General features: G+C 39.7%; 101 protein-coding genes, 6 tRNA genes, 1 other RNA gene and 1 pseudogene (1 of these 109 cut by a window edge). 66 read left to right on the top strand and 43 right to left on the bottom strand.

The genetic code is table 11. The annotated features are described in order from the left end of the window. Positions 1-349: 349 nt before the first annotated feature. Complete coding sequence (locus FCN25_RS02500; RefSeq protein WP_137221691.1) at positions 350-1,075, bottom strand: zeta toxin family protein; 726 nt, start codon at positions 1,073-1,075, stop codon at positions 350-352. Between the two features lie 156 nt (positions 1,076-1,231). Between FCN25_RS02500 and FCN25_RS02495 the strand changes: the two genes are divergently transcribed. The 6 genes from FCN25_RS02495 (at position 1,232) to FCN25_RS02470 (ending at position 5,859) form a co-directional block, all read left to right on the top strand. Beyond that, complete coding sequence (locus tag FCN25_RS02495; protein ID WP_137221689.1) at positions 1,232-1,912, top strand: hypothetical protein; 681 nt, start codon at positions 1,232-1,234, stop codon at positions 1,910-1,912. A gap of 27 nt (positions 1,913-1,939) precedes the next feature. Next, complete coding sequence (locus FCN25_RS02490) at positions 1,940-2,851, top strand: RHS repeat domain-containing protein (protein WP_137221687.1); 912 nt, start codon at positions 1,940-1,942, stop codon at positions 2,849-2,851. Between the two features lie 77 nt (positions 2,852-2,928). Continuing rightward, positions 2,929-3,258, top strand: coding sequence for an IS66 family insertion sequence element accessory protein TnpB (locus FCN25_RS02485; protein ID WP_137221686.1), 330 nt, complete (start codon positions 2,929-2,931; stop codon positions 3,256-3,258). After that, complete coding sequence (gene tnpB / locus FCN25_RS02480) at positions 3,252-3,599, top strand: IS66 family insertion sequence element accessory protein TnpB (protein WP_137221684.1); 348 nt, start codon at positions 3,252-3,254, stop codon at positions 3,597-3,599. The genes FCN25_RS02485 and tnpB overlap by 7 nt, the downstream gene beginning before the upstream one ends. An 83-nt stretch (positions 3,600-3,682) precedes the next feature. Then, positions 3,683-5,278: an IS66 family transposase gene (locus FCN25_RS02475; protein ID WP_254693711.1), complete on the top strand. Its 1,596-nt coding sequence runs from the start codon at positions 3,683-3,685 to the stop codon at positions 5,276-5,278. 125 nt (positions 5,279-5,403) lie between these two features. Next, entirely contained in the window at positions 5,404-5,859 is a 456-nt protein-coding gene (locus FCN25_RS02470; RefSeq protein WP_137221682.1) for a hypothetical protein, read from the top strand. A 540-nt stretch (positions 5,860-6,399) separates the two neighbouring features. On the opposite strand, the gene FCN25_RS02465 is transcribed toward FCN25_RS02470, so the two are convergent. Then, the gene (locus tag FCN25_RS02465) at positions 6,400-7,308 is read right to left on the bottom strand and encodes a LysR family transcriptional regulator (RefSeq protein WP_137227307.1); all 909 of its coding nucleotides are present in this window, start codon (positions 7,306-7,308) and stop codon (positions 6,400-6,402) included. 106 nt (positions 7,309-7,414) lie between these two features. Here FCN25_RS02465 and FCN25_RS02460 point away from each other — a divergent pair, with 106 nt between their 5' ends. After that, the gene (locus tag FCN25_RS02460) at positions 7,415-7,852 is read left to right on the top strand and encodes a CidA/LrgA family protein (RefSeq protein WP_137221680.1); all 438 of its coding nucleotides are present in this window, start codon (positions 7,415-7,417) and stop codon (positions 7,850-7,852) included. Positions 7,853-7,875: 23 nt separating this feature from the next. Then, positions 7,876-8,562, top strand: coding sequence for an LrgB family protein (locus FCN25_RS02455; protein WP_137221678.1), 687 nt, complete (start codon positions 7,876-7,878; stop codon positions 8,560-8,562). Between the two features lie 71 nt (positions 8,563-8,633). On the opposite strand, the gene FCN25_RS02450 is transcribed toward FCN25_RS02455, so the two are convergent. The 4 genes from FCN25_RS02450 to FCN25_RS02435 all read right to left on the bottom strand — a co-directional run bounded on the left by FCN25_RS02450 (position 8,634) and on the right by FCN25_RS02435 (position 13,412). Then, positions 8,634-9,059, bottom strand: a complete 426-nt coding sequence (locus FCN25_RS02450; RefSeq protein WP_254693710.1) for a helix-turn-helix transcriptional regulator — start codon at positions 9,057-9,059, stop codon at positions 8,634-8,636. Between the two features lie 561 nt (positions 9,060-9,620). Next, a complete protein-coding gene (locus tag FCN25_RS02445; protein WP_137221676.1) occupies positions 9,621-10,271 on the bottom strand; it encodes a molecular chaperone in 651 nt (216 codons plus the stop codon). A 288-nt stretch (positions 10,272-10,559) separates the two neighbouring features. After that, the gene (locus tag FCN25_RS02440; protein ID WP_137221674.1) at positions 10,560-11,102 is read right to left on the bottom strand and encodes a 4Fe-4S dicluster domain-containing protein; all 543 of its coding nucleotides are present in this window, start codon (positions 11,100-11,102) and stop codon (positions 10,560-10,562) included. Positions 11,103-11,126: 24 nt separating this feature from the next. After that, the gene (locus FCN25_RS02435) at positions 11,127-13,412 is read right to left on the bottom strand and encodes a molybdopterin-dependent oxidoreductase (protein WP_137221671.1); all 2,286 of its coding nucleotides are present in this window, start codon (positions 13,410-13,412) and stop codon (positions 11,127-11,129) included. Positions 13,413-13,986: 574 nt separating this feature from the next. On the opposite strand from FCN25_RS02435, the gene FCN25_RS02430 reads away from it, so the two are divergent. Further along, a complete protein-coding gene (locus FCN25_RS02430) occupies positions 13,987-14,445 on the top strand; it encodes a hypothetical protein (RefSeq protein WP_137221669.1) in 459 nt (152 codons plus the stop codon). A gap of 369 nt (positions 14,446-14,814) precedes the next feature. Here the strand turns inward: FCN25_RS02430 and FCN25_RS02425 are convergent, their stop codons facing one another. The 6 genes from FCN25_RS02425 to FCN25_RS02400 all read right to left on the bottom strand — a co-directional run bounded on the left by FCN25_RS02425 (position 14,815) and on the right by FCN25_RS02400 (position 19,021). Further along, positions 14,815-15,201 carry a helix-turn-helix transcriptional regulator gene (locus tag FCN25_RS02425; protein ID WP_137221667.1) on the bottom strand — a complete coding sequence of 129 codons (387 nt, stop codon included), beginning with the start codon at positions 15,199-15,201 and terminating at the stop codon, positions 14,815-14,817. Continuing rightward, positions 15,201-15,503 (bottom strand): hypothetical protein, encoded by a 303-nt coding sequence (locus FCN25_RS02420; protein ID WP_137221665.1) that lies wholly within the window; start codon positions 15,501-15,503, stop codon positions 15,201-15,203. Before FCN25_RS02420 ends, FCN25_RS02425 begins: the two co-directional genes overlap by 1 nt. A 12-nt stretch (positions 15,504-15,515) precedes the next feature. Beyond that, the gene (locus tag FCN25_RS02415; protein WP_175405816.1) at positions 15,516-16,217 is read right to left on the bottom strand and encodes a type 1 glutamine amidotransferase; all 702 of its coding nucleotides are present in this window, start codon (positions 16,215-16,217) and stop codon (positions 15,516-15,518) included. A 121-nt stretch (positions 16,218-16,338) separates the two neighbouring features. Next, positions 16,339-17,337 carry a permease gene (locus FCN25_RS02410; protein WP_167495989.1) on the bottom strand — a complete coding sequence of 333 codons (999 nt, stop codon included), beginning with the start codon at positions 17,335-17,337 and terminating at the stop codon, positions 16,339-16,341. 720 nt (positions 17,338-18,057) lie between these two features. Beyond that, positions 18,058-18,708 carry a GGDEF domain-containing protein gene (locus FCN25_RS02405; RefSeq protein WP_137221661.1) on the bottom strand — a complete coding sequence of 217 codons (651 nt, stop codon included), beginning with the start codon at positions 18,706-18,708 and terminating at the stop codon, positions 18,058-18,060. Between the two features lie 49 nt (positions 18,709-18,757). Then, positions 18,758-19,021: a hypothetical protein gene (locus FCN25_RS02400; RefSeq protein WP_137221659.1), complete on the bottom strand. Its 264-nt coding sequence runs from the start codon at positions 19,019-19,021 to the stop codon at positions 18,758-18,760. A gap of 1,117 nt (positions 19,022-20,138) precedes the next feature. Between FCN25_RS02400 and FCN25_RS02395 the strand changes: the two genes are divergently transcribed. The 7 genes and pseudogenes from FCN25_RS02395 (at position 20,139) to FCN25_RS02365 (ending at position 24,490) form a co-directional block, all read left to right on the top strand. After that, the gene (locus FCN25_RS02395; protein WP_137221657.1) at positions 20,139-20,558 is read left to right on the top strand and encodes a secondary thiamine-phosphate synthase enzyme YjbQ; all 420 of its coding nucleotides are present in this window, start codon (positions 20,139-20,141) and stop codon (positions 20,556-20,558) included. 251 nt (positions 20,559-20,809) lie between these two features. Then, positions 20,810-21,453: pseudogene (gene uvrY, locus FCN25_RS02390) on the top strand (UvrY/SirA/GacA family response regulator transcription factor). A 44-nt stretch (positions 21,454-21,497) separates the two neighbouring features. Beyond that, positions 21,498-23,330: an excinuclease ABC subunit UvrC gene (gene uvrC, locus FCN25_RS02385; RefSeq protein WP_137221655.1), complete on the top strand. Its 1,833-nt coding sequence runs from the start codon at positions 21,498-21,500 to the stop codon at positions 23,328-23,330. Positions 23,331-23,374: 44 nt separating this feature from the next. Continuing rightward, entirely contained in the window at positions 23,375-23,923 is a 549-nt protein-coding gene (pgsA, locus tag FCN25_RS02380) for a CDP-diacylglycerol--glycerol-3-phosphate 3-phosphatidyltransferase (protein WP_137221653.1), read from the top strand. A 241-nt stretch (positions 23,924-24,164) separates the two neighbouring features. Continuing rightward, a tRNA-Gly gene (locus FCN25_RS02375) sits at positions 24,165-24,240 on the top strand. A 41-nt stretch (positions 24,241-24,281) separates the two neighbouring features. Beyond that, positions 24,282-24,355: transfer RNA gene (locus FCN25_RS02370), tRNA-Cys, on the top strand. Between the two features lie 49 nt (positions 24,356-24,404). Continuing rightward, positions 24,405-24,490, top strand: a tRNA-Leu gene (locus FCN25_RS02365). 148 nt (positions 24,491-24,638) lie between these two features. Here the strand turns inward: FCN25_RS02365 and panP are convergent. From panP to FCN25_RS02330, 7 genes are all read right to left on the bottom strand, one after another. Then, complete coding sequence (gene panP / locus FCN25_RS02360; protein WP_137221651.1) at positions 24,639-26,279, bottom strand: pyridoxal-dependent aspartate 1-decarboxylase PanP; 1,641 nt, start codon at positions 26,277-26,279, stop codon at positions 24,639-24,641. Between the two features lie 230 nt (positions 26,280-26,509). Next, the gene (locus FCN25_RS02355; RefSeq protein ID WP_137221649.1) at positions 26,510-27,679 is read right to left on the bottom strand and encodes a glycerate kinase; all 1,170 of its coding nucleotides are present in this window, start codon (positions 27,677-27,679) and stop codon (positions 26,510-26,512) included. Positions 27,680-27,700: 21 nt separating this feature from the next. Next, on the bottom strand, positions 27,701-29,059 hold the full coding sequence (locus FCN25_RS02350) for a GntP family permease (RefSeq protein ID WP_137221647.1): 1,359 nt from the start codon (positions 29,057-29,059) through the stop codon (positions 27,701-27,703). Positions 29,060-29,188: 129 nt separating this feature from the next. After that, complete coding sequence (locus FCN25_RS02345) at positions 29,189-30,346, bottom strand: sugar diacid recognition domain-containing protein (protein ID WP_137221645.1); 1,158 nt, start codon at positions 30,344-30,346, stop codon at positions 29,189-29,191. Positions 30,347-30,652: 306 nt separating this feature from the next. Next, on the bottom strand, positions 30,653-32,740 hold the full coding sequence (locus FCN25_RS02340; protein WP_137221643.1) for an MtrB/PioB family decaheme-associated outer membrane protein: 2,088 nt from the start codon (positions 32,738-32,740) through the stop codon (positions 30,653-30,655). A 10-nt stretch (positions 32,741-32,750) separates the two neighbouring features. Continuing rightward, positions 32,751-33,740, bottom strand: a complete 990-nt coding sequence (locus FCN25_RS02335) for a DmsE family decaheme c-type cytochrome (RefSeq protein WP_137221641.1) — start codon at positions 33,738-33,740, stop codon at positions 32,751-32,753. A gap of 95 nt (positions 33,741-33,835) precedes the next feature. Beyond that, positions 33,836-35,806: an OmcA/MtrC family decaheme c-type cytochrome gene (locus FCN25_RS02330; protein WP_137221638.1), complete on the bottom strand. Its 1,971-nt coding sequence runs from the start codon at positions 35,804-35,806 to the stop codon at positions 33,836-33,838. Between the two features lie 868 nt (positions 35,807-36,674). On the opposite strand from FCN25_RS02330, the gene ffs reads away from it, so the two are divergent. Next, positions 36,675-36,772, top strand: an RNA gene (gene ffs / locus FCN25_RS02325) — signal recognition particle sRNA small type. Between the two features lie 47 nt (positions 36,773-36,819). Here the strand turns inward: ffs and FCN25_RS02320 are convergent. The 6 genes from FCN25_RS02320 to dinG form a co-directional block, all read right to left on the bottom strand. Next, positions 36,820-37,119 carry a late competence development ComFB family protein gene (locus FCN25_RS02320; RefSeq protein WP_137221636.1) on the bottom strand — a complete coding sequence of 100 codons (300 nt, stop codon included), beginning with the start codon at positions 37,117-37,119 and terminating at the stop codon, positions 36,820-36,822. A gap of 94 nt (positions 37,120-37,213) precedes the next feature. Then, positions 37,214-38,131, bottom strand: coding sequence for a histone deacetylase (locus FCN25_RS02315; protein ID WP_137221634.1), 918 nt, complete (start codon positions 38,129-38,131; stop codon positions 37,214-37,216). A 4-nt stretch (positions 38,132-38,135) separates the two neighbouring features. Then, the gene (locus FCN25_RS02310) at positions 38,136-38,834 is read right to left on the bottom strand and encodes a DUF2057 domain-containing protein (RefSeq protein WP_137221632.1); all 699 of its coding nucleotides are present in this window, start codon (positions 38,832-38,834) and stop codon (positions 38,136-38,138) included. Between the two features lie 9 nt (positions 38,835-38,843). Then, positions 38,844-39,506: a primosomal replication protein gene (locus tag FCN25_RS02305; RefSeq protein WP_137221630.1), complete on the bottom strand. Its 663-nt coding sequence runs from the start codon at positions 39,504-39,506 to the stop codon at positions 38,844-38,846. Further along, positions 39,503-40,276 carry a TSUP family transporter gene (locus tag FCN25_RS02300; RefSeq protein WP_137221628.1) on the bottom strand — a complete coding sequence of 258 codons (774 nt, stop codon included), beginning with the start codon at positions 40,274-40,276 and terminating at the stop codon, positions 39,503-39,505. Before FCN25_RS02300 ends, FCN25_RS02305 begins: the two co-directional genes overlap by 4 nt. Positions 40,277-40,284: 8 nt before the next feature. Continuing rightward, on the bottom strand, positions 40,285-42,360 hold the full coding sequence (dinG, locus tag FCN25_RS02295; protein ID WP_137227304.1) for an ATP-dependent DNA helicase DinG: 2,076 nt from the start codon (positions 42,358-42,360) through the stop codon (positions 40,285-40,287). Between the two features lie 114 nt (positions 42,361-42,474). On the opposite strand from dinG, the gene FCN25_RS02290 reads away from it, so the two are divergent. The 15 genes from FCN25_RS02290 to glnS all read left to right on the top strand — a co-directional run bounded on the left by FCN25_RS02290 (position 42,475) and on the right by glnS (position 62,727). Next, a complete protein-coding gene (locus tag FCN25_RS02290) occupies positions 42,475-44,874 on the top strand; it encodes a DNA polymerase II (protein ID WP_254693709.1) in 2,400 nt (799 codons plus the stop codon). 741 nt (positions 44,875-45,615) lie between these two features. Beyond that, on the top strand, positions 45,616-48,225 hold the full coding sequence (locus tag FCN25_RS02285; RefSeq protein ID WP_137221626.1) for a TonB-dependent receptor: 2,610 nt from the start codon (positions 45,616-45,618) through the stop codon (positions 48,223-48,225). Between the two features lie 115 nt (positions 48,226-48,340). Next, positions 48,341-49,303 (top strand): class I SAM-dependent methyltransferase, encoded by a 963-nt coding sequence (locus tag FCN25_RS02280; RefSeq protein WP_137221624.1) that lies wholly within the window; start codon positions 48,341-48,343, stop codon positions 49,301-49,303. A 381-nt stretch (positions 49,304-49,684) separates the two neighbouring features. After that, positions 49,685-50,467: a DUF3450 domain-containing protein gene (locus tag FCN25_RS02275; protein WP_137221622.1), complete on the top strand. Its 783-nt coding sequence runs from the start codon at positions 49,685-49,687 to the stop codon at positions 50,465-50,467. Further along, on the top strand, positions 50,467-51,822 hold the full coding sequence (locus FCN25_RS02270) for a MotA/TolQ/ExbB proton channel family protein (protein WP_137221620.1): 1,356 nt from the start codon (positions 50,467-50,469) through the stop codon (positions 51,820-51,822). Before FCN25_RS02275 ends, FCN25_RS02270 begins: the two co-directional genes overlap by 1 nt. Then, complete coding sequence (locus FCN25_RS02265; protein WP_137221618.1) at positions 51,822-52,349, top strand: MotA/TolQ/ExbB proton channel family protein; 528 nt, start codon at positions 51,822-51,824, stop codon at positions 52,347-52,349. Before FCN25_RS02270 ends, FCN25_RS02265 begins: the two co-directional genes overlap by 1 nt. A 13-nt stretch (positions 52,350-52,362) precedes the next feature. Beyond that, a complete protein-coding gene (locus FCN25_RS02260) occupies positions 52,363-52,767 on the top strand; it encodes a biopolymer transporter ExbD (protein ID WP_137221616.1) in 405 nt (134 codons plus the stop codon). 1 nt (position 52,768) lies between these two features. Then, complete coding sequence (locus tag FCN25_RS02255) at positions 52,769-53,389, top strand: energy transducer TonB (RefSeq protein WP_137221614.1); 621 nt, start codon at positions 52,769-52,771, stop codon at positions 53,387-53,389. Then, positions 53,389-54,636, top strand: coding sequence for a lipopolysaccharide assembly protein LapB (locus tag FCN25_RS02250; protein ID WP_137221612.1), 1,248 nt, complete (start codon positions 53,389-53,391; stop codon positions 54,634-54,636). Before FCN25_RS02255 ends, FCN25_RS02250 begins: the two co-directional genes overlap by 1 nt. 631 nt (positions 54,637-55,267) lie before the next feature. Beyond that, positions 55,268-57,097, top strand: coding sequence for a DUF885 family protein (locus tag FCN25_RS02245; RefSeq protein ID WP_137221609.1), 1,830 nt, complete (start codon positions 55,268-55,270; stop codon positions 57,095-57,097). Between the two features lie 92 nt (positions 57,098-57,189). Beyond that, positions 57,190-57,468, top strand: coding sequence for a peptidylprolyl isomerase (locus FCN25_RS02240; RefSeq protein WP_137221607.1), 279 nt, complete (start codon positions 57,190-57,192; stop codon positions 57,466-57,468). Positions 57,469-57,538: 70 nt separating this feature from the next. Beyond that, positions 57,539-58,075 carry a GNAT family N-acetyltransferase gene (locus FCN25_RS02235; protein ID WP_137221605.1) on the top strand — a complete coding sequence of 179 codons (537 nt, stop codon included), beginning with the start codon at positions 57,539-57,541 and terminating at the stop codon, positions 58,073-58,075. Positions 58,076-58,283: 208 nt separating this feature from the next. Beyond that, complete coding sequence (locus tag FCN25_RS02230) at positions 58,284-58,523, top strand: FeoA family protein (protein WP_137221603.1); 240 nt, start codon at positions 58,284-58,286, stop codon at positions 58,521-58,523. After that, complete coding sequence (feoB, locus tag FCN25_RS02225; protein ID WP_137221601.1) at positions 58,516-60,828, top strand: Fe(2+) transporter permease subunit FeoB; 2,313 nt, start codon at positions 58,516-58,518, stop codon at positions 60,826-60,828. Before FCN25_RS02230 ends, feoB begins: the two co-directional genes overlap by 8 nt. A gap of 228 nt (positions 60,829-61,056) precedes the next feature. Next, on the top strand, positions 61,057-62,727 hold the full coding sequence (gene glnS, locus FCN25_RS02220) for a glutamine--tRNA ligase (protein ID WP_137221599.1): 1,671 nt from the start codon (positions 61,057-61,059) through the stop codon (positions 62,725-62,727). 88 nt (positions 62,728-62,815) lie between these two features. Here the strand turns inward: glnS and FCN25_RS02215 are convergent, their stop codons facing one another. Next, on the bottom strand, positions 62,816-63,412 hold the full coding sequence (locus tag FCN25_RS02215; RefSeq protein WP_137221597.1) for a Yip1 family protein: 597 nt from the start codon (positions 63,410-63,412) through the stop codon (positions 62,816-62,818). A gap of 363 nt (positions 63,413-63,775) precedes the next feature. Here FCN25_RS02215 and miaE point away from each other — a divergent pair, with 363 nt between their 5' ends. Further along, positions 63,776-64,543, top strand: coding sequence for a tRNA-(ms[2]io[6]A)-hydroxylase (gene miaE / locus FCN25_RS02210; protein ID WP_137221595.1), 768 nt, complete (start codon positions 63,776-63,778; stop codon positions 64,541-64,543). A gap of 57 nt (positions 64,544-64,600) precedes the next feature. Here miaE and FCN25_RS02205 read toward each other — a convergent pair whose 3' ends face one another. Both FCN25_RS02205 and FCN25_RS02200 read right to left on the bottom strand, forming a co-directional pair. Then, entirely contained in the window at positions 64,601-65,335 is a 735-nt protein-coding gene (locus FCN25_RS02205) for a UDP-2,3-diacylglucosamine diphosphatase (RefSeq protein ID WP_137221593.1), read from the bottom strand. A gap of 2 nt (positions 65,336-65,337) precedes the next feature. Next, complete coding sequence (locus FCN25_RS02200; RefSeq protein WP_137221591.1) at positions 65,338-65,832, bottom strand: peptidylprolyl isomerase; 495 nt, start codon at positions 65,830-65,832, stop codon at positions 65,338-65,340. Positions 65,833-65,974: 142 nt separating this feature from the next. Between FCN25_RS02200 and cysS the strand changes: the two genes are divergently transcribed. After that, positions 65,975-67,357, top strand: a complete 1,383-nt coding sequence (gene cysS / locus FCN25_RS02195) for a cysteine--tRNA ligase (RefSeq protein ID WP_137221589.1) — start codon at positions 65,975-65,977, stop codon at positions 67,355-67,357. A 100-nt stretch (positions 67,358-67,457) separates the two neighbouring features. On the opposite strand, the gene folD is transcribed toward cysS, so the two are convergent. Beyond that, entirely contained in the window at positions 67,458-68,312 is an 855-nt protein-coding gene (folD, locus tag FCN25_RS02190) for a bifunctional methylenetetrahydrofolate dehydrogenase/methenyltetrahydrofolate cyclohydrolase FolD (RefSeq protein ID WP_137221587.1), read from the bottom strand. A gap of 291 nt (positions 68,313-68,603) precedes the next feature. Between folD and FCN25_RS02185 the strand changes: the two genes are divergently transcribed. The 11 genes from FCN25_RS02185 to FCN25_RS02135 all read left to right on the top strand — a co-directional run bounded on the left by FCN25_RS02185 (position 68,604) and on the right by FCN25_RS02135 (position 79,595). Continuing rightward, positions 68,604-68,680, top strand: a tRNA-Pro gene (locus tag FCN25_RS02185). 86 nt (positions 68,681-68,766) lie between these two features. Continuing rightward, positions 68,767-68,843 (top strand) — tRNA-Arg (locus tag FCN25_RS02180). A gap of 8 nt (positions 68,844-68,851) precedes the next feature. Continuing rightward, positions 68,852-68,927 (top strand) — tRNA-His (locus FCN25_RS02175). Between the two features lie 393 nt (positions 68,928-69,320). After that, complete coding sequence (gene tig / locus FCN25_RS02170; protein WP_137221585.1) at positions 69,321-70,625, top strand: trigger factor; 1,305 nt, start codon at positions 69,321-69,323, stop codon at positions 70,623-70,625. A gap of 90 nt (positions 70,626-70,715) precedes the next feature. After that, positions 70,716-71,327: an ATP-dependent Clp endopeptidase proteolytic subunit ClpP gene (clpP, locus tag FCN25_RS02165; protein WP_137221583.1), complete on the top strand. Its 612-nt coding sequence runs from the start codon at positions 70,716-70,718 to the stop codon at positions 71,325-71,327. 129 nt (positions 71,328-71,456) lie between these two features. Continuing rightward, on the top strand, positions 71,457-72,737 hold the full coding sequence (clpX, locus tag FCN25_RS02160; RefSeq protein WP_137221581.1) for an ATP-dependent protease ATP-binding subunit ClpX: 1,281 nt from the start codon (positions 71,457-71,459) through the stop codon (positions 72,735-72,737). A gap of 130 nt (positions 72,738-72,867) precedes the next feature. After that, positions 72,868-75,219 (top strand): endopeptidase La, encoded by a 2,352-nt coding sequence (gene lon, locus FCN25_RS02155; RefSeq protein ID WP_137221579.1) that lies wholly within the window; start codon positions 72,868-72,870, stop codon positions 75,217-75,219. 263 nt (positions 75,220-75,482) lie between these two features. Next, entirely contained in the window at positions 75,483-75,755 is a 273-nt protein-coding gene (locus tag FCN25_RS02150; RefSeq protein WP_137221577.1) for an HU family DNA-binding protein, read from the top strand. Positions 75,756-75,973: 218 nt separating this feature from the next. Continuing rightward, positions 75,974-77,851: a SurA N-terminal domain-containing protein gene (locus tag FCN25_RS02145; protein ID WP_137221575.1), complete on the top strand. Its 1,878-nt coding sequence runs from the start codon at positions 75,974-75,976 to the stop codon at positions 77,849-77,851. Between the two features lie 79 nt (positions 77,852-77,930). Continuing rightward, complete coding sequence (locus FCN25_RS02140) at positions 77,931-78,554, top strand: pentapeptide repeat-containing protein (protein WP_137221573.1); 624 nt, start codon at positions 77,931-77,933, stop codon at positions 78,552-78,554. 123 nt (positions 78,555-78,677) lie between these two features. Then, on the top strand, positions 78,678-79,595 hold the full coding sequence (locus FCN25_RS02135) for a GyrI-like domain-containing protein (protein WP_137221571.1): 918 nt from the start codon (positions 78,678-78,680) through the stop codon (positions 79,593-79,595). 210 nt (positions 79,596-79,805) lie between these two features. Here the strand turns inward: FCN25_RS02135 and fabV are convergent, their stop codons facing one another. The 7 genes from fabV to pspF all read right to left on the bottom strand — a co-directional run bounded on the left by fabV (position 79,806) and on the right by pspF (position 87,588). Further along, positions 79,806-81,008 carry an enoyl-ACP reductase FabV gene (gene fabV / locus FCN25_RS02130; protein ID WP_137221569.1) on the bottom strand — a complete coding sequence of 401 codons (1,203 nt, stop codon included), beginning with the start codon at positions 81,006-81,008 and terminating at the stop codon, positions 79,806-79,808. A 105-nt stretch (positions 81,009-81,113) separates the two neighbouring features. Further along, entirely contained in the window at positions 81,114-81,899 is a 786-nt protein-coding gene (locus FCN25_RS02125; protein ID WP_137221567.1) for an ATP-binding cassette domain-containing protein, read from the bottom strand. Continuing rightward, on the bottom strand, positions 81,880-82,887 hold the full coding sequence (locus tag FCN25_RS02120) for an oligopeptide/dipeptide ABC transporter ATP-binding protein (protein WP_137221565.1): 1,008 nt from the start codon (positions 82,885-82,887) through the stop codon (positions 81,880-81,882). Before FCN25_RS02120 ends, FCN25_RS02125 begins: the two co-directional genes overlap by 20 nt. A gap of 3 nt (positions 82,888-82,890) precedes the next feature. Beyond that, positions 82,891-83,781, bottom strand: coding sequence for an ABC transporter permease subunit (locus tag FCN25_RS02115; protein WP_137221563.1), 891 nt, complete (start codon positions 83,779-83,781; stop codon positions 82,891-82,893). Further along, positions 83,768-84,799, bottom strand: coding sequence for an ABC transporter permease (locus tag FCN25_RS02110; RefSeq protein ID WP_137221561.1), 1,032 nt, complete (start codon positions 84,797-84,799; stop codon positions 83,768-83,770). Before FCN25_RS02110 ends, FCN25_RS02115 begins: the two co-directional genes overlap by 14 nt. After that, on the bottom strand, positions 84,800-86,425 hold the full coding sequence (locus FCN25_RS02105; RefSeq protein WP_137221559.1) for an ABC transporter substrate-binding protein: 1,626 nt from the start codon (positions 86,423-86,425) through the stop codon (positions 84,800-84,802). An 83-nt stretch (positions 86,426-86,508) separates the two neighbouring features. Continuing rightward, entirely contained in the window at positions 86,509-87,588 is a 1,080-nt protein-coding gene (gene pspF, locus FCN25_RS02100) for a phage shock protein operon transcriptional activator (protein ID WP_137221556.1), read from the bottom strand. A gap of 192 nt (positions 87,589-87,780) precedes the next feature. On the opposite strand from pspF, the gene pspA reads away from it, so the two are divergent. The 6 genes from pspA to FCN25_RS02070 all read left to right on the top strand — a co-directional run bounded on the left by pspA (position 87,781) and on the right by FCN25_RS02070 (position 92,216). After that, entirely contained in the window at positions 87,781-88,464 is a 684-nt protein-coding gene (gene pspA / locus FCN25_RS02095) for a phage shock protein PspA (RefSeq protein ID WP_137221554.1), read from the top strand. Between the two features lie 19 nt (positions 88,465-88,483). Continuing rightward, positions 88,484-88,723, top strand: a complete 240-nt coding sequence (pspB, locus tag FCN25_RS02090; RefSeq protein ID WP_137221552.1) for an envelope stress response membrane protein PspB — start codon at positions 88,484-88,486, stop codon at positions 88,721-88,723. Next, positions 88,710-89,105: an envelope stress response membrane protein PspC gene (pspC, locus tag FCN25_RS02085; protein WP_137221550.1), complete on the top strand. Its 396-nt coding sequence runs from the start codon at positions 88,710-88,712 to the stop codon at positions 89,103-89,105. The genes pspB and pspC overlap by 14 nt, the downstream gene beginning before the upstream one ends. A 51-nt stretch (positions 89,106-89,156) precedes the next feature. Further along, positions 89,157-90,599, top strand: coding sequence for a YcjX family protein (locus FCN25_RS02080; RefSeq protein ID WP_137221548.1), 1,443 nt, complete (start codon positions 89,157-89,159; stop codon positions 90,597-90,599). A 47-nt stretch (positions 90,600-90,646) separates the two neighbouring features. Then, positions 90,647-91,732 (top strand): TIGR01620 family protein, encoded by a 1,086-nt coding sequence (locus tag FCN25_RS02075; protein ID WP_137221546.1) that lies wholly within the window; start codon positions 90,647-90,649, stop codon positions 91,730-91,732. Positions 91,733-91,883: 151 nt separating this feature from the next. Further along, positions 91,884-92,216, top strand: coding sequence for a ComEA family DNA-binding protein (locus FCN25_RS02070; RefSeq protein WP_137221544.1), 333 nt, complete (start codon positions 91,884-91,886; stop codon positions 92,214-92,216). An 88-nt stretch (positions 92,217-92,304) separates the two neighbouring features. On the opposite strand, the gene FCN25_RS02065 is transcribed toward FCN25_RS02070, so the two are convergent. Further along, a complete protein-coding gene (locus tag FCN25_RS02065) occupies positions 92,305-93,042 on the bottom strand; it encodes a YciK family oxidoreductase (RefSeq protein WP_137221542.1) in 738 nt (245 codons plus the stop codon). 261 nt (positions 93,043-93,303) lie between these two features. Here FCN25_RS02065 and FCN25_RS02060 point away from each other — a divergent pair, with 261 nt between their 5' ends. Together FCN25_RS02060 and sohB are read left to right on the top strand one after the other, a co-directional pair. After that, positions 93,304-95,790 carry a VolA/Pla-1 family phospholipase gene (locus FCN25_RS02060; RefSeq protein ID WP_137221540.1) on the top strand — a complete coding sequence of 829 codons (2,487 nt, stop codon included), beginning with the start codon at positions 93,304-93,306 and terminating at the stop codon, positions 95,788-95,790. Positions 95,791-95,913: 123 nt separating this feature from the next. After that, the gene (sohB, locus tag FCN25_RS02055; RefSeq protein ID WP_167495991.1) at positions 95,914-96,924 is read left to right on the top strand and encodes a protease SohB; all 1,011 of its coding nucleotides are present in this window, start codon (positions 95,914-95,916) and stop codon (positions 96,922-96,924) included. Positions 96,925-97,004: 80 nt separating this feature from the next. Here sohB and FCN25_RS02050 read toward each other — a convergent pair whose 3' ends face one another. Next, positions 97,005-98,072: a DUF3083 family protein gene (locus FCN25_RS02050; RefSeq protein WP_137221536.1), complete on the bottom strand. Its 1,068-nt coding sequence runs from the start codon at positions 98,070-98,072 to the stop codon at positions 97,005-97,007. A gap of 171 nt (positions 98,073-98,243) precedes the next feature. Next, the gene (locus FCN25_RS02045; RefSeq protein WP_137221534.1) at positions 98,244-98,831 is read right to left on the bottom strand and encodes an arylesterase; all 588 of its coding nucleotides are present in this window, start codon (positions 98,829-98,831) and stop codon (positions 98,244-98,246) included. Positions 98,832-98,862: 31 nt separating this feature from the next. Here FCN25_RS02045 and FCN25_RS02040 point away from each other — a divergent pair, with 31 nt between their 5' ends. The 4 genes from FCN25_RS02040 (at position 98,863) to FCN25_RS02025 (ending at position 104,013) form a co-directional block, all read left to right on the top strand. Then, positions 98,863-99,615 (top strand): ABC transporter ATP-binding protein, encoded by a 753-nt coding sequence (locus tag FCN25_RS02040; protein WP_137221531.1) that lies wholly within the window; start codon positions 98,863-98,865, stop codon positions 99,613-99,615. After that, on the top strand, positions 99,615-102,098 hold the full coding sequence (locus FCN25_RS02035) for an ABC transporter permease (RefSeq protein ID WP_137221529.1): 2,484 nt from the start codon (positions 99,615-99,617) through the stop codon (positions 102,096-102,098). The genes FCN25_RS02040 and FCN25_RS02035 overlap by 1 nt, the downstream gene beginning before the upstream one ends. A 165-nt stretch (positions 102,099-102,263) precedes the next feature. Continuing rightward, complete coding sequence (locus FCN25_RS02030) at positions 102,264-102,950, top strand: pseudouridine synthase (protein ID WP_137221527.1); 687 nt, start codon at positions 102,264-102,266, stop codon at positions 102,948-102,950. 166 nt (positions 102,951-103,116) lie between these two features. Continuing rightward, on the top strand, positions 103,117-104,013 hold the full coding sequence (locus FCN25_RS02025; RefSeq protein ID WP_137221525.1) for a LysR family transcriptional regulator: 897 nt from the start codon (positions 103,117-103,119) through the stop codon (positions 104,011-104,013). Positions 104,014-104,053: 40 nt separating this feature from the next. On the opposite strand, the gene FCN25_RS02020 is transcribed toward FCN25_RS02025, so the two are convergent. Beyond that, on the bottom strand, positions 104,054-104,944 hold the full coding sequence (locus tag FCN25_RS02020) for a TIGR01777 family oxidoreductase (protein WP_137221523.1): 891 nt from the start codon (positions 104,942-104,944) through the stop codon (positions 104,054-104,056). 77 nt (positions 104,945-105,021) lie between these two features. Further along, a complete protein-coding gene (gene folX / locus FCN25_RS02015) occupies positions 105,022-105,390 on the bottom strand; it encodes a dihydroneopterin triphosphate 2'-epimerase (protein WP_137221521.1) in 369 nt (122 codons plus the stop codon). Between the two features lie 156 nt (positions 105,391-105,546). Here folX and FCN25_RS02010 point away from each other — a divergent pair, with 156 nt between their 5' ends. The 8 genes from FCN25_RS02010 to FCN25_RS01975 all read left to right on the top strand — a co-directional run bounded on the left by FCN25_RS02010 (position 105,547) and on the right by FCN25_RS01975 (position 113,453). After that, positions 105,547-106,737 (top strand): AI-2E family transporter, encoded by a 1,191-nt coding sequence (locus tag FCN25_RS02010; protein WP_137221519.1) that lies wholly within the window; start codon positions 105,547-105,549, stop codon positions 106,735-106,737. Between the two features lie 40 nt (positions 106,738-106,777). Beyond that, positions 106,778-107,686 carry a class I SAM-dependent methyltransferase gene (locus tag FCN25_RS02005; RefSeq protein WP_137221517.1) on the top strand — a complete coding sequence of 303 codons (909 nt, stop codon included), beginning with the start codon at positions 106,778-106,780 and terminating at the stop codon, positions 107,684-107,686. A 391-nt stretch (positions 107,687-108,077) separates the two neighbouring features. Next, positions 108,078-108,236 (top strand): periplasmic nitrate reductase, NapE protein, encoded by a 159-nt coding sequence (locus FCN25_RS02000; RefSeq protein ID WP_137221516.1) that lies wholly within the window; start codon positions 108,078-108,080, stop codon positions 108,234-108,236. Positions 108,237-108,275: 39 nt separating this feature from the next. Then, positions 108,276-108,533, top strand: coding sequence for a chaperone NapD (locus FCN25_RS01995; protein WP_137221514.1), 258 nt, complete (start codon positions 108,276-108,278; stop codon positions 108,531-108,533). Between the two features lie 2 nt (positions 108,534-108,535). Continuing rightward, positions 108,536-111,025, top strand: a complete 2,490-nt coding sequence (gene napA, locus FCN25_RS01990) for a nitrate reductase catalytic subunit NapA (RefSeq protein WP_137227302.1) — start codon at positions 108,536-108,538, stop codon at positions 111,023-111,025. An 11-nt stretch (positions 111,026-111,036) separates the two neighbouring features. Next, positions 111,037-111,510, top strand: a complete 474-nt coding sequence (locus FCN25_RS01985) for a nitrate reductase cytochrome c-type subunit (protein WP_137221512.1) — start codon at positions 111,037-111,039, stop codon at positions 111,508-111,510. A gap of 20 nt (positions 111,511-111,530) precedes the next feature. Next, positions 111,531-112,118 carry a cytochrome c3 family protein gene (locus FCN25_RS01980; protein WP_206194460.1) on the top strand — a complete coding sequence of 196 codons (588 nt, stop codon included), beginning with the start codon at positions 111,531-111,533 and terminating at the stop codon, positions 112,116-112,118. A 106-nt stretch (positions 112,119-112,224) separates the two neighbouring features. Further along, a protein-coding gene (locus FCN25_RS01975) for an IS3 family transposase (RefSeq protein WP_137221508.1) occupies positions 112,225-113,453 on the top strand; the annotation gives its coding sequence in 2 pieces (ribosomal slippage) (positions 112,225-112,576 and positions 112,576-113,453; 1,230 coding nt in all). A 51-nt stretch (positions 113,454-113,504) separates the two neighbouring features. Here the strand turns inward: FCN25_RS01975 and FCN25_RS01970 are convergent. Beyond that, positions 113,505-114,515 (bottom strand): D-alanine--D-alanine ligase, encoded by a 1,011-nt coding sequence (locus tag FCN25_RS01970; RefSeq protein ID WP_137221506.1) that lies wholly within the window; start codon positions 114,513-114,515, stop codon positions 113,505-113,507. A 204-nt stretch (positions 114,516-114,719) separates the two neighbouring features. Beyond that, a complete protein-coding gene (locus FCN25_RS01965; RefSeq protein ID WP_175405815.1) occupies positions 114,720-115,070 on the bottom strand; it encodes a YkgJ family cysteine cluster protein in 351 nt (116 codons plus the stop codon). A 246-nt stretch (positions 115,071-115,316) separates the two neighbouring features. Here FCN25_RS01965 and FCN25_RS01960 point away from each other — a divergent pair, with 246 nt between their 5' ends. Beyond that, positions 115,317-115,343, top strand: the 5' portion of a protein-coding gene (locus tag FCN25_RS01960) for a hypothetical protein (RefSeq protein ID WP_137221504.1). It continues 531 nt past the right edge of the window; only the first 27 of its 558 coding nucleotides appear in the window; the start codon lies at positions 115,317-115,319; its stop codon lies off the right edge, out of view.

Below are 115,343 nucleotides of genomic sequence, written 5' to 3'. Positions count from 1 at the left end.
CCAAAGGCACATAATGCGCCTGTTAAAAACAGGAACATTATAGGTGCAATCTACTGGTATTTTTTATTGTAAACAATTTAAGATGTGCCAATTTTGAATTGAGTAATTCATTTTTCGAATTGTCGAACTATTTTGGGGGTATCACAAATCCAGTTTTAAATATTACATGGCTATTAATTTAGCTTCACTAATAACCTTATTCTGTGATTCAGTTGCCTTCTTGATAACCTCCGCATACACGCGCTTTTTCTCTGCAGAACTTGCGCTCATAACAAAGGCTGAAAGCTTAGATGTGGTAACTTTATTTTTAGATACATTTGTCGACATAGGTTTCTCACATAAAAACAGTCTAAGAAATAGGCTCAGGAGGTAAGTTTAACAGCCTTACTAATTCAGCGCGAGTGTATTCCTTCTCAATATGATGCTCTACCGCTGTAATATCGTCATGGTAAATTCGAGTACTACCATCGTTGTTTTTTATAAGTAAGTCTATCTTAATCGAAGCACCGTATTTGGTTTTGACTTGCCTAACGACTTTTTGTGAATTTAAGAATTGATCAATAAATATAGAGGGTAAAATACCACGGCCTTCAAGCTTTTCTCTTGCTTGTACAAACTCCCAAGCTAGAACAGGCTCTTGATACACAAAAATAATGAGTACTGCTCGATTTCGCATTAAGGAGCGATCAATATTTTTGCAGGCAATATCAAAGTTTGACAACGTCCCATCTAAAATAAAGCTTTGGTCATTATTGAAAATTCTGTCTAAAGTGCGTTCAACTATAAAGCTGACTGCTTTTTGAAACAAATACGAGTTTTTACCTGTGTATTCTTGGAAGTAAACTCTTAGTTCATCAGGGTCAAGTCTTATAATTCCTGTTTCATCAAACACTTCAATAAACGCTTTTGACGCCTCTGTTTTACCTGCTCCAGGAGAACCACACATAAAGATAGAGACGGGCTGTTGATCTGCGGGATATTTGCCTAAATCGGTCAGTTCACGTGCTATACGAGTTCGATTTGCTTTTGCAAATATAATTGCTTGAGTTTCAATTTCAGTCTCTTGCTCTGTCATAGCCTGTGGTAACGTTTCTAGAATAAAACAGCATGATATCAGTCAATATAAATTGGGTATAAATATATCTGAGTTTTTTATACGCATGGGAGTCGACAATGCCACCGCCTATCGTTCTTGAGGAGCAGCCTGCAACAATTTGGCCGTATCAAAGCCATGCAGTACCCTAGCGGCGAGCATGTAGCCTATCGTTTTGACAACAATGGTTATTTAGTCGAAGATTACCAACGTTTTACTGATGGTTCCGAACAATCACTGCGCATAATCGATGAGTACAGCGCCTTTGGCAGCATTAACCAACAAACGTTCAGTAACCATTATGTTCAACAGTTTAGCCGTAATTTAGCCGGTTCACCGACGAGTATCTCTACCAGTTTTTCTGGAGAGTGCAGTGCTATCGGGGTGCAATACTTAAATTATGATTATGATGGAATGGGTAACTTAGCCTTTCAACACAACGTGATTACCCAGTTCAAAGAAAGCTACAACTATGACGAGCTCATGCGGGTTGATGACTCAACTAAAACGTACAAAGGTATAACCTATGCTGCGGTTAATTATGATTATGACGCCGCAGGTAATATCCTTGTTAAAGGCGATTACGGCAGTCAATATCTCTACGGTAGTGTAGGCAAAGGTGCTGGCGGTAATGCAGGCCCTAACGCCATTAGGCAGTTTATCCGTGGTGGTACAAAAACCTTCACCTATGACAATAACGGTAACAGGCTCACGGGCGATGGCGTAACGTTAAGCTATAACGACCAAAACAAGCCGTTAACGGTAGACCGCAATAATGTAAAAAGTACATTCAGTTACGATGCCAATGGTAACCGCTAAAAACAGGTTAAACAGCAAAGCGGTAGTGTGGTATCGACCACGTATTATGTGGGCAGTTTTGAGCGTGAAGTGACCCTAAGCAGTACGGTAGATAAAACCTACATTGGTGACCACACCATTAAGATGAAAGCCCATGTGGGCAGCTTAGGTAATCAATCACCGTTCCAGCATGTACTGCGCGACCATTTAGGCAGTGTCGATACCTTGATGGATGCCAAAACCGGTGCCGTATTACAGCACCGTGGTTATGATGTGTTTGGTCGTCCAAGAGACATTGCAACAGGTAATAACCTGTTAACTAGCTGGCAAGGTGTCACCAAAGGCTACACAGACTATGAGCATTTGATTGACCAAGAGCTCATTCACATGAACGGGCGGATATACGATTTCAACATCGGCCGCTTTTTAAGTGTTGACCCGTTTTTGCAGTTCCCAGAGAATAGTCAAAGCGCTAACCCGTATTCGTATATTTTGAATAACCCGATGAGTGGGACAGATCCGACGGGGTATCTAGCAACAACAGATAAAGCAGAAGCGACAGGTGGTGCGTCAAATAATGCTGAAGTAGAAAAAGAAGAGACAAAAGTAACAGGTAATGGCCAGAAAAATGAAACTCGACGTGCAGTAAGAGATCACCGTTCAGCAAGCAAAGCCGGAACTTTTGCGCCGAGTTCTGGTACGTTTAGTGGCGTTAGTAATGGTACCAGTGGAGATAATTCCGGCAACTCTAACACTAAATCCAGTTTTAATTCGGGCGAGCATAAGGGAAGACTTGAGGCGGAGTCGACTCTTGGTGAGGCACCATCGGATGCAAATCAAGTGTATAATGATGCAGAAAAAGCCTCTAGAGAATTACCCGAAATAAGGCGTGGAAAAGGGAGAGAGTTTGTTGATAAATTTGCAATTAGTTATATCGACAAGTCAGGGAAAATAAGGTAAGCGTCCGGGCAAGTACATCTTCAGCAGCTCTTGTTCATCCTCTATATTAACGACTGATCATTACATCAGGAGTTAACATGGCTAGACGTTCACATGAAGATTGGGTTGCCTTGATACAACAGCAATCCGCTAGCGGCTTGACGATTACCGCTTTTTGTCGCCTGCATAAACTCAGTATCAGCGGATTTTACGCCCGCAAAGCAGACATAGCTAAAATGAGCATTCCAACGGGCGCACTATTTGTTAAGGCGACGCTGGCCTCGCCGACGGCGATGGCTACCCAAGCTCAACTTCCTGTCCCAGAGCAGACCATTTTTTTTCAGCATCAATCCGGGATATGGACTTTCCCTAGCACCTTGCCTGCAAGCTATCTGCTGGAAATGATAAAAGGCCTGCAAGCATGTTGATGTTTCGTGAGCTCCCCAGTGTCTATTTGCATCGAGAGCCTGTGGATTTTCGTAAATCCATAAATGGCTTAGCCGTTATCGTCGAGCAACAGTTGTCGCTACAGGCCACAGACGGCAGCGTGTTTGTCTTTTGTAATAAAAGCCGCGATAAATTAAAAATCCTCTACTGGGATGACACTGGTTTTGCGCTTTGGTACAAACGCCTCGAGCAGGATAAGTTTAAGTGGCCGACTAAAAGTATTGATGAGTGCCTGAGCTTATCTGAGCAACAGTTTCATTGGCTGCTGTCTGGCTTTGATGTATTGGGACATCAACATGTTAGTGGCTTGAATTACAGTTAATTGATCGCCATTGCGTATGCAGTTTTTGATAATCAGATCACTGCAACCCCCTTCTCTAGGGGGAGTTTTGGTATAATAACACCATGAAATTAAGCCCTGACAACTTACCCAACGACGTTGATTTGCTTAAGCAATTATTGCTTGAGACGCTGGCGGCTAAAGACAATACTATCGAGTTGAGAGATGCTGAAATTGCTGAGCTTAAACACTCGGTGCAGCGGTTACTGGAGCAATTTCGCCTCGCACAACAACAGCGCTTCGGGGCCAGCAGCGAAAGCCATGATTATCAAGGTGAGTTGTTTAACGAAGCTGAAGTTACGGTTGATGAGCTTGTTGAGTTAACGACAGATGCTGATGTGTCAGTACCGCCTAAACAACGCGCCAAGCGCAAATTACTGCCAAAAGACCTGCCGCGAGAAGTCGTCATCCATGATATTAGTGATGAAGATAAGCAGTGTGACAGTTGTGGTCATCAGCTGGCATTAATGGGCCAAGACAGTAGTGAGAAGCTTAAGTTTATACCGGCACAAATCAGTGTGATTGAGCATGTTAGATTAAAATACAGCTGCAAGCATTGCGAAACGCAAGGCACCAAGGCCAACATCAAGCAAGCGCCCGTGCCCGTCAGCCCCATTCCTAAAAGTTTTGCCACCCCAAGTCTATTAAGCCAACTCATCACCAGCAAATATCAGTACGCATTACCCCTTTACCGGCAAGAAGCCTTGTTCAAGCAACATGGTATCGACTTAAGTCGGCAAACCATGGCCGATTGGATGATGAAATCCGCCGCTCTGTTTAAACCCTTATATGATTTACTGCACAAACATTTGTTAACACAAGAAGTCATCCATGCGGACGAGACCACCCTCAAAGTGATTAACGATGAGCGGGTGAAATCCTATATGTGGGTGTATTGCGCTGGCGCGGATGGGCCAAGCACTGAGCCTCGATATCAAGGTTTACGCAGCATAGTGCTTTACGACTATCAAGACGGTAGCCGTGCGGGCACCTGCGTGAGCCGTTTTCTTGCCACGGAGCAAACGGTGTTTAATGGTTATTTACAGGTCGATGGTTACGCAGCTTACCAGCAGGTAAGTAATAAGCTTGTTGGCTGTTGGGCCCATGCACGGCGTAAATTCAAAGAAGCGCTAGTGGCGCAAGGAAAACCCAAAGTAGGTAAAGTCAGTAAAGCGGATATGGCACTGAGCATGATAGCCAAGCTGTACCGCATTGAAACCCAAATACAATCACTGAGCCTGGAAGAGCGTCTGTATTTTAGGCGCACCCACTCACAACCCCAATTGGTACTATTTAAGCAATGGCTGGATAAATCATCGCTGCAAGTATCAAAGGGAAGCCCTCTAGGCAAAGCCATCCATTACAGCCTCAATCAATGGGAAAAGCTCAGTCGTTACACAGAAGATAGCCGACTCAATATCGACAACAACCGCGCAGAGCGAGCAGTAAAACCGTTTGTGATAGGGCGAAAAAACTGGCTATTTAATCACAACCATCGTGGTGCTGAAGGCAGCTCTATTTTATACAGCATCATAGAAACCGCTAAAGCTAACGGTCTTATTCCGTTCGATTACATCGAACACTGCTTGGAGCAGCTATCCCATCCAAACTGTGACCTTAATAGCCTCTTGCCCTGGCTCGTTGATCTAAGCAAGGCGTAGTTCACCGGACGCTCACTTTACAACTTTGCACATGAAGGAGTCCATACTCAATATGGTAGATCACACGATGCAAGGTTAGAAGCTATTTCGTTTGGTGCAGTTGAAAGTTACAGGGAAAATTTAAAATGATATCAATCAAGTATTTGATTATTATTCTGGCCGTAATTAGCTTCTGCGTTTGGCCAAGTAATTATAAGTCTACTTATATAACAAGAGTAAATGCAGCAAGCTACGATGTAGAAATACAAGTTAAAGCAAGTGAAATATATGGTATGTACCAAATTGATGTAAAGATAGGAAGTATTCCAACAAAATTTCATTGTTTAAAATTAAATAAAGTAGATCTTGGTATTTATGGTGATAAAGGGCCAATAGCTATTACCCCTTTAAATTTGAGTTCTGACGGTGATTTATATCATTCTTTTTATTTGCAAAAGGATAATTTGGTAAGAACAAGTATTGGGATAAACTATTCCAATACCTTGAGTGGAAGCCAATGTGAGCATTTGTCTTTGAATGCGTTTATTGTTGAGTTGTCAGCTTGGAAAACAAGCAATTCGGATGTTTTACAATTAGATTAGGAATAACCTATAAAGTATTCAGCTGAAAAGTATATATAAAACAATTTTTAAAGGCTCATAATTATTGACTTTTTTCAACTTCAGGAATAAAGTCAATCTTAGTTAGCAATTGCAGACTTTGAAGGTGCAAGCCTCTGCAAGCAAATGAATTTAAACGACTATTTAAACTATTTAATTCGAGAGTCTGGGTTCAAATCCCTATCCCTCCGCCACATTCAAATAAAAAGGCCTTATCGAAAGATAAGGCCTTTTTATTTGGGCGAAAGATAGGACTTTGAACCCAAGGGTTCCTCTTTGTTACAAGCAAGCTATCCCTCCTCAAGATCCAAGATCAAATACGAATCGATAAATACAGGGCCTTTTTGTTGGGCGAAAGATAGACTTTGAACCCAAGGGTTCCTCTTTATTACAAGCAAGCTATCCCTCCTCAAGATTCAACTAGTAAGGCATCTCAAAGATAAGGCCTTTTTATTGGGTGAAAGACAGAGTGTCAGACTTGGGTTAGAAATTTTTTGTAAAACGTATATGTTGTTCAGTTGATTAGATTTTTGGTTGACTCTCTAGTTGACTCAAATGTTGTTTCACTAGTTTAAGCATGGCTTGCGCCGCAAAAGATAAATGTTTTTGTTTACGCCAAAACAGCGATAGTTCCCAACGTAAATCCTCACTGGCTAAGGGAATATTAACAACCGCATCGACTCTGTATCGTTCAGCAATAATTTTTGGCAGTATCATTACCCCTATGCCAGCGGCCACCAGTGCAATACCAAAATCGGCATGGCTAACACGAGTGATATTTATCGGTTTAAATCCTGCCTTTGCACAAGCGGCTAATACTAGTTCATATAGGGCGTATTCTGGTTCAAACATCACCTGAGCTAATTGATTCAGTTCACTTAACTGTAGGGTATTTTTACTCGCTAACTCATGAGCTGCGGGCAGTACTACCACCATTGACTCATTACGAACGCGAATACCATCAAACTCATCTTCGAAATCAATAATGCCAGTCGCAAGCTCTATTTCATCTTTGTGTAAGGCTACAGTTTGTTCTATCCCACCGCGTACCAGTAACTTCAACTCAACATTAGGATATTGCTGCCTAAACTTTGCTATCACAGGGGCAAATAACTCAGCACTTCCAAGCGGCGCTAAACCTAGCCTTAGCGTACCACCACTTAAGTTACGTAAACTATCGAGCTCAGCCATCATGAGTTGGCGACCTTCCAGTAACGTTAATGCATGTTGATATACTACTTGGCCAGCTTCAGTTAACCGTATTTGTGAGCCGCGTTTACCGCGTTCTAGCAATACCATACCAAGTTCTTCTTCCAGTAGGCGTATCGCCTTTGAGAGGGCCGGTTGAGTTACAAATGCTGTGTGACATGCTTTAGCGAAACCGCCAGCATTAACAACCTCAATGAAATAGTGCAGTGCTTTAAGATCCATTACCATAACCAAAAGTGATGTAGTCAATCATTAATATTCATTTTTTTTATCAATTAAGCAAGGGTAAACTCTTTGTATCAACTAAAAAACCATGTCGTGAAACCAAATGTTATCTCTACTGAATACCCATAACACTTATATAAAGTGTAAAACAACCTTAATTATCCAAGTGAGTGGTTTATGTTTATTTGCTTGGTTATGTCAATTGGCAGCTCACTCCGTTCATTCTATTATTCCTGGCAGTGTTATTGGTTTGGGAGTGTTATTAGTCTTATTGTCTTGTAAGTGGATTCCCGAAAAAATTGTTAATCAAGGTTCAGCATGGTTAATTGGTGATTTGCTATTATTTTTTATCCCCCCTGTAGTCGCTATGACCAAGTATAAATTAATACTCGAAAGCTATGGTGCTGAGTTGATTATATGTATGTTATTGGCTAGTACGAGTGTGTTATTGGGGACGGCGTTTATTGTCGATAAGCTATTTAAATTTGAACGTCAGCAACGTTTAAACAACATTACATCTCAGCGTTTACGTGCAGTTTAAATTGAATTGAATGGGTAGTAGCAATGAATAGTTCATTATTAGGTGCTTTGTGTTTATTACTCACGTTGGTAGGTTATTATTTTAGTAAGCGTTTGTACTTACGTCAGCAGCGCATTTGGTTTGCCCCCATCATTTTAGCACCTACTATTATTTTGTTGACTGTGGTGATATTTCAAATTCCATTAGTCGATTATTTTCAATTTACCCATTGGCTGCCTGCGTTATTAGCGCCTGCGACAATTGCTTTTGCGGTACCCATTTATAAAGAAAGGGCTCTGATTAAGCGTTATCCATTAACCATAAGTGTTGGTGTCTTAGTGGGGTTATGTTTGGGCATTGGCTCATCATGGTTGATTCTCCATTTCACTCATATGCCGGCAGAACTATCTAAAAGCCTAATTGTAAGATCTGTGTCAACTCCCTTTGCTATTGAAGCAACAAGTGCATTTGGTGGCGTCCCTGAATTAACCGCAATGTTAGTGTTAGTGACAGGTATTATGGGAATGCTCATTTGTGACCCTCTTTTTAAAGCTGCCAAGATAAAAAGTAGCTTGGCACGAGGAATATCATTAGGCGCATCAGCCCATGGTGCTGGAGCAGCTAAAGCGAATCAAATTGGCCGAGAAGAAGGCGTTGTCGCAAGTTTAACGATGATTTTTACTGGTATAGCCATGGTGATCACCGCGCCTTTATTCGCGTTATTGTTTTAACTCATCATTGATTGATTTAAGGTGTGATTGTAAGCAGGGCTTTGTAAAACTCATTTATTTAAACAATCATTTTAAAATTGATTGAGCCATTCATCACTATTGGGTCCAACCACACATTGATTGTTAACTCTCATTGCTAAACGTTTCATACAAAGGGACGACACATCCGAGAATCCCGTTGGTGGAAGAGTTCGTACTGATTCAACAATGGCACACCAATGAGGCTGTTTCTGTTCCGCAAGAGTGTAATAAACCCACTTACCTGATTTTTCTTGAGTGAGTAGTTTGGCTTTGTAAAGTATTTTTAAATTCCGCGATACATTGTATTGCGTCTCTTTGGTCACATCCATGGCTTCAGCAAGCGTAATTCGTTGGTCAACATGTATTAGTAGCCAAAATAGACGCAGCCTATTGGGTTCGGCGAGTGCTTTTAAAGCATCTATATATTGTTCATTATCCATCAGCTTTGCTTTTTTGTTCGTGAGACTGACAATCATTATAACAACTCCAATTAAGAAAACGATACCTGAATAATCAATATAAAAAGCAAGAGTCAGACAATAAATATAACAAAAACAAAGGGAAAAAATTCTGAACTTATGAATTGCACCATGCCGAATAAATGAATCAACAAGAGGTTTTTTGTTTAAATATGATTGAAACCCAAAGTAAGTACCTAATGGTAAGGCCTAGAAATGCGAAACACTTGCTAATTCTACTAAAATTGACCATCGAATTATTGTGATTATAAAAGACCACATACATAGTATTGTGGCAGTTAATAGCTACGAATTTGTTAATTATTAATTCACTTCAAATGCATTGGAAGTATACTGTGCGAGCTCTTTACCGTTTATGGCTACAATGTGTTAACGATTCATTGGGAATGTTTGTGAAAAAAGCTACAAATTGAGTTTGTTCTGCGACAAATTATGCTGTTTGTTCTGTATAAAATAAACTGGTTACTGCAAAATTGTTTGAATTTCGAGCAACCAGAGGTTTTATGTAATCAACTAGCTGTTTTATTGAGGTGGAGACATTTCAGAATTGAATTTGAACTATTTAAATAATGATATGGGGATGATATTGATATGGTATTGTTGCTTTAAGTTATTTAGTAATAACAAACATAACTCAGCAGCAGTTCTATATAATCCACTCGAACTATGTTCTATCACTAATGATAAAAACCTATCACTCCAGATTAATATATGTTGTTCTAATAGATTTTTCGTTAGGTTATCATTATTACATAATTCTGATTCTAAACAATGGACTACGACAACCAGCATCACTCCAAAATGATCAAGAGGTTCATTTTTAGGTAAATTTAATAATATATTATTATTTTTACAAAAATTAGCAAAGGCAAATGTTGATTCACCAAACAAACGATTATCATTACTCAAATAAACTGATCCCCATGGATAAGCAAGTTTACCTTTAGGATTTATGAATAATGCATTAAAATCTTTTTTTAGTAATGATAATGATGAGTTTGTTGCTAATAATTTTATTTTTAAGACTTTTTCTTTTACTTGTTCATTTAAAGATAAATCATCTATCAAGAAAAAATCTGAATCTAATGATAATAAAGAGGTAACTAAATCCTCATCTATGCATTTATAAAATATGTTTGCTAAGACATCAAATGCTTTCGCCATTGAATTAATGTATGTATCATTTTTATAATATTGTGCACTTTCCATAATGGGCTCTCAATGATTCAACTTATTAATAAGTTTATTTAGATTATTAATTAAATTAGAGTGTTATGAGCTTTACCTTGTATTTAGATATAAATAAATGATCTGTTTAACATGACGTATAAAGTTAATTTATTAGTATTTCGTTGGTTCAATTATTATTGTGTCATTAAGTTGGATGTCTTGTAAGGTTATGCTCGACCAGAAATAATATAAAAATTGCAATACATCGATGATAACAATCAACCAAAAACACCAACACGAACACTGGTGTTTTTGGTTCGTTAATGTTTAACCTCTTCGTTTTATAAACACTGTAGTCGGTCCAGTTCCTAAATCCTGATGACCGTCTCCAGTCATGCTCGCACCTGGTAACTGTAATGCTTCGGATTTATCCATTACGTCTAAGACTTGTACTGGGCAACCTCTAACACAAAAAGGTTTTTCTCCTTCAGCTAATCTGTCTTTACACATATCACATTTGGACATAATGCCACGTTTGGTATCAAGCATCGGTGCATCATATGGACAAACCAAACTGCACATTCCACAGCCAATACATAATTGTTCGTCGATATAAACAATCCCATCATCACCTTTTATCATTGCTCCTGTAGGGCAGTGTCTAACACAATTAGGATTTTCACAATGGTGACAGGATTTACTTAAAAATACGGCAATATTCTGTCCTAATGCGTTTGTTGTTTCACCTTGAGAAACAACTCTTCTAGTTATAAATTCATTCGCCTGTTTACCTGCTTGACATGCAACTGTACACGCTTCACAACCAACACAGTTTTCTTGGCGAAATACAAAAACTTTTTGTTCTGTCATAAGAAAATTCCTTAATGATTATATTTACACCAAAGCGATATCTACACGTGCTGCATGGAAGACTGAGCCTGAATTCATGTCACTTAGCTCGCTACTGGTTAACTGATTTATTGAGGTCCCATTACCATTTTTATTAAGTTTTTTCCAACCGTTTTTCCAAACAAATAGTGTTCCAACAGGAGTCATGGGCTCTACTCTTGCCACATATTGAATTGAAACATTACGATTCCCATAACGACTAGCAGTTAATTTGACATTAGCACCATCGTTGATCCCTTTTTTATTGGCATCAGTAGGGTGGATATAAACGGTATGCTGAGGGAATGTGTCTTTGATGTATTTAACATTAGCCCATTGAGAGTTACTTATTTTTGCGTGAGCAGGCGATATTAATCTGAACTCTCGGTTTTTCTCTGAGTCAGTCATGCCTTTATGTTCAACATCATCACTTTCAGGATTACCTGTATCTATAACGGGATTGAATTTTTCGGCGTCAAAATATGTACCACTAACATCTTTAAATTCGACTTTTCCACTCGGAGTAGGGAAGTCGTAGTCTTTACGGAATGGGTATGGAACAATAGGACTGTCCCAATATTTGACTAATAACTCGTCGTAGCTGATGTTTCCTTTCCAAGTGCCTCGTAAAATTTCCTCAATCGACTGACTAAATGCAGCGTCATCAAATCCCATCGCTTTTGCTAACTCATTAAAAATAACTGTATCTGGTTTTGATTGATGCAAAGGCATAATCGCTTGAGCACTATGCTTTGCGTAATAACATTGATAGCTATCAATTAGGTTGGCTTGTTCAATATAACTTGAGGTTGGTAATAAATAATCGACATAATCCATGGTATCGGTTTGGAATAAATCAATACCCACTATGAATAGATCATCACGCATTAACCCAGTTTCGATTAAATCCGTATCAGGCGAAACTGTCATAGGGTTACTGGAATAAACTATTAACGCTTTAATTGGATCACAAGGTTTACCATAAGCAAGTGGTCCTACTTGACCATCTTCATGTTGATAATCTTCAGGAAGTAATGATTTTCCGAGTTCATTGATACTTACCGTATCTCTAGTGGCACCTTCTGGAGTTAACTCAGGTGAATTGCTATAGTTCCAATCAAATAAACTTCCAGCTTGTGTGTTTAAATAAACAACGCCAGCTCCGACCTTACCTATGTTTCCTGTTAATGCAGCTATCGTTGGAATCGCTTTGACCATTCGGCCACCATTTAATGATCGCTGTAAGCCATAACCAATACGGATCATTGAACATTCTGCACCGGCATAAGCTCTTGCAAATGCTTCATATTCGCTTTTAGTTACACCAGTTTCTTTTACTATTTGTTCATGTGTAAATTCATTTAAACGTGCTAATAATGCATCATAATCTTGGGTGTGAGCATCAATAAATGCAGAATCTTGAAGGTTTTCTTCAATAATAATTTTACTGATCCCAACGACTAACATTGCGTCTGTTCCAGGTGTTGGTTGTAACCAAATGTCTGCTTGGGATGCCAGTGGCGTTCGGGCAGGGTTTACAACTAATATTTTTGCTCCGTTATCACGTGCTTGATTAATAAATTTTAAATGATGAATGTTAGTTGCTTGTTCATTCGTTCCCCAAGAAACAAAACATTTAGTATTAACATAATCTTCAGGACTTGGGCCTGAAAATTCACCCAGAATTGAGCTCATACCTGAATAACCAGCACTAGCACAAATATTGCGTTGTAAATATCGACCGCCTATTCGATTGAAAAATCTATTTGCCCCGGAAGTTGCTGCAATACCACTATATCCAGAGTAAGAGTATGGAAGAATAGAATTCCCACCATGAGTATTTATTATATCGTTTAATTGATCTGCTATTTCGCTAAGAGCGTCTTCCCAAGAAATTGGTTCAAATGTAGCTCCAGGTCCTCGAGGACCGACTCGTTTCATTGGTTGTTGGATTCGATCGGGGCTATATACTGATTGTAAATAAGAATGTCCTTTAACACATGGTGTTCCAGCTGTGACAGGATGATCAATATTACCAGTAATTGATGTTGCAATACCATCCAGAGTACTTACCATTAAACTACATCTATCACCACAGTTACGTGGGCAAGTAGTATGAAATACTCCATTCGCATCAGGAATAGTTAGTTCTTTTTCTTCTTCTATTATTTCTGGCGGGTCAATTGTCGTTTCATCAATAGTTTCATCGTTATTATCAGAGCATCCTAAAATACTTGCTGAAAATGCAAATGCACTACTACCTTTTAAAAAGCTGCGTCTATTCATTCCCATGTCAAACTCCTTATTGTTATTACAACAAAACAATAACAAGGAAAAGGTGGAATTGAAAAATAACTAACGAAATATGTCGTGAAGATCTTACTTTCTAATAAAATACGATAGTGTTCTTAATTTTCGTTATTGTAATTACTGATTCTAATATTTTTTAAATTATAATGCTCTAATATTGATTTGTTAATGTTTTTCTCTAGTGTTGAAATTGAAGGTTTAAATAAATTGCGTTTTTTATTTTTTTGTGTTTCACTATTAAAATCAGTAGCTTAATGGGTTTATTTTTATTTTTTATGAAGTGTATTTTTATTCTATTTTTAATTTAGATTTTTTAAACTGTATATATAATTATAATCTTAAGTAGGTATTTAAGTATCTTTTGAGATAGTATCTTACTAAGGTATGTAAAGTTGTGATTAAAGTCTTATATATATTTCTATGATCGTAATTCTGTACAAAATGTCTACTTTTATGTTTGTAGATCATATATAATTAAAAAAATTAACGTTATCATTAATGTTTTTTACTAATTTGTTATTATTGGTTTTTATAATAATTTTAATGGAGGCTTTGTGTGTTGACAAATAAAATTAAGGAAAAGTGGCGTGCAGCTAAATTAGAAAGTGCTATTGAAAAAGCATTAAAAAATGAAGATGTCTGGCTTAAGTCATGTTGGTTAGACCGAACTCGACCAACTGAATCAGTTCTTCCTATTGCTAGAAAATTGTCTATGATTGTAATTAAGGATTTTAAATATTTAAATGATATTAAGGAACAACTAAATCAGAAAGAATTAATATCACTATTCTTTAATGGATTTAATGTATTGATTAATCGAAGTCTTGCAGGTGATATATTGATTAAAACTGATTATGCTATTATTTCATTAGCAAGAGAGTTTTCTAATAATATGGATAAATCGCATGGTCAAGAGTTGAATACGCAAGCTGAATGTATTATTAGACTTGCACACAACTGGGACGAACATAATCGGAGGTTAAAACAATTTTCTAATGCTCGCTTTACCTTTTAAAAAATTAATTATTAATCGCAAATCTTATATTTGAAAATTAAGTTGCTTTTACATTATTCTGTTAATTGTAACTAAGTACTATTGGTTTTAATTGTGCTTTATTATAAAAACACTATCCGACTCAATGAATTGACATATAATTTAAACGAGAGAATTTGTCCGTAGCAGTTAAAAGTATTCATAATGGTCTTTCCTGTATTTAGAATAATTAAACATCCTCAATTTTAAAAGTGATGTGCGAACAGTTCTTTACTTTTTTCTAATGTATTTCACTCAATATCATTATTTCATGTCCTTTTTTAAAATGTGAATTTAGGTAATTTAAGTTTGATATTATATTATTAAAATTTAGACGTTATAATATTATGCTTATTGATTGAGCCATTCGTCACTATTGGGTCCAACCACACATTGATTGTTAACTCTCATTGCTAAACGTTTCATACAAAGAGATGACACATCCGAGAATCCCGTTGGTGGAAGAGTTCGTACTGATTCAACAATGGCACACCAATGAGGCAGTTCCTGTTCCGCAAGAGTGTAATAAACCCACTTACCTGATTTTTCTTGAGTGAGTAGTTTTGCTTTGTAAAGTATTTTTAAATTCCGCGATACATTATATTGCGTCTCTTTGGTCACATCCATGGCTTCAGCAAGCGTAATTCGTTGGTCAACATGTATTAGTAGCCAAAATAGACGCAGCCTATTGGGTTCGGCGAGAGCTTTTAAAGCATCTATATATTGTTCATTATCCATCAGTTTTGCTTTTTGTTTGTGAGACTGATAATCATTATAACGACTCCAATTAAGAAAACGATACTTGAATGACAAGCATGAAAAGTAAGTACCGATGAATCTGCACCAGAAAACAAAGCAAACCAGAAAAAAGGGCAGAAAATTCCGAGCAATGCAATATTTCGACCTACTTTTGTCTGTTCGGACCATTCTGCACCGTTAAAAAGCGCTAACAGTAATTGATACATTTGACTATAAGCGCACCATTTACTTATACCAGATAACATCTTGCTTATCGTTTTGACGAATAAAATTTGTTGCATTAGAGGCCTCTCTTATCGTTCAAGGATAAAATTATTGGCGCAATGGTTAAAATAAAGTCTATCTTTTTCGCTCGTACGTTCTTCTACTGCATGTTCTAATATTGCTGGTGAAAAACTGTTTTCACTTGCATTGATTAATGCTGAAAAAAATAGAAAATTAAATTCTGGATGGCCTTGAACCGTTAATACTTGCTTTTTATATCGTGTTAGATAATTGGGACAAAAATCATTTCCGGCGATAATATCAAAACATTTTGCAGGCCGAACAACTTGATCTTGATGGATGGCTAATATTGATATTGTTTCTCCAGCGTGTAGTTGTTCAAAGTCTTGGCGTAATGTCACTTCATAAGCACCTAACCCCCAACCAGCAGGCGAGCGCATGACAACACCACCTAATGCATGATGGATCATTTGATGTCCGAAGCAAATGCCTAGAAGTTTTTTCCCACTATAGAAAATATTGCGAATAAATAGTGTTAGCTGTTTTATCCAGTCAAGGTCATCATTTACTCCAGCGAGACTTCCACCGATGATGTAACCGTCATAATTATCAATATCACTTGGCAATTCTAGTTTTTGATAAACGTTCAAAACTGTCACCTTTGCGTCACGTTCCAAATTCAATTGATTTTTAAGACAACTTGGGTAATCTCCAAATTTTTCCGTTAAGGGAGTTGGTACATCACCACATAACAATATTCCAATTTTCATAATCAACTCTATAAATGAGACATTAGGATAGATAAGACTCATTGATTTCATGTGTAATAATTAATTTGTACATGTAAAAAATGAGTCTATTAGGAATAACCAACAATCACTTCGTTAGATGTTAAATAACATATTGAAATAATAGGCCGCCGATAATGGCTGTTGTGAGTATAATTGAGACGAACGCAACAACGGCTTTTGGCTTTAGCACTGCAGAAACAAGTGCAATTTCTGGAAGACTCGCACCAGTTCCCCCGATAATAAGCGCCATAGCTGGACCCATACCCATACCTTTCACAATCAATACTTTAAGAAGTGGAATAGCCATTTCGATACGTAAATATACTGGAACCCCAATTACTGCGGCAATTAAGATCGAAAACACATTGTCTCCACCGACATACTTTTCAACGATATCTGCAGATAAGTATGCTGCAGACACGCCACTGATCAGAGCACCAAGCAATACATAGGGGATGATTTTTTTGAATAAAGCCCACGCAAAACGCAGTGCATTAGTCGATTTTGAGGGGATTACGTCAACCATAGTGAGTGTAGCTGAAGAGTCACAGCCACTATTTATACTGCCGCATGTTTGTGCTGGTTGTGATGTAGCACAGCTTTGCGTTTTAGCTATTGATGCTGAACAACGTGGTGGGGCTGTTTTGGTTTCTAACTCGCCCCCGCGCTTAATTTCATTGCGCCAAGGTGTTTTGGTAATAAACCATCCGCCAAAGATTGCTGCAAATAAGGTAATCGCTAAGTAACTCAGTGTCACTTTTAATCCGAAGGTGGCGAATATCATGGCCAATACAATAAAATTACAAAGCGGTGCTGAAATCAAAAAGCTTAAAAGGGTACCTAATGACACACCCATAGTTGCCATTCCCATAGTAACAGGCACAACAGAAGCGCTACAAAAAGGTGTCAACATTCCAAATAGAGCACCCAGTAATGGTCCCCATTTTTCATGTTTAACAAGTTTTTTTTGTAACTTATCTTGTGGAATATATTCACGCATAAAGCCTGTTAAAACAGAAACTACAGCTATAACAATAATTAGTGCCCCTCCTACATGAATGAATTCATTCAATGCAATTGTAATTTTATTTATATCCACGTTGTTGCCTCTTAAAAGTAGAATTAAGTACAAAATGCAATGTACGATCACTTGCGCAAGTATGCAAGTGTTGTTTAGGTGTATTAGTCAACTTTATAATTTGTTTGAGACATAGTTAATTATTCTTGGTGGGATTAGTGAATTATCCCGCGACTTTTGCTCCGTTCGGACCACGGGTTTTTCTGGACTCATTTATAAATTGGGTGTGTGACTATCAATATTTATTTTGATTTGCACATTTGATTATATGAGATTTTTGTTCTGAGTTAGTTGGTATCAACTGAGTTGTCGTTATTCAAGTGCTTGCAAGTATTGATGACTATCGTCAATAAGGTAATGTAGCCAGAGAAAATTTTATATATATATACTTATATTTTTTGTCATTACCTCATGGTGACAAGTCTTTTATCTCAGAATCAATTTGAATAACGTTGGGTAAAAACAGAGCTGTATTAGTTAATGAAATATCAATATAGGTTTGTTTAATTTATTGAAAATAGAGGTAATTTTTTAATTACCTCTAGATAAACAGTAGTCAATCAACTTAATAGTATCAGCTAATCGTATATTTGAGTTGTCAAATCGTGTGGGTTAATGGCCTCAATATTTACAAGATGATTGCTATATCATCAACGGCAAAATGTATATAGCAATCAAATATTTCGGTTTCAAATGCTTTGTTTGTAAGGTCTGTAGTTAGTTGCGCTCGTTACTATTTTGTTATTTTCGAGCAAAGCAAACTTGATTTCGGCTACTATTTTTAGCTTGATATAATGCGACGTCGGCATCTTTAAGGGTTTCATCGAGAGTCTGACTTCCATCGTTTAATCCACAGCCGATAGAAATATTGATCGCGCCATGTAAATTAGTCCAACCTTCGACTTGCATATTACCCACGTTAGAACGGATTTTTTCAGCAACTAACTCAACCCCTTTAATATCAGCATCAATCAATATAATAGAAAATTCTTCTCCGCCCATTCGACTGACTAAATCGACAATTCGAATCGATTCTTTAAGCGTCTGGCTTACTGCTACTAACACTTTATCTCCCATAGCATGACCAGCGGTATCATTGATTCGTTTGAAGTAATCAATATCTATCATTAAGATCCAAACTTGTTTATGAGTACGTTTTATTCGTTCAATGGCTTCTTGTCCAAAATCAAGAAATTTTCTTCTATTCGCCAGTCCTGTTAGGTTTTCACTCATGGCTGCAATTGATAACAACTGTTCGCCTTTGCGACGCTCAATATCGACTCTTTCTTGAAATATTGCTGAGATACTCACCATCAAAATGATAAACCAACATATTGTGACAACATAGAGACCAAACGAATCGATGCCAGCAGAATTAAGTGATTTGACCAAAAGGTAGCCAAGAATACTTGGAATAGCATATCCACAAATGGTTTGTAACCTAGCTATTCTTCCACCAAATATAAGGACTGAGTATTGCTTTTACCGCGCCAATATTTGCTGTTAACGCTAACGTGGCGATTGAAAAAGCAACACCAGTGGAAGCCGTTAATAGTGACATTTTTCCATAAAATTCGTCTAGTCCATATGCATAACCAGTAATGGATATCATGGGTATGGCTAAAGTGATGAAAGCAATCAGTTGAGCGGCAATGAGTTTCTTAAAGTGGTATAACGTGAGGCTAAAACCCAACCCAAAAAACATCAAAGCGGAATTAATCCCTAAGCCAATGGTTTTTAATAATTCCTGGTCAAGTAATACTTGGCTATAGAATGGGGTAATGAGTATCGATACATTTGAATTAAAAATAAAATCTGAGATGTTTGCTACTGTAATGACAATGACAACAATCCCAAGTAAATACTGCAGCTTCTGATTTTTTTATTCAGAGTGGATAGCAAACTTAGTCCAATAAAAATCATGCATATTGCGGTTAACGGATTAGTAGCGGGTCCATTTTCCATTGGTCTATATAATGCTTCAATGCCGAAAAGATATCCAAATATTGATATCATTCCCAAGATCAAACCGACAGCCCCTAAAGGTTTTACTAGGGACTGATAAAACCCAACTAAAACCCAAGGTTTGTCATTTTCTATTACGGGTAACATATATGTGCTTTTTCCCAAATATTGTATCTAAAATCATTGAGTATCATTTCAACAGTTAATTGCCGGCATTTAACACGATATTTAAGTATTATCTTTATCTTATTGATTATATTGATAATTATATGTTTAGTGCTTCAGGTTATACTTTACCGTACTTTATAAACACACGCTTCTAATGGGGCTATCTGTTTCGTGCAAAGGTAAGACAACTTAAATTCTAACTTTGAGTTTTTACACTTATTGCTATAAATATTCCTGTTTAATACGCTTTTAGCCAATTATCTGTCCTAAACGATCATTATCTATAATAATTCGAGATGTTCTATTTTGAATATTTTGTTGCAGAATATGACCATTTATTAAATTTAAAAATCAGTTTGTTAAGTATGCGTACTAACTTGTCTTGCCAATTCTATCCTAATTTTATTCCGAAGTGCGGTGCTCAGAAAATTAAGCCGTGAATAGCTTTATAATCACCCCCTTTTAGGTTGGCGATAATGCACGCTAACTAATAGTATGCAGTGAGTATGATACTAATAGAGTTCTTCTGAGGTAAATGTGAGTAAATTACCAGATGATGACTTCTAGTCGTTTCAGGCTTAACGATTTAATGTGTAAGCTTTGTTGCTTATGGCAACAATATACTGTTAATTAGAAGTGACGAAATGATTTAGATGTAGATGAATGTCATTTAATAAAGGATAGCGCTAATGTGGTTACAACGAGAATTAATACTTAAACCTCAGCGACGAGGATTTCATTTAATTACCGACGAAGTGATGACATTACTGCCAGAGCTGAGATCATTGAATGTTGGATTATTGCATGTGTTTATTCAGCACACTTCAGCATCATTGACCATTAATGAAAATGCTGATCCCACGGTTCGCGGTGATATGGAGCGGCATTTTAATGTACTCGCGCCGGAAGATGCACCATACTTTAAACACACTTATGAAGGAGCTGATGATATGCCTGCCCATATAAAGTCGACCTTGATAGGCGTGAGTCAAACAATCCCGATTACTAACGGACGCTTTAACCTTGGTCTTTGGCAAGGGTTGTATTTATGTGAGCATCGAGACCATGTTTCTGCGCGCACCATTATTGCCACACTGCAAGGTGAATGATTCAAAAAGGTTAAAATTGCAATGCTGATATAACAAAGCTGTGTATTTTATATACATTCTTTGCGTTCAATCATGACTTTGCTTGTGTAAGTAAATGTAAAGATGCTAAATTCATACGGCTTAGTGGGATGTGTAAGATATGTAATGTTGCCTTAGTTAATTACGGTAACATTTTTCATGTGAATGTTTTATATATAAAAAATGGCCCTAAAATTCAAAATTGAGTTACATATAATAATAGGTGGGTTTAGGTGATATCTGTATATTTGGTTGACGATCATGAACTCGTGAGAACGGGTATTCGTCGCATTTTAGAAGATGAGCGTGGTATTAAAGTCGTTGGTGAAGCTCCTGATGGCGAAACCGCAGTACAGTGGTCTCGACAGAATGAAGCCGATGTCATTTTAATGGACATGAATATGCCTGGCATGGGGGGTTAGAAGCCACCCGTAAGATTTTGCGCTATCAGCCAGATGCAAAAATTATTGTGTTAACCGTACAAACTGAAGATCCATTTCCGACTAAAGTGATGCAGGCGGGGGCTTCTGGGTATCTAACAAAAGGGTCTACATCGCCTGAAGTATTACGCGCAATTACTCAAGTTGCTCGTGGTCAACGATATCTGTCACCAGAAATTGCCCAGCAAATGGCGCTCAGTCAATTTAATCATTCTGACGAAAACCCATTTAGCAGCTTGTCTGAACGTGAGTTACAAATCATGATGATGATAACCAATGGTGAAAAGGTTAATGACATCTCGGAAAAATTAAATTTAAGTCCAAAAACGGTCAATAGTTATCGTTACCGATTATTTGCTAAGCTTGGCATTGGTGGTGATGTTGAGTTGACCCGTTTAGCTATCCGTTACAAAATGCTCGATACCGGTTCATTTTAGTCAGGAATACTTTATTCCTCATAACGCATTAAGTAGCTTTAATCATGTCCAGTGGTTTTAACGCCAAATCTTTTTTAAAAAATGTTACTTCAGCTCCTGGCGTTTATCGAATGTACGATAAACGCCAACAAGTCATTTATGTTGGTAAAGCTAAAGATCTCAAAAAACGGTTAAGCTCGTATTTTAGAACCAATATCCCTAATGTTAAAACTCAAGCACTGGTGGCGCACATCGATCATATTGATGTCACAGTTACCCATAGTGAAACCGATGCGCTATTACTCGAAAACGATTACATCAAACAGTACATGCCTAAATACAATGTTCTGTTGCGCGATGATAAATCTTATCCCTATATTCTGTTAAGCGGCCATAAACACCCAAGACTTGCTTATCATCGTGGCCCAAAACGTGAAAAAGGTCATTACTTTGGCCCGTACCCCAATGGTGGTGCTGTGCGCGAAAGTTTGCATTTAATGCAAAAGCTGTTTCCAATCCGTCAATGCGATGATTTGTACTATAAATCGCGATCTCGCCCTTGTTTACAGTATCAATTAGATCGTTGTAGTGCGCCTTGTGTTGGTCTGGTAAGTGATGATGAATACAATGAGCAAGTTAAATTAGCGAGTTTGTTTTTACGTGGTAAAGACAAGCAAGTGATAGCGCAATTGGTGGCAAAAATGGAAACCGCCGCGATTGATATGGAATACGAACACGCCGCACAATATCGCGATCAAATTACTGCGCTAAGGCGCGTAGCAGAACAGCAAGAAGTGACGAATCAAAAAGGAGATATGGATGTCATAGGCGTCGATTACGCCTCTGGTATTGCCTGTTTTCACTTGTTGTTTATTCGCGAAGGTAAAATTTTTGGCAGTCGTAGCTATTATCCTTCTGTACCAGCAGAAACCGACATAGAAGAAGTGTTGTCGTCCTTCTTAGGTCAGTTTTATCTTAATGCTGATATTCAGCGTACCATTCCTAAAGAAGTCATCCTAAGCCATCACTTTGACGGCATAAAAGAACTTGAAGCATCGATAGAGCATGCATTAGATAAAAAGTTTGAATTAAAGACTCAAGTACGTGGTGACAGGGCTAACTTTTTACGTTTAGCGATGACCAATGCCAGTAATGCAGTAGCGACTAGGCTGTCGCATAAGAATACCGTTGAGCAACGATTCCAACTGCTTGAGGAAGCACTTGAACTTAATGAGCCAATTAAACGGATGGAGTGCTTTGACATCAGCCACACTATGGGCGAAAGCACAGTGGCATCATGTGTGGTGTTTAATCGCGAAGGACCGCATAAAGCTGACTACAGGCGTTATAATATTACCGGTATCACTGGTGGTGATGATTATGCCGCCATGGATCAAGCAATAAGGCGTCGGTTTGATAAAATTGATAACAATGGAAAAGTACCTGATTTGGTTTTTATTGATGGTGGCATTGGCCAATTAAGAGTGGCGCAAATGATTGTCGATGAAAAGTGTATTAATATTGATCATCCACCGCTATTAATTTGTGTGACTAAAGGGGAAGGGCGTAAAGCCGGACTTGAAACGTTTACCGTTGGAGGCAGTGAGCAAACGTTTGAGGTTGCCAGTGACTCACCTGCATTTCATTTAATGTTGCACATTCGCGATGAATCACATCGGTTTGCCATTACAGGGCACCGTAATAAACGCCAGAAAACGCGTAATACTTCTACATTAGAATCAATCACGGGTGTAGGCCCTAAAAGACGTAAAGCATTGTTGCAACATTTAGGTGGAATACAAGAAGTGAAGGGAGCTAGTGTGGCTGAATTGACAAAAGTGCCCGGAATTAGCTTAGAAATGGCACAAACAATTCATGATGCATTGCGAGGGGGCTAAAATTAGGGCAAAATTGACGCTGCTTCTGACAAATTGGTCTTTTTATGCCGTTTAATTTACCCATTGCACTGACATTATTCCGTATTGCTTTGTTACCCGTATTTATAGCTGTTTTCTATTTACCTTATCCATGGGCACCATTTGTTTCGGCATTTATTTTTTGGTTGGCAGCCTTAACAGATTGGTTAGATGGTTATGCTGCACGTAAACTTGGCCAGTTAACTCGATTTGGCGCTTTTTTAGATCCTGTTGCAGATAAAGTGATGGTGTCGACGGCACTAGTATTGTTGGTTCAGCAATATGACAATATGTATCTAACCCTTGCAGCATTATTTATGATCGGCCGCGAAATTGTTATTTCAGCCTTGCGTGAATGGATGGCCGAAATTGGTAAACGCGGTGTGGTAGCAGTGTCTTGGATTGGTAAATATAAGACTGCGGCGCAAATGGTTGCTATTATTGGTTTAATTTGGAAACCAACACCATGGTTAACCGATGTTGCTTTTGGTTTGTTTTATATTGCAGCGGCGCTAACGTTCTGGTCGATGATGAGTTATATTTCAGCAGCTTGGAAAGATTTAACTGCAGAATAGCGTAATAATAGTTCAATAAGATTATTTAGTGCGCAAACGATCAAAAATGCACGAATCAATAATTGACACTCGAGGTTAATTCGGTAGAATGCCTCCCCGTAGACAAGTGATGAGTCAGCAACAAGCCTTAAGGGTTTATGTTAACTAACATGATTGAATACGAGACATTAGCTCAGTTGGATAGGTTGAAAGACGATACCTTTACTGCAGATTTAATGAAATATTATAAAGATTGATATACGCGACATTAGCTCAGTTGGTAGAGCGATACCTTGCCAAGGTATAGGTCATCGGTTCGAACCCGATATGTCGCTCCAATTTCTTATCTTATCCGATGGATTTGAATTTGGTTAAAGATGGCGCGATGGCAGAATGGCTATGCTACGGATTGCAAATCCGTCTATCTCGGTTCGACTCCGGGTCGCGCCTCCACAATATTGCGTTTGATGGTTACTTTTAGTAACGGTTAAAACAACACTTTGCCCGAGTGGTGGAATCGGTAGACACAAGGGATTTAAAATCCCTCGCTGAATAAGCGTGCCGGTTCAAGTCCGGCCTCGGGTACCATTATAATCTCTAGTAATAGAGAATGGTGTAAAAAAGCCTCAACAATAGTTGAGGCTTTTTTACGTCTGAAATTTAGGTTTTATTGAAAATGTCGAGAAAACCCACTGATCGACACGAAGTGCGTCGGTGGGTAGTTCACCAAGTTCCTCTATAACGCTAACAGCTGTGGTAAATATTCGTTGTCTAAAGCTGCAATGCCGGCTTGTTCCGTTAGTACATCTTGCATAATTTGATGACTGGTTAACGGGTTGGCCAGTACTACTCTGAATACTGTGGTTGGTTGACGAGAGTATTTTACAGGCTTAATTCGTGTACGTGACACAAATGATTTTCCTTGTTCACGCTGATGCTTTTGAATAAATTGTGTAAGCCCATCTAATAACTCGTTAATTTTAAGAACCAATTCTGTGTTGTTGTTCGATATTGCCGTTGCCAGTATTACTTGTACCGACGCGGGCACATAACGATACGTCAGCAAGCATAACTCTGGGACGGTGACTAACTCAAAATTGACATGTTGGTCGATGATTGAGGCAAAATAACGGGCTTTTTCTAGGCTGTTATTAATGAGGATTTCATAGCCATCACGCCCAATTATTTGAAGGCAAGCATGTACTAGCATTGCCATCCCTGGGCGTGAGCCTTCAAGGGTATGACTGCCTAGATCTTTTGAACCCACACGTAAGATATATTCAGCATGATGAACAATGGCGTTGGCCAGTTCTGGGTCTTTAAATAGCACCATACCAGCGCCCATAGGGACATACATTTGCTTATGAGCATCGATAGTGACTGAGTCTGCTAACTCGATACCTTTTAGTAAGTGGCTATATTTTTTGGATAATAAACTTGCGCCTCCCCAAGCGGCATCTACATGGAAATGACAACCTAATTCGCTAGCCAAAGCCGCTAATTCGGTTAATGGGTCCACATTCCCTGTTTCGGTTGTGCCCGCAATACCCACGATGGCCATTACTTTTATATTTTGTTGTGCTAGCTTTTTTGCTGCTTCACGCATGGCGTTAACATCGACTTTATGATGTTCGTCGGTTGGGATACTAATGATGTTATCTCGGCCAATACCCAACAAGTCTGCCGTTTTACCCAAAGAGTAATGGCCTCGATCGGATACCAAAATGGCAAGGTCATCATAGCCATAAAAGCGTAATGCTTTAGTCATTCCTTCACGGGTTACACCTTTAAACTCACCGTGTGGTTGTAACAATCGGTTTCGAGCAATCCACAGTGCGGTGATATTGGCAACGGTGCCGCCAGAGCAAAATGCCCCGAGGGAGTGGTCGGCGCTGTGCATCCATTGATGATAGAAGTCATCAGATTGCTGATACACCAAATGGTGCATCATGCCTAATACCTGGCGCTCTAATGGGGTAAAGGCTTTTGATGTTTCAATTTTGACTAAATTTTGATTTAGTCCCACCATCATTTTTGACAGCGGTAATACAAAATAAGGCAAGGCCGAGGTCATGTGTCCAATAAAGCTGGGTGCCGAAGTATGGACTGAATGGGCGACTAGGTTTTGCATTATTTCGTCGGCATAATCAGAGACGAATTTAGGATCTGTCGGGATCTGATATGCGCTAAAGTCGGTTTCTATTTCTGACAGTGGTTTTTCCAATGCGGCGATGCTGTTGCCTAAAAACCCTGCGAGGTCTTGAGACAGTTTTTGCTCAATAATGCTCAACGTTGAAGTTGAATCTTCAGGGGCGGTAAAAATTCGCAGTAAACTGTCTTCTGAAGCGTGTGCTTGACGGGTGATTTTGGAGGTCATTTTGCTTGCCGTAATGATGAAGACTTCATCCTGTTAGCCTTAAGTGATGCTTTACGATGAAGACTGCACCTTCAGGATGAAATAAGGGAGCTAACTTTACTGTATGGCTGGTTTTGCTTCAAGTATTTATCTCGTTATTACTGATGATTGGATTAGGATATGCGAAAAATGAGTGATGTCGATAGGATTTATCCAGCACAAATATATAAGTGTATTTGTGCTGGATAACATTACTTTTTAACCAATGAAAGAGACATAATTGCCGCAATATTTCGTGCAGTATTGGTTAAATTGATTTGGGCTTCAGACAATATTTGTTCTAATGGTTGTAAACTTGGAATAATGGGGAAAATTGCGTGCATGCCTTCGACTAAAATAGCATCTGCATTTTGGCCAAGACATCCAGAAATGCCAATAACGGGAATGTTTTGCAGCTTAGCCACGTTAAGTACTCCCATAGGGGTTTTACCAAATACCGTTTGGCCATCAATACGACCTTCGCCAGTGATCACTAAATCAGCATCGCGACAATACTCCGCCAGTTTAACGCTTTTGGTGACAATATCGACCCCAGGCTTTAAGGATGCATTTAATATCGCCATCACGCCAAACCCCATGCCTCCAGCTGCACCAGCTCCAGGATGTAATCGGCAATAAGTATTCATTGATTGGCCAAGTTGCTGGTTAATGGTGTGGGCAAAATATTCTAAAGCTTGGTCGAGTTGTTCTATCATCTCAGTTGTGGCCCCTTTTTGTGGGCCAAAAATAGCACTGGCACCTCTTGGTCCACATAATGGATTATCGACATCGCATGCCACTTCAACGACACAATCTTTAATTGCGGGATGAAGCGATTGAATATCTATTTGATGCAAGGTGTTGAGGGCTGCGCCCCCAAAAGGCAGCGGTGCATCAGCAATATCGCTAAGTTTTACGCCTAATGCTTGCATCATTCCTGCGCCTGCATCATTAGTCGCACTGCCTCCTAAGCCTAAAATGATATGTCTAATGCCTCTATTCAATGCATCAACAATTAACTCACCAGTACCAAAACTGGTGGTTAATAACGGATTACGGTGGGTTAACGGCACATGGTGTAAGCCCGATGCCGCGGCCATTTCTATGACCGCAGTTTGGTTTCCAGCTTCATCAAGTTGCCCTAACACGCCATAAAATGCATCCACAGGTAATCCTAAAGGACCTGTGACCGTGAGGTTGATAATCTCTCCTTGGGTGGCATCAACCATGGCTTGTACTGTTCCTTCGCCGCCATCGGCCATCGGCACTTTGCAATATTCTGCATCAGGAAAGATAACCTTAAACCCTTGTTCGATGGCATTGGCCACTTCGAGCGCGCTTAAGCTTTCTTTAAATGAATCTGGTGCAATAACAATCTTCATAATAAGGCTCTGATTAATAATTTACAGTAAAAATAAGCTCAACAGATAAACGGTAATCATCGCCGTGATACCTTGGATCAAGGTCGCCATTGTTTGGGCCCGATAAGCTTGTTTAACGCTCATGTGACTAAACTCAGTTACTACCCAGAAGAAGCTATCATTGGCATGTGAAACTGTCATTGCTCCTGCACCAATAGCCATTACGGTTAATACTCGACCCATTTCTGAAGCTAAACCAATATCGCCTAATAATGGTGCCACTAATGCAGACGTGGCGACCAAGGCAACAGTGGATGAACCTTGGGTTGATTTCAGTGTGGCTGCAACAATAAACGGCATAAAAATACCTACACCTAATCCTGATAAACCGTTACCAAGAAACACACCAATTTCAGTGGCTTTTAATACCGCGCCAAATGCACCACCAGCACCAGTGATTAATAAAATGGGCGCGCAGACAACTAATCCATGGCCAATACGTTCACTAAATTCTTTAATTTTTTCGTTACTCTTTAACAAAAATAACGATAACAGTAAGCCAATCATTAAGGCATTAACGGGTTGACCTAAAAAGACTAACATATTGAATAAGCTTTCTTGTCCAAGCGGTTTTGAAGGAAAGTTAGCCACTGAACCTAAACAAATAAAAATAATAGGGACAAAAATAGGTGCAAATGCTTTTATTGGACTAGGTAACTCGCCATAAACTTTTTTTAGTTCATCAAAATCTTGCTGCGACAGCTTAAGTTCCTCTGCGCCTTCTCCATCTGGTTCCTCATTAGCAAAACGGTTGGCCCATAACATACCAGCAAAAGCGGCAATCGCTGCTACAAACACACCTACAGCTATTACGAGTCCTAGTTGCGACTCAAGCCCTAGATTCCCTGCCGCTGCGATAGGACCTGGAGTAGGAGGCACAAAAGTATGAGTAGCGTATAACCCTGTTGCTAGTGCGACACTCATGGAAACTTGTGACACCTTCATACGGTTAGCCATCGATTGTTTTAATGAATTTAAGATAACAAAACCTGAATCACAGAAAACAGGTATCGACACCAAATATCCAATCATTGACATGGTTAGGGTTGGAAAACGCTGGCCAAACAGTTTAATGACCACATCGGCCATGGTAATTGCCGCGCCGCTTTTTTCGAGAATAGTACCGATAATCGTACCTAATACGATGACTAAGCCGATATAACCTAAAATCCCACCGAAACCACCAGTGATAATTTTGGCAATGTCATTGGTGGGTAAGCCATAGGCAAATGCGGTGATAAATGACGCTAGAATAAGGGTTAAAAAAGGATGTAGTTTAAATTTGGAGGTGGCGATGACAATGAATGCTATCACGCCGAGTAAGATCAAGATTAGTCCCATAGAGTACTCGTTATTTATTTTTGTAGGAGTGGTTTAGTATTCATCATAGTAAACCATTAATAATAAATTACTTTGTTCATCGGAACTGATAAATATACAATTCGTGACTATTTTTGTGCCATTGCACAATTAGGCGTTAGGTTGATGTATTAGCTGACCTAAATAGAGACTCAGTAAGCCATTAAAACTGTGTAAATCGATATTGGTGATGGTTTGAATCTTATCTAATCGGTAACGTAATGTGTTTCGATGTATAAACAAGCTGTTAGCACAGGTTTGTATGTCCCCCATATGTTCAAGATAAGCGGCAAGGGTTTTTTGCAGTTGTAGATTTTTGTCCACTTCAATCAGTTTCATATAAGGCCCGGCAAGGGCATTACCTCGCCAGTGGTGACGTAAGCCTGATAAAAGCACTTGCAAGCTGTAATCTTGATATAAATATTTGCTTTTTGTTGGGTGTAATTTTTTGCCAATATCCATGGTTTCTTTGGCGGTGCGGTAAGAGTAACTGATACCTAAATCACCGCTAAAATAATGGCCTAACGATATATGTAGACTAAGTTGCATGTTTGCGGGTAAGCGTTTGAGTAATTGGTTGATGCGTTGATTTTCGAGTTCTGGGTCAAATTGTTTTCCGTCTAAAAACGCAGGTTTTAAAATCACTAATTGTGTTAGTGAAGTCATGGCAATTAAATTATCGCGTACAGGGTTTTGTAATAAATACAGGACTTGTTTTAATGCTTGATTATCTTGTTGATATAGTGGGTTATTACTATCTAATTCGATAATTGCAGCGACTCTTGGTACGCTTAAATCAATACCTAATTGCAATGCCCATTGCTTTAATGAAACTAAGTCTTGTTCGTTAGCATGGATGAGTTGTGAAATAAACTCTTCTTTTTGACGATTTTGCCATTGTAACTGTTCTTGCAAATTGGCTTGCTCGACAATCATTTCTGCGGTCATTCTAAGTAATTCACCATAGTGACTTAACGTATCGGGTTCGCCTGTGATGCCAATCACACCGACAACTTGACCTTGATAATGCAATGGTAAATTAAGCCCAGGTTTTACCCCTTGTAGATTTGAAGCGATAGTTTGACTGATCTCAACGTTACGGTTTTGGCTAATAGCCAATAATGCGCCTTCATGTATAGTGCCAATTCGTTCAACATCACCTGATCCCAATATAACTGCTTGAGCATTCATTACATTGATATTATGGCCAATAATTTTCATGGTTCGGTCAACAATCTTAGCGGCAATTAGTGTGTCAATCTGAAACATGAATTCCTCTGAGCGGTAAATAATGGTATGTGATAATACATGATGTAGATTACGCAGTTGAATGCCGTTGACGTATAAATAGTTTGATATTTAAATATTTATACGTCAGGTTATGGCCTAGTGATCTTCAGTATAAGACCATAAGGTTAATTGAGATATTAATGCCATGCTAACACCGTTTGTTAAGGTATTTTTATATATTCAACTTTTGGTTCTTATTAAAAGAAGCGCTATAAAAACGCCAACCTAGATCAGGTTGGCGTAATGTTACAGGTGCAATTACTTTTCTTACGAAAAATATGTCATTTACAATGTATATTGAACATTGAGCATGATCATATGCGCCGTGTAGTCATGTTGTAAATTACCTAAACTCATTACGTTCCAAATGGTATCGACTTCAAGATCATTAGCATCATCGTTATCAAGATATTTTTCCATTTTGTAGTCAATGCGGAAGGCCATTTTTTCAGTGGCTTGATATTGAGCGTACACATTCACGTTATGCACTTTGGCAAAATAGTCACCGTAATTACCGGTAATACCTTGTCTAACTTGGGTCGTGCTGTCTGAGTCTGAGTAGGTGTAATCTAATCCTAGTCGTAAACGACTATCCATTAAATTATTGTAGCTTAAACCTGCTCCGACAACATCGACAGTGTCTTCAATATTGGCTTGCCAATTGGCTATACTGAAGTTGGAACTGCCAGATTGTTCTGATTTAATCACTTGATGGTTATAAAATGTATTGATATTGATATCGCTATTAACCATGTAGTTAAGATTAATATCGTAATTGGTATCTTTTGACTCGGTTAGGCCGATGTTAGTATCGGTATAATCATCAAGGGCATAACGAACACCAAAATCGACAGTTAAGTTATCAATTGGAGTGTGATTAAACCGCGCTTCAACTTGAGTGCGATCACGATCGGCCAAGTAGTATCGACGTAACAGTGAGTTTTGTTCAGACGATGATGACTCCGATGCTTGATACTCAGAACCATCTCTTTGACTAAAGCTACCTTTAAGCCACATGTCCCACATGTCAAAATTATTTAGGCGTATACGCGCCCAAAGATCATTCTCATCGGTTTTTTCACGGTCTTGATAGCTGCGTTCATTTCTTTCGAAATCGTAACCAGCATCAAGCTTAATATCATGGCTAATACGATAGTCAGTTGATAATTTAGCACGATGCGTGGTGAGATCGTATGGCGTGTTGTAAGCCAATTCACCGGTTACATCATTAATGCTAATTTGAGTCCACTGCTCTATATTGGTGTTGTTTTCTCTATCGTTATAATCGTAGCTACCAGTAAGACGCCATCCTCGGCTCAGTTTATTCACTACTTTTAATGTCATGCCAGTGATGTCAACTTTGGCATCAATACTCTCAGCGGGTAACGAGTAGCCATAACCTATATCCGTTAATTGCTGATCTTGAGTCATTTGGCCAATGAGCAAGCGACCACTGAAGCTGGTAATAGAATCATTATATTGGCCCATTAATGAAATGGTATGTGATTCATTATCTGGATCAAGTGAAATGTAGCCGTGATCTTGAGCACCAAAAGTAGGATTGAACGCATTGTCAAAACCAAGCTCTTGGTTGTTGTTATTAAATACCGAACCGGTGTAATTTAAGCTGGTAAACCAATTCTTACCACCCAGTTTTATTCCCGCGTTTAAAACGTCAGTAGTGTAATCAACGGGCTCTGCGAGCATGATTGATTGATTGAAGAAGCTACCTGAAGCAATTTTGTTTCCGGTTTTCTCTTCTCGCTGAAAGTTAACGTAGGTAGTAAACAGTGATTCAGTTTGATATTCAAAACCTAATCCTGCCCGTTCACGTTTTAGCGACAGTTCAAAAGGCGTTAAACTGCTCGATAGCATTGGCATATCTGGAGTAGAACCTGCAGTGACCCAATTACTTGCTAGCGTAAGATCATCGCTGCCGATATTTTGATAAGGGCTTAAGGCATTGTTACTTTTATAAGTCTCAATAGCGCGATAGTTTAAATTGAGTTGATAGGTTCCGGGCTTACCGACTTCAACGTCCATGCGGCCATTGTCCATGCCCATGTTGTAGGCAGTGACCTTTGCTTGATAGCCATTCTCACCATTATATTTAATATCAGCATCAACTTTGCCAGCAGTTTGATTACTGCTATGAAAAGCGTTTGCTGAATGTATATCGTCTTCACTGTTGTAAGCGACGCCGACACCTACAGTACCAGTGGTACCTGTATCGACTGCACACCCTTTACATTTCCATGCTGAATACTTAACGTTTTCAGTTTTAGCGTTTGCAAGACTGTAACCATCTGCCATTAGGCCAAAGCTGGTGCTAGTCAGTAACGCTAAGGTGATAAGATTTAATTTAGTGTTCATATATTTCTCCTTAGCGTTGCAATAACTTACCAGATGGATGATTTGAACCATGTACTTGACTATGACAGTTCAAACAGCTACGACCACCAGTAAAGGCGCTACCATTTACAGTTGAGCCCATGTCAGTGTTGCCTAAATAAGCATTGCTGGTGTGCCCATCACCTGCATGACATTGCTGACATAATTGTGGTGCACGCGTTTTGAGCATGGCATCGTTAACTGAACCGTGTGGATTATGGCAATTAACACAATTTTCGGTAACAGGTGCATGCTCCCATAATTTAGGACCGCGCTTTTCTGCATGACATGAGTAACAGGTTTCATTTACAGTAGGCTGAACTAGATCTGCATCGCTCATGCTGCCGTGAGGATTATGACAGTCACTACACGTCATTTGATTCCATTTCATTGGGTGACTTGAGCGCTTATTCATGTCGGCTTTTTGCTTGGCATGACAACTCGTACACACTTCCATTTCAGTTTGCTTTGACAATATAGGGTCGTGTTCTGCGTGTACACTATGGCAAGACGCACAAGCTACATCGCCATTGGCGTGATGACTGCTGTTCCAAGACATGCGGTTATCGTCGAGATGGCAACTCATACAAACACTATTTTGTTTGTCTGCAGAGAGTGTTGACGTTGGGCCAAATGTGATCATGGGTTCTTTACCGCCACGATTATGTTTGCCAAGTGGGCCGTGACAAGCTTCGCACTGTAATCCTGCCATTGGGCTTTTTGAAGAGTCAATTGAGCCATGTACACCTTTAAAGATGGCCATCACTTTTTCTGACTTTTTATGGCACATTAAACATGAGTCAGCGCCCTTAGGTGAATATTTACCTTCGGCGAATTTCTTATCTAAAGTGGCTTCAACTTCTGTCGGCGTCATTTTTGCGTCCCACTTTGCTGCTTGTACATTATTCGAGATAAATACAGACGAAGCGGTGAGGCAGAGTAGGGCGAAAAATAGTGTATTAATTTGATGTGTGGTCTTCATAAGTCGACTTCCTGATTTGTCCATTTAATAGTCACTGATTAATAACGTAAGTCATAACATGAGAGAGAAGCTGAGCTCCTCTCTCAATGGACAAATTAAAGTTTCACTTGGTTGTGATTTTCAATGGTAGGTATATGGCAGTCGAAACAGGTTTCTAATTGCGCAGCATCATTGGCTTGTTGGTAACTACCGTTAACAACTGCACCACCTTGGAGTTCAACATGTTGTTTTATCGTGTCAAATCCATGACATGAAGCACATGTCGCGGTAATAGGTGTTGTATAAAGACCTGCTGAAGTTGCTAGTGCACCTTTAACTTTGAATGCATCAAGATTAAAGTCATTGTGGCACTGGGTACACTCTTTAATAATACCTTGTTCACCATGAACACTGTGCAATTTCATTTCAATTGCGCCTTGATTCGCACCAGAAGCATATGTGCCGTCAGGTGTATGACAAACTACACAAGCATCCAAACCAACTGTGAGTTCACCGTTGAGTTCACGAGCTAATTGCTCTGTCATCACAAAGCCAGCATGGTGACCTTTATGTAATTCAAAGGTGTCGCCATGACAATTATCACATGAGCCATAATTAACCGAGTCGATGTGACGATAGCTTGGGGCATCCCCTGATAAAGTACCAAATGTTAGCTCGGCTTTCATACTAGTGGTCGCTACGTCATCGCCACAATCAATTGCTTGGACTCCGTCGTTACACATTTCAAGGCCGATAAAGCTAAATGCGGTATCGGTATCATCAGCACCAAATGGTAGTGATGCGATGTTGTATACCAACTTACCTGATTCAATACTGACATCAGTTTGTAATTCACCCGCGGAGATAAAGTCTTTGCTGATTTTGGCTAAGCCGTTACCTGGGCTAGCGTTATATCCCATGATAGGGAAGTTAGGGCCAACGTTAGTGTTTGTTTCAAGACGTTGAATTTTGCTCACTAAACTTGTGGCATCAACTGCTGCACCCTTAGCATCTAAAATAGTTACTGATAAGGTTGCAGATTTATCGTCAGTACTGGCTTTATTTGCTGTTAGGGTAGCACTCATGCCATATGAGTCGATAAATGCTTTTTTCTGAGTAAAGGTTGCAGTGTGTAACTCTTCTGTCCAGCTAGCATTATGACATGCAATACAATTTGAGTTATCGACTTGTTGTGAATGCCCTTGACCCGTTTTAAAATCAATATCCGTATGACAGCTTGAACAGGTTTCCATGGTTGGAATACGTGTCCAGTTACCCGATTCACTGAGTTGTTCTGAGTCTACATGACAATTAGAGCAATCATCTTGCACTATTTTATATGCTGTTTCAGCACTTTTATCCATGTTCTTGCCATACATTTTGGCATCGTTATGAACATTATGGATTAAGTGGCTAAAATCATCTTGAACTTTGCCTCTTTCAATGGCCAATTCGCCAGTATGACATGAAGTACAGGTTTCTAAATCAGTATAGTGATGATAAATCACCTCGCCTTTTGCATGACAATTATTACACGACGTTCCACTCACAATGTTTTTAGTGTATTTAGCCGTAAAGCCTTCACCGTCAAAATCTTCGGTGTATTCGGTGAGAGGGACTGTGGTTGTGCCATCTTGTAAAGTAGACGCGCTGGCAATCACATTATATCTTTGCGTTAACTCTGGATTAAAACCTTCAACATCTATCGTAAAGCTATACGTTCCGTCAGCGTTATCGGTAAATGTTTCTTGTGAGCCAATATATTGCCATTGAGCTGCGTTGCCTGCACCACTTGCGCCAGCAGGGATAAGCTGAACGACTTTCTTAACTTCGAGTTCGGTAAGGCCTACTACAGGGAGGTCTTCTGAATTGGTAGCAAATACTTCTATCGTCGGCTTATTGTCTTGGTAAGTGACTTTGGTGATGTCTAAGTTCAATGCTGTGATGGCTGCAGCAGGTTCGCTGCCAGAGGTGTCTGGGGTCGTCACTTCAGCTACATTATCATCGCTTCCGCCACAACCTACCAATGTCATTGAAGCTGACATTGCAAATACCAATGCCATTTTTTTGTGTTTTGTATTCATCATATTTTCCCTGCAAAGGTCATCCGTCTAACTTACTGGCAGTATGTTCTGCAATTATCTTGTTCAGTTAAGTTGATGTTGGAATTAAATTTCCCAGCCATAATATTACTTTACAAACACCCACTCGTCTTTAACTCGAATGTAATAGTGTGATGATGATCGGCCTATTAATTAAGAGGTATATTAAATGCTGAATTCATAGGAGTTGATTGTTCGCAAAAAATAATATTTTAGGATTAAGTTGAGAAAATTAGTCGATAAAACAACAGTTACATTGATACATAAAGGTTAAATGTTTATACATTTTATTAAAGTCCAAATTTATGAAAACATATTTGTCTTTACTTATAAATTAGGCGGATATCACTTGAATACTGGTATCAATTTAGGTGTTACATTAGCCAAAATAGAAGGAGAATTGTGAAATGTCATATTGATATATAGGTGCCATTAAACTCTTTCATAACACAAAGGCAATAGTCTTCTTTTGTTCTGCGGCCTCTAGAATTGTATCAAGTATAATTAGCACCTAAACCATCAATAGCAGTATCAACAATTACAATTACCTTTTTAGTGACACGATTAACCGTATGTTACGTCAAACAAGCAGTATCTGTTTACTTAATGGGATGACAGCACAAAGACGATAACCAGTGAGTTACGCCTTACTGGTATACCTAATTAAAAAAATAAACTCATTTTTAACGGTTAACCTATCTCTTATCTCTCGTTGAGGTTAAGTATTGTGCAGTTAGGTAGAGGATTGGGAACTTATTAAGATTAAGGCTTGATCAAGCCAATGGGTTAGGGGATAATCGCCTCGTTCTGAGACATAAGCTGTTTTTTTATGATTCGGAAATCAATGGTGACCCTAGGGTCCCCCCGCAATGATAACTTGTGAACTCGGCCAGGCCTGGAAGGGAGCAACCGCAGCAAGTGACTCATGTGCCGGGGTGTCGGCTCTAGGGGAACCTCCAATATTCCCCGTACCATTTTTTATCTAATCGATCATTTTATTATTGTTGTGCCGCAGCCAGATCAGCTTCTTCTTGTAAGCGTTTTTGCAAATTCACTTTAAGGAATTGTCTCGAACGTTCAAGTGCTTCACTTATCTCTGTTTTCATTTGTGCCAGCTCTTGATAATTTTCAAAGAAATACGTATCAACTAAATGTCGAATGTACCTTACAGGTAACTGATTTAATGTCACGCAGCATAAGTCAGCTAAGTATTCTTCTGGTAGCTCTTCCATTAAGCCCCCATCTCTCAGCATTTCCATTAATAGAACTTCATAATAGTTTCGGATTTCTAATTGCATTATTACGCTCCATTGAGATTGTTTGATTTATCGACATCAACTGTAATGTCGGGAGTATTGATATTAGCTCGGTGGTGCTTTAGTAAGCCGTGGCTTACTGGGTTGATAACCATGATTCATTTGCTGCAATTAATAATTGACTATGTCGGAGCGTTAATTCTGTTTCACTACGACTATAGCCTCCACCTATCACTGCTGCAAGTGGGATGTTATGCGTTTTCGCTATTGATATTACTTGTTTGTCTCGATCGAGAATACCCTGATTTGAAATCGAGAAGTATCCTAAGTCATCATCTTGATGGATATCGACACCAGCATCATAAATAATCAAATCAGGTTGATGGAGACGGATCAGGTAAGGCAATATTTGTTGTATATGTTCCAGATAACGAGTGTCGGTACAGCCTTTATCGAGATCAATATCGTAGTCAGATTGTTGTTTTCTTGATGGGAAATTTTTTGCGCAGTGGATTGAGCAGCTAATGATGTTAGGGTCACCTTGTGTGAGTGTCGCTGTTCCATCCCCTTGGTGAACATCACAATCAAAAATAAGTACTTTATCAACTTCTCCAGATTCAATGGCTGATTTAGCGGCAATGACTAAGTCATTAAAAATACAAAAACCACTACCAAAGTCATAATGTGCATGATGATAACCACCCGTTAAATGCACTGCGATTCCATGTTTAAGTGCCAACTCAACACATAAGCGAGTTCCATTGACGGCATGTAAAGTACGGGTGACTAACTCAGTGCTCCATGGGAACCCGATACGCCTCTGAGCTTTGTGATCTAACGTGCCATTGATAAATTGGTCGACATACTGTGGGCAATGCACGCCATAAAGCATGTCTATACTTATTGGCGAAGGGATATGCCGATAACGCTCAAACAATAAATGTTGTTTGAGCGCATGTTGGTACAAATTATGATATTTGGTAGTAGGAAAGCGATGGGTGCTCGGTAGCGCCAGCTTTGAATAGCTGGCGTGATATACAAAAGGTATCGACATAAGCTTACAGTTGCTTTATTGCCCAGCCCATGAATTCTTTACGTGTTTTTTCATCGGCTTGTAACCACCAATACTGCAACATTTGTTCAGCTTGTGCAGGGGTTGATTTTTGTGTAGTTGCAGTTGAAATAATAGGTGCAGCAACAGGTGCCATTGTTGCAGATTCAATGTCTGATTTGATCTCGACAGCTTGTATTGCTTGGCTACCGTCACCAGTAGCGGAAGCTGATAAAGTTTCAATATCATGCTGATTTTTTTTATTAAATAGACTCGTAAGAAGTGAATCTTCAGTAAAACTGGTTTGTTCTACGGTGTAAGTCACAGCCGCATTGTCTTGACGCTTAATAATGATTTGCGGTTTTTTTGCAAATGATTTAGGTTTTTTAATTACATTACCTTCAGCTGGTTGCAATAGGTATTGATGATCACCATCAACAGTCAACGTTATAATTAATGGGCTTGATTTTACAAAGGATTGACTATCACTAAAGGAATCCTCAACTACATCGTGGTAACGAACCGCAATTTTATGGGTGCCATTAGTCAATGCTAGATCAGATTGATGGTTAAACATGCTGGTCTCAACCTCTGTACCATCAAGTGCTAAATACTCAAAAGACATGGGGATGGTTATATTAGCAGCTAAGACTGATGATGATGTCAACAATGCCAAAAGCGCACTAGCGGTAAATAAAGATTTCATTGTTTCTCCTTAACGTGGGTAACTTTGGCGAGGCTTTTCAAAAAGTTGAATTCGCTCTTCAATATAACTGGTTGCTTGTTTACATTTTCCTAAACGACGATGCATCATAAGGATATCATTTTGCAATTTTATTTTGTCATCACTATGACAGAATTCAAGACTTGCTTCCAATTGTTGAATTTTTTGCTCTATTTTATTAGCCCAATTTAAATGTTTATTGAGTTCGGCATAGAGTTGATGGCTATTTTGCATGATATTACTGGCTATCCAACCAAATCCACTGTCTTGTACTGCTTGTTGCTGTTTTTTTGCATATCTAGCCCGATTACTGGCTTTTCGCTGATCTTCAGATTTAAGATTTATGTCGGTAGTGAGTAATGCTCTGCGTAATGCACTAAATCTGTCTTGAATACGATCGCAACTGAGTTGGATAACATTGCTACCCAACTTAAGGAATAGTTGTTTTTCTAGCTGTTTAATGTCTTGACGTAACTGTGCAATACAAGGGCTTAGTTGAGCCCCCTGTTGAGCAAATAATTGGCTGTTAAATCGCTCAATTTCTTGTAATGATTTACGCTGTGAAGGTGCTAAGTTTTGGTCATGAATTAATGCATCTTGTTCAAGCTGCGCGAGTTGCTGTTTTAACATTGATACTAATTGTTGGGTGTTCATGCCCATGCGCTCCACGTTAGATGGACTGCTATCGACAATACCATAATAATAAATATGGGTTTAATAAAAGGTATTCCGAATCTAATTGCACTTCTAGCGCCAATGAATGATCCCGCCATCATGCATACACCCATCCATAAACCCAGTATCCAATGAACTTGCCCCATTGAGGCAAAGATAATTAACGCAGTAATGTTACTCACTGCTGTCATCACACGGGCTAATCCACAACTGTGCAACAGGGGCAGTTTGTAAAGTGAAATAGACGATATGGTCCAAAAAGCGCCTATGCCAGGTCCTGCAAATCCATCGTATCCACCCAAAATAAAACCTTGGCTAATTTGTTTATTTGTTGGTGATGGCAATTTAGGAAGCGTAATATTTTTGTCACCCATTGCTTTAGGACTTAACAAGGTATAAATAGCAATACTAATAATGAGCAGTGGTAGAATTTTTTCAAGCCATTTGGGGTCAATTAAAAACACTAAAATACACCCTGCGATCGAACCTATAAACGTGGCATAAAGACAGGGTTTCCATATTTTAGGGTTAAATAAATGTTGTTTATAAAATGTATAGCTTGAGGTCAGTGATCCAAAACATGCTGCTAGTTTGTTGGTGCCTAAAGCCAAGTGGGGAGGTATGCCTACGGTGAGTAATGCAGGAATAGAAAGCAGTCCACCGCCACCAACGATGGCATCAATAAAACCAGCAATAATACCAATGACCGCTAAAACAGCCCAATGGCTAGGGTCTAATAATAAATCCAACTCAATACCTATTCGATAACACGTCTAAAAGGTGGCAGGGCATCAATTAATGATTTGCCATAACGTTTGGTGACTAAACGGCGATCCAGAATAGTGACTCGGCCATAATCTTGCTCTTTTCTAAGGAGCCGGCCACAACTTTGGACTAATTTACGCGATGCGTCGGGAATTGTCAGCTGTAAAAATGGGTTACCACCTTTAACTTTTAAATATTCCGCGTGAGCTTGTTCAACTGGCGAGGTAGGCACCGCAAATGGAAGTTTGGTAATAATCAAGTTTGTTAAGTAATCTCCGGGTAGATCCAGACCTTCAGAAAAGCTGCCGGTACCAAAAATAACACTGGGTAGTCCCTCATCACAGCGCTTTTTATGTTGCTCTAATATTTGTTGACGTGGAATGGCACCTTGAACAAAAAGCAGCTCTTTTGGGATTTTCCCTTCGACGAGTTCAACCACTTTATCCATTTGCCAATATGAAGCAAACAGCACTAACGTCGCCATTTCACCATCGATGAGAGTCACAATATGTTGTGCTAGTTCAGCGGTATAATTCTCGTCAGTAGGTTCGCACACCATTTGAGGAATAAATAAGGTCGCATTATTTTCGTAATCGAAAGGGGATAACAAGGCCAAAAAACGACTACCATCGTTCATTGATAATCCCACTTGATGAGCAAAATGGTTGAAACTATTTAACGCTCTAAGTGTTGCGCTACACAATACCACTCCAGCGGCTTTTTGCCATAACATAGATTCCAGCATAAAGCCGACTTCGATAGGCGATGAACAAAATAAGTAATCTTGTTGTTTACCTGTAATTAATTCTGCCCAACGTGCCATTGGTGCACCTTTTTTGCTGTCCTCTTTAGCCATCATCTTCCATAACTTATGTAAGTTATCTAGCCGCTGTAAGATGAATCCGGTTTCAGACAACAAACCTTCCGACTGATGTTTAGGCACTTCACCATCTTTGATTGCTTCATTTAATACCGAGACCACTTTATTAAACTGTTTCACCGCAGAGCCCGATGCGGTAGCAAGATTTTCTGCCTGTATTAATAATGATTGCGGTAATTGACCGTGCTCAAAACGAAGCCGAGATTCAGGGTTAGCAAACAGCTGTGGTTGAGTATCACAATAATGAGCAACTTGAGTCAGTAGGTTTGTTAAATCGGTAATGTGATCAAGCATTGCCTGTACTGGGGCTATAATATGAGTTGTTTTCAATTGATTTTGCAATTTAGAGCATGTTTTAGACGTTTTTTCTAGCCAATCGCATGCTCCTCGAAGTGTGGCTTGAGCACTGGAGAAGTCTCTGGCAACAATTGGCAAGTGATGAGCTTCGTCGATGACATAAAACATGTCTTCTGGCTCTGGTAAAATGACGCCACCACCAAGCTCTAAATCGGCAAATAATAGACTGTGGTTAACAATGAGTACATCCCAAGTATCAACATCTTCACGAGCCTTATGAAACGGACAATTATGATGCGCCGATACTTGACGATGACAACTGTGCTTATCACAGCAAATTTGTTGCCACAAAAAATCAGGAATAGGGTGCTTTAAGGTATCTATTTCACCATTCCAACGTTTTTGATGAAAATCTTGATGCAGTTTTTGTAATTCGTTTATTTGACTTTGATCGGGCTTAGTTTGCCACATAGCCATTTGTGAGCCGTCTTGTGCCCCTATCATGGCTTCAAGTTTGGCTAAACATACGTATCGCTGACGACCTTTTACCAAACCAAATTTAAACTCTATACCTGATTGTTGTAAAAAATGAGGTAGATCTTTGTGGAGCAATTGTTCTTGAAGTGCCACGGTTGCGGTTGCAATACAGACTTTCTTTTTACTGGCAACCGCTAAAGGTATAGCGCCTAAGATATAGGACAAGGATTTACCAATACCTGTACCAGCCTCAACCACAATAATGCGACGGTCTTTGTCATACTCACCCGCTAAGGTTTTAGATATTTCCGCTACCATATAGTTTTGTTCGCGACGAGATCGAAATTGTGGCATAGATGCGGCAATTTCTTTATAAATGGTGCGAATTTGACTTTTTATGTTATCCGGTAGCATAGGAAGTATGATTTCTGCATAGACTGAATTATGCTGTACATAATAACAGTGAATTAGCATGCCACGAAGTAATAAATCAAATTGAGTAAACTTGTGCAGGAATTCGAACCCATAGTGAAGCAAGCAAATATCCCATCAAGTCTCAACTATGTAAAGGGGCGAGTATTAACTCGTCATGCCATTTATAGACATGGACAGTTAGTGCTTCAATACTATATTAAAACGGCTCAGGGACCAGTACTCGCAGAGCTGTATCACAGTGAAGTGATATGTTTTTGTCGTCAACAAGATGTTAATCAATTAAGTCAAAAAGTCGGTTTTGCCCTTAAGGCTGAGTCGAAATCATTGATGAGCTTTGAGCATGAGCCTATTAGTGCCTTGTATCTTAAATCAAATACGCAATTAAAATTACTCAGTCGCATTGCTAATGATATTGGGATTACTTTATTTGAAGCCGATATAAGACCTGAACAACGTTATCTTATCGAACGGTTTATTGCCTTAGATATAGAGTGCTCAGGGTACTATCAAGATAGTAATCCAACTTCAACAATTTCTTTATTAGAGATTAATCGGGCTAGAAAAATACCCGCCAACGAACCTGTTGATATTCCTTTGAAGATGGTTTCACTGGATTTTGAGTGCAGTTTTGCTGGTGAACTTTATTCGGTCGGTTTGTATGGAACAGATTATCAATGCGTAATTATGGTGGGCGAACCACAAGCACAATGCCATGAGTTCATTATTTGGGTTAAGGATGAAGTTGAGCTTATACAGAGATTAATTGCATGGTTTAGTGACTATGACCCCGATATTATCATCGGTTGGGCGGTGGTGACCTTTGACTTAGCTTTGCTGTATAAACGCTGCCTATTACATCAAATCCCATTAACCATCGGCCGAGGTGATACTGAACTTAGCTGGAAAGTGGCTGGCAAATATCGGCCTGAAACCTTATCTTTACCTGGACGGGTAGTACTGGATGGTATTGATTGGCTTAAAGCGGCATTTTATCAATTTGATAGTTTCTCATTAGAGTCTGTTTCGCGGCATTTATTAGCCGAAGGGAAAGCCATAGATCATGTTGAAAATCGTGGACAAGAAATTACTCATTTATTTGAAACAGACAAAAATGCACTGGCTTTTTATAACCTTACGGACTGTCGTTTGGTGTGGGATATTTTTGAAAAAACACAATTATTAGATTTTGCCCTTGAACGAGCCAAGTTAACCGGCTTAGAGTTTGGTCGCGTTGGTGCATCAATTGCCGCATTTTATCATTTGTATCTACCTCACTTACATCGAAGTGGCTTTGTTGCGCCAGCTCATCCCGCTAGTCACGGGCTTGAGAGTCCCGGCGGATATGTTATGTCATCTATCCCAGGCTACTATAAAGATGTTTTGGTATTAGATTTTAAAAGCTTGTATCCGTCGATTATCAGAACATTTCTTATCGATCCCAAAGGTTTAGTTGAAGGTTTGCACGCCAGTAGTTGTAATGCTGATAACACTATAGTGGATGGATATTTAGGCGCTAAATTCAGTCGGAACGTGCCTATTTTACCAGCGTTAATTGCAAGTTTAGCGGAACAACGTGAGCGGGCTAAACGCGATAAAAATGCACCTTTATCACAAGCAATAAAAATTATTATGAACTCGTTATATGGCGTATTAGGCTCTCGAGGTTGTGTATTTCATGATGCAAAACTTGCCAGTTCTATTACCATGCGCGGTCATCAGATAATGAAACTGACTAAACAATGGATAGAAGAGTGTGGTTATCAAGTGATTTATGGCGATACCGATTCTACATTTGTGTGGTTAGGGGATAATCATGGAATTAACGACATTCAAGCGATTGGTGAATACTTGTCGACATTGATTACCCAACGCTGGCTTGAATGGTGTGCAGATGAATATCAATTAGACAGCTATCTAGAACTCGAATTTGAAACCCATTTCGAACAATTTATTATGCCTACGCTAAGAGGTTCAGATGAAGGCAGTAAAAAACGCTATGTCGGTGCGGTATTAAACGACGCTCAACAATTAAAACTGACGTTTAAAGGGATGGAGCAGGTGAGAAGTGATTGGAGCCCTATCGCGCGAAGAATGCAATATCATTTATATGAATTATTTTTCAAGGGCGAGGATGTCATTGATTATTTGAGCAATGAGCTAGCGGCAATTAAAAGTGGCGCTAGAGATAATGAGCTTATTTTCAAAAAGCGATTAAGGCGAAATGTTGAAGATTACACCGCTAAATCATCCCCTCATGTAAAAGCGGCCAAACAGCTTGCTCAACTTCTGGATGACGTAAACGTTACTCGTAAAGGTCAACAAATTAAATACGTTATGACGTTGACTGGCGCACAGGCAATTGAAGCAAAACCACATAATATCGATTATGAATATTACATTAGTAAACAAATTCAACCCATCGCAGAGCCCATCTTGCAACTATGTGGTCAGAGTTTCGATGCGCTAGTAAACAATCAAATGATATTAATCTAGCAAACTGATAAAAAATTTTAACATCATAGTCATTTGTTCATTATTAACCCCATCATCCCTACCTATCGTATTAAAGTAAGTTTGTCTTATATGTGATGTTGTCTGATCAAAAAAATCTTGGTATCGACAAATGAGCTTTAAAACATTTCCATGCGAAGAATAATCAATTTCCGGTAATGAGCTTCCTTATCTTAAGTGGATATCTATTTCTGTAGTCTGCAAATTTTTAATGTTTGATTACTATCCTTTGAAAAAACAATTTTTCTGCAATGATTCGCTTCATTATTATCTGCTAAATAGAAACCTAGTCGATTAGACGATTATTGATAATCTGAGCTGGGGGATGTTAAGCAATTACTTATTTATTAGCATTTAACATTTTTAAGTCAACCGAAAGCAATAAAAAACACTTAACTATGAAATAAGTGTTTTAAAACATGCTGTTAGGTTTGGTCGTTCGACGGGGTGGATATATGCGGGGAAATTAACAATCATTTAATGCATTGTTTTAAAAGGGTTAATTAAAAGTTTGTTCATATTTGTGAACAGTACAAGCAGTTACATTTGATTAACTTTTGTGCTTACGGTGTTTCAAGTGTTGATTAGTTGTATCAAATGTGATTTTATTACACCTGTAATTGAGCGTTTGTAATGTTTTATGTTGCATTCTCTCATTCAACAGACGCCTAAAATGGCCGTCGTTATTATAAGAAAGATATATAAAATCCAGGGAGATAGACAATGCATAAGAACGTATTAGCTAAATCAGTGCGTTTAGCACTGATCAGTGGTGCTGCCGCGGCAGCATTCGCTTCACCAGCAGTTTTTGCTGCTGATGAAGATGGCGCAAAAGTAGAACGTATTGAGGTTACTGGTTCGCGTATTAAGCGTTCTGACCTTGAAGGTGCTTCTCCAATTACAACCATTACTACTGAAGATATGAAGATGGAAGGTAACTTTACAGTTGCTGACGCACTTCGTAACAGTAACTTGAACTCATTCGGTTCTTTTTCTGAACGTTCAGGTAGTTCTGCACAATCTCAAGCAACTATTAATTTACGTGGTGCAGGTTCAAGCCGTACATTAGTACTGATTGATGGTAAGCGTTTTCCAGGTTCACCAACGCTAGGTGGTGCATCGGCTAACTTAAACGCAATTCCAATGGCTGCGGTAGAACGTATTGATATTCTTACTGACGGTGCATCTTCTACTTATGGTTCAGACGCGATTGCTGGTGTTGTTAACATCATCATGAAAAAGAATTACCAAGGTCTTGAATTTAACGTTGGTGGTGGCTCACGCGACCAAGACGGCGGTCTAACAAGTAAAGAATTCTCGGTTGTCGCTGGTTATCAAATGGACAAAGGCAACATTACTTTCTCATTTGACCATCAAGACCGTAAAGGTATCTCTGATGCTGACCGTCCATATACTTCAGCAAGCATGACAGATGTAAATGGTGATGGCATCATCCAGGCTTATGAAGAAACTGCTGGTTGGAGTATCTATGGCGCTACTGTAGCAGCTCCTGATTTTTCTGGTACACAAGCATCACTATTATGTGATGACTTAGAATCTGAATATGGATCAAATGTATTCCAAACTGTTGCAGCTGACAACGATTGGAGCCCAGGGTCAACTTACTGTATGTATGCTTATGCAAACGTTTCTTATAACAAAGCATCTACAGAACGTAATACAGTATATGTTGATGCTAACTATGAAATTGCAGAAGACATCGAATGGTTTAGCCGAGTAATGGTTACTCAAGGTAACTCTACTGGTCGTTATGCACCTCCAGCAGCCGTTTGGAATGGTATGTCAGCTGACAACCCAAATAACCCATACGGTGAAGAGACTAGTGCTTACTTCCGTTGGGTTGGTATTGGTACTCGTGACGGTAACGTAGACGATTACAACCAAGATTACCTAACAGGTTTACGCGGTACTATTAGTGCACTAAATGATGCTGAGTGGGAAGTTTATTATCACCATAATATTGCAGACAACAAGTCTGTTGGTGAATACTACTTAAGCTATTCAGGTCTTGCTTACAACCAAGCAAATGACATTGATTTAGGTTCTGAAGCTGGCATCAATAATATGAAAGCCACAACCTTAACTCAAGGAAGTGCAACATTTGACCAGTATAGTGCTGGTATTGGTTTTGATGCGTTCGAATTACCAGGTGGTGCAGTTGCTCACTATGTAGGTATGGAATATTTTGACCAACAGTATAGTGAAGTGTATGACGCTCAGTCAGAAGCTGGCCTAATTGGTGGTAGTGCTGGTAACTCTGCTGGCGGAGATCGTCAAGTATGGGCAATGTTCTATGAAGCGGTTTTACCGTTAACAGATGATATTGAATTAAACCTTGCTGCTCGTTACGATGACTACAGTGATTTTGGTGACAATGTGGCACCGAAAGCATCTGTTCGTTGGCAAGCTCTTGATAATGTTGTTGTGCGTGCATCTTACTCAGAAGCGTTCCGTGCACCTTCATTAGATCAGTTATATGCAGCAACTACGTTCAGTGCTGACGATGGTATCGATTATCCATTCTGTGAATCTGCAGGAACTTCTGCTGGTGATTGTAGTGAAAAACAATATGATACTTATATTAGTGCTAACAAGGATTTAGGTCCTGAAACGTCTGAGTATATCAACTTAGGTGTTGCATGGGATATCGTTGATGATATCGGTATTAAGGTTGATTACTATAACTTAAACATTGATGATGTAATTAGCCGTCGTAGTATCACAAATGTAATGCGTGGTGTTGCTGCTGGTACTCTTGCAGAAAATGATACATTCTATGTTGAACGTGCTCCAAATGGCGCAGATGGTACATTAGGTCGTGCACTAGAAGTTGGTACCGGTTACGGTAACGGTGATAAGCTAGAAATTACTGGTGTTGATGTTGCTTTAAACGCAAAGTTTGAAACCTCAATCGGTGATATCGGCTTTAACTGGAACAACAGCTTTGTGTTAGAATACATAGAAGAAGTTGAAGGTGGTTCTGAGGCTGTAGATACTTCAGGTTGGAATGGTCAACCAGACTATAAGTCTGTATTTACAACTAATTACAGTATGGGCGACCATAGAGTATCTTGGAACATGAACTATACATCATCTACTTATGAAGATGATGATACTGGTCACTTGGATTCTTGGTTGATACATAACTTAAGCTATGTATATGATGCTGGTAACTATGGCCAATTATTACTGGGTATCAACAACCTAACTGATGAAGACCCTGTGTTAAGTTCTGCAGGTACATTTGATAATGCTGACCTATATAACAACTACGGTCGTGAATATCGTGCAAGTTATACATTAAAGTTCTAAATTCTAATTAATTCGTAATTAGTTATTAGTAATTAGATACAAGAAAGGCTCCCTAGGGAGCCTTTTTATTTAGTATATTATGTAGCTATATGTTGTGATAAATAGAGGAATTCAAATGAATAGTCACTGGAGTGAATATTGGCAGCAAGGACACACAACTTCATTCGGTGAGGCGTTACCAGGTAATTATCAGGGGGTACTGAAAAATGTTTGGCAACCGATCTTTAATAACCTAGTTGAAAACTTTATGGTCATCGATGTAGGTACTGGCAATGGTTCATTACCCCTATTGTTGTGTGAAGAATTATCAACCAGTGGAGTAACAGGGCAAGTTATAGGTGTTGATTTGGCTGAAGTAAATTTAGTGAACATTAACAGTCAAAATAGCAACAATATCGACATTAGTTTAATGTCAAATACCCGCAGCGAACAACTTCCTTTTGAAGCCAATAGTGTTGACCTTTATATATCTCAATTTGGTTTTGAGTATTCAAGTGTTGAAAAATCTCTTAATGAAGCATCTCGAGTGTTAAAAGATGATGGACAGTTTGTCATCGTTTTTCACCATAATCGTTCAATGATCTTGAATAGAAATAGAAGAATATTAGCCTTGATTGAAAAGAAAGAAGTTAATTTGCTTATTAACTGTTTAGCAAGAATAGCCACCTCCATGGGACAAGTAGCTAGTAAAAGGGATGTTGAGCGAATTAAGAAAGATCCAGAATGTGAAAGTATTAGAGCAGAAATTAATCATTTGATTAAATTATTAGTAAATATTGATGAGGAGGCTGCACAGGATTCTGATTTAATGCATTATGTAGCTGATTTTTTTAAGGCTGGATTATTTTGGTCTGTTACGAAAAAGTTGGAATTTGTTGAATTTATTACAATACAAATGGATACGTTAAGACTAAGATTAAACGAATTAGTTAATGCTTCATTTGATGAGTCTAAATTGGCAACTTTTGTGGATAAATTCCCTAAAAATAATATGATTTTAAACGAACTCAAAGTATTAAAAAATGAACAAAATGATGTATTAGGTTGGTATTTACACGGTTCAAAATATAATTATTAAGCAATAATTATATAAATAGTCTAAATATGAGTGGACTTCTCTTTTTATAACTAACTGAATAAAATGGTATAATATTTTTGTATTAACATTAAATTACGACACATTTATGTCGAAGATGTTTAATTATTAACCTTTCATAAACATTGCTTCCTCTAACAGCTCTTTATAGTACTTTTTAAACTTTTCAAATGTTGACACAGGTCAACATTTTGTGAAATGATGCCAACGGGTCTGCGCCTTAATCAGCGTAGAAAAGGGAAGAAAAACTAACAATCACAAGAAAAAGACGTACTTAGTGAAATGGTATTGATTAACAAATTTAGATCATGACTATTTTATCTTCGTTGAACTTTTTAATTCACTTCAAATTGGTTGGGAACTATGTCCAAGGTAAGCAATAGAACAAAAATCGCTACTGCACTTGTTGGCGCTCTGGCTTTAGCTGGTAGCAACTTCGTTGTTGCAGATCCTCTAGCTGACGTACAAAAAGCTGATAGCAGCCTAAATGCTGCTTCTGCTGCGTCGCAAAAGAAAGTCGACAAATATTTTGACCAAGCACAAGACATGCTTTTTGAGTATGGCAGCGTTGCTGATGAGCGTGAATCATTGAAGTCATACAATGATTACGTTGCAGGCTTGGTAGCTGATCAACAAAATTCACTTGATTTAATTCAAACAGATATCAATGGTGTAGATAAACTTCGCCAAGGTGTTGTGCCATTAATGTTTAAAATGGTGGATGCCTTAGAACAGTTTGTAAATTTAGATTTACCTTTTAATTCGGAAGTTCGTCATAACCGAGTTAATAATTTAAAAGATATTCTTAACACTGCAGAAGTTACATTGGCAGAAAAATATCGTCTTATCTTGGATGCATATAGCATCGAGCGTGAGTATGGTAACTTCGTTGCTGTTCATACAGGTAAACTAGATCTAGATGGTAAAGAAGTGCTCGTTGATTTCTTTAACCTAGGTAGAGTGGCACTTTATGCACAAAGCTTAGACCAGAAAATTGCATGGATGTACGATGCCGAAGCGAAGTCTTGGAATAAGTTAGACGATAGCTACCTACGTGACATTACTAAAGGTATCCGCATTGCTCGTAAGCAAGGCGCACTAGACCTATTCGCATTACCAATTCCTGCTGCGGAGACTGCACAATAATGAAGAAGTTAATTACAACAGTGCTATTGGCTGCAACTTTCTCTTTAACAGCTGGTATGGTTTCTGCTGCAGATGCACCAAAAACTATCAGTCAACTGTTACAGCAAGTTAAAGCCGATCGAGCAAGCGAAGGCAAAACTAACGCTAAGCGCGAAAGAGAGTTTCAAGCTGAACGTGGTGACAAAGCGGCATTACTTAAGCGTGAAAAAAATGCTCTCGCTGCTGAAAAGCAACGTGGAAAAGATTTAAACCAAGCATTCTTAGACAACGAACGTAAAATCGCTCAGTTAGAAGAAGACTTAAAAACAGCTCAAGGTGACTTGGGTGAAATGTTTGGTGTTGTTAAAGGTGAAGCCGGTGATTTTTCTGGTAAATTAGCAGCGTCTAACATCAGTGCTCAGTACCCTGGTCGCGATACTTTTATTGCTGAACTAGGTGCTCGTAAATCACTGCCTAAAATTGAAGAGTTAGAGCAATTTTGGGAAGCTCAGTTATTTGAAATGGTTCAATCAGGGAAAGTTGTTAAGTTCAATGGTGCGGTAACGGCTATTGATGGCAACGTTATCGACACCCCGATTTATCGTGTTGGCCCATTTAACTTAACTGCTCAAGGCAAATATGTTGTTTACAAGCCAGAACTTAACTTAATCCAGCAGTTATCACAACAACCTGAAGGTTATCAAGTTAGTGCCGTTGCTGATTGGGAAAACATCACTTCTGGTGTTGCTCCTTTCTATATTGATCCGGCTCGTGGCGTGTTATTAAACATCTTCACTAACAAAGCTAGCTTAGAAGATCGTATCGAAGCGGGTGGTCCAATTGGTTATATCATTATTGGTCTATTAATATTAGGTGCCATAATCGCTCTTGAGCGTTTAGTGACTCTGACTATTATTAGCGGTAAAGTTAACCGTCAACGTAAGAATATCGATAATCCTGGTAACAATGCTTTAGGTCGTATTCTTAAAGTTTATCAGTCAAACAAAGATGTTGATGTTGAAACGCTTGAGTTGAAACTTGATGAAGCTATCTTAAAAGAAACGCCGGCTTTAGAAGCTCGTATTTCAATCATTAAAGTTATTGCTGCTATTGCTCCTATGATGGGTCTACTAGGTACAGTTACTGGTATGATTGCAACCTTCCAATCAATTCAGTTATTCGGTACTGGTGACCCTAAATTGATGGCTGGTGGTATCTCTATGGCACTTATTACGACTGTACAGGGTCTTGTTGCTGCGTTGCCTCTAATGTTGTTACACGCAATCGTTGTTGCTCGTAGTAAATCAATTGTTCAAGTTCTTGAAGAGCAAAGTGCTGGTATTATTGCAGAACATGCTGAGAAGAGGGCTGACTAATGATGCTAATCCTGATGGACGTATGGGATTCCGTCAGGGGCTTCATGGCCTCCGGAGGCGATGTCCTCTGGTTGGTTGCAGCTGTGCTATTCCTAATGTGGGTATTAATGCTTGAACGTTACTGGTATCTAAATTGGATATCACCAAAGCAACATCAAGCCGTGATCGCCTCGTGGGAAGCAAGAGAAGAAACAACTTCTTGGCACGCTCACCGTATCCGTGAAGCTTGGGTATCCCAAGCGAAGCAAGATTTGAATGCACGTATGCTGTTAATCAAAACCCTAGTGGCAATTTGTCCAATGATTGGTCTATTAGGGACTGTAACCGGTATGATTTCAGTATTCGATGTGATGGCAGTTCAGGGGACGAGTAATGCTCGTTTAATGGCCGCTGGTATCTCTATGGCCACAATGCCGACAATGGCAGGAATGGTTGCAGCGCTATCGGGTGTTTTCTTTAGCACTCGTTTAGACTCAAAAATGAGAATCAGTTTACAAAAGCTAAAAGACAGCATGCCTCACCACTAGAGAGAGATTGAACATGGCACGTAAGAAGCATTCCACTATGGAAGAGGAAGCGCAAATTGATATGACCCCGATGCTAGACATCGTGTTTATCATGCTGATCTTCTTCATTGTAACAACATCATTTGTTAAGCCTTCAGGCTTAGACTACAACAAGCCTAAAGCGTCACAGGCTACGTCTAAACCTTCGGCAAACATCTTTATTGGTGTCAGTAAAACTGGCGTCATTATGATGGAAAACCGTCAGGTTGATATCGAACGTGTAACGGCTAACGTAGAACGTATGCTAGCGGAAGCACCAGAAGCAGCAGTACTTATTCAAGCAGACAAAGACGCTTTACATGGTGTCGTTGTTAAAGTGCTTGATAATGTAAAAGCTGCCGGTATTGACAAAATTTCAATATCAGCGGGGAATGAGTAATATGCTAAGAGCACTCGTATCAATTATCATTGGTGCCGCAGTGACTTTCGGGCTGTTTGCTTTCATGGCTTTCCTAGTCGGCGGCGGTGCACAACGCAACGATGAGTCAGCGGACACACCTGTTATTGAAATTACGATGGATAAACAGGATTCGAAGGCACAGAAAAAACCAAGGGTTACTCCTGAGCCACCTCCACCACCGGAGCAGCCACCTAAGCCGGATACTACTCCGCCTGATTCATCATCTAATATTGACACTAATATGTCGTTCAATATGGGTGGTATTCAAGCTGGTGGACCAAGTACTGGTTTTAAATTAGGTAACATGATGACCCGTGATGGTGATGCTACCCCTATTGTTCGTATTGAGCCTCAGTATCCAATTGCTGCTGCTCGTGATGGTAAAGAAGGTTATGTCCAACTCTCTTTTACTATTAACGAACTAGGTGGTGTTGATGACGTTTCAATCATCAAGGCTGAACCTAAGCGTTTATTCAATCGTGAAGCAATTCGCGCATTGAAGAAGTGGAAATACAAACCAAAGATTGTTGATGGCAAACCATTAAAACAACCTGGTATGACAGTTCAACTGGACTTCACATTAGAGAAAGGAGGTAGATAATGCGTATAGTTACTAGTATCGCTACAGCGTTATTACTTTCAGTCTGTGGAAGTGCATTATTGTCTAGCACTGTAGTTGCTGCTGAGAAGTGTGAAATTGATAAACGTCAATCTCGTGCTGTTGGCGCAAGCGCTGCAAAAAAAGTTCAAAAATCTTTTGAAGCATATACCGAAGGTAACTTAGATCAAGCAATTACAATTTTGCTTGAAACTAATGCTAACAACGATTTCGACAAAGCGTATGTTGATCGTATGTTAGGTAACTTTTATGCTGAAAAAGGTCAGATGAAAACAGCGATAAAGTATTTAAAGACTGCTGTTGATGCTGATATTCTTGGTGGTACAGATCATGCTGCAACAATGCGTTTGTATGCGGATTTATTACTACAAGAGAAACAGTTTAAAGAAGCAATTCCATATTATTACAAGTGGATGGAATTTACCTGTAAGGCTGATTCGCAGACGTATCGCCGAATAGGTATTGCTTATACTGAACTAAAAGATTGGAACAAAGTGCTTGAAGTTGCTGATAAAGGTTTATCTTTAGCTGAAAAACCTGATAAAGGTTTATATCAGATGAAGTTAACTGCTTACTTTAACCAGAAAAAGTACAAAGATGCCGTCAAAGTGTTAGAAACGATGGTACCTTTGTTCCAAGACGACAAACGTCTCTGGGTTCAGTTAGCTCAGTTTTACTTAATGACTGAAGACTATGATAAATCACTAGCGACATATGATTTAGCATATAAAAATGGCTTTTTAGAGACAGACAGTAACATTACTCGTTTGGCTCAATTGTTAGCGCAAAAAGGTTCGCCTTATAAAGCGGCTACCATTTTTGAAAAGCATTTGAAGTCAGGTCTTATTGCTGAAAATGAGAAGAGTTTAAAAACTCTAGCTGGTTTTTATCATAATGCTAAAGAGCTAAAAGAAGCCGCTTACTACTATGGTAAAGCTGCCGCAATTAGCAATGAGGGTGATTTGTATTTAAAACAAGGTCGTATTCTTGCTTTAGATCAAAAATACAATGACGCTATTCCGGTGCTTAAAAAGGCACTTGATGCGGGTATTGATAACCCTGGTGAAGCTCAGTTTGAGCTAGCTTTAGCATACTTAAGCCTTAAAAAGTACAAGTCTGCTTATAAGCGAGCATTACTTGCCGCTAATGATAAGAAGACAGAACGAAGTGCTAAGAGCTATATTTCTTATATCAAAGATAAAGCTCGGATGCATAACGTAACGCTTTAGTTGTTATCTGGATTTAAAAAAGCCCCTTTATGGGGCTTTTTTATTAGCTAACGAAACCAATTTATCATTTATGTTCACTGCCCTGTTGTATTTATGTTGTAGTATCGATTCTAATCAGCTGTAGTTTATGAGTGTTTTTTAGGGCAGCTGAGGAAGTTTAATTGTTAGTTTGTGTGTATTTGCTGAAGTTTTGTTTCATGTAAAGCAAGGCATGGATACAATGAGTAAATTGTCTGGTTTTGCCCATCATAAAGAATGAGCATCAATATTTTAACATTGATTGATAATCTGCATTAAGGCAAGCATGCGTGTCTAGTCTATAAAACTGAAAGCGCTTCTTCATGCATTTTAAATTAATAATGATAGCCAATGTATCACTAGGTGCAGGATGATCAAAAAGGTTCAATTGCCGCGTGACATCAACTTGACATTTTGAGCATGAATTTGTAATCAATACCGTGTTAATTTTATATTCATGTGTATTGTGTTTGGCTTATATCAATAACAATGACTAAACGTTTAATTATCACTTAGCTTTAATGATAACCATAACAAACCAACATATTACTGCTAACTATATGACTTTAGGTCTAATATTGCCCTAGTTAATGTGTATTAAGGAATCATAAAAATGAATAAAACATTATTGGCGCTTAGTGTGTCCTTACTATTGGCCGCTCAAGGTTGTTCAGATGGCTCAACAGTTTCTCCTGCTTCAGAATCTGCCTCAAAGTCTAGCGCTGCAGTGATGACTCAATCTGCTTCAGAGCAGTATTTAGCGATGGCAGATAATTTTTTTAATGATCAATTAAAGCTTGAACCTATTTATGCCACTTTTGTGGGTGTTAATGATTATAACGACCAATTTGGTGGTGCATTAACAGAAGAATATTTAAAGGCCCGTCATGACTTAAATAGTCAATATTTTAGTCAAGCTAAATCCATCGATGCAGATAAGCTACCAGCTTCGCTTAAGCTCAGTTACGACATGTTTATTTATGATCGTAATATGGAGCTTATCGGTGAAACTTATCCAGAGTATTTTTTACCTATCAATCAGTTTTATAGCACAGTGTTTACTATGGTGCAGTTAGGCAGCGGTGAGAGTGCTCAACCATTTAAAACCGTCAAGGATTACCAAAATTGGCTGTCTCGATTACACGGATTTATTAATTGGACTAAGTTAGCTCAGCAACGTATGGATGAAGGTATTGCCAGTAAAGTTGTATTACCTAGAGTGCTTGTCGAACGGATAATTCCTCAGCTAGATGCCCAACTCGTTAAAGATGCCAAGGACAGCCTTTTTTATTCGCCGATAAATTTACTGCCAGAGGATTTTTCAACTGAGCAAAAATTGCAATTAACTAATGAATATACTCAGCTGATTACAAATGAGTTATTACCAGCATTAACTCAATTGCGTGACTATGTGAAAAATGATTATTTGCCAAATTCTCGAGCATCAGATGGTTGGTGGGGTTTACCCAATGGTAAAGATTGGTATCAACACTTAGCAAATAGCCATACAACAACAACCTTGTCAGTGGATGAAATTCATCAAATTGGTTTGTCTGAAGTAGCCCGTATTTTATCTGAAATGGATAAAGTAAGGGAGCAGGTAGGTTTTAAAGGCGATCTTACAGAATTTTTCGCATCTTTGTCTTCAGAACCACAATACTTTTTTACTGATAAACAAGATCTTATTGATGGCTATATGACAATTAAAGCGCATATCCATCAGGTGTTACCTAAGTATTTTAATGTAATGCCTAAAGCTGATTACATTGTTAAACCAGTAGAAAGTTTCCGTGAAAAATCTGCTGCCGGTGCATCTTACGAATCACCAGCTGTGGACGGATCTCGTCCTGGTATTTTTTACATCAATACGTATAATTTAAAAGCTCAGCCCAAATGGGGTATGACAACGCTTTCGTTACACGAAGCTTCACCTGGTCATCACTTTCAGATTTCGATAAAACAAGAGTTAACTGATATTCCACAATTCCAACGCTTCCAAGGTTATACCGCATTTGAAGAAGGCTGGGCCTTGTACGCAGAATATTTAGGTATTGAAATGGGTTTATTTAGCGATCCATACCAATATTTTGGTAAATTATCAGATGAGATGTTACGAGCAATGCGATTAGTTGTTGATACAGGACTTCATGCAAAAGGATGGAGCCGTGAGCAAGCTATTCAATACATGATGGATAATTCGCCGATGGCAGAATCCGATATCATTGCTGAAGTTGAACGTTACATGGCTATTCCTGGTCAAGCATTGTCATATAAAGTCGGTCAATTGACTATTTTAAGACTGCGTGCTGATGCTGAAAAAACGCTCGGTGATAAATTTGACCTTAAAGGTTTTCATGATCAATTATTAACATCAGGCTCGTTGCCTATGGCTGTGATGGAAAACAAAATTGCAGATTGGATTAAAGCAGAATCCACAAAATAAACATGACACAAATGTGATGACTTTATTGTGTCATCATATTGTCATTATGTTAATGTTACCTTTTTAATACAGTATATTTTTGGAGCCATATTATGGTACAAGCAACCGCTAGACACCTATTAGTTAGTACTCAAGAACAATGCGAATCTCTCAAGCAACAGATTGAATCTGGTGCTGATTTTGCTGATATCGCGAAGGCAAATTCTTCTTGTCCATCAGGCGCACAAGGTGGTGATTTAGGTTCTTTTGGACCCGGTATGATGGTCAAAGAGTTCGACGAAGTTGTCTTTAGTGCCCCGTTAAATGTTGTTCAAGGACCTGTTAAAACTCAATTTGGTTTTCATTTACTTGAAGTCACTAGTCGCAGCTAGTCTCAATTGATTATGTAATAATTAATGGCAGCTTAAGCTGCCATTTTTTTAATAAGTAAATGGATAATATATGGACATAAATCTTTATAGTGATCGTTTGAAATTACGAAATTTACAGAGTAATGATTGGAGTGATTTTTTACGCTTACATTTTGATGGAAGTATCAATCAATATATACGAAACATTGAATCTGAATCGGATATAATATCTAAGTTTGAACAACGTAAAGCTGAGTGGTTATTTGAAACCGGAGACTGGTTATCGCTGATCATCGAACGAATCGACACTAATGAGTTTGTCGGACTGATTGGCTTTAGATGCGATGATGAAGAATTGAGAAGAGCTGAAGTTGGTTATCTCATTGCTCCAGAACAACAAGGTTTAGGGTTTGCAACGGAAAGCCTACGAACGGTAACTGATTGGGGCGCGTTACAATTTAAGATGCATAAATATATTGGACTTTGTGCTCAACAAAATACCGCTTCACGTAGGGTTCTTGAAAAGGTTGGTTTTGTACTAGAAGGAACATTAAGACAAAATAGCTGTATTGATGGCATATGGTTAGACGATTGTTACATGGGGTTATTGACTGCTCAAAGAGAATAACAATTATTTACTTTTTACTTCATACCTCTATTTCTTCTTCAAATAAATCTCCTTTCTGCTGTATTCTAGCGTGCTTTTGTCACATAATACGTAATACAAGTGAAAACTATTCTCGTTAACAAGTAAAACTTTGATCTAGATTGGAGTTTAACTTATTTAGTTCGGATAAAATTTTTGACGTTATCAATGTTGTTGAAGGTAGTGTTACATGAAGCTGAGTGAACTTAAGCCAGGCGATCAAGCGATTATCTCTGAAATCGGTCAATTAACGTTACCGCAAACTGTTAAGCGTAAATTATTATCTATGGGCATAACGCCTAACACCCATTTTAATTTTATACGCAGAGCCCCAATGGGGTCTGGTGTTGAATTAAATTTGCGTGGCAGTAAATTATGTATGCGTTGTGATTTAGCAGATATTATTGAGGTAGATCTAAAAAATGACTAAACAATTTCACTGTGTCACCGTGGGTAATCCCAATGCAGGTAAATCGACTCTTTTTAATGCTCTTACTGGTGCAAGCCAACAGGTTGGTAATTGGTCGGGTGTTACCGTAGAAAAGAAAACCGGTAAAATTAGCTATTCTGATGCAGATATTTTTCTTACCGATTTGCCAGGGATTTATGATTTATTACCCGCAGGCAATAGCTGTGACTGTTCATTAGACGAACAAATTGCCCAAGCTTATCTTTCGGAACAACAAGTGGATGCCATCATCAATTTGGTTGATGCTACTAACGTTGAGCGTCATCTATATTTAACCACGCAATTACGTGAGTTAGGTATTCCTATGATTGTTGTCATTAACAAAATTGATGCAGCCAAAAAGTTGGGGATAGTTATTAATGCTGATGACATGTCTAAACGTTTAGGTTGTCCTGTCGTTGCTATTTGTTCACGTAAACAAGCTGATGTCGAAAAACTACAGGCTGAAATATTTTCATTATTGAAAAAAGATGACACAACGCCATCGTTAATGTTGCAGTATCATGCTGATATTGAAACAAGTATAACGGCACTACAAATGCAAAATCAAACCCAAGGTCTTGCTGAGTTAAGCCGTGGAGAGGCGCTTGCTATATTAGCTAACAGCCATGGTAAAGGGTGCGGTACCAGTGAAGTACAATTACATGAAACGGTAAAACAGTGTACTCAACGAGTTGAGCAGGCTGGTGAAGATATTGATATTATGATTGCCACTACCCGTTACGATTTTGTGCAACAGGTGTTCGAAGCTTCAGTTAATCAAGGTAAGCATGTTAGTGCCTCCGATAGACTCGACAAAGTGGTTTTAAATCCTATTTTGGGTATCCCTATTTTTTTGTTTGTCATGTATCTAATGTTTTTATTCAGTATTAACGTTGGTAACTCCTTTATCGATTTCTTTGATATTACAGCAGGTGCTATTTTTGTTGACCATTTTGGTGCCTTGTTGACTTCAATGGGATCACCTGATTGGTTGGTGACAATTTTAGCTGGCGGTGTCGGTCAAGGTATTCAGACTGTTGCAACGTTTATTCCTGTTGTTGCTGCATTATTTCTAGCGCTATCAGTACTCGAAGCATCTGGTTACATGGCTCGTGCGGCGTTTGTTGTTGACGGTTTAATGCGTCGTATCGGTTTACCTGGCAAAGCCTTTGTGCCAATGATTGTGGGTTTTGGTTGTTCGGTGCCTGCCATAATGGCAACGAGAACGTTAGGCAGTGAACGGGAGCGTATCGTTACCGGTATGATGGCACCGTTTATGTCATGTAGTGCTCGCTTGCCTGTTTATGCATTATTTGCTGCAGCATTTTTCCCGCATTCAGGTCAAAACTTAGTCTTTTTACTTTATATTATTGGTATTTTAGCCGCGATTGGCACTGGGTTATTATTACGAAATACCGTATTGCCGGGTTCAAGTAGTGCCGTTGTAATGGAGTTACCTAGTTACGAAATGCCTAAAACTAAAGCGGTGTTTTCTCGTACAACTAAGCGAACTAAAAGCTTTGTTAAGGGAGCGGGTAAAACCATCATCATTGTAGTGACACTGCTTAATTTCATTAATGCTATCGGTACGGATGGCTCTTTCGGGCATGAAGACAGTAAAGAATCATTACTTAGTGTTGCTAGCCAGCAAATCACACCAATTTTTAGCCCAATGGGCATTGAGCAAGATAATTGGGCTGCGACTGTGGGTATTATTACCGGCATTTTTGCTAAAGAAGCAGTGGTTGGAACATTAAATAGTTTATATAGCACTGTAGAGGCTGATGACGAAGAACTCGTGTCTATTTGGGATAGTGTCAAAATAGGCTTAGCGACAATTCCGGCCAATTTACTCGGCATTGAGCCTGGTGATCCTTTATCAATTGCGATAGCAGGTATTACTGACTTAGATGAAGCCGCGATGGAGTTGTCTGTTGACTCTTCTACATTTAGTGCGCTGCAAACAGGGTTTAAAAGTCAGATAGCTGCATTTTCATACTTGCTGTTTATTTTACTTTATACACCTTGTGTGGCCGCTATGGGTGCCTTAGTACATGAATTTGGTGCTAAATGGGCACGCTTTGCAGCTATTTGGACTTTCTCATTGGCTTATGGCTCTGCGACTGTGGTGTATCAAGGTGCGACCTTTACTCAGCATCCTGTGCAGTCAGCCAGTTGGATTGGTTTCTTTATTGTAGCCTTGATGATGTTTTATATGTGGTTAAATAAAAAAGGCCGCAAAGCGCAACAAATTATTCCAGGAATACGAATCATCACCGAATAACGTGCAACGATTTGTTTCAGATTAATCTAAAACCCAGCTTGCTGGGTTTTTTATTAATATGAGTAAATACATCATAGAAATAGCGTGCTTCGGTCGTTGTTATTTTTGCTCGAATGGGTGTTTTTGTTTATCAGGTTAATTTTTTCGACGCTAGCAGTTGTAACTACTTAAGATCTGTAGGATCATCAGTCTTTATTCATATTGCCATTGTGCGCCAAGAGGAATTCCATGAGTCATGTGGACACCGAAGTACGTCCAAGTAACTTCATTCGTAATATTATAGACGAAGACCTAAAAAGCGGTAAGCATAACGAAGTTCATACTCGTTTCCCGCCAGAACCTAATGGTTTTTTACACATAGGACACGCTAAGTCTATTTGTTTAAATTTTGGTATTGCAAAAGATTACCAAGGTCAATGTAACTTACGTTTTGATGATACTAACCCTGAAAAAGAAGACATTAACTATGTGAAGTCAATTCAGGAAGATGTGCGTTGGTTAGGTTTTGAATGGTCTGGCGATATCCGTTATTCATCCAATTATTTTGACCAATTACATCAGTATGCTGTTGAGTTAATCACTAAAGGTCTTGCTTATGTTTGTTTCCTAAACGGGGAACAAACCAGAGAATATCGTGGCACCTTGAAAGAGCCAGGAAAAGACAGTCCTTACCGTGACACCAGTGTTGAAGACAACCTCGCATTATTTGAAAAAATGCGTAAAGGCGAATTCAAAGAAGGTGAATGTGCTCTGCGTGCTAAAATTGATATGGCATCTTCTTTTATGTGCATGCGGGATCCGGTTATTTATCGTATCCGATTTGCACATCATCATCAGACAGGTGATAAGTGGTGCATTTACCCAATGTATGACTTTACTCATTGTATTTCTGATGCCATAGAGCATATTACTCATTCGATTTGTACTCTAGAGTTTCAAGATAACCGTCGTCTCTATGATTGGGTTTTAGTTCATTTAGACGACTTTCATACTCCAGATCGTCCGCATCAGTATGAGTTTTCGCGTTTAAATTTAGAATATACTTTGATGTCTAAGCGTAAACTCAATGACCTAGTGGTGCGCAAACTTGTATCTGGTTGGGACGACCCTCGTATGCCAACGATTGCTGGTTTACGTCGTCGTGGTTATACGGCTGCATCAATCCGTGAGTTCTGCCTGCGTATTGGGGTCACTAAGCAAGAAAACTTAGTCGAAGTCGGTATGTTAGATGCTTGTATTCGCGAAGAGTTAAACGAACATGCTCCTCGTGCAATGGCTGTTTTAAGACCGATTAAAGTCGTTATTGAAAACTATCCAAACACACAACCTGAAACTATTTCTGCGCCAGCCCATCCAAACAATGAGGCTATGGGGACTCGAGAGTTATTTTTTGGTCGTGAACTTTTTATTGATATAGAAGACTTTAAAGAAGAGGCAAATAAGCACTTTAAACGTCTTGTATTAGGTAAAGAAGTCCGCTTACGCAATGCATATATTGTTAAAGCGGAACGTTGTGACAAAGATTCATACGGTAATGTCACCACGGTTTATTGTACCTATGATGCAGATACGCTAGGCAAAAATCCTGCTGATGGTCGTAAAGTCAAAGGCGTTATTCATTGGGTTGACTCAGCAACAGCAAAGCCTGCAGAGTTTCGTTTGTATGACAGACTTTTCACTAGTGAAAACCCAGCAGCTTTTGAAACCGTTGATGAAGTGCTCAATCCGAACTCGCTTACAGTAGTTAATGGATTCGTTGAACCTAGTATGGTTAATGCTCCGGCAGAAAAAGCCTACCAGTTTGAACGCGAAGGTTATTATTGTGCAGACAGTAAAGATTCTAGCGCTGAACATTTGGTATTTAACTTAACGGTTCCGTTAAGAGATACTTTCGCTTAATCACTTATTTTAATAATAAAAAAGGCGCTTAATGCGCCTTTTTTGTATTATTCTTTCAATAATCAATAATCAATAATCAACCAATTCATTATTGCATCATCGGCCCAAAGCCAATACTCCATAAAATAATACTACTTCCCATCAACGCGACTAATAATACCAGGCCTGCTGTAACAACTGAGCTTGAATAAATAAAGCCCTTTTCTTCAGGAATATTCATAATGATAGGAACACCTGCATATAACAGATAAACCGAATAGGATAAGCCAACTAATCCGACGATCATGATGAACCATAATACTGGATAGAGTGCTGCAAGACCGACCATAAATAAGGGCGTTGCAGTATAGGACGCTAATTCGAGAGCTTGAGTGTAGGTTGGATCTGCATCAAATGTTTTGCCCATCCAAAAGGCCAAATAAGCCAGTGCCAGAACGCCAATTATTAAGCCAAAATACATACCTATGGACATAAATAATGCGCTTTGAGATGTGAGAAACAGTGATTCTCCTACGCCAGGATGCCAACCAATATGAGCGGTTGCAAAATAAGAGCAAATTGCAGGAATAAGTGCAATAAGTAACACATGACTTAAGCTACTTTTTAGTGCTTCATGGTTTTTTTCAATTGTTTTCCACTCTTGTTTCGGATGAGTGTAAAGCCCCATTAAGTGATTCAGTACCATTATAGTTATCCTTGTTTAGCATTTCTGACCTAGCTCGCCAAACAACGACGAACTGACTACAGCTTTGTACCAATCGCCTTAATCAGTCCACATCAACTTATCAACAGGGTTATGGTGTTGGCAAATACACTGAGGTAGTTCCTCATTGCTAACATCTATGTTGTTAAGTTATGACTCTATCCCAATTTAGAATCATCATTTAAGGTGATCGATAGCACCTGTTACAAAATCGTTAAATTTAGATGCTTGGCTTATTTATTGAACATAAATAGACATTCGTCAAGTTGTATTATGTTTTTAACTTCAGAAAAGAAGACTCTGTAGGTAAGATAGTCCAAGAATTTTGAGAGGATTATTTATTTGATGCAGCAATTACTCGTTCCTATTTATGATTTCCTAGGTTGTGAAACCCCTAATAGTTGGGTTGAGCAGGCAAAGCAGTCTGAGCAACTTAACGCATTACTCATTGATCACTGCAACTGCGAGCTAAAAGCTGCGCAAACAGCTATTTTTATGATCCGTAAATATGCGATTGATAAAACGAGCGCAAACTTATTAAAAGATTGGGCAAAGCCTTACGAAGATTTTGTTTATCAGCAAGATCGTAATGTGGCAGCATTTTTGGCCCGTGATATTAAAAAAAATGATATTACCAACGAATTAGTCGTCAGTAATAATTTAGTCATAAGTACTGATTTAATGAATAAGATGGTGCGACTGGTCAAAGAAGAGTTTCATCATTTTGAACAAGTGCTGCAAATCATGACATCACGTGGTATTGACTACAGTAATATTCGTGCCGGCCGTTATGCCAAGCAATTAATGACTCATGTACGAACTCACGAACCTGCTACCATTATTGATAAATTGATTATAGGAGCATTTATTGAAGCTCGATCATGCGAACGGTTTGCCAAGATCGCACCGCACTTAGATGATGAACTCGCTAAATTTTACATTTCATTACTTCGCTCAGAGGCACGGCATTATCAAGATTATTTAACCCTTGCTCAGAATGTTGCGGGCACCGATATAAGTGAGCGAATTGATTATTTTCGTGAAAAGGAAAGGGAATTGATTTTGTCCGTAGATGGCGAATTTCGTTTCCATAGCGGTGTACCAGCAGTATAGCTCGGTGAGTTAACCTCCGAACTTATACTTTGCTTATGACGTATAGCTAGACATGGTTTAATGGGTGCAGTTTGTTTCTAGGAAGGGCAGTTGTAAAAGCTCACAACCGTTTTCGCTAACGTTTAATACGCTACCTTGTGTATACCAATCACCCACGACTACTCGCTGTTGTTGATGGCTTAATTGATGAATGGCAGGCCGGTGAGTATGGCCATGGATCATTCGCTGACAGTCAGTACTGGCTAAAAGTTCGGTTACCGCACTAGGTTCAACATCCATAATCTCATAGTGTTTTTGTTGATTGCCTTGGACACTTTTTTGACGAATTTTTGCGGCAATGTTTAAGCGGGTCTTTTTGGGTAAGTGGGAGTAAACCCAACGTACAAGTCCTAAACTTCTAAAGCGCCTGAATCGCTGATAAGCAAGGTCAAGGGTGCAAAGGCTATCACCATGCAAAATCACGGTATTAACACCGTACAAGTCGATACAATACACCTCTGGTAGCACTTGCATACCTGCTTGTAGGCAAAATTGTTTGCCGACCATAAAATCACGGTTACCATGAATAAAGTAAACGGGCATGGTGTTGGAGACTATTTTAATGGCCTCTGAGATAGCAATGCTAAAGGGTTCGGCAATATCATCACCCATCCATACTTCGAATAGGTCGCCGATGATATAAAGCGCCTCAGCATCGTCTAAACCATGGCTTAGAAAATGCACAAAGGCTTGAGTGATATCGGGGCGATCAGCACTTAAATGTAAATCGCCCACAAAGACAGTTCTTTTCACTATTACGCTTTAACGCTAACGCTTTCGATCACAATAGCCTCTAATGGCACATCTTGATGCATACCATTATTACCGGTTGCAACATTTTTGATTTTTTCAATAATGTCTAAACCTTCAACGACTTCACCAAATACACAGTAACCCCAGCCTTGAGATGTTTCAGATTTAAAATCAAGGAAGGTATTGTCATTAATATTAACAAAGAATTGTGCTGTAGCTGAATGTGGATCTGATGTGCGCGCCATGGCAACAGTGCCTTTACGGTTCGATAAACCATTGTTAGCTTCATTCTTGATTGATGCTTTTACACTTTTTTGGCTCATATCTTTAGTGAAACCACCACCTTGGATCATAAAACCGTCAATGACACGGTGAAAAATAGTACCGTCAAAAAAACCATCTTCTACATATTGCATAAAGTTAGCCGCCGTAATAGGTGCTTTTTCTTCATTTAGTTGCAAAGTAATATCGCCCAAATTGGTGTGTAAAGTAATCATGTTGTCTCACTTAAAAAGATAATTTGTGCGATTCTAACTTATCTTAAGTGCCGCTTAAAGTGCGGTGTTCAAAACAGGTGGCATCATGCTAGAATCTGGATTAATATTTCCCGTTATAAATTAGTGTAAAAGAGACCAATCGATGTTAAAGATTTACAATAGTATGAGTCGTGAGAAACAAGAATTTATACCAATAAATCCAGGTAAAATCGGAATGTACGTCTGCGGCGTGACCATTTACGATTTATGTCATATTGGTCACGGGCGTACCTTTGTTTCGTTTGACATGATAGTGCGCTATTTACGCTACATAGGTTATGAGGTTAATTTTCAGCGAAACATTACCGATGTTGATGATAAAATTATCAAACGTGCTGCTGAAAATAATGAATCTTGCGAGTCTCTCACTGAACGTTTAATTGGCGAAATGCACCAAGATTTTGATGCCTTAAATATGAAACGACCTGATTTCGAGCCTAGAGCTACGTTACATATGGAAGAGATTATCGATATGGTTCAGCGTTTACTTGAGCGCGACCATGCTTATGTTGCCAGCAATGGAGATGTATTATTCAGTGTTGCATCATTTCCTGAATATGGGCAGTTATCAGGCCAAAATCTTGATCAACTTCAAGCTGGTGCTCGAGTAGAAATAGACAATGCTAAACATAATCCAATGGATTTTGTGCTTTGGAAAATGTCTAAACCGGGTGAACCAACTTGGGAATCACCTTGGGGCCCGGGGCGTCCAGGGTGGCATATAGAATGTTCAGCCATGAACGGTAAACACCTTGGGGTTCATTTTGATATCCATGGTGGCGGCTCTGATTTGCAGTTTCCACATCATGAAAATGAAATTGCTCAGTCTTGTTGTGCTCATGATACCCCGTATGTGAATTATTGGATTCACACCGGAATGGTAATGGTTGATCGTGAAAAAATGTCTAAATCATTAGATAACTTTTTTACCATTCGTGATGTGCTTAAACATTATGATCCTGAAACCGTACGTTACTTCTTATTATCCGGTCATTATCGTAGCCAGTTAAATTATTCTGAAGATAATTTAAAACAAGCTCGTGCTGCTTTAGAGCGTTTATATACAGCGCTTAAAGATTTAGATTTAAGTGTAAAAGCAGCGCCTGCTGAAGCCTATGTTGCCAAGTTCAAATCAGCAATGGATGATGATTTTAATACACCAGAAGCCTATTCGGTGTTATTTGAGATGGTTCGTGAAATTAATCGCCTTAAACTAACCGATATGGCAGCGGCATCGGCATTAGGTGCCAGCTTGAAGCAATTAGCTGATGTGCTCGGCCTTATTAGCCAAACACCAGAGGCTTTCTTTAAGGGAGAGGGTAGTGACGATGAAGTGGCAGAAATTGAAGCACTTATCGTTGAACGTAACCGTGCCCGTACTGAAAAAGATTGGCCTGCTGCTGATGTCGCTCGCGATCGCTTAAACGAGTTAGGCGTTGTGTTAGAAGATGGCGGCCCTAGCGGTACAACATGGCGTAAAAAGTAATCTAATTCGCTCATTAACTAAAAAAGCCTGCAATTGCAGGCTTTTGTGTTATTAATCAGCATGATTTACGTATCTGAGATTTAGCTAGCTGTGATTTAAGTTAACTATGATATTGCTCGCAAGCGTACAGGGTGTTTTCTAACAAGCTTGCAATGGTCATCGGGCCAACGCCACCAGGTACAGGAGTAATAAAGGCCGCCTTTTCTGCGGCAACGTTAAATTCAACATCACCCACTAAACTGCCATTGTCTAAGCGATTGATACCAACATCAATAACAATTGCGCCTGGCTTTATCCACTCACCAGGAATAAAGCCTGGTTTACCTACCGCGACGACTAATAAATCAGCTTGACGCACTTTTTGTTCTAAGTTTTTAGTAAAGCGGTGACAGGTCGTTGTTGTACAACCTGCTAATAATAATTCTAGCGTCATTGGACGACCGACAATATTTGATGCGCCAACTACCGTCGCATCTAAGCCATATGTATCAATACCAGTTGATTTTATTAACGTCATAATGCCCATAGGCGTACAAGCGCGAAGTACAGGAATACGTTGGGCTAAACGGCCGACATTATATGGATGAAAGCCATCAACGTCTTTATCCGGACGTATACGCTCAATAACTTTTGAATCATCAATATGTTCAGGCAGAGGCAGTTGAACTAAAATCCCATCAATGCTTGGATTATCATTACACTTGTCAATTAGAGCTAACAGTTCTGCTTCAGTTGCGCTGGCGTCAAGATCAAAAGATTCAGACTCAAAACCGATTTCCTCACAAGCTTTACGCTTACTGCCAACATAAACTTGAGATGCGGCATCGCTGCCCACTAAAATAACGGCAAGACCTGGCGCACGAAATCCTGCTTGTCTTCGTAATGCTACTTTTTGCTTAAGTGTAGTGCGGATAGATTGTGCAATGGCTTTACCGTCAATAATTTGAGCAGTCATGGCTGTAGAGTTTCCTTTGAGTGACGCGGGTGTTGAAGTCAATTAGCGAACGGTGCTTATTCTAACAGGCGTATTGAAGAGTGTCATTTGCTAGACGAGGAAAATACAGTGAATAAACTATTCTCGCTATGATGCTAATCATCGTTTTTGCTGCTAAATTCGGCATATAGCATTAAGGGTTAAAAAAATCGTTGACGGTAGCAAGGTGACTCGTTAATATGCGCTCCGTTCTCGAGACAACCTTGTTATTGTGTAAAGATAATAAATGACTCGAATACGAAGCAATATTTTCGGTGATTAGCGCAGCCCGGTAGCGCATCTCGTTTGGGACGAGAGGGTCAGAGGTTCGAATCCTCTATCACCGACCAAATTAAATATTATTTGCTATAGTAGTGAATAATAGAACAAGTAAGATTGTTCAGCCAGACAGGATACGGCTTCAAGCTGTAACCATGCGCCCGTAGCTCAGTTGGATAGAGCACCCGCCTTCTAAGCGGGTGGTCGCAGGTTCGAATCCTGCCGGGTGCACCATTTCAGTGGTGATTGTAGCTCAGTTGGTAGAGTCCCGGATTGTGATTCCGGTTGTCGTGGGTTCGAGCCCCATCAGTCACCCCATTTTTCTGATTAAATTAAATTATCTCATACACACCCTCTAAGGGCTTTGCTGCTGCTTTTAAGTCACGACAATTCTTTTGCTATTAAGCATCTCAAGCGTAAATAAAAATTTCATTTCGCACATTAAACGTGCAAACACACCTTAATTGTGCATAAGTCGGCTTGTTTATCACGTAAATCGTCCTTTTCAGGCTCGACTCTGTTAAAAACGGTAGCTATAATGTCGCGTCTTGATAAATATCCAAAATGAGCTACCTGTACCAACAGTGTTTTCAGTATGAATAATATTGCTGTGTTGAGTGCCCTAGCTAAAAACATGGTCAAGAAACGAATATCTAATAGTTGAGTTGTCGACTATTACAAAGAACGTTAGACATATTTCGAGGTAAAACAATGCAAGTTTCTGTTGAAACAACTCAAGGCCTAGAACGTCGCCTAACCATTTCTGTACCTGCTGAGCAAATTGAGAAATTGGTTAAAGACAATGTATTACGCGAAGCTAAGCGTGCTCGTCTTCCTGGTTTCCGTCCAGGTAAAGTACCTATTACTGAAATAAACAAACGTTATGGTAAAGCCATTCGTCAAGACATCACTGGTGAAGTGATGCAACGTAACTTTATTGAAGCAATTGTGGCTGAAAAGTTAAACCCAGCTGGCGCACCAGTATTTACTCCGGGTAGTACAGATGGTGACAACTTCGAATTCGTTGCTACTTTTGAAATTTACCCAGAAGTTGTATTAACTGGTTTAGACAGCATTACCGTTGAACAGCCAAAAGCTGACGTAAATGACGCTGATGTTGACGTTATGATTGAAACGTTACGTAAGCAGCATGCTACTTATGCCGTTGTTGAGCGTGAAGCTGCCGATGGCGATAAAGTGAAAATGAACTTTATTGGTTCTATCGACGGCGAAGAATTTGAAGGCGGAAAAGCTGACGATTTCGAACTTCAATTAGGTAGCAACCGTATGATCCCTGGTTTTGAAACGGGTATTGTAGGGCATAAAACAGGTGACGAATTCGAAATCGAAGTGTCTTTCCCTGAAGATTACCATGCTGAAAACTTGAAAGGTAAAGCGGCTAAGTTTGTTATTACTTTGACTGAAGTTCAAGCGGCTAGCTTACCTGAAGTCAATGACGAGTTTGCTTCTTTGTTTGGTATTGCTGAAGGTGGCTTAGATGCACTTAAAGCTGAAATCCGCAAGAATATGACTCGTGAATTAGAACAAGCGCTAAAAGCGAATGTGAAAGAGCAGGTTATTACTGGTTTACTTGCTGCGAACGAAATTGCTATTCCTAAAGCGCTTGCAGATGGTGAAGTGAATGTACTTCGTCAACAAGCAATGCAGCGTTTTGGTGGTCAAACTGAAAATATGCCAGAACTTCCGGCTGAACTTTTCACTGAACAAGCTGAGCGTCGTGTTAAAATCGGTTTGCTATTAGGCGAAGTGATTAAGATTAACGAATTAAAAGCTGAAGATGATCGTGTTAATGCACTGATCGAATCTATGGCTTCAGCGTATGAAGATCCATCTGAAGTTGTTTCATACTACAACTCAAATAAAGAACTCATGCAAAACATGCGCAATGTAGCGCTTGAAGAGCAAGCTGTTGAAGCATTGTTAAAATCTGCAAAAGTAACCGTTAAAGACGTCGCTTTTGAAGAATTTATGAACAAGGCTACAGGACAAGCGTAAGCTAAGCTTGACTTAACAAGGCGTTCGCCATTTATAATGGCTCGTATGAGGTTCCTCATGCGGGCCATTTTTATTTTAGGGAAATGAATAATGCATAAAGCACCAGAATCAGTACTCAATGCTCTTGTACCTATGGTTGTTGAACAAACAGCGAAAGGTGAACGTTCATATGATATTTACTCACGTCTATTAAAAGAGCGAGTTATCTTTTTAGTTGGCCAAGTAGAAGAACACATGGCGAACCTTATTGTCGCTCAATTATTATTCCTTGAGTCAGAAAGCCCTGACAAAGATATTTATTTATACATTAACTCACCTGGTGGTTCAGTGACTGCGGGTATGGCTATTTATGACACCATGCAGTTCATTAAGCCAAATGTGAGTACGGTATGTATGGGCCAAGCAGCAAGTATGGGCGCATTCTTACTAGCCGGTGGTGCTAAAGGTAAGCGTCATTGTTTACCTAACTCACGTGTGATGATCCATCAGCCATTAGGTGGTTTCCAAGGCCAAGCATCAGACATTGCTATTCATGCACAGGAAATTCTAGGCATTAAGAATAAATTAAACGAAATGTTAGCCGAGCATACTGGTCAACCGCTAGATATTATTGAACGTGATACCGATCGTGATAACTTCATGAGTGCAACTCAAGCTGTTGAATATGGTATTGTTGATTCATTACTAACGAGTCGCGGTTAAACTGGTTGCTGATTTTCTAGATACTTTCAGGTATTCTGTATTTAAAGACGTTCCGTCATCAATGTGGTTATGATAAGTATCTACAAGCAGAGCTTAGGTTTAGCCTAAGTTGTAAACAGAGGTAGAATAATGGGCGATAACAAAAATAACGGTGACAGCGGCAAATTGCTGTACTGCTCTTTTTGCGGAAAAAGTCAGCATGAAGTCAGAAAACTCATTGCTGGTCCATCAGTTTATGTATGTGATGAATGTGTTGAGCTATGTAATGACATCATCCGTGAAGAGATCAAAGAGATTTCGCCTAAACGTGATGAAGACAAATTGCCGACACCGCATGAGTTACGCAATCATCTTGATGACTACGTGATTGGTCAGGATCAAGCTAAAAAAGTGTTAGCTGTAGCGGTATACAATCATTATAAGCGTTTACGTAATGGCGCAATTAAAGATGGTGTAGAGCTAGGTAAAAGTAACATTTTACTATTAGGCCCAACCGGTAGCGGTAAAACATTATTGGCTGAAACACTCGCTCGTTCACTTAACGTTCCATTTGCCATGGCAGATGCAACGACATTAACTGAAGCAGGTTATGTGGGTGAAGATGTAGAAAATATCATTCAGAAGCTACTGCAAAAGTGTGATTACGACGTCGAGAAAGCCGAACGTGGCATCGTCTATATTGATGAAATTGACAAAATTAGCCGTAAATCAGATAACCCTTCTATTACTCGTGATGTTTCGGGCGAAGGTGTGCAGCAGGCGTTGCTTAAGTTAATTGAAGGCACCGTGGCTTCTGTTCCTCCACAAGGCGGACGTAAGCATCCACAACAAGAATTCTTGCAAGTGGATACCTCTAAAATTTTGTTTATCTGTGGTGGTGCGTTTGCAGGGCTTGAAAAAGTCATTGAACAACGTGCACACACTGGTACGGGAATTGGTTTTGGTGCGGAAGTAAAAGGTGAAGCAGATAAAGCGACAATTTCACAGATCCTGAGCCAAGTAGAACCTGGTGATTTAGTGAAGTTTGGTTTAATTCCTGAATTTATTGGTCGTTTACCTGTTGTTGCAACACTAACCGAGTTAGATGAAGCTGCATTAGTACAAATTCTATCTGAACCTAAAAATGCGCTAACTAAACAATATAGTGCGTTATTTGAGATGGAAAATGTCGAACTTGAATTCCGTGATGATGCATTGCAAGCCATTGCGCAAAAAGCCATGTCTCGTAAAACCGGTGCGCGTGGATTACGTTCTATTGTTGAAAGCATTTTGCTTGATACTATGTACGATATTCCATCGAAACAAGGTGTGATTAAAGCTGTTGTTGATGAATCTGTTGTAAAAGGTGAATCAGCTCCTATTTTGATTTACGAAAATACAGAGACTCAGAAAGCGTCTGGCGAGCAATAATTACGCTGATAATAAGTAAATTGAAAAATAAGGAGTCCATTGGACTCCTTTTTTCGTATTAGCCATTGAAACTGATAACATCACCCCAATATAATCAGTATTAAGTCTTTTCATTAAACGGAATCGAGCCATGACCCAAGAGCGTGAAGCGCATATCGAACTCCCCGTATTACCACTGCGAGATGTGGTAGTTTACCCACATATGGTAATTCCGCTATTCGTAGGACGGGAAAAATCCATTCGTTGCCTAGAATCGGCAATGGAACAAGACAAGCAAATTTTATTGGTTGCCCAAAGAGATGCAGATCTTGATGAACCAACTAAGGACGATATTTTTGATATTGGTACAGTAGCCTCTATTTTACAACTACTGAAGTTACCTGACGGCACTGTGAAAGTATTGGTTGAAGGCGGTCAACGAGCCAAAATCAAAAAGTACACTCAAGAAGAAGAATTCTTCGTTGCAACAGCCGAATACCTCGAGTCAGAACAATTAAGTGACAAAGAGGAAGAAGTGTTAGTTCGCAGCGCGATTGGCCAGTTTGAAGGTTACATCAAGCTGAATAAAAAAATTCCGCCTGAGGTGTTAACTTCACTTTCTGGTATTGATGAAGCGGCTCGTTTAGCTGACACCATGGCCGCACATATGCCATTGAAGCTAGAAGATAAGCAATCTGTACTTGAGATGATAAATGTCGGCGAGCGTCTTGAATATTTAATGGCGATGATGGAATCGGAAATCGACTTGTTACAAGTTGAAAAACGTATCCGTACTCGCGTTAAAAAGCAGATGGAAAAAAGTCAGCGCGAATATTATTTGAATGAGCAAATGAAGGCTATTCAAAAAGAATTAGGCGATATTGACGAAACTCATGACGAATTTGAAGTGCTGGCGCGTAAGATTGAAGAAGCTGGCATGCCAAGTGATGCAAAAGAGAAAGCCTCTGCTGAGTTAAATAAGCTCAAAATGATGTCGCCAATGTCTGCTGAAGCTACCGTTGTTCGTAGTTACGTAGATTGGATGACTTCAGTACCTTGGAAACAACGCTCTAAAATTAAGCGTGACTTAGCTAAGGCGCAAGAAGTACTTGATGCCGATCATTATGGGCTTGAAAAAGTCAAAGAACGTATCCTTGAGTATTTAGCCGTTCAAAGTCGTGTTAAACAACTTAAAGGACCTATCTTGTGTCTAGTTGGACCTCCAGGTGTGGGTAAAACCTCACTGGGTCAATCTATTGCTAGAGCTACTGGGCGTAAATATGTACGCGTTGCATTAGGTGGAGTTCGTGATGAAGCGGAAATTCGTGGTCATCGCCGTACTTATATTGGTTCAATGCCAGGTAAAGTCATTCAGAAAATGGCTAAAGTGGGTGTGAAAAACCCATTATTCTTACTCGATGAAATCGATAAGATGAGCTCAGATATGCGCGGCGATCCATCGTCAGCATTATTAGAAGTGCTCGATCCAGAACAGAATGCAACGTTTAACGATCATTATCTCGAAGTCGATTACGACTTATCTGATGTCATGTTTGTTGCTACGTCAAACTCAATGGATATTCCTGGTCCTTTACTTGACCGTATGGAAGTGATTCGTTTAGCGGGTTATACCGAAGATGAAAAGCTTAATATTGCAAAACAACATTTATTGAATAAGCAAATTGAACGTAACGGCCTTAAAGCAAAAGAAATCAAGGTTGATGACAGCGCTATTTTAGGGATTATTCGTTATTACACTCGTGAAGCAGGTGTGCGTTCATTAGAGCGTGAATTATCGAAGATTTGCCGTAAAGTGGTTAAGCATATTTTACTCGATAAAACGGTTAAAGTTGTTGAGGTTAACCAGGATAACTTAAAGTCATTCCTAGGTGTCCAACGTTTTGATTTTGGTAAAGCTGAATCGAACAACCAAATCGGCCAAGTAACCGGTCTGGCATGGACTCAGGTCGGTGGTGACTTATTAACAATCGAAGCTACTTCAGTTGCAGGCAAAGGTAAATTAACTTATACCGGTTCGCTGGGCGATGTGATGAAAGAGTCGATTCAAGCGGCAATGACAGTGGTACGAGCTCGCGCAGAAAATCTTGGTATTAATAATGATTTTTATGAAAAGCGTGATATTCATGTGCATGTACCAGAAGGTGCGACACCAAAAGATGGTCCGTCAGCGGGTGCAGCAATGTGTACCGCGTTAGTGTCTAGTTTAACCGGTAATCCAGTACGCAGTGATGTTGCTATGACCGGTGAAATTACGCTTCGTGGTGAAGTCTTGCCGATTGGTGGTTTAAAAGAAAAGCTATTAGCAGCTCATCGTGGTGGAATTAAACATGTATTAATTCCTAAAGAAAATGAACGTGATTTGGAAGAAATTCCCGAAAATGTGATTGCTGACTTAACCATTCACCCGGTTCGCTGGATCGATGAAGTGCTAAAATTGGCGCTTGAACGACCAGTTGAAGGCTTTGAAGTGGTTAAAAAGTAGCTTGTTAGTTAAAAATTTGCTGTAGAGCATAAAAAAAGTGAAAAAAGGGGCTTAACAAAACGCTGACCTGTGGTAGCCTAGGTCTGTGGAGAGTCAGACGCACCAAGCCCTTGGGGCATCTGACAGTGAGCTGTATCCAATATCATTTTTTTGGTTTTCATACTAAGTTTGGTGCGTTATCAGACTTTTTAACATAAAGCCTCCGCAGACCGCTCTAAACACGGATTAGGTTGCGGCGCGACAATAACATTCAAGGGGATGACATGAACAAATCTGAACTAATCGAGAAAATCGCATCTGGTGCTGATATTTCTAAAGCGGCTGCAGGTCGCGCACTAGATTCTTTTATCGCTGCGGTTACTGAAGGTCTTAAAGATGGCGATAAAATTTCTCTAGTTGGTTTTGGTACATTTGAAGTGCGTCAACGTGCTGAACGTACTGGCCGTAACCCACAAACGGGTCAAGAAATTAAAATTGCTGCTGCGAACATTCCTGCGTTCAAAGCTGGCAAATCGTTAAAAGACGCTGTTAATTAATTATTAACAACGTGCCTTTGTAAGGCATTCGTAAAATAAGCACTGCTTAGGCGGTGCTTTTTACGAAAAGCAATATTGTTATGCATTGCATAGCACATATTGGGAGTATTGGGTTTTACCCGTGGTAGCGTCTGATAACTCCATATAATTTACAATAAGGCGCATTCACAAGGTGATGCGCCTTTTTATTTTATTAATCGCAACAAGCGAGAATTCAGATGTTAGAAAAAATTCGTGAAGGTTCACAGGGGATTGTTGCTAAAACAATTCTAGTACTTGTGATACTTTCTTTTGCTTTTGCCGGTGTGAGCAGTTATTTAGGCTCAAACACAGGTGTTCCTGCCGCAGTTGTTAATGGTGATGAAATTGGTGCCAACGACTTAGAGCAGGCTTTTCAAAATGAACGCTCACGTATTGAGCAACAGCTAGGCGAAATGTTTGCAACATTAGCTGCTGACGAAAATTACATGAATGGCATTAAGCAAGGCGTATTAGATCGCTTAATTGCCGATAAACTCATTGATCAAGCGGCCAATAAGTTGGGCTTGCGTGTATCTGATGATCAAATTAAACAAGCTATTCTCCAAGAGACAGCGTTTCAAACTGATGGTCAATTTGATAATGAACGTTATTTAGCCGTTTTGCGTCAGTTAGGTTACCAAACCACAAGCTTTAGAAACATGATGCGTGTTGATATGACGCGTCGTCAGTTATTAAATGCCCTTGTAGGCAGTGAGTTTGTTCTCGATGGTGAAGCTAAGCAGCTCGCTGAAGTTCAAGGCCAAACTCGAGATATTCGTTATTTAGTTGTCGACTCAACACCTTTCTTGTCAAGCGTGTCGGTGTCAGATGAAGAAGCTAAAACCTATTACGACGCTAACTTACCGCAGTACATGAGCCCTGAAAAAGTCAGCCTAGAGTATGTTGAATTAAATGTTGCTGACATGGCGAAAAATAGCGAAACTTCTGCTGAAGAAGTGCTCGCGTATTACAACGATAACAAAGCACAATATCAAACTGCTGAAAAACGTCTTGCTGCACATATTTTTGTTGCAGCAACTGACGACGACAGCGCTGATAAAGCCAAAGCTGAAGCCATAGAAGCCAAGTTAACAGCGGGTGAAGACTTTGCTGAAGTGGCAAAAACTGATTCTGACGATAAACTCAGTGCTCAGCAAGGCGGTAAGTTAGATTGGTTTGAACAAGGCGTAATGGACCCTGCCTTTGATGAGGCTCTTTTTGGTTTGCAAAAAGATCAAGTATCATCAATTGTTAAAAGTGACTTTGGTTACCACATTATCAAGCTGCTTGATTTACAAGCCAGCCAAGCAACTGCTTTTGAAGATGTGAAAGCAAAAATTGTTGCTCAGTTGCAAGAAAAGAAAGCCCTTGATGTGTTCTATGGTTTACAAACTAAACTAGCCGATACCAGTTACGAAATCCCAGATACATTAGCTGAAACTGCGCAAGCCGTTAATGCTAAAGTGCAAACAACAGAGTTGTTTTCTCGTGATGACGTACCAGCTCAGTTTAATAATCCTGAGTTCATCAAAGCAGCATTTTCTGATCAGGTTTTAGCCAGCGGTTTGAATAGTGATGTGATTGAACTTGCACCAAACCATGTTGTGGTTATTCGCTTGAAAAGTCATCAAACTGCCGGTACCTTAAGTTTTGCTGATGTAAAAGCAGGTATTGTTGAGCGTTTGAAGCAAGACAAAGCTAATGAAGGTGCTCGCGATAAAGCTGCCGAATATATGGCGCAGTTAAAAGCAGGCAATAACACCTTAACCGGTGCCTCATTAACAACCTTAACTAAATTAGGTCGCTTTAATCAGGATATCGATCAAGCTATCACCAATAAAGCATTCAAAATCGCTGCTCCTGCTGAAAATAATGTCACTATTGACACTGCAGCATTAGCGACAGGTTATGCGGTTATTGTGGTTGATAAAGTCAATAAAGCTGAAGGCATTAATGACAACTTAATTAATACGCTTAAACAACGTATCGCACCTCAATACAGCGAAGCTGATTATCGTGCCGTGGTTGCCTCACTTAAAGCTGATGCTGAAATTGAGTATCCAGTTGCCGACTAATTAAGTCGTCGCAGCAGATGAAATACAAAAAAGACCTAGGCTCACGTCTAGGTCTTTTTGTTTGTAAGGGATATGAGATATGAGTCATATAGCAAAACATCAATCTAGTGAATTGTTTGTGTTATCACACTACAGCGATGACTTATTCGAATCGATCAAGGGCGTGGCTTTACAGTTCAAACATATTACATTTGAACGCTGCCATTTTACCCAATGTGATTTTAGTCAAAGTGATTTCTATCATTGTCATTTTATTGAGTGTGTTTTTAGTCAATGTAATTTAAGCGTACTCTCAGTGGTTGCCACAGAGTTTGATGATGTTATGTTTAGCGACAGTAAAGCCATCGGTATTGATTGGACTAAAGCTCAGTGGCCGCAATTTATGACTCAAACCACGATTAAGTTTGAGCGATGTTTGCTCGATGGTAGTAGTTTTTATTCGCTTCATTTACCTGATCTTTCACTTATTGACTGTCGTGCCCATGATGTCGACTTTAGAGAAGCTAATTTAAGCAAAGCAGATTTTCGTTTGACCGATTTTAATTTAAGCCAATTTAGTCATACCAATCTAACGGAGGCAAATTTTACAGATGCGTTGAATTATCAAATTGATATTACCGCTAATAATGTTAAGCAAGCCATATTCAGCCGGTTTGAAGCCATGAGTTTGCTAGAGGGCTTGGATATTCAATTGGTCGACTAGCGTACATCGTTATAATTTTTTAATAAAGAAATCCGTTTTATTGCATGTATACAAACAACACGTTAATTTACATTAGTTATGCTAAATAATCGGTTGTGACCATTTTATCCAAAAGGAGAGGGCATGAGCCACAGACTTGATCAGGCATTTGAGCGTGCGTTAGCCTATTTAGATCAACACTTAAATGAACCTTTTGAGCTACAAGCGTTGGCCGATATTGCCCAAATCCCGCGATGTCATTTCGACCCATTGTTTATTGCGCTGTACCATATGCCTATTGATGCTTACGTTGAACTGCTAAAAAGCCTAGAAGCTGCCCATTTATTAGGGTTTGGTCAGCAAGTTTCTCTGGTCACTATAGCGGCTAAATTGGGGTATTGTAATGAGCAGCACTTTATCGAGTCGTTTACTCGCAGTATTGGTCAAAGCCCTGAATCGTTTCAGCAAGCGCCTGATTGGGGTAATTTTTTCGCTAAGCAGCAACCGCTTAAATCATTTCAAGCAGACATGAGTCAGCAAAATAAGCCATCTAATTCGGTTGAAATCGTATCGTTTGATGCGCAAGCATTAGCGGTGATGGAACATCACGGTGATTCGGCTCTATTACCTCAAACCATTGCAACATTTATTGATTGGCGTCGACAGCATGGCTTATCTCCTCATGGCTGTAGAACCTTTAACCTGCTTTACTCAACCCCAGAGTTGTCTGTTAAAACACAATATCGAATCGATATAGGTGTATCGTTAAATACCGAAACACAAGCCAAGTTGAACCCTTTAGCGTCAGAGTTGAGTCAGATTAAGTTCAAATCAATCCCTCAAGGACGATGTGCGATGATTAAATACAGTGGTGATGATAATGGTATTGCGGCGGTAATAACCTATCTGTATCGCGATTGGGTTAATGCTAACGATGTGACGTTAAGAGATTTTCCGGTGTATTTAGAACGACTCGATATTGGTGAAAATGAGTTTGCGAATCATGAGCCAATACAACCGGTATATCCACAACATATGTTCATTTATTTACCCATTGTTTAACACAAGCAGGTAAGCCTTGATGTGTTCATCATTGAGTTAGATTAATGAGTATTATAAAAACAATATCGTTGAATTTAGTCCTGAAATACATCAGGTAATAAAACGATTGTTTATCTCTGCTTAGCCATATGACATCTTGATGCACGCTAATAAAAAAGCCATAATTTAGAAAATTATGGCTTTTCGTTGCAACACTTGTTGAAGTTGAGCTTATAACTCAATTACATCAAATGTCACACTAGGATCAACTTCAGCTTCATAATCAATACCATCAATACCAAAACCGAACAGTTTTAAAAACTCTTCTTTGTATTCATCGTAGTCAGTGAGTTCGCTTAAATTTTCGGTGGTCACTAGTGGCCATAAATCTCGACAATGTTGTTGGATTTCTTCGCGAAGCTCCCAATCATCAAGGCGTAAACGGTTTTCGTCATCTACGGCTGGTGCTTGGTCATCAACGCGATATAAACGCTCACTGAACAAACGATAAATTTGTTCAATACAGCCTTCATGTAAGCCTTCTTGGCGCATTTTCTTAAACACCATAGCGATATACAACGGCATTACTGGAATAGCTGAACTGGCTTGAGTGACTACGCTTTTAAGTACCGCAACATTAGCAGAACCGCCAGTAGCAGATAATTTGGCATCAAGTGCGTGGGCTGCACGGTCTAAATCCATTTTGGCTTTACCTAAGGCGCCATGCCAATAAATAGGCCAAGTCAATTCGGTACCAATGTAGCTATAGGCAACCGTTTTGCAATTGTCTGCTAATACGCCAGCATCACTTAGCGCACTCATCCATAATTCCCAATCTTGGCCACCCATTACTGTAACGGTATCAGCAATTTCTTGCTCAGTAGCGGGCTCTACAGAGGTATCAATAATGGTGTTTTTGTTAGTATCAACAGCCGTGGCAGTATATGTTTGACCAATTGGCTTAAGTGATGAACGGATTACTTCACCAGTGTCTGGCAATTTACGTACTGGAGAAGCCAGTGAGTAAACCACCATGTCGATTTGACCTAAATCTTGCTTGATCAACTCAATGACTTTTTGTTTTGCTTGATGGCTAAAGGCATCACAGTTAATGCTTTTTGAATACAAGCCTTCTGCTTTTGCAAATTTATCAAATGCAGCAGTGTTGTACCAACCTGCGGTACCAGGTTTAGTTTCAGAGCTCGGTTTTTCGAAAAACACCCCGATGGTAGCGGCGTCGCTACCAAACGCTGAAGTGATACGCGACGAAAGGCCATAACCACTTGAAGACCCGACAACTAATACTTTTTTAGGACCATTAGCAATTTTGCCTTTGGCTTTAATAACTTCGATTTGTTCTTTTACGTTTGCTTCACAGCCTACAGGATGAGTTGTGGTACAAATAAAGCCACGAATTTTAGGTTTAATAATCATATTTAAGCTTCTTCCTTTAACATTGGCTCTAGGATAAATAGTTCGACGGCTAAATGGCACTCATTTTTGCTAAAACCCCTTCAAAATGGCAGTGGTTGGAGCAGTTTAGCGTTTTTGCATGAATTGACTTTGTTCTTGAATGAGTCGCTGGGTGTATTCGTGTTGTGGTGCATTAAACAAGGCTTCTGTGGTGGTTTTTTCTACCACATGACCATTTTGCAAAACCATTACTTTGTCACTGACATGACGCACAATATTGAGGTTATGTGACACAAAAATATACGATAGCCCCATTTCTTGTTGTAACTTTAATAATAGATTAACTATTTGCGAACGGACCGATAGATCTAATGCCGTTAGGGCTTCGTCGGCAATAATGATTTTGGGATTAAGCATTAATGCTCGCGCAACGGCTACACGTTGTTTTTGTCCCTCGGAAATCATGTGGGGATAAAAATCTGCATGTTCGGGTAATAAACCGACTTTTCTTAAGGTCTCAATAACTAATACTTTTCGTTCATGTGAATTTAATTGGGTATTAAATCTCAATGGTTCTTTAAGTAAGTTGCCAATCGACAATCGCGGATTAAGCGAGGTGGTTGGATCTTGAAAAATCATTCGAATTAAACGACAACGTTGTTTTAAGTTCCGTGCATCTAAGGCTTCACCTTCGAAGAATATTTCACCACCACTTCGTTGTTCTGCACCGACTAAAATGCGGGCGAGGGTGCTTTTACCAGAACTCACCGAACCTATAATAGCCATGGTTTCACCTTGACCCAGTTCAAATGAAATGGGCGCTAATGCTTCATAGTATTGTGGTTTAAAGTGCTTATAACCGGTTAAGTATTGTTTACTTAACCCGTCAACTTTAAGCAATGGTGTCGTCATCTTCTTGCTCACTTTTGTAAGGGAAATGGCAGGCGAAATAGCGATCTTTAATATGTTCAAGATTAGGCTGTTTTACGCATTTTCGTTGTGCCTCTGGACAACGAGGACCGAGTCGGCAACCAGCAGGTAAATGCTGTAAAGAGGGAGCTGAACCAGGCAGAGTTGGTAGTTTAGCCTTATGACGCATTTTTGCTGTATGTTCAGGTAGATTTTTAAATAATGCCCGTGTATATGGATGGTACGGCATAGCTATTATTTGTTTAACCGGTCCAGATTCCATTACCTGGCCGCTATACAAAATCGTTAAGTTATCACACCAATGCACCATGGTTTCAAGCTCGTGGCTAACTAATAAAATAGACACATTTTGTAATTGATTGAGTTGGGATAATAATCTAAAAATTTGCGCTTGAGTATTGAGCTCCATTGAATTGGTCGGTTCATCAGCAATGAGCAGTTTAGGATGATTGGCAACGGCCATGGCGATCATGACTTTTTGACATTCTCCTTCAGACAATTCCCACGGGAAACGCTTCATTAATTGTTTCGGTTTTTTAATGCCGACTTTATGTAACCATTTTAGCGAGTTTAAATAAGTATCTCGTCCGCGGCGCCAAAAAGGAATATTTTTATTGGTCACTAGGGCTTCAATCAATTGACTACCAATGGTTTTAACTGGATCTAAACTGCCGGAAGGATCTTGGAAAATCATCGCTATTTCGGTGCCCATTAAACAACGTCGTTGTTTAGCACTCATTTCTAATAAATTTTTTCCATCCCACATCATTCGGTCGGCTATAACATGCCAATTAGGGCCTAGAACACCTAAAATTGCTTTAGCAAATAGACTTCGTCCTGAGCCTGATTCACCCACAAGCCCATGAATTTCGCCTGGATTAATAGTCAAACTGACTTTTTCAAGCACTTTGACCGTGCCCTCAGGTGTATCTAATTCAATGGTGAGATTACGAACATCGAGTAAAGGCATAGGTTAATTTCTTATCGGTGCGAGCGCAGAGCGTAAACCATCGCCGACTAAGTTGACCGATAATACGGTAAACAGAATCGCGACACCTGGAATTGTTACTGTCCAAGGGGCAAGTAATAAGTTATCAAGCCCTTGTGCCACCATCGCGCCCCATTCTGGACTAGGCGCTTGAGCACCGAGGTTTAAAAAGCCGAGTGCTGCAATATCTAATATTGCCGCTGATATGGCCATAGTGACCTGAATAATCACCACATCCCAGACATTGGGCATAATGACATACCAAAAAATTTGTAATGAGTTAGCACCATCTAATTTGGCTGCTGTAACATATTGTTTTTTATGCTCTTCATGGACCGCATTGTGAATAGTACGAACAAATTGCGGTACCATCGCAATCCCAACACCCCAAAATACATTATTAAGCCCTGGGCCCATCACAGCCACCACTAAAATGGCCATTAATAATGATGGTATCGATAGCAATGAATCAAGCAAGTGGCTTAAAATACTCGACTTTATGCCGCGCATCATCCCTGACAGGGAACCAATAATAAAACCGAAAAATAGCGATGTTGCCACCACTAATAATGACATACCAAACGTCAGTTGGACGCCGTGTAAGATGCGGCTAAAAATATCTCGTCCTAAATCATCAGTTCCTAGAAAGTGTTCTACTGTGCCTGCGGGATCCCATGATGGCGGTAATAGTAACACTTGCTGGTCTTGCATCTCGGGCGAATATGGCGCAATAAAGGGCGCGAAAATAGTGAGTGTTAATAAAAATATCACTGCCCACAAACCTATTACTGCGAAGGGGTTGGAGGAAAATGTTTGCCATATCCGCCAGAGAGGAGACTCAATATGGTCTTCTTGGTATATTTTAATTCGAGGCATACAATTCCTTTCTGCTCATTGGATTAATTGAGGTATGCAGCAAATCAATCAAAATACTTAACAATATAATCAATAATGAGACGGATAATATACCTGCTTGTATGACTGTATAATCTCGCTGGTAAATGCCCGAAACCAGCCAACTACCCACACCTGGCCATGAAAAAATAACTTCGACTACAATGCCATAACTAGCAAATGAACCTAGCATCAAGCCGATACTTTTTAACACTGGAATTAACGCATTAGGTAATGCATGACGAAATAATATTTTAGCTGTGTGCAAACCTCGAGCCTCTGCAGCGCGAATATAGGTTTGATTCATTACATTTAAAATAGCTTGTCGGGTAATCCTTACTATTAATGTGAAAGGCAGTACCGCTAAAGTGACCGCGGGTAATATCAAGTGGAGCAAGGCATCATGAAAAGCCGGAACGCGATAAGCTGAATCGGATAGTAAGGTGTCTACTAACATAAAGCCCGTTACAGGTTCTATTTCATAAAGTAAATTGATTTGACCTGAAATCGGTAGCCAGCCTAGATTAACTCCAAACCACATTGATAAGCTTAAGCCAAGCCAAAATACCGGGATAGAGTAGCCTGTCAACGTAACGGCTAAAATACTATTTTGCAGTGCTTTATTGGTACTTAAGGCGGCCAGTATTCCAAGAGGAACGCCAAACACTGCAGCAATAAACCCAGAAAATAGTGATAATTCAAAAGATGCGGGTAATACCGCGGATAGCTCTTCTACTACTTCTTGTTGAGAGTTGCTCGAAATACCGAAATTACCCGACAAACGTTGACGTAAATAGGCGGTAAACTGTAACAATTGGTTATCATGTAATTGATAATCGTGTTCAATTTGTTGTTGTTGCTCGATTGTTGGGTACTGAATCCCCGACAATGAGTAGGCTTTACTGACAGGAAACTGGCCCGACGCCATAAATAGCACGGCGATCATTACCAGTGATGTGGCAATAAACAGGGTTATGCGACTAATAAGGTAACGCCACATTTATTGACTTCCCTCTATTGTTTGAGTTGTTCGGGCAAACGAAATACCGCCATAAGGTCTAATTTTCATTGTAGTGATATTACTCTTTTTCAACACAATTTTTTTAGCGTGGGCAAACGTTACCATAGGAACTTGATCGCTAATAATGGCTTCAGCGGACTGATAAAAAGCTTTACGTTCAGGCTGAGTTGATACCGTTTGTGCCTGTGTTAATAAATGTTCAAAATCTTTGTTACACCATCGAGAGCGGTTGTTGTTAGAGGCTAACGCTGCACAACTTAATAATGGGGTAAAAAAGTTATCTGGATCGCTGTTATCTGCATTCCAACCAATGAGCACCGAATCATAATTAGAACTGGCTAATTTTTGAGTAAACACACTCCAATCATAGCTAATAATATTCAGCTTGACCCCAATACGGGCTAAATCCGCTTGAATAAGTTCTGCGGTTTTCAGTGCGCTAGGATTATAAATTCGCGCCACTGGCATGGCCCATACATTAATTGATAAATTAGATATCCCCGCTTGTTGAAGTAATGCTTTGGCTTTTTCGGGATTGTATTCATTAGGAGATAAGTTTTTTGAATAAGCCCAAGATGCTGGCGGTAAAACACCAGAGGCCTCAACAGCGGTATCGTTATAAACCACATCAAGAATATTATTTTTATCGATAGCATGTGCGAGTGCGCGTCTTACTCTTACATCATCTAATGGCGGCTTTTGGGTGTTAAAGGCCCAGAAGGCAACGTTTAATCCGGGCTTGGCATCAACAATAATGTCTTTATGTTGGTCAAGTATGGCTAACTCACCGGCTTTGGGTAATGCTGACACACTACAGTCACCAGTAATTAATTTGGCAATGCGGGCGGTACTTCTTGGCGTAATATCAAATACTAATTGATCGAGCTCGACCGTGGGTCCCCAATATACTGGATTCTTTTTATAGCGAATATATTCATTTTTAACATATTGGCTTAACTGAAAAGGTCCTGTGCCTACGGCGTAGTAGTCAATGTCTTCAGGGTTCCCTTGTGCTAAAAGTTGATAACCGTATTCCGCTGATAGCACTACTGCGAAATCGGTGGCGAGATTCGATAAAAAAGATGCGTCTTTACGGACTAGATGGAAGATGATTTGGTGATCGTCTACTTTTTCAATGGAGTCAATTAATTCGGCAAAACCAATGCTTTGAAAAAATGGATAACCCGTTCTACTGACTAAATGATATGGATGCAAAGTATCAATGATGCGATTAAATGAAAACAGCACATCGTCGGCATTAAAGTCTCTTGTGGGGGCAAAATGTTCCGTTCTATGAAAACTCACATGCTCACGCAGGGTAAATTGATAGCTTAAGCCATCATCGGATACCTGCCATGATGTTGCCAAGCCAGGAGTAATATCGGCTTTTTCTTGGCTGTAGTTAACTAATCGACTGTAAATTTGGTATGAGGTAGCATCAATAGTGGTGCCCGATGTCACAAGTTGTGGGTTAAAACTTTCGGGATTGCCTTCACTGCAATACACAAGGCCTGGAGGCAATTGCACTGGTCCACATGCCGCCAACATGATGCTGGAGAGACATAAAGACATCAGCTGATAGCAGCGTTTTACTATAACAGGCATTGTGTGATCATATTTTATCGACGTTGAGTGGGCATTTTAACAGGGTTCAATGCATTGGGGCAATGAACATATCCGAGCTTGACTCAGCTCTTATCGAGTAAGTTGTATTTTTTCAAAATACCTCGGAGTTGATGGTAACTTAAGCCTAATAAATCTGCGGTTTTTTTCTGATTATACTGGCCCTCAGCCAATGCGCGTTGTAACAATTCTATTTCACTGTTTTCAGTGTATTCTTTAAAATCTATTGGGAATTCAATGCTATTAAGCACCACAGATGTTGTGGTGTTAATATTGGGTTCTGTCGGTTCAGACACCGCTGTTGGGACGTGTTCAGTAGAAGTGAATTGACGTTCGCGGGTTTTTACTCGGTTTACAGGACGATAGGGGGACGCAAAAGGATCCAAAATAATATGATCAATTTCTTGGCCATCCCCCCCTTCGCGATAGACACTTCGTTCGACGACATTTTTTAATTCTCGGATGTTGCCGGGCCAGCTATGCATCATTAATTGTTCTACCGCCAGTGGACTAAAACCACTAAAATATTCCAGTGATAGTTGTCTTGCCATGCTAACAGCAAAATATTCAGCCAATGGCATAATGTCTTCGGTGCGATGACGTAATGGTGGCAAGGTGATTACATCAAAGGCTAATCGATCGAGTAAATCGGCTCTAAACTCACCATTATCAGCCAAGGTTGGTAAATCTTCATTGGCGGCACAAATAAGCCGAACATCAGATTGAACGGTTTTACTGCCACCGACTCGTTCAAATTCACCATACTCGATAACGCGTAATAACTTTTCTTGGATTAATCCAGAGGTGTTGGCTAGTTCATCTAAAAAAAGTGTTCCGCCATCAGCACGTTCAAAACGGCCTTCGTGGCGACCCTTTGCGCCGGTAAATGCACCAGACTCATGGCCAAAAAGTTCACTTTCTAATAAATTTTCACTCAGGGAAGAACAATTGAGTTTAATAAAGCTTTGATCCCAACGAGGAGATAAGTAGTGTAGTCGTTCGGCTATGAGTTCTTTACCTGTGCCGCGCTCACCAATAATGAGCACCGGCTTAGATAATGGTGCGACTTTAGACACATGTTCTAATACTTCAAGTAATGCATTAGATTGGCCGATGAGATTATCTTGCTGGAATTGTTTGCTCAAAGTTAGTTTACTCGCAAAATTGTTAGTGAATTAGACTAATAATTAGTGAAAATCATAATAAATGGCTTGAGCATTAAAAGAAAGAAAAAGTTAAATATTTGTTTAAGTGTATGATGTTGTTGATTTTGTAAATGTTGGCACGTAATGTGTAATACCAACTGCGACAACCACGTTAATTTTAAGGAACACATTATGGGAATTTTCTCTCGCTTCGCAGATATCGTTAATTCAAATATTAGCGCAATACTTGATAAAGCCGAAGATCCAGAAAAAATGGTCCGTCTTATCATTCAAGAGATGGAAGATACACTTGTTGAAGTACGTTCAACCTCCGCTAAAGTATTGGCAGAGAAAAAAGAATTACTTCGCCGGATTGCTCGTGTTCAAGAGCAAGTTCAAGATTGGCAGAATAAAGCTGAGTTAGCCTTATCGAAAGATCGTGAAGACTTAGCTAAAGCCGCGTTGAGTGAAAAGCAAAAAACAGTGGGTTTATTGCACACACTTGAGATGGAACTGCAAGTTGTTGAAGAGCATGTTGCTCGTTTAAAAGATGAAATCGCACAACTTCAAGAAAAATTGAATGATGCTCGTGCTCGTCAAAAAACCATCATTATGCGTAAGCAAACTGCCACTTCGCGTTTAGAAGTTAAAAAGCAGCTTGATTCAAGCAAAATCGATGATGCGATGATGAAGTTTGAACAATACGAACGTCGAGTTGAAGGACTTGAAGCACAAGTAGAATCATATGATTTAGGTAAAAAGAACGTTCTAGCTGACGAGTTTGCAGCATTAGAAGCAGAAGATTCTGTGAACGATGAATTAGCAGCATTAAAAGCAAAAATGAGTGCAAAAGCACAACCTAAATCTAAAGCGTAAATTTATTCAGAGGTGAGTTATGGATATGGATCTTCTTATTGCACCAATTATCATCTTTATGGTGGTTGTGGCACCTATCTGGTTGGTTCTTCATTATCGCAGTAAGCGACAGGTGAGCCAGGGGCTCACTGAGGAAGAGTTTAATCAACTTAATGATTTAATTGCTAAAGCTGAAAAAATGAGTGGTCGCATCGAAACGTTAGAAGCGATTTTAGATACTGAATCACCGGAGTGGAGGGCAAAACATGGGCTCAGCTAATGGTCGTACTCTATACCGCAACCCCAAAAGTGGTAAAGTGGCTGGGGTGTGTTCAGGTATCGCTGATTACTTTAACTTTGAAACATGGCTAGTGCGCGTTATCGCTGTGTCTATATTGTTACTGGGTGGAACAGGAGTTGTGCTTGTTATTTATATCGCCTTATGGATGATATTAGATATTAAGCCTCTTAACTTAGCGCAAAAAGAGCAGCACAAAGATATTGAAATCAAAAAGAAAGTTTGGCAAGCGGGTGAGCCTGCAAAGCAAGCGTTGTTTGATGTTAATCGTCAGTTTAATGGATTAGAAATCCGCTTACGTCGACTCGAAGAACATGTCACCTCAGACAACTTTGATCTTAAACGCCAAATTAATAGTCTTTAATCCTTCTAATGGGCGGTTTACCGCCCTTGTTTTTGGGAGCCATTAGCCATCATGAGATTTTTAGACCGTTCCTTGTTTCACGTGACTCAAACCGCGCAATCTTTGGTTCATCGTAGTACAGATCGTCATGTTAGGTTAGCTGTCACAGGGTTATCAGGGGCAGGTAAAACAGCGTTTATCAGCGGTTTAGTTAACCAGTTATTACATGCAGGGAAAAGTGCTCAACATAATCCCTTACCATTATGGCAAGTTGCCCGTGAAGGTCGATTAATTGCGGTTAACCGTGCCATGCAACCCGATTTAGACATTGCCAGTTTTGACTATAAAGGCGCAATGAATGCATTAATCTCATCACCTCCTCATTGGCCCGCTTCAACCAAAAACATTACCGAATTACGCTTAGCGATTAAGTATCAACCCCAACAAGGCTTGTTAGCCAAATTGACTAATACTGCCACCTTGTATGTGGATATTGTTGATTATCCTGGTGAGTGGTTGCTTGACTTACCCATGCTTAAACAAGACTTTACTCAATGGTGTTTGTCGCAACAGGTTAATGTGGCGTGTTTACGTCATTCACCCTTATTCGCGGCATTTAATCAGACTGTAGAACAGTTAGACTTAAGCCAATTAGCCGATGAACAGCAACTTAAGCACATTGCCGATTTGTATCAAAAATTGCTAGTTGATTTAGTTCGGGTGCAGGGGTTCTATCATGCCCAACCCGGGCGCATGCTGTTACCAGGCGAATATGAAAATACTCCGTTGCTGACATTCTTTCCGCTATTATCACTAAGCCCAATTCAACATTCAGAATTATCAGCAAGCCCAAGTGACTCAAGTTATCATGTACTTAAGCGTCGTTATGAAGAGTATGTATCACAAGTGGTTAAGCCCTTTTATCGTGATTACTTTTCTCGCTTTGATCGTCAGTTAGTATTAGTTGATTGTTTAAATGCACTTAATCATGGTCAAGCTCAGTTTAATGATATGGGGCGCGCACTTAATAGCATTATGGAAAGCTTTCAATTCGGTCAATCGAGTTTGATAAAACGTTTGTTTTCGCCGCGGATTGATAAAGTACTATTTGCTGCTAGCCAAGTCGATCGAGTGACTCGTGATCAACAAAGTCATGTACTCAGTTTGTTGACCGCCATGCTGCAGCAAAGCCAGCATTACGCCAATTTTGAAGGCAGTGAAGTTGAAACCATGGCGATAAGTGCCATTAAAGCGACTCAACATGGAATGGTTAATGTCAAGGGGGTTCAACAAGAAGTGGTAAAAGGCACTGGGCTTGACGGTAAACAAGTGACCCTATATCCGGGAGACGTGCCTACATCATTACCCGATGCCGAATTTTGGCAACAACAAGGATTCAGTTTCAGCGCATTCTTACCGCCTAACTTGAGCCATATGGATGCAAATAATCCGCAATTTGAACATATTCGCCTCGATCATCTCTTAGAGTTCCTATTGGGCGATAAATTGTCTTAATCGCTTTATCCAGAGTAATCATTACAGCATTAATGTGAGCATGAGTTATGAATGAACCTACGAACAGTTCGTCAATAAAAAAATCCCAATTATTTACCGAAACAGATCTCATTGTGACCGAAGAAGCTCATTCGGCAGAAGAGCCTATCAAGCCGAACAAATCTTTCGACGATATTGACTTTATTTGTGAGAAAACCTTAATAGAATTACCCGCCGAAATGGAAGACAGCATTAAACCGGCTAAAGCCAAACGGTGGTCAGTATTGGCAATATTATCCGTTATTGGTTTGGTGTTATTGGTCATAGTACAAACCGTGATGGGGTTAATTGACTCTTTCCAACAAAGTCCGTGGTTATTCGGGTTTTACGCGGTTGTATTAGCCATTGTGAGTTTATGGGCGACAGTGGTTACTTTCAAAGAATGGCGTAAATTAGTTAATCTTAAAAAGGTAAGCGACCATCAAGATACCGCGGAGCGATTATCGCAAAGTATGCAAATGGGTGAAGCTAAAACGTTTTTGGCCCCAATACTGGCTAAATACCCTAACAACGAAGCCAAACAACAATATTTACAAGCCTGTAGTCATGAACATAACGATGCAGAAATCGTGTTGTTATTTGAAGACATCGTATTAACCGAACGTGATTTACTGGCTAAAAAGCGTGTTAACCGCTTTGCTGCTGAGTCGGCATTATTATTGGCAGCAAGTCCGCTAGCGGCACTGGATATGGCTATTATTTTGTGGCGTAATCAAAAAATGATCAACGAAGTCGCTGCTATTTATGCTATCGAGTTGGGTTATTGGAGCCGGATAAAGCTTATTCGTAGCATTGTGGTGAATATTATTTATGCTGGCAGTACTGAGGTGATCACCGACTTAGGTACTCAGTTATTATCAGTTGAAATGACTGGTAAATTATCGGCTCGGATAGCGCAAGGGCTTGGCGGCGGGTTACTGACCGCAAGGTTAGGGTATCAAGCAATGAACTTATGTCGCCCAGTTGCTTTTAATAAAAATAATAAGCCTAAGTTGTCTCATGTTCATCAGCATTTACTGGGTGAATTAAAGCAGTTTACCTCATCCGTAATGGCAAAAAATAAATCTAAACAAACTCAGTCAGTTGATGATTGAGAATAAAAATGTTGTGGTTTTTTTGTACAATTTAACTTTTTTGACTACAGTTAACTTTCGATTCAGAAACCATATGGCGTTCTGAATCGTTTGAGCTTGGTAATGGAGCAGGATGCATACCAACAAACTTAAGGAAGCAAAGGAGATTTTTATGAAATTATCATTAACAGTAACGGCATTATTTGTGTGCTTATGTTGTTTTATCAGTAGTCATTCGCTCGCCGCAGATACGGCAAAGTCTGAATCCACCAAGAAAGTCACAAAAGTAGCGGATAAAAAATCAACCAATATGCAAAAGGTTAATATTAATAAGGCCAGTGCTCAAGAGTTACAAACACTCAAAGGTATTGGCCAAGCAAAAGCCAAAGCAATCGTTGATTATCGTACAAAAAATGGCAAATTTACTGATTTGCAACAGTTGACTATGGTGACTGGTATTGGCGAGAAGTTAGTTAATCAGAATAGCAAAAATATGAGTTTCTAAGTAATACCGCAATCAAAAACTAAAACGGAAGCAATTGCTTCCGTTTTTTGATATTTGCGAGTGTTTAATCCACCTGAATCAAGACTCATTACTGAGCGTTTAATGCTTGACCATTAGTGTCGATAGAGTCATCACCCATCAAAAATAAATAAGTTGGCATAATTTGTTCAGCTTTTTTTAATGTTTTCGGATCTTCGCCAGGATAAGCTTTTGCGCGCATTTCGGTACGTGTTGCGCCTGGATTAATACTATTCACTCGAACTGAAGTATTGTCACACTCATCTGCTAATACTTGCATCATTCCTTCAGTAGCAAATTTAGAAAAGGCATAAGGCCCCCAATAAGCACGACCCTTACGACCAACACCACTTGAAGTAAAGATAATTGAAGCGTGATCCGCTTTACGCATAATAGGTAATATCGATTTTGTCATAATGACTTGAGCGGTCACATTAACCTTTAAAATAGCTTCAAGAGAGGTTAAATCAATATGCTCAAATGGGCCTAATGCTCCCAGTTGAGATGCGTTATGCAACAAACCATCTAAATGACCAAACTGTTCAGCAATGGTATCAGCCATATCAATATAGTTTTGTTCTGTCGCACCGCTCATATCTAAAGGGACAATGGCTGGTTTTGGATAACCTGCATTAATTATTTCATCATATACGTTTTCTAGTTTTTTAACGGTCTTACCGAGCAAAATCACGGTTGCACCGTGTTTGGCAAATTCGATAGATGCTGCACGGCCGATACCGTCACCTGCACCCGTAACTAAAATAGTTTTGTTATTGAGTAAATCTTTTGCTGCTTGATATTCCAACATGATTGGTTAATTCCTCTTGGCGCAATAGCCCGTCAAATCTAGTACCGGATAAAAAATAAACGATCGTTTGAAACAAATGATTGATAATTGTATGCCAATAGGTCATTTGTATGTAACAAACTTGTAGCTAACTCAATAATTTTACGTTAACTTGATAATCGTTAAGGACTAACATAAGTCCTTGTTGGTCGCATGATTGGACTATTGTGACCAATTCTTGGGGAAAACAAAATTATTAAAACAAGATTTGGGGAAAAAAAGATGAAAAGACTCATTTTGGGTGTTGTAATAACATCTGCTCTTGGCTTAACGGCTTGTGGTGGTGACAGCTTTAACGAAGCAAAAGACAATGCTGAACCGTTAGTGCCGTTGTCACACGTTCAGTTTGATCCTGCTAATAGCTTATTACCATTACCAAACGATTTACTCTTCAGTGGTACTACTGATGGGACACTCGCTATACCTGACGAAGAAGACGGTGATTACACAAACCCTCAAATAGCACTAGGCGCATTAGACGGATGGTCAACTAGCTCACCAATTTCAATAACAATGGAGTTAGCAGACGATTTAGAAGGTAATGCATTAACACTTGATGCGGCTTCAGTTTTCCAACCTGGTGCCGTTCGTGTATTTGAAGCAACTGTTGGTGGTGCGTTATCAAGTGATGCAGAGTGCACCTCAGTACCATCAGTTTCAGCCTGTAAAGTTGGTGATGAACTTCAGTTTGGTGTTGATTTCGTCTCTAAAGCATCAGGAAACAAAGTCGCCATAGTACCGATTAAGCCATTAAAAGCGGGTCAGTCTTATATATATGCGACTACAGATCTCATTCAAGACTCGTTAGGTCGTGGTATTGCAGCGTCGACTACCTATGGCCTGTTAAAGTTAGACTTCGAAACACAACAGTTAGAAACAGCTGACCAAAAAACATTGCAGTATCTGGTTAATAGTTATGAAAAGGGATTGGCTGAAACTCACGGCGTTGACTCTGAATCAATTACTTTCTCAGGTTTGTTCACTACTCAATCAGTAGCGGATGTGTATGAAACTACTAAGTTATTAATGGCTTCTAATGCTGCATATATGCCGGCATTTGCAGCAGCGATAACGCCAACGGGATACACTGTTGCTCAGGCAGCCGGATTAACAGTAGAAGACGGTGCAGCATATGTTGTTGCGGATATGGCTGATCTTTATACTGCCAAAATTAAACTGCCAATCTACGGTGATTGTTCATCAGCAAGCTGTGTTATTCCAATTGTTGATGGTGCACCAACGGCACCTAATGGCCATTGGTCTGCACAAGGCGATAGCCCAGTATCTGTCTTGTTGGCATTACAATCAGGTACATTAAGCCAAGAAAACTTTATTATCCAAGCTGTTGCTAACGGTGTAGACCCACAAGCAGCGCTTTCTACTCCGGCATTACTTGCAGGCAAGCAATGGCTACTTGATGATGGCACTTCGGCAGATCCAACTAAGCATTTGACTAAGTTTAATCCTATTCCAGCTATTAAAGGTTATGAAATTATTCCTGTTCAAATTACCTTGCCTAACGCGGCTAAGTTAGCTGCATTTACAACTGCACAAGGTGGAACATTTGTACCGCCAGCAAGTGGTTGGCCGACAACCATCGCTATGCATGGTTTAGGTGGTGGTAAAGAAATGGCGTTAGCCTATGCAGGTACCTATGCTGCCGCGGGTGTCGCTACCATCGCGATTGATATGCCATTACACGGTGCTCGTTCATATGACGCAAACGATGATGGCACTTATGAGATTTCCGCTACCGCACCTGCATTTGGACCAGTTGTGGGCACGCCTGATGCGTTCACTAATGGTAATCCATTAGTGTTTGTTAACATTGCCAGTACATTGACTGTCCGTGATAATTTCCGTCAAGCAACCTTAGATCAACTTGGTCTGAGGTTATTATTGACCGGAATGGCACAACAATTAGCCGCAGACGGTGACGATCAAGTATTCGACGTGTCTAAAATCAGTATGCAAGGCCTAAGTTTAGGTGGCATTGTGGGGACGACATTCTCTACTTATGCGAGTACTGGATTAGTTAATCCTCTGACAGGAGATGCCTTGCCTAATGCTTATGCAATCAATGCAGCGTCGTTAGTCGCACCTGCTGGTGGTTTAGCTGGGGCATTTGCAGGTTCTGCCGCGTTTGGTCCACAGTTATTTGCCAACGTGACAGCATCTAGTACGTTTGCGGCTTTAGTTACAGCAGCAAATACGCCAGGTTATGAAGAAGGTAGTGCTGAATATGCTGCATTAGTTCAAGCTGTGTATGCTGAATTTATTCCTACATTTGCTTTTGCAGTACAAACCGCAATTGATTCTGCAGACCCTTTAAACCATGGCGCAATGCTCGCTGCAACGGAACTTCCTGTTCACGTCATTGAAATTGTTGGCGATGATACAAACTTACCAGACCAAACATTGCCAAACAGTGTTGAAAGTTTCCCATTGTCGGGTACCGAGCCTTTAATTGCCTCGCTAGGTCTTGGGTGTGTTGATACTACTACGCCTGGTTCTGGTGCTGTACGCTTCTCTAAAGGCCATCACAGTTCGATTGTTAGCCCTGGTGAAGTAGAGGGTGTTACCGATGGTATGGCTGCCGCAGCAACGGTTGAAATGCAGTCTCAAGTAGCTGGTTTTGCGAAAACAGCTGGTTTAGACCAAGCAACAATTGTTGTGACTAACAGCGATGTGATTCAAAGCTGTAATTAATCCTTACTAAATTAGTGCACAATTTCTTAAGAAACCCAGCAATTAGCTGGGTTTTTTATTCTCTATTTATCGACTATTGCTGTTAATATACTGCGAGATTGTCATCCCTGTATGGAGCGAGATTTGGAATTTTTATATGAATACGGTCTGTTTTTAGCTAAAGCAGTTACCATTGTTGCCGCTATTTTAGCGGTAGTAGTATTAGTGTTGGCGAGCAGCATGAAAATCAAATCTGATAAAGGTGAGTTAAGACTCACTGATATTTCAGATGAGTTGCTACAGCTCAAGCATCAGTTAAAAGAAGAGTTACTGCCTAAAAAGCAATTTAAAGCTTACGAAAAGCAGGTAAAAGCAGACGAAAAAGCGGCTGAAAAGCAGCAACTAACGACAGGAAAAGTGTTCGTTATTGATTTTAAAGGCAGTATTGATGCGCACGAAGTAGCGTCATTACGTGAAGAAGTGACCGCAATTTTAACCATTGCAGACAAAGACGACCAAGTCTTGGTTAATGTTGAAAGTGGCGGTGGCATGGTGCATGGTTATGGCCTTGCTTCAAGCCAGTTAGATCGTTTACGTCAAGCCAATATTCCGTTGTCAATTTGCATTGATAAAGTAGCCGCTAGTGGTGGTTATATGATGGCGTGTGTGGCTAATAAAGTGTATGCAGCTCCTTTTGCTATTGTTGGATCGATTGGTGTTGTGGCACAAGTGCCTAACTTTAATCGTTTGCTGAAAAAACATGACATTGACTACGAACAACATACAGCAGGTGACTTTAAGCGTACGTTAACCATTTTTGGTGAAAATACCGATGAAGGCAGAGCCAAGTTCCAACAAGAACTCGAAGAAACACATGTATTATTTAAAGAGTTTGTTGGCCGCTATCGTCCTCATATGGACATTACCAAAGTGGCAACAGGTGAACATTGGTACGGTCAACAAGCTATTGATTTAGGTTTAATTGATGAGGTATCTACCAGTGATGATGTGATTTTAACGTTAGTTAAGACCCATCAAGTGATCAAAATAAAATATCAAATGAAGAAAAAACTGGCTGACAAAATTGCCCATGGCGCATCGTTGGCCGTTAATACCGTGATGAATCGTTTAGCTGAGCGTAATCAGTCAGTATAACGTTATATTGTGAGTGATTGGATAGATCAAAAAACGACAGCATTAGCTGTCGTTTTTTTATGTTAAAAACCTATATGTGATTATGCTTTATAACTAATATGTTGATGAAAACGTAAAATAACATCAGCATGCTCTTTATCGATATCAAGTTCATTAGTAAATAGACGTATCGCTTCTTCTACTTGATTCATAAAGCGACCATAACCTTCGTCAGTTTCATCACTTTTACCCGCGACAATGACAAATCGGAAAGCATCTACAAGCTTATTGGAATCCCAATGGCAAATAGGTTCAGGCGACTCAGCGTGAGGGTCAAATCCAATCATCTGAAATTCGTTGGTACTGGTTAATTGCTCATACTTACTGTTACGTACAAGTGGTAATTTACCGTTAGCGACAACGGCAACACGCTTTAACTGCTTACTTGCTGTTGCTTTGATAAACTTGTCGCATAAATTTTGATAAACACTTGAAAAGTCAGTGGTATCATTTGCAAGTAATTGCTTTTTAATACGACGTTCTACCGGAATGTTGATGGTGACATAATTGAGCGTACTCACATTTTCTGGTAGCTCACAGTGGCGGCGATGATAACGGCTGTCTACAGCACGCAATTTATATCCGTACGTTTCTTTGAGTCCCTTTGCTTTGGCAAAAAAGTCATAAGAAATATGCTGGTGGTCACGGACTTTAATGGGCACATCTTTAACAGGTAATAACGGTTTTAATTCAGCGATAAATTTTTGCACATGCGAATGGAATTCAGCTGAATTACTACGAAGATCATGACCTGTGGCTAAAAATACTATTCTAAGCTTTCTTGCTCGAAAACCTGCAACGCTATGTAAACTGTTAGCTTCATGATGGGCTGGATTATAAAAAAAGCGTATTTGCTCTTCTGAGTTTAAGCAATAAGCTTCGTTGTGGAAGCGTACCATAGGTAATTTGTCAGTGGTAACAACGTGGACGTTGTACAATTCTTGTTTTTCAGCTAATTGATAAACCAATTTACTGAACTCATCGTAACAAGTTTCTAAATCACTGTAAGCATTAAGATATTCATCGGTTAATGGGAAACCAATGGTAATGTATTGATTTTTACGTGTTGCGGTGGGCAAGTATACTTTTTTTTGACGACTGACGGACATATTATTTCCTTATTGCCTTGGTTGTTGTCTAAAGTTTATCGTTATTTATGGTTATCTAATGTGCTTACTGCATGTCCATTTTAAACATCGCTGATTAAATTAAAATAACTTTCGTTCAGTTTAGTAAATTGTTTTTAACATTTGCAGTTAACATCATATAAATTGAAGTTTTTAATCAGATAATTCTTGGGTGATCCAAGGTAGCATCCATTGCGTAATGCTTGCTTGCGCTTGTTCATTTGGATGAATACCATCACGTTGCATTAAGTTTGTGTCTGTGGCAATTTTTTGCATGAAAAAAGGGATTAACTTAATATTATATTCTTCAGCTAATTGATGATAAGTCTGTGTAAAAGATTTACTGTAACGAGGACCATAATTCGGTGGCACCATAATTTCTGTCAACAAGACTTTTGCACCGTGAGCTGTAGAAATTTCGATGATTTTTGTAAGATTTAATTTCAGTTGATTAGGTGGAAAACCACGTAAACCATCGTTGCCGCCAAGCTCAATGACCACAAGGTCTGGTTGGCTAGACTCCAGTAAATTAGGGAGTCGGCGTAACCCTCCAGCAGTAGTTTCACCACTGACGGAGCCGTTAACAATGTTGTTTTGAGGCAATTCGTTACGGAGTAATTGTACCCAACCTTGGTCTTCTGACATGCCATAGCCTGCACTTAAGCTATCACCTAAGATCAAAACCGTGGCAGCATGGGTCGGCACGCACATTAATATCAGCGTAAATGCAGTGACTAACATGCGTTTAAGCGACAAAAACAAGAAGGATTGTATGTCTAATAATACTGATCGAAATACCAATGCCATTACGGTAACTAACCTCAATAAAACTGTTGTGACCCAAGAGGGAGAGTTGACTATCCTCAACGGCATTAATATAGAAGTCAAGCAAGGAGACAGTATTGCCATTTTGGGGCCATCAGGTTCTGGTAAGTCAACACTTCTTGGATTGCTCGCTGCTTTAGACACTCCCACATCTGGTGAGATCGTGCTTGATGGTGTGGCATTGTCTGGTTTGAATGAAGAACAAAAAGCCGCGCTCCGTAAACAAAAAGTCAGTTTTATCTTTCAATCATTTATGTTGGTTGACACATTAACCGCGCTTGAAAACGTGATGTTACCTGCTGAGCTTGCTGGCGTAAAAGACGCCAAACAAAAAGCTCAAGCCATGCTTGAACGTGTTGGCTTGGCGCATCGGTTAAATCATTTACCTAAACAATTGTCTGGTGGTGAGCAACAACGTGTCGCCATCGCTAGAGCTTTTATTTGCGAACCTAAAGTGCTGTTTGCAGATGAGCCAACGGGTAATTTAGACAGTGTCAATGGCGACAAAATTGCTGATATGTTGTTTGCGCTAAACCAAGAAAGCGATACCACCCTGGTTCTAGTGACTCATGATTTACATTTGGCCAGACGCTGCGCTCGTCAATTGGTGATGGAAAATGGCCACTTATCAGAACCCTATGCAGAAGATAACAGTATCATCGAAGATTTAAGCCTTGAACTTGCAGTGGAGGTCAATTAATGGAATGGCAAATTGCTTGGCGTTTATTTAAGCGTGAGCTTGCCCAAGGTCAGTTGATATTAATTGTATTGGCAATTACCTTGGCAGTATTGTCTGTGACTGGGCTTGCGCGGGTTAGCGAGCGATTACAAGTTGCGATTAATGGTGAAGCGGCTAATTTTATTGCCGCCGATCGTATTATCGATTCCCCAGTTGAATTAGATCCCAAAGTCTTAGTGATTGCAGATGAGATTGGTCTTGCTCACGTCACTAATATGCAATTTAACTCGATGGTGTATTCGGGGGAGCAATTTCAGTTAGTTACCGTTAAGGCGGTTGGTGATGGTTATCCATTAAAAGGCGATATAGAACTGAGTAGCGGTACGACGCGATTACTGCCTAAGACTGGTCAAGCGTGGTTTGAAAACCGTTTAGGCGGTTTACTCGGCTATCCTAAAACCATTGAATTGGGTAATAGTGAGTTAGCGCTAACAGAAGAAATTAGTCGTTTACCAGATGCTGGTTTTAATCCATTTGCATCCTCGCCAGTGTTGCTCATCCGTATAGATGATGTGGCGGCGACAGGTATTATTCAGCCGGGTAGTCGAGTTACTTATTTATACCAATTTACCGGTGATGCTGAACAACTGTCGGTATTTGAGCAGCAAGCAAAACCATTGCTTAACAACAGTCAACGCTGGGTGGATGTGCAATCGGGAGATTCACCGATAGCCTCGGCAGTGCAACGTGCTGAGCGCTTTTTGCTACTCGCCAGCTTACTCGGGATTGCCTTAGCATGTGCCGCGATAGGTATTGCTGCACAACGTTACTGCCAGCGTCATTACGATGTTGTTGCTATGCTTAAAACCTTTGGTGCGTCGGGCAAACAAATTCGGGTGCTATTTGGTCTACATCTATCGTTAGTCACTTTATTGGGTATTGCCTTGGGCCTTGTGGGTGGATTATTACTCGATCTTGGCATCACCGCATTTTTACCCTCAGAGATAGCCGCTTATTCACCACCATATTTACGTCCAGTATTATTAGGCGTTAGCACCGGATTGATTAGTGCATTCATGTTTTCGGCTTATCCGTTAATGCGTTTGTTAGCCATTCCGCCTTTAAGAGTATTGCAGCGTCAATTAGAAGGTTTACAGCTGGGTATGTGGCTCCATTTGTTATTGAGTTTGGCTGCCATGGCATTATTAGGCTATTTATATTCAAGAAGTTTAGCCTTAACCATGACAGTCGTACTTGCGGTGTTGTTATTAGGTTTTTTATTGAGTGTGCTCGGATTTGTGATGATCCGTTTCGGTCATGGCATTGGTATGAAAACCACCAATCCTTTTCAACTGGCATTAGCAGGACTTCGTCGTCGAGCACGCCAAAATGCTGTGCAATTGGTTGGGTTTAGCAGTGCATTAGTGTTGTTATTAACCATTTTAGCGTTACGACAAGACTTACTAAACGAGTGGCAAAAGCAGTTGCCTGAAAATGCTCCCAATTACTTTTTAGTCAATATTGCCCCTGAAGATGCTAAGCCACTCAATGACTTTTTAACCACTAATCATATTAACGCTACCGATATTTATCCTGTGGTTCGTGGCCGTCTCACTCATATTAACGATGAAGAGTTGATATCAGGAAAACAAGCCGATGCAGGTGTTGAAGGGCGAGTGGGCATTTCACGAGAGTTAAATTTAACTTACCGAAAAACCTTACCGCCTAATAATGAGTTGCTTGAAGGCGTGTTTAATCAAGCTGAAGATGATGTGTCGGTTGAGTCTGGTGTTGCTAAGCGGCTAGGGGTAGTGTTGGGTGATAAGTTAACCTACAGCATTGATAACCAATCCTTTTCGGTCAAGGTTGCCAGTATTAGAAAAGTTCAGTGGGAAACCCTACAACCTAACTTTTTCATGATTTTTACTCCTGAAGCATTAGCACCATTTGCTTACACCTCTATGGCCAGTTTCCATCTTAATGATGCGCAATTAGCGGCTGATGGTAGCTTACTGAGTGCCAATCAAGTGGTACTGCAAATAATACAACAATTTCCAACAGTATCGATTATTGATGTCGGAGCAATGGTCGAACAATTGCGGCAAATTATCGATCAAGTGTCGTTGTCATTATCATTGGTGTTGGTACTAGTGTTATTGGCCAGTGCCTTAGTATTGATTGCGCAAACTGAAGCCGGTATGGCGACTCGGCAGCGAGAGCTCGCGGTACTGCGTACTTTTGGTGCATCTGGTTGGTTATTGCGTGCGTCGACTGGGTTTGAATTTGCTTTACTTGGTGCTATTGCTGGTTTACTGGCTGTCATCGTGGCTGAGTTTGCTTTATATATGCTTAAAACCCAAGTGTTTGAGCTGGTGGTTTATATGCATTGGCCTTGGTGGGGCATAACTCCAATTGCCGGCGCGTTAATTGTGTCGACGCTTGGCGTATGGCGATGCCGTCAATTACTCAATAAATCGTGCAGTGACATGCTCAAAGAGGGTTAAAGCAAACCCTAAGGGTTTGTTAATAATAAGGGAGATACACAGTTATCTCCCTTATTATATTATCTGGTTATTTTAGATGTATGTTAAGTTTTAGAAAAAACCAAACTATCCATTTCACCTCCTTGTTTAAATCCAATTAAATACATTATTTAGCGTGAGTATGTGATGCGTCTTGATCGATTTGTAGTGAAAAGTACTGAATTAACTCAACAGCAGGCCATTGAGTTAATTCATCAAGCTAAGATTTACGTTAATAATGTCGCTGTGGTGGATGAAGCCATCCAAGTACACGAAAATAATGATATTCAATTAGACGGTCAAAAGTTGGTAACTCGACCTTTTCGTTATATTTTAATCAATAAACCCGCCAATACTCTTTGTTCTAATGCGGATGGTGTATATCCGTCATTGTTTTCGCTATTAGATGTAGATCGACTATCCGAGCTGCATATTGCTGGACGTTTAGATGCTGATACCACTGGATTAGTGTTAATTACCGATGATGGCCGCTGGACATTTTCTATCACCTCACCTTCTAAAAAGTGCAATAAAGTCTACCGAGTAACTTTGGTCAAACCGATAGCTGTAGATGCTGCTGAGCGCTTTTTACAAGGCATTGCCTTACAAGGGGAACAAAGGCTAACGCTACCCGCACAATTAAAGGTTTTAGCACCACAAGAAGTATTACTTACGTTAACGGAAGGCAAGTTTCATCAAGTTAAGCGCATGTTTGCTGCTATCGGCAATAAAGTGGTGTCACTTCATCGACAAAGTATAGGTACTGTGAATCTTGATGTTGAGTTAGGAGGTTGGCGTTATTTAACGACAGATGAAATTCAATCTTTTTTATAAAACTAGAGCCTTAGAAACCATTTTCTCAGCAGAGGCTAGAGGAACAAAAGTCGATGACGTTTAAGTTTTACATTGAGTTATAAATATTGCTTATTTTGATAATTTAAAATTATCAAACACCTGTTATTATATTCAGCAAATAGGCTAATCGCACCCAGAGGAAACCATGTTAAATCAGCAATGGTTAACCACATTTATTAAGTTAGTCGAAGTCGGCCATTTCACTCATACTGCTGAACAATTATTTATGACTCAGCCAGGCGTGAGCCAACATATTAAAAAACTTGAGCAGCAAGTTGGGGTGGCTTTATTATATCGAGTGGGTAAAAGCTTTGAACTGACCGAAGCCGGAATTCATTTGCACCAGCAGGCTTTGATTTGGCAGCAACAGCAGCAGCAACTGTTGTCGCAAATAGCGGTAGATGATGTCCATTTGGGGGATTGTCGAATTGCGTGTTCTGGTTCGATGGCATTATTACTGTATCCGCACTTAATTGATTACCAATTACCGCATAAACAATTACAAATCTCTTTAGAGGCCGCACCAAACAAACGCATTATTGACAGCGTTTTGGCCAATCAAGTTGAATTGGGCATTGTTACTCAAGCGGTTCACATGGATGAGTTAGCGCTAACGCCATTAGGCCAGCAAGCTTTGTGTATTGTAATGCCAAAATCCTATCAAGATAAGTTAGTCGACTTTGACCAGTTAATGATGTTAGGGATGGTTTCTCACCCTGATGCTATGCATTACTGGTTACAAATTGTTGGTCATTATTTTAACGATAAACAAGCCGGAGCTCAGCAAGTACCCTTACGCAGTTACGTTAATCAATTACATCAAATATTATTACCTGTAGCGAAAGGGTTAGCTTTTGCGGTATTGCCGCAGTTTGCGGTGGACAGTTTTGTTAAGCCACAACACATATGTGTCCCTAAGCTTGCTGGTGTTAAAGAGGGGAAAGAGGGCGTAAGTGAACCATTATTTTTAATCCATAAAAAACATCGGCAATTGGCACTACGTTACCAACCGATTATCGATATTATTAAACAGTTAATGTAGCCACGATTTTGTGGAGGAGAACACTTAATCATGACAGGTGCTAACTAACAATATTATTGAGTGCTGTTTCGATATCGGTGTAGATAAATTCATAACCTGCCGCGAGAGCTCTTGTGGGGAAAACAAATTGCCCTTCAGTGAGCAATTGTGACATTTCACCCATAGCCAATCTAAGTGCTAAAGGCGGTGTAGTGATTTTAGCGGGACGATTGAGTGCTTTTCCTAAGGTCTGCGAGAACTCTGCATTACTGACAGGATTAGGTGCCGTTGCATTAAACACGCCTTGTAAATCATTGTGGTTGAGTAGATAGTTAATCAGTCCCAGTAAATCGTCCATATGAATCCAGCTCATACCTTGTTCGCCACTGCCAATTGGCCCACCAAGTCCTAGCTTAAAGGGCGGAAGCATTTTGGCTAAGGCGCCCCCTTTTTTACCCAGCACAATACCTATACGAGTAATACACACTCGGGTTTGTTGTGATTGAGCTTGCAGTGCAAGGTCTTCCCATTGTTGACAAATATCATGACTAAATTCAGCATGAAAACCACTGGATTCATCAACGGGGGTTTTATCTTGCCGACCATAATAGCCTATTGCAGAAGCGCTAATAAAAGTATGAGGTGGTGTGGTGCTTTTACTAATAAGTTGAGTTAACGCTGCTGTGATGTCGCAACGGCTTTCTGATATTAGTTTTTTTTGTTTGTTGGTCCAACGCTTACTGACTATAGGTTCGCCTGCAAGGTTGATTACCGCATCAATATCGTTAAGGTTGGGCTTATCGGTTAAGGTTTGCCAGTACTCATGATGGCTGCCAAGAATATGTTTTGCGTCGCTAACGTTGCGCGTTAATATAATCAGTTGGTGAGTGGTAAGCGATTTAACGAGTTGTTTGCCAACAAAACCTGTTGCGCCAGTGATTAATATTTTCATGTCAACTCCCCTTTATTTTTACCCGAACATACGACGGTTAACGTAGAAATGATCACTCATTATCGCAAACATAGCTGTTATTGCGTTTTTTGGTAACATAACTCCATCGACACAGAATCTGCGAAGCGCAGTGCATGTGGCTTATCAATTTCGACACTGGCAAATTCAACCCAATCATGTTCGCTGGCAATGGCAAGGGTTTGACTAGTTAAGTTTTCGAGTAAAGAAAAACGATTATTTTCTATCAAGGCAATGATTTTTTTAGTTATAGTGCGATAATTCAATGCATCTTCTACATTGTTACTATCACGTGCTTTGTCTGCACAATAATGGATCACTACGTTAATGATGACATCTTGTTGATTATTGATTTCGTCATCTTTAATGCCGATAAAAGTACGTAAACGTAAGTTTTTAATGCGTATAATAGCGGTTTCTGGTTTCATATGATGTTAGTGGGTCCTAAAAAGTCATTGTAAGCCCATATTGCCATCAACTGATATGTGAATCGACAATAATTTTAACTTAGTTTGCAATATGTTACTGATTTTAGCTTAGCATACCGAAGCATTTAAATAAGCAACAATAAGGATTTTCGCCCTATGAAAGGAATACAACAACCCTCAATGGCTGTGCGCAGTTTTGTGGTAATGGCTTGTGTTGTGGTTATTTTAGCTGGGATTAAAACAGCTAGCCCTATTGTGGTGCCATTTGTGTTATCTGCATTTTTAGCGGTCATTTGTAATCCTGCCATCATGTTGATGACGCGATATCATATCCCTAAATGGCTGTCGATTATTTTACTCATGGGATTTATTGTATTAATGGGACTGTGGCTGGCCAGTTTAGTGGGTAGTTCGGTGACAGAGTTTTCCAAACAAATGCCAGTATACCGCGAGCAATTGATTGAGCAATTTGCATGGATCCTTGAAAAACTCCAAGACTTTAATATTCAGATTTCAAAACAAAAAGTGCTCGACTACTTTGACCCTGGCATGGCGTTATCCATGACCACCAACATGTTGTCTGGTGTCGGCAATGTAATGGCCAATTTATTTCTGATTATTTTGACAATCGTGTTTATGTTATTTGAAGCGCAATCTATGCCTCGAAAGTTTCACTTAGCACTAGATGCTCCTGACAAGCGTTTAAAGCAAATCGACAAATTTTTGCAGTCGGTTAATCAATATATGGTTATTAAAACGCTCGTTAGTTTGGCTACTGGGGTGGTTATTGGCGTTGGCTTAACCATTATCGGCGTTGATTATGCCTTGTTGTGGGCCGTAGTTGCTTTTCTGTTTAACTATATTCCTAATATTGGTTCTATTATTGCGGCAATTCCTGCAGTGTTATTGGCCTTTATTCAAATGGGCCCCGGTGCTGCGGGTATTACCGGTTTACTGTATGTCGGTACCAATATGGTGATGGGTAATGTAATTGAACCGCGCTTTATGGGGCGAGGCTTAGGCTTGTCTACCTTGGTGGTATTTTTATCATTAATTTTTTGGGGCTGGCTGCTTGGTTCTGTTGGAATGCTGTTGTCAGTACCTTTAACTATGATTGTTAAAATCGGTCTTGAATCGAGCGAATCGGGCAATTGGCTTGCGATTTTATTGTCTGATGATGGTGATGACTTGCCCGTTGAAGAAGCTAATAGTGTTAAAGCTGAAGCCGAAGAGGTGCTTGAAGAGCAACGCAATGATGATGCAAAAAGTGAGATTGATAGTGACGTAGATAATGACCATAACGTGGAAAGTGATAATAAATCCAAGTCATCAACTACCGATGCCTAATCCGAACGAATCTGTTTAGTTTATTGAGTTAAGAGAGTGTATGAAGCGTTTTTTACAAGTCATTCCAAATTTGACCTTCGGCGATGATGTTTGTCGTTTATTTCATGGCCGTGGTGGCTTATATGTGGGCGATGAACACCTGTGTTTAGATTGGTATAAGCCAGTATTATTGCTCACCAGTTTTAAGATGCTCGAAACCGAGCAACTGGATGAATTAGTGATATCAATAAAGGCACTTTGGCTGCAACAACGCCCAAATGAGCCTCTCAATTTAGTCTACCAATATCGTCAAGGTGGGCAAACATTCAGTGATTTATTGTACGGAGAAGTGCTTGAACCGCATATCGTTAGCGAAAATGGTGCACGTTTTTTAGTGCATTTATTACGCGGACAAAACCACGGTTTATTTTTAGATATGGCTAATGGTCGGGCATGGGTAAAGCAACATGCAAAGCATAAAAAAGTGCTTAACCTATTTGCTTATACATGTGGCTTTTCTGTGGTTGCTTTACAAGGCGGTGCTGATGAAGTAGTCAACATGGACATGAGTAAAGGTGCTTTAAGCATTGGTAAGCAAAACCATGTATTAAATGACTTGCCCGCAGGAGCTCGTTATTTAGGTCACGATATTTTCAAATCTTGGGGTAAGCTAACCAAGCTTGGACCTTATGACTTGATTGTGGCTGATCCACCCAGTAATCAGCGCGGCAGCTTTGTTGCGACTAAAGATTATGAGCGTTTATTGAAACGTCTACCTGACTTGCTTGCTCCCCAAGGTGAAGTGTTGCTGTGCTTAAATGCTCCTGAACTTGGTTGTGATTTTTTAATGCAACAAGTTGCGAGTACAGCTCCACAATTAACCTATGTTGAGCGAATTGCTAATCCGTCAGTTTTTGCTGATATTGATGATCAAAAATCATTGAAGGTATTACGTTACCGTTTGAGTTAATTTATTGCTATTTTTGTAAAAAACCGACAGTTATTAGACCGTCGGTTTTTTTTTGACTGTAAAAATACTGGATTTTGGTTTGTGTCAAAAAGTAATTAACAACTTGGTCGCGCTGTTAAGTTTTTGTGACTTATACTTTATGTTAGTTAACGGTAATATTTATCAATAATCCGTTAAATAATCCTTTATTTAATCGGTATTTATGCTTAGTAACCCTGATCTAGCTAATGAAATATTTAAATTGATGATCCAGATCATATTAACCTAGGTTTACCAATTTGTGAGTATATAGTTTGTCACTGGTTTAAAGATAAAATTCTTACGAATCTTAATGAAAGAAGCAATGAAGTGATGATGATTCGTTGTTTTTCCATCCACTCTTGGAGGATCCATGAGTAATGAAATCAAAAGCGAAAAGGGTTTAGAGTTAAAAATTTTTATTTTTTTAACCGTTTTTTTAGCCCCTATTTTATCTGTGTTACTGGTTAGCGCACTGGGTTTTACCATCTGGTTTAGCCAAATTTTAACTGGGCCACCAGGCGCAGGTTAACTCAATAATAAAATAAATAAAATAATGCGAGAGTGATGTATGAACAATGAACTTCATGTAACCAGCCTGATTGTCCAAGTACACCCTGAGAAAATGGCTGAAGTAAGACAACAAATTATGGCCATCAAAAATGCTGAGCTGTCAGCGAATAACGACGTTAAGTTAGTTGTTGTTTTAGAAGGTACCAGTCAACGATCTTTGATGGATGATATCTCAACAATTAACGGCATTCCGGGTGTGTTGACTGCCACCATGGTTTATCACCAAAGCGAAGATCTTGAAGAAGGTGAAGTATGAAAATGAATCGCCGCGATTTTATGAAAGCAAATGCCGCTATCGCAGCGGCAAGTGTTGCAGGTTTAGCACTACCTACAAGTGCAAGTAACCTGATCACTAGCTCAGAACAAACTAAATTAGAATGGAACAAAGCCCCTTGTCGTTTTTGTGGAACTGGTTGTTCTGTTATGGTTGCCACCCGTGACGGTAAAGTGGTTGCCACCCATGGTGATGCAAAAAGTGAAGTTAACCGCGGTTTAAACTGCATTAAAGGTTATTTCCTTTCTAAAATTATGTACGGTCGCGATCGTCTGCAAACCCCTATGTTGCGTATGACTGATGGCAAATATGACAAACATGGCGAATTTACTCCTATTACATGGGAGAAAGCATTCGACACTATGGCTGAACGCTGGAAAGCCACTATTAAAGCCAAAGGCCCAACTGCTGTTGGTATGTTTGGTTCTGGTCAGTGGACAGTTTGGGAAGGCTATGCTGCGGTTAAGTTAATGAAAGCTGGTTTTGGTTCAAATAACATCGATCCTAACGCTCGTCACTGTATGGCTTCTGCTGTAGGTGGCTTTATGCGTACTTTTGGTATTGATGAGCCAATGGGTTGTTATGACGATATGGAAGCGGCAGACGCGTTTGTGCTTTGGGGCTCAAACATGGCTGAAATGCACCCAATTTTGTGGACTCGTATAACCGACCGTCGGTTAAGTGCGCCACACGTTAAAGTTGCTGTGTTGTCTACCTTTGAAAATCGTTCATTCGACCTTGCCGATTTACCGATTGTATTCACGCCACAAACCGACTTGGCGATGCTTAACTTTATTGCTAATTACATTATTCAAAACGATAAAGTGAATAAAGATTTCGTTAAAAAGCATGTTAATTTCCGCAAGGGAACGACCGACATTGGTTATGGTTTGCGTCCAACACACCCATTAGAAATGAAAGCTAAAAACGTCGATACCGCTGGCGATTCTACGCCGATGGACTTTGACGAATTTGCTAAATTTGTTGCAGATTATGATGTTGAATCAGTCAGTAAGTTGTCTGGTGTTCCTGAACATAAGTTAATTGAACTGGCTGAGTTATATGCTGATCCAGATCGTAAAGTGACGTCATTCTGGACTATGGGCTTTAACCAACATACCCGTGGTGTGTGGTGTAACAACTTAATTTATAACATTCACTTGCTAGTAGGTAAAATCTCTACTCCAGGTAACAGCCCATTCTCACTAACAGGTCAACCATCGGCTTGTGGTACAGCACGTGAAGTGGGTACTTTCTCACATCGTTTACCTGCGGACATGGTAGTGACTAACCCTGAACACAGAAAACATGCTGAAGAAATTTGGCATATTCCCAGTGGTATTATTCCGCCTAAACCTGGCTACCATGCAGTTGAGCAAAGCCGTCGTTTAACCGATGGCGACTTAAATTGCTACTGGGTTCAAGTGAACAACAATATTCAAGCTGGCGCCAATATTAACGAAGAAGGCTTACCGGGTTACCGTAATCCTGAAAACTTCATTGTAGTGTCAGATGCTTATCCAACAGTAACCACCCAAGCCGCCGATTTGATTTTACCAACCGCAATGTGGGTAGAAAAAGAAGGTGCTTACGGTAATGCTGAGCGTCGTACTCAATTTTGGCATCAAATGGTTAAAGCGCCAGGTGAATCAAAGTCTGACTTATGGCAGTTAATGGAATTCTCTAAGCGATTCACAACTGACGAAGTTTGGCCTGCAGACGTATTAGCCGCTAATCCTTCATTTAAAGGTAAAACCTTATATGAAGTGCTATATCAAAATGGCAACGTTGAAAAATTCCCGCTAAGTGATGCTGATCCTAAGTACTTAAATGACGAAGCCAAACATTTTGGTTTTTATGTTCAAAAAGGCTTGTTCGAAGAATACGCTACCTTTGGTCGTGGTCATGGTCATGATTTAGCTGACTTCGATATGTACCACAAAGAACACGGTTTACGTTGGCCTGTGGTTAATGGCAAAGAAACCAAATGGCGTTTCCGTGAGGGGTCAGATCCATACGTTAAAGCCGGTAAAGACTATGAGTTTTATGGTAAGCCAGATGGTCGTGCGGTTATCTTTGCATTACCTTACGAGCCAGCTGCTGAGTCGCCAGATGAAGAATACGATATCTGGTTATCAACAGGTCGTGTACTTGAACATTGGCACTCTGGTTCAATGACACAACGTGTCCCAGAACTTTATAAAGCCTTCCCAGATGCTGTGTGTTTTATGCACCCAGAAGATGCTAAAAAGCGTGGTTTACGTCGTGGTGATGAGATTAGAGTGATTTCTCGTCGTGGTGAAATTAAAACTCGAGTGGAAACGCGTGGCCGCAATAAACCACCAGTAGGTTTAGTGTTTGTGCCTTGGTTTGATGCCAGCCAGCTCATTAATAAAGTGACGTTAGATGCGACAGATCCTTTGTCAAAACAAACAGACTTTAAAAAATGTGCCATTAAGATTGTTAAGGCTTAAGGAGACAGACCATGAAAACAGGTAAATTATTATCGATTATCGCGTTATTGGGTTTCTCTGTAAGTGTAATGGCTACCAGTGTACCTGAAGACAAAATCGACACATTACGTTTAGCGCCAATCAATATCGAACCAACACCGCCTGCAATGCAATCGGTGATCAATACCGATGTTAAACAGGTACGTAGCTATCCAATGCAGCCACCGGTGATCCCACATAAGATTGATGGTTATCAAATTGATCTTAAGGCAAATAAGTGTCTCCAGTGTCATGCTCGTACTAGTACAGGCCATTCACAGGCTCCAATGGTGAGCGTGACTCACTATATGGATCGTGACAATAATTTCTTGGCTGAGTTATCACCACGTCGTTATTTCTGTACTCAATGTCATGCACCGCAATTAGATGCCAAATTACTAGTCGAAAATGACTTTGTCGATATTGATCATTTAATGAAGGCGAAAGCCGCAGTTAAGAAGCACTAGGAGCAATTATGTTTGCAAAACTGTTTGAGCAACTAAAGCTAGTGTGGAAAGTGCTGCGTCGTCCGAGTGTCCATTACAGTCTTGGCTTCTTAACCATTGGTGGTTTTATCGCTGGGATTATTTTCTGGGGTGGTTTTAACACTGCCTTAGAACTTGGTAACAGTGAAAAATTCTGTATTAGTTGCCATGAAATGGAAAGTAACGTTTATCAAGAGTTACAAAGTACGATTCACTTTACTAACCGCAGCGGAGTACGCGCAACGTGTTCAGACTGTCATGTACCACATAACTGGACTGACAAAATTGCCCGTAAAATGCAAGCGTCTAAGGAAGTGTGGGGCAAAATTTTTGGCACTATTAATACTCGCGAAAAGTTTGAAGCTAAGCGTCGCGAATTGGCTGAGCATGAATGGAAGCGTCTTAAATCCAATGATTCTCTAGAGTGTCGAAATTGTCATAACTTTGATTATATGGATTTCACTCGTCAGTCTACGCGTGCAGCACAAATGCATTCAACGTCTCTGGCTAGTGGAGATAAAACCTGTATCGACTGTCATAAAGGGATTGCACATCATTTACCTGATATGGCGGGTGTAGAAGGGTTCTAGGCAATTTTATATTGTAAGCGTATAGAAAAGGCCAGCAAATTTGCTGGCCTTTTGTTTTTATGCATTGTCCCGTCCTGAGATAAGTTGACACATTGGAGACTTATCTATGAAACCTTCAGTATCAATCAATATAAAACGTACTCAACGAGATTACACATTAGGCTTTAAATTAGCGGTTGTTAGTCAAGTAGAAAAAGGCGAGCTAACATATAAGCAAGCTCAAGACCACTATGGCATTCAAGGGAGAAGTACCGTCCTAACATGGTTACGAAAACATGGTAGATTAGATTGGTCCCAGCCGATTGAGCATTCACCTATGTCCAAATCTACAGAAACACCCGCCCAGAAAATCAAACGATTAGAGAAACAAGTCTCCAATCTCGAAATGAAAAATATGATTTATGGCGATATGGTCGAGTTACTTAAAAATGAGTACGGTATTGATTTAGAAAAAAAGTACTTAGCCGAACGCTCTGGCTTGCCAAAGAAAAAGGCACTGTAAAGCTAGCGACAGCGAGTCGGCAGTTTAACCTATCAAGACAAGCTGTTTATCAATGGAAGCAGCGCTTAGCAGCAAGAGCTGACATGTTAAAACCGGTGATGCCGATGGTTATGTATTGGCGTCAGTTCATGCCCAGAGTGGGTACGCGTAAGCTTTATCAACTCATCAAGCCACAGTTACTTGAACAAGGCATAAAGCTAGGTAGGGACGGCCTATTTCAGTATTTAAAACAACACAATATGTTAGTAAAGCCTAGGAAGAATTACACCAAGACAACCCATAGCCACCATTGGTTGAGAAAACACCCAAACTTACTCAAAGACAGAGTGGTGAAGAGCGTTGAAGAGGTATTTGTCAGTGACATAACCTACGTAAAATCAGACGAAGGAACTCACTATTTATCATTAGTCACAGATGCATATTCAAGAAAAATAATGGGTTATGAATTAAGTGATGAAATGAAAGCCAGTGATGTCGTTAAAGCATTGGAGATGACGATAAAGAATCGTCAGACAACCAGTGATGTCATTCATCATGCAGATAGAGGGATACAGTACTGCTCAGCAGAATATCAACATAAATTGGCTGCGAATGCGATAAGGCCATCGATGACAGATGGGTATGATTGTTATCAGAATGCGTTAGCTGAGCGAGTGAATGGTATTTTGAAGCAAGAGTTTTTACTTTACCGCTGTCGTACGATGAAGGAGCTGGCAATACTCATCAAAGAATCTATTAGGATTTATAACGAGTTAAGACCGCACCTTAGTTTAGGAATGAAAACCCCAAACGAAGTGCATGAAAAAGCCAGTCGGGAGTTCCAACTGGCTTAATAAAAACCGTCAACCTATTTTAGGACTAGACACATTTCGAATTGAAGCAGTTTAGGTTAAATCAACTTGTTGACCTATCACATCAATTAAATACTCAGTGAAATCATGTCCATGGTTTTGCAACATCTTTGGGAACATTGAAATAGGTGTTAACCCGGGGAAGGTATTGATTTCATTCAATAGGATTTCATTATCTTCGGTTAAAAAGAAATCGATACGCGATAAGTGACGTAACTTCATTCCTTTAAAGGCTTTTACCGCGTAATCACGGATCCGTTGACTGATTTCAGGGCTAAGGTTATTAGCAACAACATCAGTACGGGCCTTACTATTTTTAGCATACTTTTCGTCAAACGAATAAAAGGTATTGCTGTCGCAAATAATCTCACCTGGTAAGGTTGCTATCACTTCCCCTTGGTATTGGTAAACAGCCACTTCTAATTCACGCGCATGAATAGTTTGCTCAACCACCACATAAGGCGCATAACTAAAGGCATCTTTTAACACCTCAGCAATATTGGCCTTAACATCGACTTTATAACATCCCACAGATGAACCCTGTGATGCGGCTTTAACAAATACCGAGCCCCAATTATCAAATGCGGCTTCAGTTTGCTTAATTGCATCATCATCAAGTTGGTGTAAAAAAATGTACGGTGTATTGGGTACACCTAAAGCGGAAAACCACATTTTTGCAGTGATTTTATTAAAGCAATTACTCGATGCTTCCGACTCACAACCAAAGTAGGGCAGTTGGATTAAGTTAAAGTAAGATTGGATATCACCAGTCTCACCAGGAAATCCATGAATACATGGAATAACATAATCAACAGGCCAAGTGGGTGTGCTGTCATCTTCAAAACGGATTTCACGACGATTAGTTAAATCGCACAATTTACCATCTTCTGTATGGTAATGTCCTTGTTGATCAAGTACTAATTTAAGTATTGAAAATTTATCTGACTTTGCCAGTGATGACTCAAAAAAACGCGCAGACATCAACGAAATATCATGTTCTGCACTGCCTCCGCCGCACAATAACAGCAGATTAATTTTTGGCATGGTTGCTCCTGAAAAAAGTAAAATATAAATTGGAAGTTGGCCGAAATAAGTAAGACTATTCAGCCTAAAAAATTGTGCTTATGATAATAACGGAGGCCTATAAAGAGCAAGCTAGAGTTAACATTATTTTAGTTTTAAAAACGATATTTTACTCGAACTGTTGTTAACGCTCAATGTTGTTATCTACTCATAAGTGATAGTGATTTATTCTGGTAAATATTTCTTACGCTCAGTTATACATTCATACTCTGCCATTTCAAATTCACGGCAAATCAACGGTCTAAGTTCGTAAATCGAACACATCATAGTATCTCTGTCTAGCGCAGCACACCAACCATCATCAAGGCGACGCATCACTTCTCCGCCCCAATTATCTTTGGCTATATACATTTTAGGCACACCAGTTTCGGTTATTAACATCACTTCTAAACGGCAACAACAGGCTTGGCAAGTTGAACAAGTCAATGCTACAGCCTGTTCTGTAGAATTGGTGCTTAGGGAAGTCGAAGACGTATCAGACGACTCAGGAAACATTGTTATGATATTAGAGGGCATTAATGGCTGCTGTTGAAAATTTTTGCTAAGGATAGCGTAAATTTGTTCATGAAAGATAAATTTACTTCAAATAGAGGTGATATTTAATTTTTTATGACCACCAAATTACTTCAATAGTCAGAATTTATATTTTATCCCAACAGTTTATTTGTTATATTTTTGAGGGGAAAAGGTTAAAAGTAATGGTGAAATCAGCCGTTTACTTATTTCATTAATAAGAATAACAAGTCAACAAGGAGTTGTTGTGTGAAAGGATATCGACGATTGATGCAA

The organism is Shewanella sp. MEBiC00475 (assembly GCF_005234075.1).
Taxonomy (GTDB): Bacteria; Pseudomonadota; Gammaproteobacteria; order Enterobacterales; family Shewanellaceae; genus Shewanella; species Shewanella polaris.
The sequence above is the reverse complement of the archived record's forward strand: the minus strand, read 5'-3'. Positions and strand labels throughout refer to the sequence as shown.

Bases quoted from the DNA above. Each gene is read 5' to 3' on its own strand.
- pspB (WP_137221552.1), top strand. From the start codon at position 88,484: ATGGATATGGATCTTCTTATTGCACCAATTATCATCTTTATGGTGGTT.
- FCN25_RS02445 (WP_137221676.1), bottom strand. From the start codon at position 10,271: ATGGAAAGTGCACAATATTATAAAAATGATACATACATTAATTCAATG.
- FCN25_RS02140 (WP_137221573.1), top strand. From the start codon at position 77,931: ATGAGTCATATAGCAAAACATCAATCTAGTGAATTGTTTGTGTTATCA.
- FCN25_RS02080 (WP_137221548.1), top strand. From the start codon at position 89,157: ATGAGATTTTTAGACCGTTCCTTGTTTCACGTGACTCAAACCGCGCAA.
- FCN25_RS02240 (WP_137221607.1), top strand. From the start codon at position 57,190: ATGGTACAAGCAACCGCTAGACACCTATTAGTTAGTACTCAAGAACAA.
- FCN25_RS02045 (WP_137221534.1), bottom strand. From the start codon at position 98,831: ATGTTAGTCACTGCATTTACGCTGATATTAATGTGCGTGCCGACCCAT.
- dinG (WP_137227304.1), bottom strand. From the start codon at position 42,360: ATGCTACCGGATAACATAAAAAGTCAAATTCGCACCATTTATAAAGAA.
- FCN25_RS02455 (WP_137221678.1), top strand. From the start codon at position 7,876: ATGAATAGTTCATTATTAGGTGCTTTGTGTTTATTACTCACGTTGGTA.
- FCN25_RS02060 (WP_137221540.1), top strand. From the start codon at position 93,304: ATGAAAAGACTCATTTTGGGTGTTGTAATAACATCTGCTCTTGGCTTA.
- FCN25_RS02400 (WP_137221659.1), bottom strand. From the start codon at position 19,021: ATGTTTTTTGGGTTGGGTTTTAGCCTCACGTTATACCACTTTAAGAAA.
- feoB (WP_137221601.1), top strand. From the start codon at position 58,516: ATGACTAAACAATTTCACTGTGTCACCGTGGGTAATCCCAATGCAGGT.
- FCN25_RS02475 (WP_254693711.1), top strand. From the start codon at position 3,683: ATGAAATTAAGCCCTGACAACTTACCCAACGACGTTGATTTGCTTAAG.
- FCN25_RS01985 (WP_137221512.1), top strand. From the start codon at position 111,037: ATGAAAACAGGTAAATTATTATCGATTATCGCGTTATTGGGTTTCTCT.
- FCN25_RS02020 (WP_137221523.1), bottom strand. From the start codon at position 104,944: ATGAAAATATTAATCACTGGCGCAACAGGTTTTGTTGGCAAACAACTC.
- clpX (WP_137221581.1), top strand. From the start codon at position 71,457: ATGGGCGATAACAAAAATAACGGTGACAGCGGCAAATTGCTGTACTGC.
- FCN25_RS02310 (WP_137221632.1), bottom strand. From the start codon at position 38,834: ATGAAATCTTTATTTACCGCTAGTGCGCTTTTGGCATTGTTGACATCA.
- FCN25_RS02285 (WP_137221626.1), top strand. From the start codon at position 45,616: ATGCATAAGAACGTATTAGCTAAATCAGTGCGTTTAGCACTGATCAGT.
- FCN25_RS02465 (WP_137227307.1), bottom strand. From the start codon at position 7,308: ATGGATCTTAAAGCACTGCACTATTTCATTGAGGTTGTTAATGCTGGC.
- FCN25_RS02245 (WP_137221609.1), top strand. From the start codon at position 55,268: ATGAATAAAACATTATTGGCGCTTAGTGTGTCCTTACTATTGGCCGCT.
- FCN25_RS02035 (WP_137221529.1), top strand. From the start codon at position 99,615: ATGGAATGGCAAATTGCTTGGCGTTTATTTAAGCGTGAGCTTGCCCAA.
- FCN25_RS01965 (WP_175405815.1), bottom strand. From the start codon at position 115,070: ATGCCCTCTAATATCATAACAATGTTTCCTGAGTCGTCTGATACGTCT.
- FCN25_RS01970 (WP_137221506.1), bottom strand. From the start codon at position 114,515: ATGCCAAAAATTAATCTGCTGTTATTGTGCGGCGGAGGCAGTGCAGAA.
- FCN25_RS02265 (WP_137221618.1), top strand. From the start codon at position 51,822: ATGATGCTAATCCTGATGGACGTATGGGATTCCGTCAGGGGCTTCATG.
- FCN25_RS02040 (WP_137221531.1), top strand. From the start codon at position 98,863: ATGTCTAATAATACTGATCGAAATACCAATGCCATTACGGTAACTAAC.
- FCN25_RS02435 (WP_137221671.1), bottom strand. From the start codon at position 13,412: ATGGGAATGAATAGACGCAGCTTTTTAAAAGGTAGTAGTGCATTTGCA.
- uvrC (WP_137221655.1), top strand. From the start codon at position 21,498: ATGTCCAGTGGTTTTAACGCCAAATCTTTTTTAAAAAATGTTACTTCA.
- FCN25_RS02470 (WP_137221682.1), top strand. From the start codon at position 5,404: ATGATATCAATCAAGTATTTGATTATTATTCTGGCCGTAATTAGCTTC.
- FCN25_RS02005 (WP_137221517.1), top strand. From the start codon at position 106,778: ATGAAGCGTTTTTTACAAGTCATTCCAAATTTGACCTTCGGCGATGAT.
- cysS (WP_137221589.1), top strand. From the start codon at position 65,975: ATGTTAAAGATTTACAATAGTATGAGTCGTGAGAAACAAGAATTTATA.
- fabV (WP_137221569.1), bottom strand. From the start codon at position 81,008: ATGATTATTAAACCTAAAATTCGTGGCTTTATTTGTACCACAACTCAT.
- FCN25_RS01995 (WP_137221514.1), top strand. From the start codon at position 108,276: ATGAACAATGAACTTCATGTAACCAGCCTGATTGTCCAAGTACACCCT.
- FCN25_RS02010 (WP_137221519.1), top strand. From the start codon at position 105,547: ATGAAAGGAATACAACAACCCTCAATGGCTGTGCGCAGTTTTGTGGTA.
- panP (WP_137221651.1), bottom strand. From the start codon at position 26,279: ATGACCTCCAAAATCACCCGTCAAGCACACGCTTCAGAAGACAGTTTA.
- pspC (WP_137221550.1), top strand. From the start codon at position 88,710: ATGGGCTCAGCTAATGGTCGTACTCTATACCGCAACCCCAAAAGTGGT.
- tnpB (WP_137221684.1), top strand. From the start codon at position 3,252: ATGTTGATGTTTCGTGAGCTCCCCAGTGTCTATTTGCATCGAGAGCCT.
- FCN25_RS02450 (WP_254693710.1), bottom strand. From the start codon at position 9,059: ATGATTGTCAGTCTCACGAACAAAAAAGCAAAGCTGATGGATAATGAA.
- FCN25_RS02215 (WP_137221597.1), bottom strand. From the start codon at position 63,412: ATGGTACTGAATCACTTAATGGGGCTTTACACTCATCCGAAACAAGAG.
- FCN25_RS02275 (WP_137221622.1), top strand. From the start codon at position 49,685: ATGTCCAAGGTAAGCAATAGAACAAAAATCGCTACTGCACTTGTTGGC.
- FCN25_RS02280 (WP_137221624.1), top strand. From the start codon at position 48,341: ATGAATAGTCACTGGAGTGAATATTGGCAGCAAGGACACACAACTTCA.
- FCN25_RS02485 (WP_137221686.1), top strand. From the start codon at position 2,929: ATGGCTAGACGTTCACATGAAGATTGGGTTGCCTTGATACAACAGCAA.
- clpP (WP_137221583.1), top strand. From the start codon at position 70,716: ATGCATAAAGCACCAGAATCAGTACTCAATGCTCTTGTACCTATGGTT.
- FCN25_RS02250 (WP_137221612.1), top strand. From the start codon at position 53,389: ATGCGTATAGTTACTAGTATCGCTACAGCGTTATTACTTTCAGTCTGT.
- FCN25_RS02075 (WP_137221546.1), top strand. From the start codon at position 90,647: ATGAATGAACCTACGAACAGTTCGTCAATAAAAAAATCCCAATTATTT.
- lon (WP_137221579.1), top strand. From the start codon at position 72,868: ATGACCCAAGAGCGTGAAGCGCATATCGAACTCCCCGTATTACCACTG.
- FCN25_RS02305 (WP_137221630.1), bottom strand. From the start codon at position 39,506: ATGAACACCCAACAATTAGTATCAATGTTAAAACAGCAACTCGCGCAG.
- FCN25_RS02420 (WP_137221665.1), bottom strand. From the start codon at position 15,503: ATGCAACAAATTTTATTCGTCAAAACGATAAGCAAGATGTTATCTGGT.
- FCN25_RS02125 (WP_137221567.1), bottom strand. From the start codon at position 81,899: ATGACGACACCATTGCTTAAAGTTGACGGGTTAAGTAAACAATACTTA.
- tig (WP_137221585.1), top strand. From the start codon at position 69,321: ATGCAAGTTTCTGTTGAAACAACTCAAGGCCTAGAACGTCGCCTAACC.
- FCN25_RS02115 (WP_137221563.1), bottom strand. From the start codon at position 83,781: ATGCCTCGAATTAAAATATACCAAGAAGACCATATTGAGTCTCCTCTC.
- FCN25_RS02105 (WP_137221559.1), bottom strand. From the start codon at position 86,425: ATGCCTGTTATAGTAAAACGCTGCTATCAGCTGATGTCTTTATGTCTC.
- napA (WP_137227302.1), top strand. From the start codon at position 108,536: ATGAATCGCCGCGATTTTATGAAAGCAAATGCCGCTATCGCAGCGGCA.
- FCN25_RS02340 (WP_137221643.1), bottom strand. From the start codon at position 32,740: ATGAACACTAAATTAAATCTTATCACCTTAGCGTTACTGACTAGCACC.
- FCN25_RS02270 (WP_137221620.1), top strand. From the start codon at position 50,467: ATGAAGAAGTTAATTACAACAGTGCTATTGGCTGCAACTTTCTCTTTA.
- FCN25_RS02030 (WP_137221527.1), top strand. From the start codon at position 102,264: ATGCGTCTTGATCGATTTGTAGTGAAAAGTACTGAATTAACTCAACAG.
- FCN25_RS02145 (WP_137221575.1), top strand. From the start codon at position 75,974: ATGTTAGAAAAAATTCGTGAAGGTTCACAGGGGATTGTTGCTAAAACA.
- FCN25_RS02395 (WP_137221657.1), top strand. From the start codon at position 20,139: ATGTGGTTACAACGAGAATTAATACTTAAACCTCAGCGACGAGGATTT.
- FCN25_RS02120 (WP_137221565.1), bottom strand. From the start codon at position 82,887: ATGCCTTTACTCGATGTTCGTAATCTCACCATTGAATTAGATACACCT.
- FCN25_RS02330 (WP_137221638.1), bottom strand. From the start codon at position 35,806: ATGATGAATACAAAACACAAAAAAATGGCATTGGTATTTGCAATGTCA.
- FCN25_RS02230 (WP_137221603.1), top strand. From the start codon at position 58,284: ATGAAGCTGAGTGAACTTAAGCCAGGCGATCAAGCGATTATCTCTGAA.
- FCN25_RS02235 (WP_137221605.1), top strand. From the start codon at position 57,539: ATGGACATAAATCTTTATAGTGATCGTTTGAAATTACGAAATTTACAG.
- FCN25_RS02110 (WP_137221561.1), bottom strand. From the start codon at position 84,799: ATGTGGCGTTACCTTATTAGTCGCATAACCCTGTTTATTGCCACATCA.
- FCN25_RS02425 (WP_137221667.1), bottom strand. From the start codon at position 15,201: ATGGATAATGAACAATATATAGATGCTTTAAAAGCTCTCGCCGAACCC.
- FCN25_RS02050 (WP_137221536.1), bottom strand. From the start codon at position 98,072: ATGTCCGTCAGTCGTCAAAAAAAAGTATACTTGCCCACCGCAACACGT.
- FCN25_RS02070 (WP_137221544.1), top strand. From the start codon at position 91,884: ATGAAATTATCATTAACAGTAACGGCATTATTTGTGTGCTTATGTTGT.
- pspA (WP_137221554.1), top strand. From the start codon at position 87,781: ATGGGAATTTTCTCTCGCTTCGCAGATATCGTTAATTCAAATATTAGC.
- FCN25_RS02350 (WP_137221647.1), bottom strand. From the start codon at position 29,059: ATGGGACTAATCTTGATCTTACTCGGCGTGATAGCATTCATTGTCATC.
- FCN25_RS02260 (WP_137221616.1), top strand. From the start codon at position 52,363: ATGGCACGTAAGAAGCATTCCACTATGGAAGAGGAAGCGCAAATTGAT.
- FCN25_RS02320 (WP_137221636.1), bottom strand. From the start codon at position 37,119: ATGCAATTAGAAATCCGAAACTATTATGAAGTTCTATTAATGGAAATG.
- FCN25_RS02440 (WP_137221674.1), bottom strand. From the start codon at position 11,102: ATGACAGAACAAAAAGTTTTTGTATTTCGCCAAGAAAACTGTGTTGGT.
- FCN25_RS02025 (WP_137221525.1), top strand. From the start codon at position 103,117: ATGTTAAATCAGCAATGGTTAACCACATTTATTAAGTTAGTCGAAGTC.
- FCN25_RS02335 (WP_137221641.1), bottom strand. From the start codon at position 33,740: ATGAAGACCACACATCAAATTAATACACTATTTTTCGCCCTACTCTGC.
- FCN25_RS02000 (WP_137221516.1), top strand. From the start codon at position 108,078: ATGAGTAATGAAATCAAAAGCGAAAAGGGTTTAGAGTTAAAAATTTTT.
- FCN25_RS02255 (WP_137221614.1), top strand. From the start codon at position 52,769: ATGCTAAGAGCACTCGTATCAATTATCATTGGTGCCGCAGTGACTTTC.
- pgsA (WP_137221653.1), top strand. From the start codon at position 23,375: ATGCCGTTTAATTTACCCATTGCACTGACATTATTCCGTATTGCTTTG.
- folD (WP_137221587.1), bottom strand. From the start codon at position 68,312: ATGACTGCTCAAATTATTGACGGTAAAGCCATTGCACAATCTATCCGC.
- FCN25_RS02495 (WP_137221689.1), top strand. From the start codon at position 1,232: ATGCAGTACCCTAGCGGCGAGCATGTAGCCTATCGTTTTGACAACAAT.
- FCN25_RS02460 (WP_137221680.1), top strand. From the start codon at position 7,415: ATGTTATCTCTACTGAATACCCATAACACTTATATAAAGTGTAAAACA.
- FCN25_RS02065 (WP_137221542.1), bottom strand. From the start codon at position 93,042: ATGTTGGAATATCAAGCAGCAAAAGATTTACTCAATAACAAAACTATT.
- FCN25_RS02200 (WP_137221591.1), bottom strand. From the start codon at position 65,832: ATGATTACTTTACACACCAATTTGGGCGATATTACTTTGCAACTAAAT.
- FCN25_RS02415 (WP_175405816.1), bottom strand. From the start codon at position 16,217: ATGAAAATTGGAATATTGTTATGTGGTGATGTACCAACTCCCTTAACG.
- FCN25_RS02315 (WP_137221634.1), bottom strand. From the start codon at position 38,131: ATGTCGATACCTTTTGTATATCACGCCAGCTATTCAAAGCTGGCGCTA.
- miaE (WP_137221595.1), top strand. From the start codon at position 63,776: ATGCAGCAATTACTCGTTCCTATTTATGATTTCCTAGGTTGTGAAACC.
- FCN25_RS02500 (WP_137221691.1), bottom strand. From the start codon at position 1,075: ATGACAGAGCAAGAGACTGAAATTGAAACTCAAGCAATTATATTTGCA.
- folX (WP_137221521.1), bottom strand. From the start codon at position 105,390: ATGAAACCAGAAACCGCTATTATACGCATTAAAAACTTACGTTTACGT.
- FCN25_RS02345 (WP_137221645.1), bottom strand. From the start codon at position 30,346: ATGTTTCAGATTGACACACTAATTGCCGCTAAGATTGTTGACCGAACC.
- FCN25_RS02135 (WP_137221571.1), top strand. From the start codon at position 78,678: ATGAGCCACAGACTTGATCAGGCATTTGAGCGTGCGTTAGCCTATTTA.
- FCN25_RS02355 (WP_137221649.1), bottom strand. From the start codon at position 27,679: ATGAAGATTGTTATTGCACCAGATTCATTTAAAGAAAGCTTAAGCGCG.
- glnS (WP_137221599.1), top strand. From the start codon at position 61,057: ATGAGTCATGTGGACACCGAAGTACGTCCAAGTAACTTCATTCGTAAT.
- FCN25_RS02150 (WP_137221577.1), top strand. From the start codon at position 75,483: ATGAACAAATCTGAACTAATCGAGAAAATCGCATCTGGTGCTGATATT.